The organism is Streptomyces sp. NPDC087422 (assembly GCF_044744145.1).
Lineage (GTDB): Bacteria > Actinomycetota > Actinomycetes > Streptomycetales > Streptomycetaceae > Actinacidiphila.
The window spans coordinates 343945-458436 of sequence record NZ_JBIUXT010000002.1 but is presented as its reverse complement, the minus strand read 5'-3'; the positions used below and the strand labels follow the sequence as shown (position 1 = coordinate 458436).

Here is a 114492-nt window from a genome sequence, read left to right as displayed (position 1 = left end):
GCCACAGCGCCCGGCAGGCCAGCCAGGTCAACGAGATGCTGGTGGCCTCGCAGATCTCCGCACGGGTCGTCGGCACCCTCGCCCACGACACGGCGGGCGCCGACACCCTCAACGGCCGCCGTCGGGGCCGCCTGGACAAGTCCCTGCTGATCCGCTCGGCCCGGCAGATCACCGCCGACGTACCGCACCGGTACGGAGTGCTCCGATGAGCACCGTCGACCACCAGTTGGTCAAGCGGTTCCGGCAGGAGGCGGGCGACCGCATCTCGGAACAGCGCCGACTGGACCAGGTGACCGGCGAACCCGCCATGTCACCCGAGGACGAGCGGCAGTTCGCGCGGGCGATCATCGCGCAAATCCTGGAGGACTACGCCCGCGCCGAGATCAACCTCGGCCGCACCCCGCCCGACGCGCAGGCCGAGGAGGCGTACGCGGCAGCCGTGCACGCCGCGCTCTTCGGCGTCGGCAGGCTCCAGCCGCTGCTCGACGACACCGAGGTCGAGAACATCGACATCAACGGCTGCGACCAGGTCTTCGTCGGCTACTCCGACGGCCGCGAGCTCCAGGTCGAGCCGGTCGCCGAGTCCGACGAGGAACTCATCGAGCTGATCCAGGTGCTCGGCGCGTACTCCGGCCTGTCCTCGCGCCCCTTCGACTCCGCGAACCCGCAACTCGACCTGCGGCTCCCGGACGGCTCCCGGCTCTCCGCCGTCATGGACGTCACGCGCCGCCCCGCGCTGTCCATCCGCCGCGCCCGCCTCGGCAAGGTCTTCCTCTCCGACCTGGTCGGCAACTACACGCTCACCCCGGAGTTGGGCTCCTTCCTGTCGGCCGCCGTCCTCGCCCGTAAGAACGTGATGATCGCCGGCGCCACCAACGCCGGAAAGACGACGCTGCTGCGCGCGCTGGCCAACGTCATCCCGCCGCACGAGCGCCTGATCACCGTCGAGCGCGCGCTGGAACTCGGCCTCGACCAGTTCCCCGAGATCCACCCCAACGTCGTGGCGTTCGAGGAGCGGCTGCCCAACTCCGAAGGCCAGGGCGCCATTTCGATGGCCGAGCTGGTCCGCCGCTCGCTGCGCATGAACCCCTCGCGCGTCATCGTCGGTGAGGTGCTCGGCGACGAGATCGTCACCATGCTCAACGCGATGTCACAGGGCAACGACGGCTCCCTGTCCACCATTCACGCCAACAGCTCGGCCGAGGTCTTCAACCGCATCTCCACCTACGCACTCCAGGCACGCGAGCGGCTGCCGGTCGAGGCGTCGCAGATGCTGGTGGCGGGCGCCATCGACTTCGTCGTCTTCGTGCAGCGACGCAACGACTTCCAGCGCGGCGGCACCCTGCGCCGTATGGTCACCTCCGTCCGTGAGGTGAACGGCGTGGACGGCCGCGTACTGTCCAGCGAGGTGTTCGCCGAGGGGCGGGAGGGCGTGGCACTGCCGCACGCCCCGATCTCCTGCCTCGAGGAACTCCTCGCCAACGGCTACCAGCCCACGGGGGTGTGGCGGTAATGACCGGGATCTTCTCCCTGTCCGTGCTCTACGGACTGCTCGCCGGAGCCGCCGTCGGCGGCGGTATCGCGCTGTTCGTCCTCGCGATGCGCGGCTGGGCGCCCAAGCCCGGTGCGACAGCGCCGGGTGAGTCGTCCGGCGACAAAGCGGCGGAGTTCATGCGCTTCCTGTCGCAGCGCGGCTCGCTCGCCATCGTCGCGGGACTCGTCGTCCTCGGCCTGACCCGCTGGGCCGTCCTCGGTGTCTCCACCGCCGTGCTGGTCTTCACCTGGGACAAGCTCTTCGGCGGCGCGGCGGAGGAACGCGCCGCGATGAAGCGCGTCGAGGCGCTGGCGGCCTGGACCGAGTCGCTGCGCGACACCATCGCGGGCGCCGTCGGCCTCGAACAGGCCATACCCGCCTCGGCCCGCGCCGCCGCACCCGCACTGCGCGGCCACCTGTCGTCGCTCGTCGACCGCCTCAGGTCGCGTACCCCGCTGCCGGAAGCGCTCCAGCACCTCGCCGACGAGATCAACGACGCGTCGGCCGACATCATCATCGCCGCGCTCATCCTCAACGCCCGCCTGCGCGGACCCGGTCTGCGCGAAGTGCTCGGCGCGCTCGCCAAGTCGGCCCGCGAGGAAGTGGACATGCGGCAGCGCGTGATGGCGCAGCGCGCGAGCACCCGGCGCAGTGTGCAGATCGTCGTCGTGGTGTCCGTGGCCTTCGTGCTGGGTCTGGCCATCTTCAACCGCAGCTTCGTCGAGCCGTACGGCACGGCGATCGGCCAGGCCGTACTCACCTTGGTGTGCGCGCTGTTCGCGGCCGGATTCTGGTGGCTGCGGAAGCTGTCGAACATCGAGACGCCGGACCGGTTCCTGGTCCATGAGCCGGAGCGCATCTCGGCCGCCGATCGCATCGGAGTGCCGCCCGGCCACGGCGCCCACGCACAGGCGACACCCGGCCAGCCGCTGCCGGGTCACGGAGCGCCGGGGCACGCCGCACCCGGCCACGCGACGGCACCGGGCCGCGGCGGTGTGCCCGGCCACGGCGGCGTACCGGGCCAGGCCATCCCGGGTCAGGGGGCGGCACGATGAACAACATCCTCTTCACCTGCCTGGTCGGCGCGGCCGTCGGCCTCGGCGTCTTCGTCCTCATCCGGGCGCTCATGCCCGGCAAGCGCAGCGCCGTGCACACGGTGGCGCAGATCGACGCGATGCGCGCCGCGGGCCCGGTCAGCAGCGGACCGGCGCACTCCGCACCGACCGACTTCAAGGGCCGCGTGGGCCAGCGGGTCGCCACCTTCTACCTCCAGCAGGGCTGGGAGCAGCGCTCGCTCCGCGCCGACCTCGCCGTGCTCGACCGGAGCTGGGAGAACTTCCTGGCCACGAAGATCATCCTGGCCGCGGCCGGTGTGATCTTCGGGCCGTTCCTCTTCGCCGTGATCTGGCAGCTCGGCATGGGCAGCAACCCCGTGATCCCGGTCTGGATGGCCCTGATCTGCGGCGGCGTCTTCTTCCTCCTGCCGGACTTCGAAGTACGCCGCGACGCCGCCGACAAGCGCAAGGACCTGCGCCGGGTCATCGGCGCCTACCTCGACCTGGTGTCGATGAACCTCGCGGGCGGCCGCGGTCTGCCCGAGGCCCTGATGGCCGCCGCCGAGATCAGCGACGGCTGGGCCCTGACCCGTATCCGCAACTGCCTGGCCGATGCCCGGATCACCGGCACCAGCCAGTGGGTGGCCCTCGGCAGACTCGGCGACGAGCTGGGCGTCGAGGAGTTGAGGGACCTGTCCGTCACACTCGGCCTGGTGGCCGACGACGGCGCGAAGGTCCGCGAGTCGCTCGCCTCGCGCGCCGAGACGATGCGGCACCGGGAACTCGCCGAGATCGAGGGATCCGCGGGCGAGAAGTCCCAGTCCATGCTCGTCGCGCAACTCCTGCTGTGCGCGGGCTTCCTGGTCTTCCTGATCTTTCCCGCCGCGATGCGCGTGTTCCAGGTCTGACCACCAACGTCTCTGAGCACCACTGTCTCCGATCGTCACCGTCCCTCCTGAGCACCACTGTCATCGAAACGCCGAGCGTCGAGTCGAGAGGACTTGAACCATGAACCGCTTGCCCAAGGTCAGCCATCCGGCTGTCGACTTCCTTCTCACCTTCCTCAAGGGGCGCGTCGAGCGCGCCCGTTCCGAGGGCCTGTCCCGCGGTGCCTCCGCCGTCGAGTGGGTGATCATCTCCGCGGTGGTCGTCACCGTCGTCGGCGTGGTCGCCGTCATCATCAACGGCGCCCTCAAGGGCAAGGCTTCGGACGTCGGCAACTGCATCTCGAACACCACGGACAGCAAGACCTGCTGAGGCCGGGACCGATATCCGTGATGGAACGACGAATCGACGCGCTGCACCACGCCGTACGCCGCAGGCTGGACGCCGCCCGCGGCGACAGCGGCGTGGGCAGCCGTACGAGCACGAGAGCGGTAAGCGGCGCGGGGGCGCCTACCGGCGATGACCGCGGGATGACCGCGATCGAGTTCGTCTTCCTCACCCCGGTCCTGTTCTTCATGATCTTCGCGACGGTGCAGTTCGGTCTGTACTCCTTCGCCGACCATGTCGCGCAGGCGGCCGCGCACGCCGGTGCCCGCAAGGCGCGGGCGGAGGCCGACGCCGATCCCGGCGGCTGGTCGGGCAAGGCGACCAGCGCGGCCGAGGACCGTATCGACCAGCTCGGACCGAATCTGCTGGACGGCCGCAAGGTGACGTCCTTGCAGCCGGACGCGGCCACGGTCGGCGTGCGCGTCACGGCCGACGTACCGACCATCTTCCCCGGCTTCCACTTCAAGGTGAACGAGAGTTCCCAGGGGCCGGTGGAGCGCTTCGTACCGGACAACGGGGGCTGATCCGATGCGTACCCGACTGCGAACCGCACTGCGCATCAGACGGGTGGGGGAGCGGGCCGACCGGGGGCTGTCCACCATCGAGGTGGTGATCCTCGCCCCGATCATGATCCTGTTCATCCTGATCCTGGTCGCCTTCGGCCAACTCGTCGACGGCCGGGGCGCGGTGGACGGCGCCGCCAGGGACGCCGCCCGTGCGGGGTCGATCCAGCGCAGTCAGGGCGTCGCCATGTCCGAGGCGATCGCGGCGGCCCGGGCGGACCTCGGCGACACCTGCGTGGCCGGCACCTTGTCGGTGAAGAAGACCAGCGAGGGCTTCGAGGCCGACACCCTTTTCAGGGTCGAGGTGAGCTGCACCATCCGCGGCCTCGCCTCGCTCGGCCTCAAGATCAACAAGACGATCACGTCGACGGCGGCCTCACCGCTCGACCCGTACCGACGGGCGGAGTGACCGATGCACGCGACACGGCACGTCGTACGGCGCCTCGTAGGAAGGGTGGCGCGGAGGGTGGTACGCCGCCCCGACCGCGGCTCCGGCACCGCCGCGATGCTCATCTTCGCCGTGGTGTTCATGGCGCTCGCCGCCTTCGTCGTCGACGGCGGACTGTCGATCTCCAAGCGCGAGCGCGCCGCCGACATAGCCGAGCAGGCGGCCCGTTACGCGGCCCAGGACATCGACGTCGAGGCGCTGCGCAACGCTCCCGCGGGCACCCAGCCCGTGATCAACACCGGGGCCTGCACCGGCAGGGTCAGGAATTTCGCCGAGCAGTCGGGGCTGAGCCCGGCCGACGTCATGGCCTCCTACTGCACCTCCGCCCTGCCCAACCGGGTGGAGGTGACCGTCCAGCTCACGTATGAGCCGATGCTCACCGGTTTCTTCTACGACCACAACATCGTCGTCCACGGTACGGCGGCGGCCGAGTCCGTCACGGGACCGGCCAACTAGTCCGTGACAAGCAGCCCTTAGCAGCAGTCGTACAGCACCAGCCGTACAGCACCAGCCGTACAGCACCACCCGTATAGCACCAGTCGTACAGCACCAGCCGTTCAGCCGAAGCACCAGCCGCTCCAACCGAAGGCAGAGGAAGCAGCCATGGCACGCACGACCGCCACGGGACGTAACCGTACGCAGCAGGGTGGGGCGGCGGCGCGCCCGCCGCGCAGGCACCGTACGTTTGGCGACTTCGTGCGCGCGCTCGGCGCGTTCCTGGCGCTCGCCGTGCTCGTGGTGGGTGTGCCGGGCGCGCTCCTGTACTTCATCGGGTCGCCGTTCCCGCACCACTTCGACTCCGACCTGGTGCAACAGCCCATCACCAGCGAGACGTTCGTCAACACGCTGGCCGTGATCGTCTGGCTGGCCTGGGCGCAGTTCACGGCGTGCGTGCTGGTCGAGACCAAGGCGGCGGTCTCCGGCGTGGGCATGCCGAGCCGGGTGCCGGGCGCGGGCCCGAGCCAGTTGCTGGCACGGCAGTTGATCGCGGCGCTGCTGCTCGTCGGCGTGAGCACCGCGGGCCTCGTCCCCGGTCTGTCCCAGCTCGGCCAGGGCAACCAGCACGAGAGCCAGGCGCGGCCGGGCGTGGCCGCCACCGCGCAGCAGACCCCCGGCCAGCAGCACCAGGCACGTACCGTCAGCGCCGCCGTACCGCATCAGCAGGCCGCCCAGCACGCGGCGGGATCGCACCAGAGCGCGGGTCAGTCGGCGCACAAGGACACCAAGTTCTACCGGATCCAGCCGCCCGAGGGCCGGCACCACGACTCGCTGTGGGAGATCGCGCAGCGCCACCTCGGCGACGGCCGCAGGTACAACGAGATCTACCAGCTCAACAAGGACCGCGTGCAGCCGGACGGCTCCAAGCTGTCGCAGGCCAGCCTCATCCGGCCCGGCTGGGTGATGGAGATGCCCTCCGACGCGCACGGCGGCGACCTCGTGGAGATGCCCGTCGCGGCCACGCATGTCGCGCCCGACGTGCAGCATTACGCCGAGCACGGCGGCGCCAAGGACACCACGGCCGAGGGCGCGCACGCCTCCGCCCAGCACGCGGCGGCCGAGCAGGGCGGCGGCGGGACCGGCGCCCAGGGCGGCGGATCGGGCGGTTCCGGCTCCACCGACAGCGCGTCCGCCGAGACCGGCCCCGGCGGTACGGGCACGGCCGGTACGGGTACGGGCGGTACGGGCGGGTCCGGCGGTCGCCACGCGGCCGTCACCACCCCGGCCCACGCCGAGACGGCACCCGAGCACGGGCCCACCGCCGCCTTCACCGCGAACTCCTCCTCCCACTCGCACGGCTTCGACCTGTCCGAAGCGCTGATCGCCGCCCCGCTGCTGGCCGCGGGCCTGCTCGCCGCGCTCGGCCGCCGCCGGCGTACGGCCCTGTGGCAGTCGGTCACCGCGGGCGGCCTGCGCACGCCGCGCACCCCCACCGGGCCGCAGGCCGACGCCGCCGACGCGCTGCGCGTGGGCGCCGACCAGGACACCGTCGCCTTCCTCGACCGCGCGCTGCGCGCGCTGTCCGGCCGCCTGGACGCCGAGGGCCTCAAGCTCCCGACCGTCTACGCCGCGTGGCTCACCGACGAGGCCCTGCACCTGCAACTGGCCTGGCCCGAGGGCCAGCCGCCGGCCCCCTGGCAGCTCGGCCAGGACCAGACCTTCTGGCGGCTCGACCGCGCCGACCTCACCGAGGACGCGGACGTGTCCGCGGCGGCCCCGTACCCCGGCCTGGTCGCGCTCGGCACGCTCGACGGCGCGCGGCTGCTGCTCAACCTCGAAGCGGTGCCCGGCATCGTCTCGCTGTCCGGAGCCGCCGCCGACCGCGAGGCCGTACTGGCCTCCGTCGCCTCGGAGTTGGCCACCAACGGCTGGTCGGACCGGATGACCGTCACCCTCGTCGGCTTCGCCGAGGACCTCACGGCCCTCGCCCCCGCCCGCGTCCGGCACCTCGCCGACGTGCCCGAGGTCATCGAGACGATGTCCGCGGAGACCGCGCAGCGGGCGGGCGCCCTGCGTACGGCGGGCCAGGACAGCGTCCTCACCGGGCGCACCGGCCGCGCCCAGCACACCCAATGGGCACCGCACCTCGTCCTGCTCGCCGCCGAGCCCACCGAGGAGGAGGCGAACCGGCTGGCCGAACTCGCCTCCGACGCGGGCCGGCTCGGCATCGGCTACCTCGTCGCCTCCAGCCGTCCCGACATGCCGGGCGCCGCCTGGGAGCTGGAGATCACCTCCGCGGGACGGCTGCTCGCCCCGCTGCTCGGCCTCGACCTCGAAGCGCAGGTGCTGCCCGCCGATCAGTACCAGGCCGTGCTGCGGCTGTTCGCCGAGGCGGGCGGCGAGGACGGCCCCGGATCCGGCCCCGACGCCCCGCCGTTCATGGTGGACCTCTCCGACCAGGGACGGCCCGGCGTGTACGCGCGCCTGCTCGGCTCCTTCGAACTCGTCGGCGTCGACGAGCCGTCCGCCGAGCGCAGCCAGCTCCTCCACGAGGCCCTGGCCCTGCTCCTCCTGCACCGCGAAGGCGTCCACCCCCGCGTCCTGGCCTCCGCGCTCTGGCCGCGCGGCGTCACCGAGGACGTACGCGACGCCCTCGTCGAGCGCCTCCGCGACTGGCTCGGCACCGACCCCGGCGGCATCGCCCGGCTCACCATCGACGACACCGGCCGGATCGTCCTCGCGTCCTCCGTCGTCTCCGACTGGGACGTCCTCCAGACCCTCCACCACGAGGCCACCGAGGGCAGCGCCGCCTCCGACCCCACCGCCCGCCGCCGCCTGCTCACCCAGGCCCTCTCGCTGGCCCGCGGCCCGCTCCTCCAGGACCGCACCGCGGGCCGCTACGGCTGGCTCTCCCACGAGATAGTCGACGCCCAACACCCCGTCCTCGTCGCCGAGATCGCCCTCGCGCTCTCCGCCCTCCACCTCGACGCGGCCAAGCCGAAGGCGGCCGTCGCGGCCATCGAGACGGCCCTGGTCGTCTCCCCCAACGACGAGCGCCTCTGGCTCGAACTCCTCCGCGCCACCCAGGCCACCGGCGACCCCGCCCGCCTCCAGGCCGCCGCCAACTCCCTCATCGCCCGCAGCGACTCCCTCGGCGGCCCCAGCCGCGGCCTCCCGCCCCGCGTCGAAGCCCTCCTGGACGAACTGCTCCCCGATTGGCGCGGCAGCATCGCCAACTGACCCTCACGAACTGACCATCATGGCGGGGGAGTATCACCAACCGACCCTCTCCCCACGGACTCTCACGGAGCTTCGATGAACAAGTCCCTCGCCGCCGCGGTCTCGACCGTCACCCTCACGGTGACGGCCCTCGTCACCCTCACGGCCTGCGGTGGCTCGGACGACTCCGCGAGCGACAAGATCACCGACACTCCGTCGTCCCAGTCCGCCCCGTCGCCGACCGCGTCCGCCACGGCGTCGCCGGTCACCTCCGCGACGGCGGAGCCCATGGACTTCCACCTGCCGTCCGACATCAAGGTCGTCATCGACGCCGATGCGACCGGCGACGCCGCCAAGGACGCGGTACTGCACGGCCAGGCCGACACATTGACGGCGCGTCAGAAGCTCTACGTCGACCTGGATCCGGCCTCGAACGTACTGAAAGCGTACTTCTCCGGACAGGCCCGGTCGTTCTACGCTGAGCAGATCGCGAAGCGGAAGAAAGAGGGCCGTACGGTGACGGGGACCTACCGCTACTACGACCGCAAGGTGACGGCGGTGACGGCCGATACCGCGGTCGTGACCTATTGCGAAGACCAGTCCAAGGCGTACTCGAAGGACATCAAGACCGGTGAGGTCCTGCGCACCGCGCCGACCGCCGACGACTACCGCCTCTATACGGCCACTTTGCTGAGGAACGCGGCGGGCGTCTGGCAACTCGACTCCTTCCAGGGCAAAGCGGCCGCCCCGGCCTGCCAATGAGGGCCCCTCGGCGGGCCGTCGTCGGCGCGAGCGTCCTCAATATCCTCGGCGTCCTCGGTTTCCTTGGCGTCGCGTTACTGGGAGCGGCGAGTCCCGCCGTCGCGGGAGACGGCGACCCCATCTCCCCGCCGCCCAAGCCTCCTACGCGTCAGGCGACCTCCGACAACGGCTCCATCAGCGCGGGCGTCCAACTGGACACACGCCACAACGGCAGCGGACGCTCGGTACCGGTGTCGGCGGTGGACCGCAACTGGACGCCGCCGCTGTGCTGGAGTCAGCCGAAGTACGACGCGGAGCAGTACAAGGACTGGGCGCTCGGCCCTGAGAACGTCGGAATCGGTCCCAACGCCGCCCAGATCGCCGAGACCGTCAAGAAGCGCACCGACTTCCACGAAGACGCCAAGGGCGCATGGTGGTTCCGGACCTACGACGTCGACCAGATGACGTCCGGTTCCACGACGCCCGGCCGGGTGGCCGCGTGCACGTCGATCCCCGGCCAACAGTGGGTCGACGCCGTCGCCCCCAAGCCGATGCTCGCTCTCTCACCCCAGGTGCTGTCGGGCCTGGCCTACAAGGCCCTGCTCCTGCCCACACCCCCCGTCCGATTGAGCCCGGCCGCCGACAACCAAATCGTCAACGTCCCCACCTTCGCGTCGTTCACCGGGGCCCTCCCCGACCGTGTCTGGGTGACCGCCAGCTTCGACGCACTCGGCCTCACCATCGCTGCCACAACTGTCGCTGTCCCCAGCGCCCTTCGCATCGACGCGGGTACTCCTCACGCCGAGCCGCAGACGTGTGAATACGACCTCACACCTGCCGCGGGCGGCGGGTACCAGGTGGACTCGTCGAAGGACGCCTGCAACGTCACGTACCGCAAAGCGGGCCCGTACACCCTGCACGCCGAGATCACGTGGAAGGTGACGTGGACGGCGTCGGCGAATCCGAACGGACCGGTGGCGGAGCCGGGCTTGCCGGACGGACTGTCGGGCAATGATGTCGCGGTGGTGGCGAAGGAGGTCCAGACGGTGGTGCGCTGAGCGTGTGAGCGGTGCCGCGTCAAATCCGATTCACCCGTAACCCCGAGGCGGATCGGGGTCGTTGTCAGTCCGTAGGAAACGGCATATGACGGCGACAACGAGGGTGGTCGGGGTACGAGGATGGCGGACCTCAAGGTGACGGATCAGGTGCTCGCCGACTCGGAGCGGCTGTTGACGAAGCTGCACTTCGAGTTCGAGAGCATCAAGGTCCATCGGGACGACCTGCACCACATCTGGGGGTCGGGCGCGGTGGCGGGCGCGATGGACGCGTTCGTCAACAACTGGGCGTGGTACCGCAAGAAGCTCGTCGGCGGCATCGAGTCCGTCGGCGGACTCGTCGGTGCGGCCCGCGAGACGTTCAAGCAGACCGACGAACACCTCGCCAAGAGCGGCTGACCCCCGTGGCGACGACCACCAGGCCGCGCCCGCGCGACTGGCACCCTCTCAGCGACACCGATCCCGCCCCCGGCGACCCCGAGTCCATCCGCGACGAGGTCGCCCACATGAAGCACCTCGCGGGCATGCTCAGAGCCGAGGCCGCCGACCTCAAGGTCATCGGCGCCGGCGACGGCCTCAAGGGCCGCTACGCCACCAAACTGCGCGACGAAGCCCGCGAACTGGAAGTCCGCCTCCGCGAGACCGCCGGCCGCTACGAACGCGTCCACGGCCATCTCACCGCCTGGGCCGCCGAATTGGAGGCCATCCAGTCCGACGCCGACCGCATCCTGCGAGGCGCGCGCTCCGACGCCGAGGCGGCTCCCCCTGAGGATGCCGAATCTGCCTCGGGCGACGACCCGGTCGCCAAGTACCGCCGCTCCCTGACCAGGGTCGAGGCCCACCGCGACGAGCGGGCCTCGCACTACGCGGCGCGTATCCGGCACGAGATCAACGACAAGATCAAGGACAGTTGGTGGGAGCGGCGCAAGAACGAGATCGACGGGGTGAAGGGGGCTATTTCGCTTGTCGCGGATGTGATGAGCTGGGTCGCCACCGCTATTGCCCTGGTCGCGATCGTGATGACTCCAGCGGGCTGGGTCGCGGCACTCGCGATGTGGCTCGCGATCGGCGTTTTCGCCGCGCACCTGCTGCTCGCCTCCGCCGGTGACTGTTCCTGGCTGGACGTTGGCATGGACATCTTCGGCCTCCTCACCATGGGCGTCGGCACGATCGCCCTCAACAATCTCCGAGGCGTCCAGATCGCCACGAAGCTCGCCGCCGAGGCCGCAGCCGAGGAGCGGGCCGCCGCCACCGCCACCCGCGCCTCCCGGTCGGTCCTTGACCGGACCTCCGCCACCGTCAACCGTCGCGGTACCACCAGCGCAGCCCGGGCCACGGCCCGCCACGAGCGCAACATCGCGAAGGCGGCGGCCAAGCGCGCGGGCCGCGCCGCCGCTGCGGGCGAGGCCGCCACCCCCGTGGCCGAGGCCACCCAGCGCGAAGCGGTGCTTCTCGGCGGCGACCGCGAGACGGCGAATCTTTACAAGGACGTGGTCCGGATGCGGGCCGCGTATCCGGAGAGTGGCGCTGTGCAGCGGGCGAGCCAGGGTGCCGAGCGGCACCGACGGCTGTTTCAAGGAGCTTGGGGAGCTGCCACCGCGGCCGACGGTGTCGACAAGATCGTGGGCGATAGCGATGCGATTCCGCAGAAACCTGCGTATGGGCCCTACGGAGACTTCAAGGACCGGTACACGCGGGAGGTCGGAACCACATGGTAAGCGCACGGCAGCAGACGGCGGCTCACGACTTGCTCCGGGAACAGGGGTGTTCTCTGTGAGCGACGTGACGAGTGCTTCCTTGCTCGCGCGCAGCGACAAGTTGGTCCGGTGGGGCGCGGTGGTGCCGTTCGGTGGGCTCTGCCTGATTTCCGTCACAGCTCGCCTGACCGATCCGAGCCGGACCGTCTTCGTCGCGGAGATGCTGAGCTTGTCCTGCGCAGGACAGCTCCTGGTGTGGCTAGGTATGCACGGTCTGCAGCGTAGTCGAGGCTGGGATTCCGGGGTGCTCTTTTACGTGGGGCTCGGCGGATTGATGAACGCCTTGGCGGTCGCTTCGACCGGCATCGTCTACCTCGCGCCCATCCCCTTGCTGGCTCCAGCCACCGCCTGGCTTGCCAAAGTGCGGCTGCGCCGCAAACCCCCGGCGGAGGCGGCCCGGTGACGGCCGCGACCACCCCCGTCGGGTACACCCTCGTGCTGCCCCCGGGCTGGGCCCGGATCCCTCTGCGGGCGGGCACCGCGACGGCGTTGGACGAGAAGGTGTTTCGGGGGATCGAGCGGATTCCGGCGGGGGTGCCGAGGGATGAGGGGATGGCGTTTCGGGCGGAGGTGCGCCGGAGGGTGGAGGGGATGGCGCGGGAGGCGAGGGCGGGGGGTGGGCTGGATCTGTATGTGCCGGTGAAGGCGCGGGCGGGGCTGGTGGTGGGGGCGTCGTTCGTGGTCGCCGAGGTGGCGGGGGAGTGGGCGGGGGAGGAGACGGGGGCAGAGGCCGTGTTGGGGCGGCTGGTGGGGGAGGAGCGGGGCGGGGCGCCGGGGGAAGTGCGGGAGGTCGCGGGGACGTTGGGCGTGCGGTGGGAGTACGTGGAGCCGCCGGCCCTCCGCGAGAGCGAACCGGTGGAGACGTATGCACGGCATGTCGACTACATCGTCCCCGTGCCGAGGCAGGGCGCGGGCCGGTGGCTCGCGGTGGCGTTCTCGACGGTGGGGGACGGGGATCCGGGCAGCGAATTCACCAGGGCGCTGGCCGAGTTGTTCGACGCGCTGATGACGACGTTCCGTTGGAGCTACGCGTGAGCGGGAGCCGGCTGGACGCCCGGCGGGTGGACGGTTCGCGGTGGGTGTGGGTGCCGCCGCAGTGGCCGGTGCCGGGGAGCGAGGGCGAGTTCCCGGACGCCGCCGCGTACGCGCGGGTGATGGCCGAGGCGCACTGGGAGGACAGCGCCTTGACGCCGGGCCCCGGCGAGGTACGGGAGTTGGCCGAGGCGCTGACGTACGGGATGGAGCGGTATCCGCGCGTCTATCCGGGGTACGGGCTGCACTTCCACCTGGACGGCCCGCGCGGGAATCCGCTGGCCGTGTACTGGGCGGAGTTCGACATCGAGGGCGAACTGCCCGGCGAATTGCGGGAGCTCACCCACGCGGACGCGGAGTACGCCGTGGAGCCGCCGATCGTCGAGGACTTCGGCAGTGAGCACTTGGGCACCGGCATCCGCGTGATGCGCTACTTCGTCGACCCGGACGACAACGGCATCACCATCGGCCTCCGTTACGCGTGGCGCGTGCCCGAGCACGGTGCGGACGTGCTGGTGATGACGGCGGCGCCCGATCCGGGGCGGGTGCTCCGGGCGATGGACGACATCGACGCCTTCGCGCGGGCCCTGCACTTCGGCCCCTGACGTCACCGGCTACGCGCTCCGCGCCCGTAGCGCCGTCTTCTTGGCCTGGTTGCCGCACACGTCCATGGAGCACCAGCGCCGCGTCCCCGGACGGGACTGGTCGAGGAAGACGGCGCCGCAGGTCGGGGAGGCGCAGGGGCGCAGGCGCGGCAGCAGTTCGGGAGTGGCGGCGAGGTCGAGGGCGTCGCGGGCGATCAGGGCGAGGGTCGCGGCGAGGGGGTCGTCCGCGTGCCACTGGAGGTCGCCGGAGGGGGCGAGGCGGGGGGCGGGGACGGCGTGGGCGGCGGCGCGGTTGAGCCGGGTGCGGGCGGTGTCGCCGAGGCCGGAGCCGGGGGCCGCGCCGGGTTCCCTGCCGGGGGCCATGGCGGCGCTGACCAGCGCGTGGACCGCCTCGCGCAAGGCGCGGGCCTCGCGCAGCCGGGCAGGTGTGGGCGGGGTGGCGGGTACGTCGGAGCAGGGGCCGCACTGCCGTACCCAGGCGATCAGCGCCTCCGGATCGGCCAGCTCCTCGGTGACCGCGGGCGTGCCCCGGTAGCGCAGTGTCCGCAGGTAGTCGAGGCACAGCCGCCCGGCGCCCTCGCGGAAACGCGGCTGAGTACGGCCGCCGTCCAGGGCCGGGGCGTAGGCGTCGATGCCGTTCGCGGTCATACGGGCCACTCTACCGGGGAACCGGTTTAACTGGTACCTTCGGAACTGGTTAAACCGGTTTCCACTTCGACGAGGTATCGATGTCCCAGCCGTCGTCCGACGCACCGTCCCCAGGGCCCGAACCCGTGCACATACCCGCGTCCGGACCCGCCGCCGCAGGGCCCGGACACGCAGTCGGCGCCACACCGGTCCCCGTGCCGGGCCCGCCCCGCCGCCTCATCGTCCTGCTCGCCGTCGCCTGCGGCCTGACCGTCGCCAACCTCTACTACGCGCAGCCGCTGCTCAGCGAGCTGCGCCAGGCGTTCGGGATCGGCGCGGTCGCCGCGGGCAGCCTCGTCACCGTCTCCCAACTCGGTTACGCCGCCGGCCTGCTGCTCATCGTCCCGCTCGGCGACGTCATCGAGAAGCGCCGCCTCGCCACCGTCCTGCTCGCCCTCACCATCGCCGGTCTGGTGCTGGCCGGTCTCGCACCGGGCTTCGCCGTCCTGCTCGCCGCGCTGCTAATCGTCGGCACGACGCTCGTCGTCGCCCAGATCCTCGTGCCCTTCGCCGCCGACCTCGCGCCAGACGAGAGCCGCGGCAAGGTCGTCGGGCAGGTGATGAGCGGCCTGCTGACCGGCATCCTGCTGTCCCGTACCTTCGGCAGCCTGCTGGCGGACGCGACCAGTTGGCGGGTCGTCTACCTGACCTCGGCCGGGCTGATGACCGTACTGACCCTGGTACTGCGCAGGTCCCTGCCGCGCCGCGCTCCCGGAGCCGACGCCGCCACGCTGTCGTACGGGCTGCTGCTGCGCTCCACCGCCCGCCTGCTGCGCGTCCATCCGGCGCTGCGGCGCAGGGCGCTGTACCAGGCCGCGATGTTCGGCGCCTTCAGCGTCTTCTGGACCACCATCTCCTTCGTTCTGACCAGCGATCCCTTCAACTACAGCCAGTGGCAGGTCGGCCTCTTCGCGCTCGCGGGCGCGGGCGGCGCACTGGTGGCACCGCTCGCCGGACGCTGGGCCGACCGCGGCCTGGTCCGGCCGATGACGGCCGTCGCCTTCGTCACCGCGGCCCTGGCCTTCGGCCTCGCCGGGGTGGGACGGCACAGCGTCATCGCGCTCGGCGCCGCCGCGGTGCTTCTCGACATGGCCGTGCAGACCACCCTGATCCTCGGCCAGCAGGTGATCTACCGGCTCGACGGCCAGGCCAGGTCCCGGCTCAACAGCGCCTTCATGGCCACCTTCTTCGTCGGCGGCGCGATCGGCTCACAAGCCGGTTCCTACGCTTACCACGCCGGTGGCTGGACCTCGGTGGCCCTGCTCGGCGCCGCCCTGCCCGCCCTCGCGCTGCTCTACTGGATCGCGGAATGGCGCGGCCCGCGGCGCCGCGCCGACCGAGCGGACGGCATCGACACGGCCGGCACCGCCGACAGGAAAAGCAGCACAGTCCGGGCAGGCAAGGACGGCAGCACAGGCCGGGCAGGCAAGGACGGCACCGCCGTCAACGACCACCTGCCACCGGCCCCGTCCGTCACGCCTTCGCCACCACCCCCAGGATCTCCGGAAGACGATCGAGCAGCCGCGGAGCGGTGAACCGCAGCGAGACCGCCGCGACCGCGAGCCCGTACAGCGCGCCCACCGGGAGCACCACCCACAGCAGCGAATGGAGATCGTTGAAGTGGAGGGCGAGGGTCAGCGCGATCACCGGTAGCGACAGGGCCGCGCCGCTGAAGGTGCCGCCGACGACGTTCAGCGCGACGAGACCGCCCTGGCCGGGCGCCGCGTTGGCGAACGGGTTGTCCTGCGGGAGCGCGTACGGGTAGCGGACGCTCGCGTAACTGCCGGTCGCGATGAGCGCGCCCAGGAAGGCGAAGGACAGCCCCAGCGTCTCGGGCAGCGCCGACACCCGGTGGAGCAGCAGCGCCGCGCCGGTGGTGACGACGGTGACGTACGGCACGGCGATGGCGGCCAACGTCAGCGCCCGGCCGCGCAGTTCGAGCGCCGCGTCCCTGCGGGTGGTGATCGTCGCCGACACCGTCCAGAAGGCGGAGCCGTCCATGCCGAACTGGTTGTACATCTGCATGCCGAGCAGCCCCGCCGCCCACAGGCACTGGTAGACGGTGCCGTGCTGCACCACCGCGACCAGCGGCAGCAGCAGCCCGACGGCCAGCCCGGTCGCCCACGCCGCCTTCGACCTCGGGTCGCGCCACAGGTACCGGAACTGCCGCTCCATCACCGTGGCCGTCCGGCCGCCCACCAGCCGTCCGGGCAGCAGCCGGGCCGGCAGCGAAGGGCCCGCCGCCGCCCCGCCCCGCGCCTTCGACCCCTCGCGCTCCGGCGCCGCCTGGAGCGTGGACGCGTCGGGCGAGACCATCAGCCGGTGCAGGCTGGCGTGCCACCAGCGCAGGACCAGCGCCAGCACGGCGACGGTGAGGGCCAGTTGCACGACGGCCAGGCCGTACGACCCGCGCGCCGTCGAACGCACCGCGTCCACGGCGGGCGCGGGCGGAATCCAGCGCAGTACGGACGCCACCGAGGTCGCCCGGTGCAGACCGCCGTCGGACGACAACGAGTTGACGCCGAGGTTGACGAGCTGGGCACCCACCGCCACGAACAGACCGCTGAGCAGGGCCAGGTCGCGGCCCTTGCGGCTGGTCAGCAGCCGGGTGTTGGCGGCGGCCACCGCCCGCGACAGCGCCACGCACAGCAGCAGCGTCAGGGCCACGGCCACGACCGCGACGACCCACGCGGCCCCGCCGTGCGCGACCGCGACGACCGCACCGGTCGACACCAGCAGTGTGAAGAGCGGACCGACGCCGATCAGCGACGACACCAACAGCGCCGTTATCAGCGGGCGCGGCCGTAGCGGCAGCATCGCCAGCCGGGTCGGGTCGAGCGTGTCGTCGCCGCCGAAGAAGAACAGCGGCATGATCGCCCAGCCCACGACCAGGACGACGGTCACGGTGACGGCGGCGGACGGTGCGTAGTGGTTGTTCCGCAGCGCGACCATTCCGGCGCCCATGCCGAGCGCGTACAGCATCGCGAAGGCGACGCCGAGGGACCAGCCGACCGTGCGGCCGGTGGACCGGCGCAGGCCGTTGCGGAAGAGGGTGAGCTTGAGCCGTACGAAGACCGGCGTGAGCGAGGAACCGCGACCGGGCGGGGGCGGCGGCGCGGGAGCGGCGAGCGGGGCGGTGGCCGAGGTGGTCATCACTTGCCGCCGCTCAGCCAGTCGAGCGCCTGCCCGTCGCGCCGGTCGGCGCCCACCAGCGACAAGAAGGCGTCCTGGAGCGAGGGAGCGGTGCCGCGCACCTCCGCGAGCGGGCCGCGCGCCACGATCTTGCCCGCGGCCATGACCGCGACCCAGTCGCACAGGCTCTCCACCAGTTCCATCACGTGCGAGGAGAAGACGACCGTGCCGCCCGACTCCGTATAGCGCTCCAGCACACCGCGGATGACCTGCGCGGACACCGGGTCGACGCCCTCGAACGGCTCGTCGAGGAAGAGGACTTCGGGATTGTGCAGCAGGGCGGCGGCCAGGCCGATCTTCTTCCGCATACCGGTGGAGTAGTCGACGACCAGCTTGTTCTGCGCGGCCGACAGGTCCAGGACGTCGAGGAGCTGACCGGCGCGTTTGTCGACCTCGGCGCCCGGCAGACCGCGCAACCGGCCCGTGTAGCCGAGCAGTTCACGTCCCGACAGCCGCTCGAACAGCCGCAGACCCTCCGGCAGCACGCCGATCCTGGACTTCACGCCGACCGGGTCCGTCCACACGTCGTGGCCCACGATCCGCACACTGCCGTCGTCCGGCCGCAGCAGGCCGGTGATCATGGAGAGCGAGGTCGTCTTCCCCGCCCCGTTCGGCCCCACCAGGCCGATGAAGCGGCCCGCGGGCAGCTCCAGATCGATCCCGGCCACGGCCACTTGCTCACCGAACCGCTTCCACAGCCCGCGCACACGCACAGCGACCGGATCGGTGTCTCCGGCCGCCTCGGACACCTCCTCGGCGGTCCTCCCGTACGGCACCGGCCGGTACGGCGTCAGCTTCCGCTGCGACTCCTGCTCCCCCTGCGACCTCTGCGGCTCCGACATGGCGGCACCTCTCCCCGTCTCGCGCCCCTGCCCCCGGCGCGCCGCTGGTCGGACGACGCGCGAAGGTCTACGTCCGACAACCCTAGACGCGACCACTGACAGTGACTGAATGACTCGGGAGCGTGAGCCCCGCGCGCAGGGGTCAGCGGCCCCTCGCCGCCGCCAACTCCCGCCCGCACGCGTACGCCAGCGGACTCAGCAGCTCCTCGACGTCCGGCAGCCACCGGTTCAGGGCGGTCGGCTGCCGCGCCCACTGCACCGAGGCGCCCGGCCCCGTCCGCGTCGGCGGCGCGGCGATCCAGTCGCCCTCGCCGCGCACCCGCAGGTCGAGCGAGCCGGGCGCCCAGCCCAACTTCCGCAGCAGATCGGGCACCTTGACGGTGGCGCCGGGCAGGACGAAGAAGACCAGCCTGCGGTCGGGCGTGCAGATCACCGGGCCCAGCGGCAGATCCATCCGCTCCATCCTGGCCAGCGCCAGGCACCCCGCCACCTCCGGCACGTCGACCGCGTCGAACGTACGGCCCGTCGGCAACAGGACCGAGGCGCGCGGCTGCTTGCCCCACATGCGCCGTACCGCGTCGGCGCTGCCGCTGGCGTGCGCCGCCCAGTCGGGCCGGGTCGGGTGGGCGCCGGGAGCAGGGCAGGTGGGAGACGCGCAGGAGCACAGCGCGGGGCCGCCCGTGTCGTCCTCGATCCAGGAGCCGGGGAGCACGTCCCAGTGCCGCTCCTGCGCGTATCGGACGGCCGTGTCGAGAAGTTGGGCGGTGAGCTGCCGCGGTGCTCCGATGGTGTCTTCCACGCGCTGCACAACTTCCCTCGTCAGCGTGAGTTACGGGGGCCGGGCCCTCGGCTCATGGCGGGCGCACTGGTGCACGCCCGGGGGCGCGTGCGCGATCCGGGCCCGTATTCGGGTAGTCACTTGGGGTCCGCGTGTCGTTCCGCTCGTTCCGCTAAAGGCGAAAACGACATGAAATGCCGCTCTAACAGGGCATTTTTCGGTGATGAGATGGGCACCTGTCACCAGGACGAGGTACGCATCGTCGAAGTGGGGGAATTGATGGCCGCACGACCGCTCGTGGCTCGGCAACCGAACGAACGGCTTCAGGCACTTATCCAGGAGGCCGGCTGCTCCAACGCCGGGCTCGCCCGCAGGGTCAACATGTGCGGCGCCGAACACGGCCTCGACCTGCGGTACGACAAGACGTCCGTGGCCCGCTGGCTGCGGGGTCAGCAGCCGCGCGGCCGGGCCCCGGCCATCATCGCCGAGGCGATCGGCCGCAAGCTGGGACGCGCCGTGTCCATCGACGAGATCGGCATGGCCAACGGCAAGAACCTGGCCACCGGCATAGGTCTGCACTTCGCGCCGACCGTCCTCGGCGCGATCGAGCAGGTCTGCGAGCTGTGGCGCAGCGATGTCGGCCGCCGCGACTTCCTCACCGGTTCCACGGTCGCCGCCTCCGCCCTCGTCGAGCCCAGCCGCGACTGGCTGATCACCCGCCCCGACCAGGGCGTCGCCCGCAACGGCGGTGCCAGGGTGGGCATGTCGGACGTCGAGGCCGTCAAGGCGACGACGCAGGCGCTCACCGACCTGGACCACCGCTTCGGCAGCGGACACGTCCGCCCGGTCGTCGTCCATTACCTCAACAGCGTGGTGTCCGGGTTACTCGCGGGCACCTACCGCGACCAGGTCGGCAGGGAACTCTTCGGCGCCGTCGCGCGGTTGACCGAACTGGCGGGCTACATGGCCGTCGACACCGGACAGCCCGGACTCGCCCAGCGCTACTACATCCAGGCGCTGCGCCTGGCCCAGGCGGCGGGCGACCGCGGCTACGGCGGCTACATCCTCGCGGCCAGCATGAGCCACCTCGCCGCCTCGCTCGGCAACCCGCGCGAGATCGCCCAACTCGCCCGCGCGGCACAGGAAGGCGCCCGCGGCCAGGTGACACCCACGGCGGAGGCGATGTTCTACGCCGCGGAGGCCCGCGGCCACGCGCTGCTCGGCGACGCCCGCACCTTCGCCACCGTGGCCAACCTCGCGGTCGAGTCCATGGAACACTCCCGGCCCGACGACGACCCGCCCTGGATCGCCCACTTCGACCACGCCTACCTCGCCGACGAACTGGCGCACTGTCACCGCGACCTCGGCCAGGCCGCGCCCGCCGCGCGCCGCGCGGAGGAAGCGCTCGCCGCGCACCCCGAATCGCGCACCAGGCGCCGTGCCATCGACATGCTGCTGCTCGCCGACGCCCAGGTGCAGCAGCGCGAACTGGAAGAGGCCTGCAACACGGGCACCCGCGCCGTCACCCTTCTGGCCGGTCTGCGCTCCAACCGCGGCGCGGAGTACCTGGACGACTTCCGCCGCCGCCTGGAGCCCTACGCGGCCGAGCCCGTGGTCCGCGAGTTCGGTGCCCGTCTGGAGGAACAGGACGCCGCATAGCGGACCATCACCGAATCGTTACGCGACCGACACCGCGTCCCCGCGCGGTGGCCAAAGCGCTGGAGAGACCTTGCGGGAACGGGCCCGGTACGCCCGGTACTTCCGCCCTCTCGGTGTGTCATGACGTTCACTCGTTCGGGTACGTGGTTGATGGTCCGGTTAACCCGGTAGCGTTGGCGGATGGTTCGGAAGGATCCGGCAACGGACGACAGGGCATAGGCGGGAGTCAGCGGCGATGCACACCGACGGACGCGGCGAGGAGACGCCTGAGGCGTACCGGGGCGTCGTGGTGCCCGCGGGGCGGCAGCAGCCGCCCTACGGGGAACATGTGCAGCCGGCCGGCGGCTCCCCCTGGGGCGAGCCCGCCCCGCTGCCCGAGCCCGCCGACGCCACCCAGATGCTGCCGCCGTATCCCGGGAGCATGCCGCCGCCCGCCGTCCCGGTGGCCGACGCCACGCAAATGCTGCCCCCGTACCCCGGCGGCGACCCCGGCATGCCGATGGCCGCCGCGAGCCAGGGGCCGGGCCCCGTACCGCCGCTGCCGCCCGTACCGCCGCAGGCGCCGCCCGCGGCCCCGCAGCAGCAGGCCGCCGACGCCACCCAGGCGCTGCCGCTGTCCATCTTCCAGGACCGCGACCAGCAGGAACAGCAGCCGCAGTACGGCGGCCCGCAGTCCCCGCCCCCGCAGCAGTCGTACGAGCAGTCCTTTGAGCAGCCTTACGACGGCTACGGGCAGCAGGGGTACGACCAGCAGCAGTCGTACGGCGGCCAGCAGCAGTACGGCCAGCAGTCGTACGACCAAGGTCAGGGCCAGGGTCAGGGCCAAGGTCAGGGCCAGGGCGGCGGCGGGTACGAGGAGCAGCCCCAGACGGGGCCGCAGCACGACAGCGACTACGACCACCTGTTCCGCAGCGACGTGCCCGGCCCGGAACCGCTGCGCCAGCGGATCATCCAGCCGCCGTCCCAGCAACAGCAACAGAAGCAGTACGGGCAGCAGCAGGGCGGCATGGGCCAGCCCCCGCAGCAGCCGTACGACCCCGGTTACGGCTACGACGGCGGGCACGGTCAGGACGACGGTCCGCGCCGCAGGCTGTCGCCCCTCATGGTGATCGGCATCGTCGTCGCCGGGTGTGTGGTCGCGGGCCTCGTGGTCGGCGGGCTGTTGAACAAGGGCGGCGACGCCAAGACGGACAACACCGCGTCGAAGAGCGGCACCCCGGCGTCCTCCGCGCCGAGCACGTCCGCGAGCGGCAGCACCGATTCCGCGGCCGACGACGCCGTCAAGCAGCAGGCGCAGGGCCTCGACGCGCTGCTGAAGACCAGCGGCAACAGCCGCAGCTCCGTGGTGAGCGCGGTCGAGTCGATCAAGAACTGCAAGAATCTCGGGCCCGCCGCCGCCGACCTGCGGTCCGCCGCCACCCAGCGCACCGGCCTGGTCACCCAGCTCGGCGGCCTGTCGGTGGACAAGCTGCCCAACCACGCCGACCTGACCGAAGCCCTCACCAAGGCGTGGCAGGCCTCGGCCGCCGCGGACGGCCACTACGCGAACTGGGCCGACCAGGCCGCGCACAACCACAGCGTCTGCAAGGGCGGCCACGCCCGCAGCACCGGCGAGGCCCAGGACGGCAACCGCGAGAGCGGCACCGCCACCGAGCAGAAGAAGCGCGCGGTCCGGCTGTGGAACGCCATAGCGAAGCAGTACGGGCTCACCGAGCGGCAGTACAGCCAGCTCTGAGCGGGGGCTGTTGGTTGACGGGGCCACGCGCGTATACGCGTCACCGCGCGTTTCCTTGCGCGCCTGTGCGCTCCCGTGCGCTTATATGCGTGCGTACGCGGACGGACGGTGACGGAGCCGACACGTCCGCGCCCGACCGATGAATCCGCGCCGACGCGGCAGTCTTCCTCTCGACCGCACCACGCGAGAGGTGGACCGATGACGCATTCCACGAACAGTTCCACGACCGATCCGGCGGCGGGCCTGCGCGGCGTCCTGGAGCCGTACATCGACAACGGCACGATTCCGGGTGCGGTGGGTCTGGTGGCGCGCGGCGACCGGGTGGAGGTCGCAGCGGTCGGTTCCGCGCACCTTGAGGGTGCCGTGCCGATGGCCAGGGACGCGATCTTCCGGATCGCCTCCGTCAGCAAACCGATCACCGCCGCCGCCGTGATGATGCTCGTCGACGACGGCCGGATCGCGCTGGACGACCCCATCGCCACCTGGCTGCCGGAACTGGCGGCGCCGGTCGTCGTCCGCACCCCGGACGCCCCGGTCGACGACGTGGTCCCGGCCGCCCGGCCGGTCACCGTGGCCGACGTGCTCACCTTCAGGGCCGGGTACGGCATGCCCAGCGACTTCTCACTCCCCGCCCTGCAACCGCTGTTCACCGAGCTGAAGCAGGGCCCGGCGCGGCTGTCGGGCTTCGCGGGCCCCGACGACTGGCTGGCGGCGCTGGCCCGTATCCCGATGCTCCACCAGCCGGGAGACGCCTGGCTGTACAACACCGGCTCGGACATCCAGGGCGCGCTGATCGCCCGGGTCTCGGGCCGCTCCTTCGCCGAGTTCCTCGCCGAGCGGATCTTCGAACCGCTCGGCATGGCCGACACCGGCTTCACCGTGGCCGCGACCGCGCTCGACCGGCTGACCAGCGCCTACGGGACGGGCGCGGACGGCGGTGTCGAACTGTCGGACCCGCCGGGCGAGGAGTGGACCAAGGCGCCCGGTTTCACCTCGGGCGCGGGCGGCCTCGTCTCGACCGTCGACGACTGGTTCGCCTTCGCCCGCATGCTGCTCGCCGAGGGGACCGTGGACGGCCGCAGGCTGCTGTCCGCGCGGTCGGTGCGGATGATGGCCACCGACCACCTGACGCGGTCCCAGCGCGACGCGAGCGAGCTGTTCCTCGAAGGCCAGGGGTGGGGCTTCGGCGGCTCGGTGGACGTCGCGGAGACCGACCCCTGGAACGTCCTCGGCCGCTACGGCTGGGTCGGTGGCAGCGGCACCACGGCGCATGTCACGCCGTCGACCGGCGCTGTCAGCATCCTCTTCACGCAGCGCTCGATGACCGGCCCGACGCCGCCCCAGGTGATGCGGGACTTCTGGCGGTACGCGGCGGGGGTGTGAGGGCGCGCGCGTCCTGGACGGGGCGCTAGGAGTTGTACGGGCCGCTCGTGGGCGCTCAGTTCTGCGCGGACGAGTTCTGCCGGAGCGTCTTCGTCAGGTCCACGAAGCCCGGCCGCGCCAGCACGAGCCGCCCGTCGTGTACCACCTGATAAGTGACCTTGGAGTTCACCATCCGGGAGTGGCTCGGGATGCCCAGCAGATCCGTCTGCGTCCAGCCGAGATCCGGGGTGAGGCCGCCGGTCGACAGGTGGGTCGTGGTGTCCATCGCGCGGTGCAGATTGTCCGCGTTCACGCTGGCCTTCTCGTCCATCGCCCGCACCACCTTGGCGAAGACGGTGTACGCGACCCAGGTGGTCTGCACCCCCGGGTCGGCGACGTCGATCCGGTCGTCGCCGAACGCGTACTTCTTCACCACCGACTTCATCTCGGCCCACTTGGCGTCGGACGCGGGCGGGTACCAGCCGGTCACGTACGCGTTCTCCAGCGGGCTGCCCGCGCCGCCGGTCGAGTCCACCACCGACTGCTGCACGCTGCCGAGCACCGAGGACAGCCGCACTTTCGGCTGCTCCTCGCCGACCCGGCGCAGGGAGTCGAAGAAGGTGCTGGTGCGGTCGCCGAGCACCGCGGAGACGCAGGTGGACGGCTTGTTGTTGCCGACCGCGGCGGTGGCGATGTCGGTGTAGTCGTTGGAGTCGTCGGCCGTGAGCATGTCGCGCGCGGGCGGCCGGCCGCCGCTCTTGAGCCCCTGGTCGAGGAAGATCGGGAACTGGTCACCGGTGATCGTGTCGGGCCGCACCAGATTGACCTTCTTGCACAGGTCCGCCAACTGCCGTCCGCTGCCCGCCAGCAGCGCGGGCAGACCGCCGTTGACCGGGTACGACAGCAGGCTCTGGAACTCGTCGGCGGTGATGCCGTAGCCGCCGATGTACGGGATGCCGTTCGACTCCAGGGCGGTGGTGAAACTGCCGCCCTCTTCGCTGTAGGAACCGACAACCGCGACCGCGCCCGCCTTCGCCGCCTGCTGCGCGCAGTCCGTGACGGCGACCGCGTCATGGCGTTCGTTGCAGGTCAGCACCTTCAACTTGCGGCCGTTGAGACCGCCCTGCTCGTTGGTGTACTTCTCGAATGCCTGCGCCATGGCGAGCATTCCCGGCATATTGGTCGATTTCGTGTCGACCGGCGCCCACGTCATCACGACGAGCGGTCCCGTGGAGCCGCCCGAACCCCCGGGAAGCACGCCGCACCCGCTGAGCAGCGCACTTGTGGCCAGCAGCGCGACGGCAGCCGTGCGGACCCTGCGGATACGCCGTTCCCTCATGTCATGCGAAGATTCCGGCCCGCGCCCAACGCCGGGGTGACCACAAGCGAACGGACGGTCACTATCAGGTGAATTACGGGTGGCGTCGGTGGAGAACGTACGATGCGCCATTGTGCAAGGTTCGGAGAAGTCTTCCCGTCGCGGCCGTCACTCCTCCACGATGGGGGGCATGCCGCTCAATGACATGCCCTGGTGGCGCTGGCGCAGCAATGTGCGCTCCGCGCTGCACATGATCAGCGACCCGGTGTTCCAGCGGGAGGTCTGGCAGACCGGCCGCGAGGGATACGGGGACGTCACGGACGCCGTGTACCGGCTCGTCGAGGACACCTGGCTCGACAACTGGTCCGCCGAGAAGTACGTGGGCACGATCTTCCGCGACTCGCAGGAGGCCGCGCTCGTCGACGTCGCCGTGCTGCGTGTCCTCAAAATCCTGCACCAGGTGGGCGCCGACGCACCTGTCGCCGCCTATCTCGACCACCACGCCTGGCCGGAGGCGGTCCGCGCCGCCCGCGACGCCCACATACGGATGTCCGCCGCCGACGGCGACGACCCGGACACGCCGCCGCGCTCGCTGGAGGTGCTGGCGATCTACATACGGTCGGCGTGACCGTCGGATGTTCATACGTCCCCGGGCCGCACCTGGTGCGTGTTTTCCGGTGGCACCTGATTTTCCCCGCGCCACCTGGCGCGCGATATCCGTGGGTTCCGCTTGACGGACAGTCCGACCTGAAGGGGTCGGTTTGTGCGAGGCTGACGGCGTGACCGAACAGCAGCCGCCGCAGCCAGACCCGCAGTACGTCCTCACCCTGTCCTGCCCGGACAAACAGGGCATCGTGCACGCGGTCTCCAGCTATCTCTTCATGACCGGTTGCAACATCGTCGACAGCCAGCAGTTCGGCGACCAGGACACCGGCCTGTTCTTCATGCGGGTGCACTTCTCGGCCGAGCAGGCGGTGACCGTGGACAAGCTGCGCGCCAGCTTCGCGGCGATCGCCGAGGCGTACCACATGGACTGGCGGATCCACCCGTCAGACGAGCGCATGCGGGTCGTGCTCATGGTCAGCAAGTTCGGGCACTGCCTCAACGACCTGCTCTTCCGCACCAGCATCGGCGCGCTGCCGGTCGAGATCGCCGCCGTGGTCTCCAACCACACCGACTTCCAGGAACTTGTGGGTTCCTACGGCGTTCCCTTCCACCATGTGCCGGTCACCAGGGACACCAAGGCCGAGGCCGAGGCGCGGCTGCTGGAGATCGTGCGCAAGGAGGGCGTCGAACTCGTCGTGCTCGCGCGCTACATGCAGGTGATCTCCGACAACCTGTGCCGTGAGCTGTCCGGTCAGATCATCAACATCCACCACTCCTTCCTGCCGAGCTTCAAGGGCGCCAAGCCCTACCACCAGGCGCACGCCCGCGGTGTGAAGCTCATCGGCGCCACCGCGCACTATGTGACGGCCGACCTCGACGAGGGGCCGATCATCGAGCAGGAGGTCGAGCGGGTCGGCCACGAGGTCACGCCGGAACAGCTCGTCGCCATCGGGCGCGATGTGGAGTGCCAGGCGCTGGCCCGCGCGGTGAAGTGGCACAGCGAGCACCGGGTGCTGCTCAACGGCCACCGCACGGTCGTTTTCGCCTGAGCGGGCTCTTTGCTTGAGCCTTCTGTCCGAGCTCTTCGCCTGAGCCTTCTGTCCGGGCTCTTCGCTTGAGCTCTCTGTCCGAGCGGGCTCTTCGCCCGGCCCTCGTCAGGGCACAGGCGTCCGTCTCAGAGGCGGGACAGGGACGCCGTGGCGAAGAGCACGTCACGGATGACGTCGCGGTCGCCGATCTGGCCGACCGCGATCCGCTCCGGCTCGATGTGGCCCGCCGCCAACTGGCAGAACTCGACGCAGTCCATCGCCACATGGGCGACCATCTCCTCCGGCGACGCGACGGCGCCGGGCGAGTCCAGCGGCAGGTACCACTGGCCGCCGCCCTTGCCCTCGACTTCGAGCAGCAGCGAGCGGCCCGGCGTACCGGCCGTCACCAGATGCGTCGGCGAGGTGGTCAGACCGGCCCTGCGCCGGTCCGCCAGCGCCTCGGGCAGCAGCCGCGCGGCGAGGTCGATGATGCGGTTGAGATTGCGCGGCGCCGGGGGATCGTACGGATAGTCCACGGCCTCGGCGATGTCCGACGCGTGGATCCAGCACTCGAAGGCCCGGTCCAGGAAGGCGTCTTCCAGCGGCAGCGCGAACGAGCCGTAGTCGACGTCGAGCCCGCCCGCGCCGCCGCCCGCGAAGGAGACCGTACGCACCAGGCTGTGGCTCTGCTCACGCCACAGGGAGCGCACGGTCGCTCCGGGCAGCATGCTGTGCGTCGCCCAGTGCGCGGCGGTGCGCTCGACCGGGGTGAGCGGGAAGTCGCCCATAGTGCGGGCGTTGCGCAGCCGGGCGCGGGAGGCGATGCCCATTCCGATGCCCAGGCCCAGGCCGCCGAGCCCGGAACGCGGCGGGTCCGCCGACGGGTCGCCGCCGTCCGGCGGCAGCCCGAGCGACCTGGCGATCAGGCTGTCCACGGCGGTGAGATGACCGATGACCTGCGCGACCGTGAACTCCGTCGACCGCTGCTCGCCGTCGTGCCACTTCAGCTCGACCGGTGCCTTCCAGTAGCCGTCGCCGAGGTCGCGCAGCAGCGCGTCCAGCCGGGCGGCCTCCGCGTCGAACGGTCCGGCCCACTCGGGCACCGGGATACGCGCCGGCCGACGGCCGAGGCAGCCTTCCAACACCCGTGCCCGCAGCAGCGGATCGAGGTCGAGCGAATCCTCCTGGTGCAGCAGACCCACCGCGTCCCGCAGTCGCAGCGCCTCATCCGCACAGGTGGCGCAGTCCGTCAGATGCACTTCGACCGCCAGCGCCTCGTCCTGCGAGCACACCGACAACGCCCACGCGCCGAGCAGCGACTTGAGGGTGCGGTGGTCGTAGTGCGGCAGTTGGGGCATCGGCTGGTGCGACTCCGCGGGCGGCTGCCGGTGCGCGGTCTCCCGCGTCTCGGGCTGCTCGCGCTGGTACGGGACGCGCGGCTCGCCGTCGTCCCCGCCGTGCGGGCCGTCGCCGTTGTGGAACGCGGGACCGCTCATCGTCGCCCTCGCTGTCCCCGGGGATCCAGCGGGTGGTCGTCGCCCTGCTCGCCCGGTTCCATGGCCGTGGACAGCAGTTGCAGCCCGAGCCGGAGCCGACGGCGCGCCTCGTCCTCGCTCACCCCGAGCCCGGCCGCCGCGGTGCGGTAGTCGACCCTTTCCCGGTAGGCCAGTTCGAGGGCGGCGCGCAGCGGGGCGGGCATCGAGGTGACGATGAAGTCGGCGCGGGCCGCCGTGTTGGCCTCGCGTACCCGGGCCTCCACCTCGTCCGGCGTGGAACGGCCCCGGTTCGACTGCTGTCGCAGCCGGTGCACGGCCTGCCGCTGGGTGAGTGTCGCGATCCACGACCGCAGCGAGCCGTGCTTCGGGTCGTAGGCGTCCGGATTTTCCCAGATGTAGCCGAACACCTCGCGGGTGATGAGGTCGGCCGCGTCGTCGTCGTTCATCACGCGATAGGCCAGGCCGTGCACAAGTGAGGCGTACCGGTCGTACAGCTCGCCGAGTGCGGCTTCCTCACCGCGCGCCAGCCGCTGCTGCATCTTGCGGTCCCAGCGCGGTGGTGCGGGTGTCGCCATCTGCCGCCCCCTTGCCTCGTCGCCTGCCCTGTCGCCCCTTGCCCGGCCACCGACCGTAGCCGAGTGTGTTCAGCGTGCCCGAATGCGCTCAGGTCGAATGTAACGGGCACCTCCTGCGACGTGCGTCGCTTTGCACCAACCTGCTGCTGACTGTGATCGATTTTGGCGGTCTGTTATCCGGGTGCGACCGGAACATTGCAGAGTTACGACGGAGAACGGGCATAGGGTCATGGTGATGATGTTCCTGAAGTCGACGGCGAGGCGAGGTGGGAACCGGTGCTGGTGACCCAGGCCGAGCGAGACGGCTGGGTGGTGGTGACGGTCGCGGGTGAGATGGACCTGATCTCGTCTCCCGCGGTCCGGCAGAAGGTTCACGACGCGGTCGCCGCAGGGCGGCGCCGGGTGGTACTCGACCTCGTTGACGTGCGCTTCTGCGATTCCAGCGGAGTCGGTGTCCTGATCGGTGCCCGGCGGCTGATGCGCTCCTGTGCGGGCCGCCTGCGCATCGTGCTGCCCGAGGACGTTCCCACGGTGACGGCGCCCACCGAGGGCTACGGCGGCGGCGCGCACGTCAACCGGGTGCTGGCCGCCCTCGGCGTACGACGGCTCTTCGAGGTCTATCCGGATCTGGAAGCCGCGACGGACGACACCGCCAGGCCCCTCTCGGCCTGAACCGGCCTCTGCCGGCGGCCCCTTTCGGCCAATCTCGCTCGACTTCGCTCGCCTTCACCATTCCTCTCCTTTCCCCTTTCCTTCCCGTCCGTCTTCACTCGTGCGGGGACTCCCGCACCGCGTACGCGCCCAATGACGGCTCCAGTCGCGTGAACGCCTCCCGCGCAATCCGTCCCAGCGCGTCGAACAACTCCCTTTCGGTCGTGCCCTGTCGCACCCGGCGCTGCGCCTCACCGAACAACAGCCTCAGCACCGTGCTGAGTTGGGCGGCGGCATGCCGCGGCTCGAAGGCGTCCGGCTCGTCGCCCACGGCCTCGGCGAGCGTGACGGACAGTGCCTGCTCCTGGTGGTCGTACATCTCGCGGAGGCGGGCGCGCAGCACCGGACTCTCGTCGATCAGCCGCGTGAATCCGGGCTGGGTCCAGCCGAGCAGCGCGTCGTGCCGCTCGACCGCTTCGAGGTAGTCCCGGCGCACCGCGTCCAGTGCGGACTCGCCGACGGGGCGGCCGGCGAAGGCGCGGGCGGGGCCGGTGATCACCTCTTCGTGCATGTCGAAGAACAGGTCCTCCTTGCGCGGGAAGTAGTTCGTGACGGTCATCTTCGAGACCCCGGCCGCCTCGGCGACGTCGGCGATCGTCGTCCCCTCGAAGCCCCGCTCGACGAAGAGGGCGGTGGCGGCGTGGGTGATGGTCTGCCGGGTCTGTTGCTTCTTGAACTCGCGGAGCTGGGCCATGGTTCCCACTTTAGTAGGTCGGACCTAAAAAAAGTCTTGACGGGTTGAGTGGGTCCATCCTAAGTTTAGGTCCAACACAAGAAATAGAGGAAGAGGAGACCGTGATGACACTCCGACTGATGGCCGTCCACGCCCACCCCGACGACGAGTCCAGCAAGGGCGCCGCCACGCTCGCGCACTACGCGGCCCATGGGGTCGATGTTCTGGTCGTGACCTGCACGGGCGGGGAGCGCGGTGACGTGCTCAACCCGCTGCTGGACACACCGGAGGTCAGGGCCCGGCTGCCGGAGGTGCGACGACGGGAGATGGCCGCCGCGGCGGCCGTCCTCGGGGTGCGCCAACGGTTCCTCGGTTTCTCCGACTCGGGACTGCCCGGGCAGGGCGAGGCGCTGCCGGAGGGCTGCTTCGCCCGCGAGGATCCGCTGGTCGCGGCCGAGCGGCTGGTCGCGGTGGTCCGGGAGTTCCGGCCCCATGTCCTCGTCACCTACGACGAATCCGGCGGCTATCCGCATCCGGACCATGTCCAGACCCATCGCGTCGCCGCCGAGGCGTTCGACGCGGCGGGGGACTCGGCACGCTTCCCGCTGGCGGGTCCGGTCTGGCAACCGCTGAAGCTGTACTACCAAGTGGCCTTCTCGCGCGCCTGGTTCGAGACCCTGCACCACGGCATGACGGCCCGAGGGCTCTCCTCCTCGATGGGCCAGGTGCTGGACGAATGGCCCGACTGGGCGGTCGAGCTGCACCCGACGACCCGGATCCGCTGCGAGGACCACTTCGCCACCCGCGACCGCGCCTTTCGCGCGCACGCCAGCCAGGCTGCTCCGGACAACCCCTTCTTCTCCCACCCTCGGGACCTCGAACGGGCCCTGTGGCCCACCGAGGACTACGTTCTCGCCCGCTCCTACATCCCGGCCAAGCTTCCGGAGACCGATCTCTTCGCCGGAATCAAGGAGTGACGGGCGGTGCGGGGAGGAGGGAGCGCGGGACGCGCGCCGCCGGTCGGGGCCTGGCCGGCCGGTCCGCTCAGTTCGGCCGCTCGTGAGTGTCGGCGAAGCGCTCGCGGAGCTTGAACTTGAGGACCTTGCGCAGGGTCTCGTTGCGGGGCAGGGCGTCCACGATCTCCAGTTGCTCGGGGAGTTTGTGGACGGCGAGCCCCGAGCGGCGCAGGTGGTCGGTAATGGTGGCCAGGGTGAGGGGATCGGCGCCCGGCGGCTGTTCGACCACGGCGCAGACGCGTTCACCACGGTCGGGATCCGGCAGGCCGATGACGGCGACATCGCCCACCGCCGGGTGCTGGTAGAGGAGTTCCTCGATCTCCTTGGCGGAGATGTTCTCGCCCTTGCGGATGATGACGTCCTTCAGGCGCCCGGTCAGGACGAGATGACCGGTCTCGGTGAGGCGGCCGAGGTCACCGGTGTGGAAGTAGCCCTGGGTGTCGAAGGCTTCGGCGGTCAAGGCGGGATCGGTGTAGCCGAGGCACACGGCCTCACCGCGCAGCAGCACCTCGCCGTCGTCGGCGATCCGGATCTCCATCGCGGCGGGCGGGCGGCCCTCGGTGGTGGCCCTTTGGTCGACGGTGTCACGGGGGGAGCCCATGGTGATCATCGGTGCCTCGGTCATGCCGTAACCGTGGGCGAGATCGCAGCCGAGTTCCCGGACGATCTCGTGGTAGAGCTCCGGCGGCTTGGGGGCGCCGCCTCCGGAGAGCAACCGCAGGGTGGGGATGAGTGTGCGGCCGGGCCGCTTGCGCTGCTCGGTGAGGAAGAGCGAGTAGAAGGCGGTGGAGCCGCCGGCCATGGTGACGCCGTGGGACCGGTAGGCGTCCAGAGAGGCGGGGAGGGCGAACTGTTCGAGGAGCAGGGCCGGAAAGCCGTACAGCAGCAGCATCACCAGATAGTCGGGTCCACCGATGTGAGCGAAGGGGAAGGCGATGGAACCGATGTCCTCGGGCCGCATCTCCAGTGCGTGGGCGAGACAGGAACCGCCCGCGATCAGACCGCGGTCGCAGTGCAGCACACCCTTGGGGTCCGAGGTGGTGCCCGAGGTCCAGTAGATCCAGCGGACGGTGGTTCCGTCGGACGGCGGCGGGGGCAGGGTGCCGGGATCGCCTTCGGGAAGGGAGTCGTAGGCGACCAGGACGGACGGGCGGTCGGCGAGATCGAGGCGGTCTGCCATGGCGGTGTAGTCGAAGCCGCGCCAGGTGCCGGGTACGGCGAAGAACTCGGCCCGTGTGCGGCTGAGGGCGTAACCGACCTCGCGGTCGCGGTAGATGGGGATGACCGGGATCTGCACCGCCCCGAGCCGGGCCAGGGCCAGGGAGAGGACGACGGTCTCGACGCGGGTGGGCAGTTGCCAGGCGAAGCGGCTGCCGGGCCGCACCCCGAGTCCGTACAGGCCGGCGGCCACGCGCAGCGCCCGTGCGCGCAGTTCGCCGAAGGTGACGCGGCGGTCCTCGGTGTCGAACAGGACGGGGGCGTCGGGGCTGAGGGCGGCGCGGCGGTCCAGTAGCTCCCACAGGGTCCGGGAGTCGCTGAGTGTCGCGATGGTCGGATCCATGCCGATCGCCTCCCCGCACCGTAGCTGACGAAGCGTCAGATTTCTCAGAAGGGTAAGTCGCCGCCGCTTGTCGGTCCAGAGGTGGGTCGATACGGTAGATCTGACGGTCCATCAGATCAGATGCCTCGTCAGATCGGCGATCGGAAGCGTCATCCGGATGCAGTGAGGGAGTGGCCGATGGAACTGCCCAGGATCATCAGCGTCGACGACCATGTCATCGAGCCCGCGCATCTCTTCTCGACCTGGCTGCCGGAGAAGGTCCGCGAGCGGGGACCGCAGCCGCTGACGGCGGGGATCGGCGAACTGGCCTACATCGGTGGGAAGTACCGGTTCACCACCGATCCCGAGGGTCAGCTCACCGACTGGTGGCAGTACGAGGGCGAGTTCTTCCCGTACAAGCGGATCATCGCGGCGGTGGGGTTCTCGCGGGACGAGATGACGCTCGACGGGATCACCAGGGAGCAGATGCGGCGCGGGTGCTGGGACCCGGTCGAGCGGCTGAAGGACATGGACCTCAATCACGTCGAGGCATCCCTCTGCTTCCCCACCTTCCCCCGGTTTTGCGGGCAGACGTTCGCGGAGGCGCACGACAAGGAGGTGGCTCTGGCGTGTGTGCGGGCCTACAACGACTGGATGGTGGAGGAGTGGTGCGGTGACAGCGGGGGCCGGCTGATCCCGTTGTGCCTGATCCCTTTGTGGGACGTGGAGTTGGCGGTGGCGGAGATCCGCCGGAACGCCGCGCGGGGGGTGCGGGCGGTCACCTTCAGCGAGATCCCGACGTATCTGGGGCTGCCGTCGATCCACTCCGGGTACTGGGACCCGTTCTTCGCTGCCTGCGAGGAGACCGGCACGGTGGTGAACATGCACATCGGGTCGTCGTCGCAGATGCCCGCCGCGTCACCGGACGCGCCTCCGGCGGTGCAGGCGAGTCTGAGCTTCAACAACGCGATGGCGTCGATGATGGACTTCCTCTTCTCCGGGGTGCTGGTGAAGTTCCCGCGCCTGACGCTGGCCTACAGCGAGGGCCAGATGGGGTGGGTGCCCTACGCGCTGGAGCGGGCCGACGACGTGTGGCGCGAGCACCGGGCCTGGGGCGGGGTCAAGGACCTGATACCGGAGCCGCCGTCCACGTACTACCGCAGGCAGATCTACTGCTGCTTCTTCCGCGACATGCACGGGGTCGCCTCGCTGGACACCATCGGTGAGGACAACGCGATGTTCGAGACCGACTACCCGCACGTCGACTCAACCTGGCCCCACACCAAGCAGGTCGCCGCCGACCACATGGCGGGGCTGTCCGACGAGGTCACGTACAAGCTGCTGCGCGGCAACGCCATCCGGATGCTGGGCCTCGACCTTGACCGGTGAGGCAGTTGGCGAAGCCGCCGGCGGTGCCGGGATCGCCCACGGCCTGGTGGTCGCCGTCACCGGGGCCGCGCGCGGGATCGGCAGGGAGCACGCGCTGGCCTTCGCCGCCGAGGGCGCCCGGGTCGTCGTCAACGACGTGGAGTCGGCCGCCGAGGTGGTGGCCGAGATCCGGGCGGCGGGCGGTGAGGCGGTCGCGCACGAGCGGTCGGTCGGTGAGTGGGCGGGCGCGCGGTCGCTGGTGGACGCGGCGGTGGAGCACTGGGGCCGGCTGGACGTGCTGGTCAACAACGCGGGGGTGCTGCGGGACCGAATGCTGGTCTCGATGACGGAGGAGGAGTGGGACACGGTCGTACAGGTCCATCTCAAGGGGCACTTCGCGACGTTGCGGCACGCGGCGGCGCACTGGCGGGAGCGGAGCAAGGCGGGTGAGGAAGTGAACGCGAGCGTGATCAACACGACCTCGGGCGCGGGGCTGCTCGGCAGCGTCGGCCAGGCCAACTACGCCGCAGCCAAAGCCGCGATCACCGCGCTCACCCAGGTCGCGGCGGTGGAGCTGGCGCGCTACGGCGTCACCGTCAACGCCATCGCGCCCGCCGCCAGGACGCGGATGACCGAGCAGGCGATGCCGGACCTGGTCGCCCGGCCCGCCACCGGCTTCGACGTCTACCACCCGGCCAACGTCTCCCCGCTGGTCGTCTGGCTCGCGGGACCCGAGGCACGCGAGGTCACCGGGCGGGTCTTCGAGGTCGAGGGCGGCGGCGTATCGGTCGCCGACGGCTGGCGGCACGGCCCTCGGACCGACGTGGGACGCCGTTGGCGGCCGGTCGAGCTCGGTCCCGTGGTCGGCGCGTTGCTCGCCGAGGCGACCCCGCCGGAACCCGTCTACGGAACGGGGTGAGCGGACCGTGGACCTCGCATACACCGACGAGGAAGAGGAGTTCCGCGCCCGACTGCGCGCCTGGCTCGGCAAAGCGCTGCCCACCCTGCCTCCACCGCCCGACCCCCGTGACTGGCCGGGACGGCGCGCGTACGACACGGGCTGGCAGCGGCTGCTGTACGACGCCGGATACGCGGGACTGCACTGGCCCGAGGACGCCGGGGGCCGCGGCGCCACCCCCACCCAGCACCTGATCTACCTGGAGGAGACCGAGCGGGCCGGAGCGCCGTACGTAGGCGCGAATTTCGTCGGGCTGCTGCACGCCGGGCCCACCATCGCGGCCGAGGGCACCGAGCGGCAGCGCCGCCGCTGGCTGCCGCCGATCCTGCGGGGCGAGGAGGTGTGGTGCCAGGGGTTCAGCGAGCCGGACGCCGGTTCCGACCTCGCGTCCCTGCGCACCCGCGCGGTCCGCGACGGCGACGCGTACGTCGTCACCGGCTCCAAGATCTGGACCTCGCACGCCGAGGTCGCCGACTGGTGCGAGCTGTTGGTGCGCACCACCCCGCGCGCCGACGGCACGCCCAAGCACCACGGCATCAGCTGGCTGGCGATGCCGATGGACGCGCCGGGAGTACGGGTACGGCCGCTGCGGACACTCGCCGGATCGACGGAATTCGCGGAGATGTTCCTGGACGAGGTCCGGGTGCCGGTCGGCAACCGATTGGGGGCGCAGAACGACGGCTGGCGGGTCACCATGGTGACGTTGTCCTTCGAGCGCGGCACGGCGTTCGTCGGCGAAGTCGTCGCCTGTCGCCGCACCCTCGGCGAGGTCGCCCGCGCGGCCCGCGCCAACGGCACATGGGACGACCCCGCCGTCCGCCGCGCGCTCGGCCGGCTCGCCGCCGAATTCTCCGTCCTGTGGCGCCTCACCCAGTGGAACGTCAGCGCCTCCCAGCACGCTCTGCGCACCGGCGGCAGCGCCGTCCCCGGCACCGGCGCCTCCGTCTTCAAGCTCCGCTACTCGCAGGCGAGGCAACTCCTCTACGACACCGCCGCCACCGTCCTCGGCCCCCTCGCCCCCGACGCCGACCACCCGTGGACGGCCGAACGCCTCAGCTCGCTGTCCTACACGATCGCCGCGGGCACCTCGCAGATCCAGCGCAACATCGTCGCCGAACGCGTCCTCGGCCTGCCCAAGGAGCCGAGAGGGTTACCGGAGAGGAGCGCACCGCCATGGACTTCCGGCTGACCGACGACCAGCGCGCCCTGGTCGGCGCGTTGCGGGACCTGCTGGCCGCCCGCTTCGACCGGACCGCCCTGCGCGCCGCCGTGGACGCGGCCGAGGCGGAAGGCGGTACCGCCATCCCGCCACGGGACATCTGGCGAGCCCTCGCCGAGACCGGCTTCTTCGGGCTGCGCCTGCCCGAGGCGGACGGCGGCGTCGGGCTCGGGCTGCCGGAGGCCGCGCTGCTCTTCGAGGAGGCGGGCGGCGCGCTGGTGCCCGGCCCGCTGACCGCCACCCACCTCGCGGCGGGAGTGGTACCGGGGGCCGCGACCGGCGAGGCCGTGGTCACCCTGCTCGACGCGAGGGGAGCGGGCCCGCACTCCGTCGCCCACCTCGACGCGGCAGACGCCGTCCTCGTCCTCACCGACACCGGCACCGGCACCGGCACTGGCACCGATACGTCTGAGGCCGAGGCCGCAGTCACGGTCGCCGAGGCGTCCGCCGTACGGCGGCGCGCCGAGCCGCTGCGGTCGGTGGACCCGCTGACCCCGCTGCATCTGCTCACCATGGCGGACATATCGGAAATAACGGTGAGCAGGACAGTGCCCGTGCGAGCCGTCGCGTTACGGCGTGAGGCGGCCGTGCTGGAGGCCGCGCAACGGGTGGGGAGCGCGGGGCGGATGGTGCGTATGGCAGTGCAACACGCCCGGGAGCGCGAGCAGTTCGGACGTCCGATCGGCTCCTTCCAGGCGGTCAAGCACCTCTGCGCCGAGATGCTGGTCCGCGCCGAACTGGCCCGTACCGCGCTCTACGCGGCGGCCGTCACCGCCGACCCGTACGAGACCGCCGCCGCGCGCCTGCTCGCCGACGAGGCGGCGACCCGTAACGCACGCGACTGCCTGCAGGTCTTCGGCGGCATGGGCTTCACCTGGGAGGCGGATGTGCAGCTGCACATCAAGCGCTCCTGGATACCCTCCGTGTGCGGCCAGGAGTCAGCGGCTGACGAGGACATGCTCGCCGAATGGCTGCTGTGATGACGCTGCGCACACACCGTGGCCGTTCGCTGACCCTCCGATTATGGAGTGTCCGCACGGTGTTGTGTCCGATGCGTGACTTGCCACGCAGTGGAGTCGGCGAACACCTCGGGTACGCTCCATCGGGTGCGTGTTGGTTCCAGGCTGCCCAGAGGCGCCGTCCGGCTGAATCGGACGGGCGTCACGGCTGGGCGTTCGAATCCCCGTCGGAAGTGCCGCACAGTATGCAGCACACGTACTCCGTTGCGCTGGAATATGCCCGAAGCGCTTGTTGGCGTGACTGTAGGTCAATCATGCTGTGTTGTGCCGGGGTCACGCACGGTGATCTCGGGCAGAAGCGAGGCGTTGTGTCCGCCGGTTCGGATGGTGTGAGCGGTGCAGGTGCTTCAGGTGCAGCTTGAGGTCGGTGTGGACCCCGCGGAGGTGGGACGGGCGCGTCGCTGGGCGCGGTCCCGGCTCGTGGGTTCGGGTATAGGAGCCGACGAGCCGGTCGCGGAGACGCTGATCCTGCTCATCTCCGAACTGGTGACGAACGCGGTGGTGCACACCGGCTGCCCTGCCGTCCTGCGGATGCTGTTCCCCTCGGCGCCCGCCTCTCCGGTGCGGGTCGAGGTGTCCGACAGCAGCGAGGCCCCGCCCGCCCCCCGGCACGCGCACCGCGACGAGACCGGCGGTCGCGGCCTGGAGCTGGTCGACGGCCTCGCCGACCGCTGGGGCTGGCAGCCGGAAGGCGCGGGCAAGCAGATCTGGTGCGAGGTCGACCGCCGTCAGGCCACGGTCCTCACCTAGGACGCGGGGGCGTCGGACCGCACGCCCCGCCGTACAGCCACCGCACCGCGCGCCCGACTCGTAGGACCAGCACCAGCACCCCCGCCTGCCCCGTGCCATCCCAGGGGCCAGGACCAGGGCCAGGGCCACCGCACCGCTCACAGCACCGCCACCGGAGCCACCGGCGCGCCCGTCCCGCCCACGAAGGGCTCCGGCGTGGCATCGAGCCAGAACGCGTAACGCCCCTCCTCGGCGCAGACCGCCGAGAGGCCCTCCAGATTCCAGTTCTGGCCCTGGAGCATGCCCATCTCGACCAGGTCGAGCCCGTGCACCGCCAGCCACAGATTCTCGACCTCCGGCGGGAAGATCTCGAAGGTCAGCGTGTCGTTGGCGACCGCCGCCACGTCCCGCGCGTGGAACCACTCCGGTGTGCGGATCGACAGGCCGGGCGACGGATACGCGTACGCCTCCTTGTCGCCGCCGAGATACGCCCGCATCTGGCCGGTCCGCACCAGCACCACATCCCCGGCCCGTACCGCCGTGCCCGCCAACTCCTCCGCCGCGCAGAGGTCTTCCGGGGTCACGGCGTGGTCGCCGGGCAGCCGGTCGACGCCGAGCGCGCGCGCCACGTCCAGCAGCACGCCGCGCGACACCACGGAGGTCACCTTCTCGATGCCGCTGAAGGCGGCGCCCGCGTGCGCGGTCACCGAGTCGGCCCGGCGCCCGTTGTAGATCAGGCCCGAGTGCGAGACGTGGGGGAGGCCGTCCCAGTGCGTCCCGGCCTGAAGGCCGAGGGTCACCACGTCGTCGCTGGTCGCGATGGTGCCGGGCCCGAAGATCTCCTGGTTGAGCGCGACCATCGTGCGCAGCGGATTGACCCGGCCGGGGATCAGCCCGGTCTGTACGCCGTCCTGCCGCAGCGGCAGCGCGAGCGGCACGCGGCGGCCACCGCGTACGGTCGCGGCGGCGGCGCGCACCACCTCGTCGGTGATCAGGTTGAGGGTGCCGATCTCGTCGTCGGCGCCCCAGCGGCCCCAGTTGTTGACCCGGCGGGCGATGTCGAGGAACGCGTCGGGGAGGGCCACCGGAATCTCCAGATCGTGTGAGGGGTCGCGTACGCGGTCGTGTACGGGTCTTGTGCTGGACGGGGTCCGCACTCGTAATATCTAACGACCCGTCAAATCTAACGGTCCGTCAGAAACGATGAGAAGGGGCGGGACGTGGGCAACTTCTTGGCCGGAAAAGTCGTGGCCGTCACCGGCGCCGGGCGCGGCATCGGACGCGCGGTCGCCATCGCCTGCGCCGCGCAGGGATCGAAAGTCGTCGTCAACGACTACGGCGTCGCCATGGACGGCGCGGGCCAACCGGCAGGCGAGGTCGCCGAGTCGGTGGTGAAGGAGATCGAGGCGGCGGGCGGCGAGGCGGTCGCCGTGGCCGACGACGTGTCCACGATGGCGGCGGGCGAAAGGATCGTGTCGGCCGCGACGGACCGCTGGGGACGGCTCGACGGCGTCGTCTGCGTCGCCGGCATCCTGCGCGAACGCATGCTCTTCAACATGGCGGAGGACGAGTGGGACCCCGTCATCGCCACCCACCTCAAGGGCACCTTCACCGTCTTCAGGGCCGCCAGCGCGGTCATGCGCCGCCAGGGCCACGGCACGCTGATCGGCTTCACCAGCGGCAACCACCAGGGCAGCGTCTCGCAGGCCAACTACTCCGCCGCCAAGGGCGGCATCATCTCGCTCGTCCGCAGCGCCGCCCTCGGCCTGAACAAATACGGCGTCACCGCCAACTGCGTGGCCCCCGTGGCCCGTACCCGGATGTCCGCGGGCGTGCCCATGGAGCTGAAGGAGATCGGTGAGCCGGAGGACGTCGCCGCGCTCGTCGTCTACCTGCTCTCCGACCGCGCCGCCGACACCACCGGGCAGGTCTACACGGTCGCAGGCCCCAAGATCGCGCTGTGGGCGCAGCCCAGGGAGATACGTTCCGCCTGGTCGCAGGACGGGCCCTGGACGCCGGAACGGCTGGCCGACGTCATCCCGGCCACCATCGGCACCGACCCCATGCCCATGCTGGAACAGCTCGACGCCATGCGCAGGGCCGCCGCGGCCAAGGACCGCCCCAACGCCTAGGGAGCGCCATGGACTTCACCTTCGGACCCGAGGTCGACGCCTTCCGCGCGGAGGCCCGCCAGTGGCTCGCTGCCAACGCCCCCGCCGACACCCCGGCCGCCACCGACATGCGCGCCGCGCCCGACCGCCGGGCCTGGGAACGTACCCTCGGCGCGGCGGGCTGGATCGGCCTCGGCTGGTCCGGAACGTACGGCGGCAACCGGCGCGCGACACTCGCCCAACAGGTCGCGTGGGGCGAGGAGTACGCCCGCGCGGGCGCCCCCGTACGCACAGGGCACATCGGCGAAAAGCTGCTCGCGCCCACCCTGGAGGCGCACGGCACCCCCGAGCAGTGCGAGCGCTTCCTGCCGCCGATCGCGCGCGGCGAGGAACTGTGGTGCCAGGGGTACAGCGAGCCGGGCGCGGGCTCCGACCTGGCGGGCGTGCGGACGGCGGCCGTACGCGATCCGGCGGACGGCTCGTACCGGGTGTCGGGGCAGAAGATCTGGACGTCACTGGCGCGTGACGCCGACTGGTGCTTTCTGCTCGCGCGCACCGAGCCCGGCTCGCGCCGCCATCACGGCCTGAGCTTCCTGCTGCTGCCGATGGACCAGCCGGGGATCGACGTGCGCCCGATCCGGCAGATGTCCGGCGCGGCCGACTTCAACGAGGTGTTCTTCGACGGCGCCCGCGCCGTCGGGGTCGTCGGCGCGGAAGGCGGCGGCTGGCAGGTCGCCATGGCGCTCCTCGGCCACGAGCGCGGCGTGTCCACACTGGTCCAGCAGATCGGCTTCGGGCGGGAGTTGGCGGAGGTCACGGAGGCGGCGCGGCGCACAGGGGCCGACACCGATCCGATGATCAGGCAGCGGCTGATACGGCTGTGGGCGGAGTTGCGGACGATGCGCTGGAACGCGCTGCGCACCCTCGGCACCGCCGACCTCGCCGCGCCCAGCGCTGCCAAACTCCTCTGGTCGGCCTGGCACCAGCGGCTCGGCGAGCTGGCGATGACCGTACGCGGCCCGTCTGCCGCCACCGGCCCGCGCGACTGGACACCGGCCGCGCCGTACGAACTCGACGCCGCCCAGCACCTGTTCCTCTTCTCCCGCGCGGACACCATCTACGGCGGCTCGGACGAGGTGCAGCGCACGATCATCGCGGAGCGGGCGCTGGGGCTGCCGAGGGAGCCGAAAGGGTGAGCGCGTCCGAGGAGGAAGAGGCCATCAGGGTGAGCGCGTCTCCCCAGCACGCCCAGCACGCCCAGCACGCCCCGCACGCCCAGCACGCCCCGCACGCCCAGCACGCCCCGCACCCCCAGCACACCCCGCGCCCGCCGCACGGCCCTGGGCGCGAGCCGCCCTACGAGCCCGCGCACGGCCTCCTGCGCGGCCGTACGGTCCTGGTCACGGCCGCCGCGGGCAGCGGCATCGGCTTCGCGACCGCGCGGCGCTGCGCCGAGGAGGGCGCGGTCGTGGCGATCAGCGACCGGCACGAGCGGCGGCTGGCCGAGGCGGCCGCGGAGTTGGAGAAGCTGACCGGCCAGGCGCCGCTGGCCGTGCCGTGCGACGTGACCGTCGAGGACGATGTGCGGCGGCTCTTCGCGGCCGTCACCGAGCGGTTCGGCGGCCTGGACGTCCTGGTCAACAACGCGGGCCTCGGCGGCACCGCCGCGCTCGTCGACATGACGGACGCGCAGTGGTCGACCGTCCTCGACGTCACCTTGAACGGCACCTTCCGCTGCACCCGCGCCGCCCTGCGCCACATGCGGGAACGCGGCACAGGGGTGATCGTCAACAACGCGTCCGTGCTGGGCTGGCGCGCCCAGGCCGGACAGGCGCACTACGCGGCGGCCAAGGCGGGCGTGATGGCGCTGACCAGGTGCGCGGCCGTGGAGGCGGCCGAGTTCGGCGTACGGGTCAACGCGGTCGCGCCGTCGCTGGCGATGCACGCCAACCTCGCGAAGGTCACCAGTGACGAATTGCTGGCGGAACTGACCGCGCGCGAGGCGTTCGGGCGGGCCGCGCGGCCCTGGGAGGTCGCCAACGCGATCGTCTTCCTGGCCAGCGGCTACAGCTCCTATCTGACGGGCGAGGTGGTCTCCGTCTCGTCCCAACACCCTTGACACCCTTGAGGGGGCGCACATGAGCGGGCATGGCGGCACGGTAGGCAGCACTAATGGTGACGCGCACGCGGACGGCACCAAGGGGGGCGCCGCGCTGGACGGCACTTATGGTGACCTCCGGGGACGTGTGCGGGGCGTGGTCTTCGACGGCAAGCAGGCGCAGGTCGTGGACGACCTGGAGGTCCGCGCGCCGGGGCCCGGTGAGGTGCGGGTACGGATCGCGGCGGCCGGGCTGTGCCACAGCGACCTGTCGGTGATCGACGGGACGATCCCGTTCCCGGTGCCGGTCGTGCTCGGCCACGAGGGCGCGGGAGTGGTCGAGGCGGTCGGCGCGGGGGTGACCCACGTGGTGGTCGGCGACCATGTGTCGCTCTCGACGCTCGCCAACTGCGGGACGTGCCCCGAGTGCGACCGTGGCCGCCCCACCATGTGCCGTCAGGCCATCGGCCGCCTGGGAAAGCCCTTCAGGCGGCAGGGGAAGCCGCTCTTCAACTTCGCCTCGAATTCCGCCTTCGCGGAGCTGACCGTGGTCAAGGCCGTCCAGGCGGTGAAAATCGCACCGGAGATCCCGCTCACCTCGGCCGCCCTGATCGGCTGCGGCGTGCTGACCGGCGTCGGCGCCGTCCTGAACCGGGCGCGCGTCGGCCTCGGTGAGAGCGTCGTCGTCATCGGCACCGGCGGCATCGGCCTCAACGTCCTCCAGGGCGCGCGGATCGCGGGCGCCTCCCGCATCGTCGCCGTCGACAACAACCCGGCCAAGGAAGCGCCGGCCCGGCGGTTCGGCGCCACGGACTTCGTCGCCGACGCCGCTTCCGTACGCGACCTGCTGCCGCACGGCGCCGACCACGTCTTCGAGTGCGTGGGCCGCACCGCCCTGATCCGGCAGGCGATCGACCTGCTCGACCGGCACGGCCAGGCGCTGCTGCTCGGAGTGCCGCCCGCCGACGCCGAGGCGTCGTTCCGCGTCTCCTCGATGTTCCTGGACAAGGCGATCCTCGGCTGCCGATACGGTTCCTCGCGCCCGCAGCGCGACATCGCGCTCTACGCCGACCTCTACCGGCAGGGGCGGCTGCTGCTGGACGAACTCGTCACAGAGACCTACCCGGTGGAGGACTTCGCCAAGGCGGTGGACGACGCCGCGCACGGGCGGGTGGCGCGCGGCGTGCTCACCTTCTGAGCCCTCTCTCCCGGCCGCCCGAGTCCTACGGGCCCTCCGCGCCTTCCGGACCCTCGGGGCCTACCGTCCGGCCGCGCTGTGGAACGTGCGGCGGTACGCCGTCGGTGACACCCCGAGCGCGGCCTGGAGGTGCTGACGCATCGACGCCGACGTGCCGAAACCCGCCTGCCCGGCGATCTGGTCGACCCCGAGATCGGTGGACTCCAGCAGGTGGCGGGCGTGTTCGACGCGCTGCTGCGTCAGCCACTGTCCGGGGCTCATCCCCACCTCCTCGCGGAACCGCCGGGTGAAGGTGCGTACGCTCATCGACTCGCGCTCGGCGAGCTGCCGCAGTGTGAGCGGCGCGTGCAGCCGGTCCAGCGCCCAGGAGCGCGCCCGCTCCGTACTGGCCAACTGCGGCTCCGGCAGCGGCCTGCGGATGTACTGCGCCTGGCCGCCCTCCCGGTGCGGCGGGACGACGGTGCGACGCGCGACCCCGTTCGCCACCGCCGTACCGAAGTCGCGGCGCACGATGTGCAGGCACAAGTCGATGCCCGCGGCGACCCCGGCCGAGGTCAGGACGTCGCCGTCGTCCACGTAGAGGACGTCGGGGTCCACCTTGACCTGCGGGAAGAGCCGCTGAAAGTGGTCCGCGCTGCTCCAGTGGGTGGTCGCGGGGCGGCCGTCGAGCAGGCCCGCGGCGGCGAGCAGGAAGGAGCCGGTGCAGATCGAGACCGTACGCGTGCCGGTCCGCATCCGGCGGAAGGCGGCGGCCAGCGCGGGCGTCAGCACCCCCTCGGTGTAGACGGTCCCCAACTCGTGCGAGGCGGGCACGACCACCGTGTCCGCCTCGGCCAGCGCTTCGAGCCCGTGCTCGACGACGACGCTGAAATCGGCGTCGGTACGGACGCTGCCGGGGGCGACGCTGCACGTCACGACCTCGTACAGCTTCCTGCCGTCCTCGACGCCCTGGGCGGCGCCGAAGATCCGCAGCGGGATGCCCAGTTCGAACGGGATCACGCCGTCGAGCGCGAAGACGGCGACCTTGTGCCGGTCGGGGTGCTGGAAAACGGCCATGGCCCGATCCTTTCACATCATGGCCATCGGGCCACTCGTCCGGTGGTACCGATCTCCGGAGACTGTTCGAGTGACGCAGACATCGCACTCCGCCGGTCAGGTCCCTGACACCGTGACCGCCGCACCAGGGCCGGCCGCCACGCCTGGCGAGGCCGCCGCGCCCGGTGTCGTGCCGGGTGCCGTACCCGGTGTCATGCCCGGTGTCGGTGTCGCGCCTGGTGCCGTATCCGGCGTCGCTCCTGACCTCGGTCCCCGCCCCGGCACCCGCGTACGACCGCACCGCGCCTGGGCCGTCGCCGTCGTCACCTTCGTGACCCTCGTCGGCGCCGCCGCCTTCGCCTCGCTCCCCGGACTGCTGATCGACCCGCTGCACACCGAATTCGGCTGGTCGCGCGGCATGATCGGCTTCGCGGTCTCGGTGAACCTCGCGCTGTACGGGCTCACCGCGCCCTTCGCCGCCGCGCTGATGGACCGCTTCGGCATCCGGCGCGTGGTGGCGTGCGCGCTGGTGACCATCGCGCTCGGCGCGGGACTGACCGTCTACATGACGCAGGTGTGGCAACTCGTGCTGTGCTGGGGCGTGCTCGTCGGCCTCGGCAGCGGCTCGATGGCACTGGCCTTCGCCGCCACCGTCACCAACCGGTGGTTCGTCGCCCGCCGCGGCCTGGTCACCGGCATCCTCACCGCGGGCGGCGCGGCCGGACAACTGGTCTTCCTGCCCGTGCTGTCCTGGATCACCGAACACCACGGCTGGCGCCCGGCCGCCGCGGTGGTGGCCTGCGCCGCGCTCGCCGTCGTCCCCTTCGTCTGGTTCCTGCTGCGCGACCACCCCGCCGACGTGGGCCTCGCGGCCTACGGCGCCGCCGAGTTCACCCCCAAGCCCGCACCGGTCGCGGGCGCCGCGGGCCGGGCGCTGCGGGCCCTGCGCGACGCGGCGCGTACCGGACCGTTCTGGCTGCTCGCGGGCACCTTCGCGATCTGCGGCGCGTCCACCAACGGCCTGGTCAAGACCCACTTCGTGCCCGCCGCCCACGACCACGGCATGCCCGTCACCGCCGCCGCCTCCCTGCTGGCCGTGATCGGCGTCTTCGACATCGCGGGCACGGTGGCCTCCGGCTGGTTCACCGACCGCGTATCACCGCGCCGCCTGCTCGCGATCTACTACGGCCTGCGCGGACTCTCCCTGATGTTCCTCCCCATCCTGCTCGCGGACAGCGTCCATCCGCCGATGGTGCTGTTCATCGTCTTCTACGGCCTCGACTGGGTCGCCACGGTCCCGCCGACCATCGCCCTGTGCCGCGAGCACTACGGCGAGAACAGTGCGATCGTCTTCGGCTGGGTCCTCGCCTCCCACCAGATCGGCGCCGCCCTCGTCGCCTATCTGGGAGGTGTCGCGCGTGACGCGTTCGGCTCGTACGACGTCGTCTGGTACTCCTCCGGTGCCCTGTGCGCGGTGGCCGCGCTGATGTCCCTCGTCATCCGCCGCCGACCGGTCGCCGCGGTACCGGCGTTGGCGGTTACGGGGTGAACGGGCCGAAAGGAGCGAAAGTTCCGAATCCGCCCCGGTAGAACAGCAAAGGTCCGGAAGGATCCTCGGGGCCGGCCGGGGCGTCCGGGCCGTTGGCGCCGTCCGTCGCGCCCAGCGCGACCACCCGGCCCACCACTACGAGGTGGTCGCCCCCGGTGTGCACCGCGTGGATCGCGCAGTCGATCCACGCGGACGCGCCGCCGATCCGGGGCGACCCCGAAACGGGCGCGGGCGTCCAGTCCACGCCCGCGAACTTGTCCGAGCCACTCACCGCGAACTGCCTGCACAGCGGGGCCTGCCCCGCCGTCAGTACGTTGGCGCAGAAAACGCCCGCACGGGCGATGCGCGGCCAGGTCGTTGACGCACGCCCGACCATGAACGCCACCAGTGGCGGATCCAGCGACAGCGACACGAACGACTGGCAGGCGAAGCCGGCCGGCCCGTCGGGGCAGGCCGCCGTCACCAGTGTCACGCCGGTCGCGAAACGGCCGAGCACCCCGCGGAATTCACCCTGGTCCACCGGTGCCCGCTCGTCCGGGCCCACCGCCCGCAGCGCGGCGCGCGCCCCGGCCAGTGGTGCGGCGCCCGGCAGCGCCGTGGGCGCCGTCGCCGGACCTCCGGCGCCCGGCGCCGCGGCCGTCGCCGCCCCGACCGACCTCAGGTACCGCACGGCGGTCTCCGCCATTCCCGCGTGTCCCATCACCCCTCCATTGAATCTGACGGACCGTCAGATAGGAAGGGTGAGGTGAGGTCGGGGTGAGGTCGGGGTGAGGTCGATCGGCGGGAACCGGGTTTCTCGGCGGGGGCGTGCTCGTCGGCCGGTGGCCGGTGGCCGGTGGCCGGTGGCGGGTGGCGGGTGGCGAGTGGCGGACGGCGGGAATCGGGTCACCGGCCCCGGAAGTGCGGCTGCCGCCGCTCGGTGAAGCTGCGGACGCCCTCCAGCGCGTCGGCGGTGGTCATGACGATCTCCTGCGCCGCCGCCTCGGCGGCGAACGCGGTGGTGCGGTCGGTGTCGAGGGAGGCGTTGACGAGCTGTTTGGCCAGCGCCGTCGCGCGCGTGGGCCCGGCGGCCAGGCGGTCCGCCCAGGCGCGCGCGGTCTTGTCCAACTCGGCGGCCGGTACGACGCGGTTGACCAGTCCGAGGCGTTCCGCCTCGGCGGCCGGCAGCGCGTCGCCGAAGAAGAGCAGTTCCTTCGCGCGCTGCGGGCCGATCAGCCGCGGCAGCAGATACGCGCCCCCGCCGTCGGGGGCCAGGCCGCGGCGGACGAACACCTCGATGAACGTGGCCCGTTCCGAGGCGAGGACGAGGTCGCAGGCGAGGGCGAGGTGGGCGCCGATCCCGGCGGCGGTGCCGTTGACCGCCGCGACGACCGGCTTCTCGCAGTCGAGCACGGCCGCGATCAGCCGCTGCGCGCCGCGCCTGATCGTCCGCGCCACATCGCCCGGCACCCGCTCGGCCGGTGCGCTCGCGCCTCCGCTCAGATCCGCGCCCGCGCAGAACGCCCGGCCGGTCGCGGTCAGTACGACGGCCCGCACGTCCGGTTCCGCCGAGGCCGCTTCGAGCAGGCCGATCAGGCGTTCGCGCTGGTCCCAGGTCAGGGCGTTCATGGCGTGCGGGCGGTCGAGCGTGATCCACGAGACCCCGTTGTCAGTGGCGTGACGTACAACTGACTCAGCGGAATCGTCCGGTGACTCAGCGGAGTCGGCGGCGGTGTTGTCGGAGTCGGTGGAGGGGGAGTCGGCCATGGGAATCCTCGGTCGGAGCGGGAAGAGCGGGCACGGGGTATGCGGGCACGGGGCACGCGGGCACGGGGTGTTCGAGTGCTGGGCATGGGGGCGCGCGGCGTCCGGGAGCGGGTCGTGTCGGCGTGCGCCCTTCCGGCGCGGACCGTTCCGGCACGGAGCGGTGAGGGGTGAATCGTCGGCGTACGGGTCGGCGCGGTCAGTAGCAGACGGCCAGTGCGTCGAGCGCGACCGCGCCCTGCCCGCGCGGCAGCACCATCAGCGGGTTGATGTCGAGTTCGGCGAGCGAGTCGCCCAGTTCCATCGCCATCCGCTGCACGCGCATGACCACGTCGACGAGCGCGTCGGTATCGGCGGGCGGCGCCCCCCTGACCCCGTCGAGGATCCTGCGGCCCCGCAGGTCGTCCAGCATGCCGCGCGCGGTGTCCGGCCCGAAGGGCGGTACGCGTACGGCGGTGTCGGCGAGGACCTCGACCAGGATTCCGCCGAGTCCCACGGTGACGGTCGGACCGAAGAGCGGGTCGGGCGAGATGCCGACCACCATCTCCACTCCGCGCTCGACGAGTTGGCAGACCAGGATGCCGTCCAGGTCGATGTCGGCGGCGCGGGCGGTGTCGGTGAGTTCGCGGTAGGCGTCCCTGACCTGGCTGGCCGAGGTGAGGCCGAGCCTGACCAGGCCCAGCTCCGTCTTGTGCCCGAGCTGCGCCGCGGAAGCCTTCATCACCACCGGGTAGCCGACCAGGCCCGCGGCCCGGACGGCGCCCGCCGCGCTGGTCACCAACTGCTCGCGCGGCACCCGGATCCCGTACGCCCGCAGCAGTTGCTTGGCCGCGTGCTCGCTGAGCTGGTGGCCCTCGCGCAGCAGGCCGCGCGCCTTGCGCGCCGAGGACGACGGTGTGCGCGGCGCTTCGTCGAAGGGCGAGCGGTAGGCGGCGGTGAAGCGGTGGTGGTCGAGGTAGGACTTCACGGCGGTGACGCAGTTGCCGAAGGTGCGGAAGGTCGCCAGCCGGGAGGAGCCGAGCAGGGTGGTGCGGTAGGCGTCCTCGGTGCCGACCGGGGAGCCCCACACCACGCAGATCAGCTTGTCCGTCTCCTCGGCCGCGTCCGCCAGGTCGCGGGCCAGCTTGTCGCTCATCGGCGGGAAGGGGCCGGTGATGGGACAGATCAGTACGCCGACGGCCGGATCGGCCAGGATCGCGTCGATGATCTTCCGGCCGCGCCAGTCGCCCACCGGGTGGCCGCCGTTGTCGACCGGGTTGGCGACGTTCAGGTAGTCCGGGATCCACTGGTGGAGTTCGGTGCGCTTGGCCTCCGACAGCGCGGGCAGCCGCAGCCCGGCCGAGGTGGCCAGGTCGGCGAAGTGCGCGCCGGTGCCGCCGGATATGGAGTAGACGACGACCCCGTCCGCGGCGGGCGGCCGGGCGCGGGCCAGCAGGGCCGCGGTGTCCTGGAGTTCGTCGAGCCCGTCGACGCGGATCACGCCGAACTGCCGCAGGGCGGCGTCGATCACGGAATCGGTCCCGGTGAGCTTGCCGGTGTGCGAGGCGGCGGTCCTGGCCCCGGCGTCGGTACGGCCCACCTTGACCATCACCACCGGCACCTTGCGCCGGGCGGCGCGGTCGGCGGCGAGGCAGAAGGACCTGCCGTCCTTGAGCCCTTCCACATATGCCGCGATGGCGCCGACCTCGGGCTGCCCGGCGAAGTAGGAGATGAAGTCGGCGGTCTCCAGGTCCGCTTCGTTGCCGGTGGGCGCCCAGTGGCTGAGCCGGATGCCGAGTTGCTGGAGGGAGTGCAGGGGGCGGCCTTGGTGGCCGGACTGGGTGATCAGCGCGATGGCGGGTCCCGTGAGGTCCTCGCGGAACTCCTCGAAGGCGTTGAGGTTGGTGTTCGGTCCGAGCAGCCGCAGGCCGGAGCGGGCGACGACCTCGGCCAGCCGGGTCTGGGCCGCCGCGCCCTCGGCGCCGGTCTCGGCGAAGCCGGAGGCGAAGGCCACGGCGAAGGAGACCTTCGCCTCGCCCAGTTGCTCGATCACCGGCAGCGGGTCGGCGACCAGCAGCACCGCCAGGTCCACGTCCTCCGGGAGATCGGCCACCGAGGCGTGGCAGGGCAGGCCGAAGACGGTCTCCCGGCCGGGGTTGACCGGCAGCAACTGGGCGCCGACCCGCTGCGACCAGGTCAGGAGCTGTCGCGTGATGCCGGTGTTGGGCCGCCCCTCGGTGTCGGACGCGCCGACCACCGCCACCGTCCGTGGCCGGAAGAACCTGTCGAGGTCGGGTACGGGGGCGTGCAGCGGACGGCCGCCGACATCGGTGTCCGACCCGCCGCGCGCGACGGGCCCCGGGCCGGGACTGCGGGTGCTGAACGTGGATCCGAGCATCGGTCTCGCCCCCTCCTGCTGCTGGGTCTACAGAACTGACGCATAGTCAGATTACTGAACTGACGACCTGTCAGGAACAGTCGGGTCACGGAAAAGAAATGTGCGGCCCTGTGCGGGGTGCGGACGCGCGGCGTCCGGTTCGCTCGCGGGGACGCGGGGACGCGGGGACGCGGGGTTCCGGCGTCCCGAGCGGGTCGGCGGCCTGCGTATGGAGAGAGGGGGATGTGGGAGCGGGGGTGTGGGAGCGGGCGTGCGGCAGCGCGCGCACGGCCGGGTGCCGCGGCGGTACGTACGAAGCGGGCGCGTACGGGTCAGCGGGTGTGGGACACCTTCCGGGCGATCCGGCGGGCGTCGATGGCCATTTCGCGGAACATGCCGCTGATGGGGTTGGTGAAGCCGGTGAAGTACAGACCGGGGGCGCCCTTGGGCGAGCGGGCGCCGTGCGCGACCGGGCGCCCGCGCCCGTCGAGTACGCCGAGGTGGCCGACGAGCGGTTCGAGGCCGCGCCGGTACCCGGTGGCGGCGATGACGACCTCGGGGCTGATCTGCGAGCCGTCGGCCAGGTGCACCTTGTCCCCGTCGAAGCGCTCGACGGCGGCGACGGGTTCGACCCGCCGGGCGCGTACGGCCTCGATCAGGCCCACGTCCTGCACGGGGATGGAGCCGTCGAGCACGCGCGCGTACAGGCCGGTTTCCGGGCGGGGCAGGCCGTACGCCGACAGGTCGGGCACGCTGGCCCGCTCGATGTACGGGGCGACGCGGTCGACGACGCGGGTCGGCAGCCGTCGGCACAGGATGCCGCTGGCCTGCGCGGGCCAGCCCGCCGTGGACCGGCGCATGATGTGCGGCGGGGTGCGGACGGCGAGCCGTACCCGGGCGGCGCCGCCTTCGACGAGGTCGACGGCGATCTCGGCGCCGCTGTTGCCGACGCCGACGACGAGCACGTCGCGCCCGGCGTAGGGCGCGGCGTTGCGGTAGGCGGCGGAGTGCAGGAGTTCGCCGGGGAAGGTGTCGCGGCCCTCCCAGTCCGGTATGTGCGGCGCGTGGTTGTGGCCGGTGGCGACGACGACCACGGGGGAGGTGAGCACCCGGCCGCCGTTGGCGGGCAGCTCCCAGCCCGCGCCCGACGCCGCGCGGTCGACGCGCTCCACCGCTATGCCGGTGGTGATGTCCAGGTCGTGGTGCTCGGCGTACTGCTCCAGGTAGCGCACCACGTCGTCGCGGGCGACCCAACGGCCGTACGCGCGCGGGATCTGCAGGCCGGGAAGCGCGGACAGCCGGCGCGTGGTGTGCAGGCGCAGCCGGTCGTAGTGGGCGCGCCAGGAGGCGCCGAGGTGCTCCGAGCGCTCCAGTACCAGGGGGCGCACCCCTCGCGCTCTGAGCGCGGCAGCGGCGGCCAGGCCGCCGGGTCCCGCGCCGATGACGATGGCGTCCGGCTCGGCGGTCGCGCTGCTCGCGGGCGTGCCCGAACCGGCGTTGCTGGGGTGGGACATGGAGAACTCCCGGGGCCTGAAAGTCGTACGAGAAACGAGTTGCGGCGGTACCGGAAGGTAACTGCTCGCGCGCGTGTGAGCGTAGCCCGGAACGGATCGGTCGGCGAGGTTCGGTCCGGCCTCTTGCGCATACCGCCCGCCGTCCGCTGAACTGACGTACCGTCAGATTCGGAGGAGGTCCGGCATGCGCGCGATCTGGCTCAGCGGCCCGGAATGGCTGGCCGTACTGCGCATAGGGCTGGGGCTGTGGTGGCTGGAGAGTTGGCGGCACAAGGACAAGAAGGCGTGGTTCGCGCGCGGTACGGGCATCGCCTGGGCCGCCGACGTGGCCGAGCGGCACCGCTGGCCCTTCGTGCGCACCGGCTTCGCGGCGGTCGTCGCCCCGCGACCTCGCCTGATGGCGTACGTCGTCGTCTACGCCGAACTCGCCCTCGGGCTCGGCCTGATCACCGGCCTGCTCACCCCCGTCGCCCTCGTCGGCGGCCTGCTGCTGAACCTGCTCTACCTCGTCCTGATGATCCACGACTGGGCCGAGCAGGGACAGAACGCCATGATGGCGCTGATCTCGGTCGTGGCGTTCTTCGCCGTGAGCTGGCAGACATGGTCTCTGGACGACGCCTTCGGGCTGTTCCGGTGAGCGGCGCGGCGCGGTTCGATCTGCCGCGAACCGACGCCTTCACCCGGACCTATTGGGACGCGGCGGCCGAGGGGCGGCTGCTCATCCGGCGCTGCCGGGCCGACGGATGCGGCGCCGCGCACCACTACCCGCGCGAATTCTGCCCGCACTGCTGGAGCGAGGACGTGGTCTGGGAGACCGCCTCCGGCCTCGCCACTCTCTACACCTGGTCGGTCGTCCACCTCAACGACCTGCCGCCGTTCCGCGACCGGCTCCCCTACGCGGCGGCCGTCGTCGACCTCGCCGAAGGGCCGCGCATGATGACGGAAGTCATCGACTGCGCGGCGCAGAGATTACGGATCGGGATGCCGCTGAGGGTGGATTTCCGCCGTGGCGCGGACGCGGGAACCCCGCCCGAGGACGAGCCCGCGATCCCCGTCTTCCGCCCGGCCTGAGCCCCTGCCGCCCGCGTGAGGCGGGCGTCAGCGCTTGGCGGTCACTATGTGCGGCGTATGCGACCGGGCCCGTACCGCCTTCCGGTACAGCGCCTGGATCGCGTCGTCGAAGAACGGGCTGTACGAGATCCGGTCGGACAGCCCGCCCTCGTCCTCGCCGCCGATCAGACCGATGACGCTGCCGCTCTTGGTGCGGGTGTTGTAGTCGAGCAGCCACGGGCTGCCGGAGGTGCCGGCGAAGTAACCCGCGCACACCAGCTGCAATTGGCGCAGCCCTTCGAGCCGCGAGGTGGTCGTCGTGCAGGTGATCGCCTGGTCGGACGGGTCGTCGGAGGTGCGCGGGTAGCCGATGACGGTGACGCGGTTGTGGAAGCCGGGCGTACGGATCAGGCGGTTGCCGCCCGTCACCTCCTCGATCCGCCGCCCGTCCGCGTCCGGCGCGACCCGGGCGAAGGCGAAGTCGTAGGCGGATTCGGCGTCGTCCGCGGGTGCCCAGCGCGCGTCGGTGAAGACCTGCGAGACGGCCCAGATCCCGTACGGCTGCCGGGCCGCACCCGCGCGGAACTGCGGTACGAAGCCGATGTTCGCGCCCGGCCGGCAGTGCGCGGCGGTCAGGATCAGGTCGCGGCCGGGGCTGTGCACGACGCTCGCGGTGCAGAAGTGCGCGGTCATGTCGCCGTCGACCGAGAAGAGCATGCCGACGGTCGGGACGCCCCCGAAGTGCGTCGCGGTCTCGGAGCGGGTGAACGGTCCCGGCACGGTGCCCGGTTCCGCCGCCGGGCCGAGCTGCCGGACCGACGACGGCATGGAGTCGGCCATCCGCTCGGGGGTCCAGAAGCGCGCGGCGGCCCTGTTCGTCCAGTGCGGCGCCGTACGCGGGTGTCCGGCACCGGGCAGCAGCACCGACACCAGGACCAGCGCGGCGGTGCACACGGCGGGCAGCAGGAGGCGTCGCAGCACGCGGGAAGGGTATCGGGCGCAGCCGGCCGCGTACGGCCGGGACACCGGCGCTGACCGGTGCGGATCGCCCGGCCTCAGCCCCGGCCGAGCACCATCGTGCCGGAGGAGCAGAACCAGCCGCCCGTCCCCGAGGCGACGGCCAGCTCCGGCAGCCGCCCGCCCGCCTTGCGCACCTGCCGCTCACCCGCATCGCCGCGCAACTGCCGTACGGCCTCGACGAGCAGGAAAAGACCGCGCATACCGGGGTGGCAGGCGGACAGGCCGCCGCCGTCGGTGTTCACCGGCAGCGCGCCGTCCACCGTCAGCCGCCCGTCCGCCACAAAGGCGCCGCCCTCGCCCTTGGCGCAGAACCCCAGATCCTCCAGCGTTACCAGCGTCATATAGGTGAAGGCGTCGTAGATCTCCGCCAGGTCGATCTCCGCGGGCGTCACCCCCGCGCGCTCGAAGGCCAGCCGTCCCGAGGCCGCGGCGGGGGAGACGGTGAAGTCCGGCCACTGGGCCATCGATGTGTGCGACACCGACGTGCCGCTGCCCAGCACCCATACCGGCGGCTTGGCGCAATCCGGCACATATTCCTCGGCCGCCAGCAATACGGCGCCGCCGCCGTCGGAGCGCAGGCAGCAGTGCAGCTTGGTGAACGGGTCCGCGATCATTGGCCCCGACAGCACCTCGTCCACGGTGATGGGCGCGCGGTACATGGCGTCGGGATTGCGGGCCGCGTTCGACCGCGCCTGGACGGCGACTTCGGCGAGCTGCTCCAAGGTGGTGCCGTACTCGTGCATGTGGCGCCGCGCGGCCATCGCGTACTTGGAGATCAGCGTGTGGCCGTACGGGACCTCGAACTGGAGCGGGCCGCCCGCGCCGAAGGACAGATTGGCGGTACGGCGGCCCGCTTTGAGATCGGCGCGGGCGGTGGAGCCGTAGACGAGCAGCACGGCGTTGGCGTGGCCCGCGGCTATGGCGTCCGCCGCGTGCGCGGCCATCACCTCCCACGTCGAGCCGCCCACGGCCGTGGAGTCCACCCAGGTCGGCCGCAGCCCCAGATACTCGGCCACCTCGACCGGCGCCAGCGTGCCGAGCCCGGCGGAGGCCAGGCCGTCCACCACGGCCCGGTCGAGACCGGAGTCGGCGAGCGCGCGCCTGGCCGCCTGCGCGTGCAGCGCGTACGCGGTGGCGTCGTCCACCCGTCCGCAGTCCGACAGGGCGACACCGACGACCGCCACAGCACGTTGTCCACGGGGGCGTTGAGCCATGAATCTGACGGTACATCAGATTCGCGTGGCGGCGATACGGTCCCGGTACGGGTTCAGCGCCGCCTGTCCGACCGCTTGCTCAGCAGTGCGAGCGCGCTCAGCGCCTGTGTGATCGAGACCAGCGACAGCAGGATGTACAGCGCCCTGCGCAGCCCGTCCGGATGCGCCCAGAACTGCGCGCTGATCCACACCACCAGCAAGATCGCCCACGTCCACGCGTATGCCCTGAGCTGGGTCGTCGAGGAGTCGGGGCCGGGGGAGAGGAAGCGGCGGAGGGCGCTGCGCCGCGGCGCCCCCGGCGGCTGGCTGCTGCTGGTCATGCGGGACATGATGCCCCGCCGGGGCGTGTGCGTCGGTGCGCGGGGTCCGGGGTGGGTCGGTTTCACGGTCCCTGGCGGGCGGTCTTGTGGGGCCGCGCACGGGTGGCGGCCGTGCGGCGCCGTGGGTTGGCGTATCCGCCCGGGCGCTGGTGTGGCGCCCGCCACCAGGTGCGGCCTTGGCGCCGGCTCGCGTATCGGCGGTGCACGGGCCTGGGCATCGTGGCGGGGGGCACCTAAGATGACGGCCCGTCAGATCGCAGTCGCGGCAGGGAGGAGCGGCCGATGGACGCCGCGTTCACCGACGAGCAGGCCGAAATCCGGCGCACATTGCGGGACCTGCTGCACAAACGCTGTGGTCCCGACGATGTGCGGGCCGCCGTCGCCACGGCGGCGGGGCACGACGAGGCGCTGTGGCGCCATCTCGCGCAGACGCTCGGCCTGCCGGGGCTCGCGCTGCCCGCAGCGGTCGGCGGCGTCGGCTGCGGCCCCACCGAACTGGTCCTCGCCTGCGAGGAGACCGGCCGGGCGCTGCTGCCGTCCCCGCTGCTCGGCACCTCCGTCCTGGCCGCGCCCCTGATCGCGGCCCTCGGCAATCAGGAGCAGCGGGCTCGCCTGCTGCCGCGGATCGCCGACGGCACCCTGACCGCCGCGCTGGTCACCGCTGGCCCGCCGGCCACCGCGCTGGCCCTCACCGGGCCCAATGACGGCGACTGGGCGGGTGGCGGCCGGGCGGGCGGCGTCCAGGCCCGCGCGGCGGCCGACGGGCCGCCAGGACGGCACCTGCTCTACGGGCAGGCGGACCGCGCGCTCGGCGCGCACAGCGCGGACCTGCTGATCGTGGCGGCCCACACCGGCGGATACGCGGCCACCCGTACCCGGCTCTTCCTCGTTGAATCCTCCGCACCGGGGCTCGTACGCACGCGCCTGACCGCGCTCGACGAGACCCGGCCCCTGGCCCGCGTCGAGCTGCGCGACACTCCCGCTGAAGCGCTCGGCGGCGCCCCCGCCGCCGCCCTGGCCGACGCCGGCCGCCTCGCCGCCGCCGCGCTCGCCGCGGAAGCCGTGGGCGCCGCCGATCACGCGCTCACCTCGACGGTGGAGTACGTGAAGGTCAGGGAGCAGTTCGGGCGCCCGATCGGCTCCTTCCAGGCGGTCAAGCACCGGCTCGCCGACCTGTACGTACAGCTTCAGGCGGCGCGGTCCGCCGCCTATTACGCCGCCTGGGCGGCCGGGGCCTCCTCCGGGGCGGACGACACCGAGGCGAGCGCCGAATTCGAGCTGGCCGCGCCCGTAGCCCTCGCCCAGGCGCTGGAAACGCTGCGCATGGTGGCGGGCGCGGCGATCCAGTTGCACGGCGGCCTCGGCTTCACCTGGGAGCACCACGCGCATCTGTACTTCAAGCGGGCCACCGCCGACGAACTGCTCTTCGGACCGGTCGACGCCCTGCGCGCGCACGCCGCCGACCGGGCGGGGCTCTTCGCGCCCTCGGTGGTCAGGAGCGCGGCGTGAGCGGCGCGGCCGACGCCGCCGTGAAGGGCGCCGTCAGCGGGCGCGGTGTGGTCAGCAGGACCGGCGTTCTGGGCAGGTCCGTGCAGAAGGTGTCGGCCACCCGGGCCTTCGCCAAGATCGCGCCGCATGTGGTGCCGGTCATGGACAGCGCGGTCCACCGGCTGACCGGCGGAAGGTTCCTGGTCAGCGCGAGCCTGCTGCCCGGCGTCGTCCTCACCGCGACCGGCGCACGCAGCGGACTGCCGCGGCGTACGCCGCTGGCGTGCATGCCGGAGGACGGCGGCACCCTCGTTCTCGTGGGCAGCAACTTCGGCCGTCCGGGGCATCCGGCCTGGTCGGCCAATCTGCTGGCGCATCCCGACGCCGTGGTCAGCGGCCGGGGCCGCGACCTCCAGGTCACCGCGAGCCTGCTGACCGGCGACGACCGCGCCGCCGCCTGGAAGGCGCTGGTCGCCTTCTGGCCGCCCTACGCGGTCTACGCCTCCCGCGTGACGCGCGAGATCCGGGTGTTCCGGCTGACGCCGCGCGAGTGAGGCGGGGGTGAAAAGTCACCCACACGAAGACGCGGATAGGGGGCGTCACCCACACGAAGACGCGGGCGCCGCGTACCTCCCCCGAGGACTGTGCGGCGCCCGCGTCAGGGCGTGACTTTCTGGCAGGACGGCGAAACGTCAACGCGAAAAAGCGGTGCGTGCCGCGTCCGCTACTTGGCGGGCTTCTTTCCGGTCACACCGAGGTGGACCAGCAGCGCGAGATTCGGCTTCAGCTCGGCCTGCTTGACGCCCCAGCTCGTGAAGCCCTTCTGGTGAGCGGCGACAGCGGCCAGCATGGCGACCAGCGATCCGGCGACGGCCGCCGGGCTGACCTCCTTGTCGACCTTGCCCTTGCTCTGAAGGTCCTTGATGGAGTCGGTCAGGGAATTGGTGACGGCGTTGAGGATCTTCATGCGGATCTTGTAGAACCGCTTGTCCCCTTCCGCTGCTCCGAGGTCGACGACGCGCAAAATGGCGTCGTGCTTCCGCCAGAAGGAGAGGAAACCGTCGACGAGTTCCTCGGCCGCCTGGGCGCCTGATTTGCCGACCCAGGAGCGGCCCGCGACCAATTCGGTCAGGCCCGCCCCCTCCTTGGCCATCTCGTCGGCGAGTTCGAGAACGGCGCCCTCGACGTCGGGGAAGTACTGGTAGAACGTTGCGGGGGAGGTGCCCGCCATCCGGGCGACGTCGATGACCTTGACGTCCCGGTACGGCGACGTGCTGAGCATCTCGCCCAGGCAGTCGAGCAGCTTCTGCCGCGTCGCCTGCCCGCGGCGACCGGCAACACGGCCGTCGACGGTGCGAACTTGTCCTGTCATGCCGTCAGTTTACCGACGGGTGATCAGCGCGCGATTCGGCCGCCTGCAAATGGGGAGGCAGCTCACCGCCACCATGAACATGCAGCTCAGCGCCGGTTACATAGCGTGCTGACGGGGAGGCCAGAAAGAGGACGGGACCGGCGATGTCGGCCGGTTCCGCGAATCTCCCCAGCGGTATGGCGGCGGCCACCGCGCGCTGTACGGCGGGGTCGCCCTCCCCGTAGTGCGCCGCCGAGCGGTCCGTCAGCACCAAGCCCACGACCAGGCAGTTCACCCGGATCGCGGGGCCCCACTCGGCGGCCAGCGAGCGGGTGAGAGAGGCCAGGCCCGCTTTGGCGGCGCCATATGCGGCGGTTCCCGGCGAGGGGCGGCTGCCGCTGACGCTGCCGATGTTGACGATGGAGCCGCCGTCCGGCTGGCGGGCCATCAGGGCGTACGCGGCCTGTGCGCAGTACAGCGGCGCCAGCAGATTCAGCTCGACGACCGCCCGCGAGAAGCGCGGCGAGGCGGTGGCGGCGTCGGCGGCGGGGGAGCCGCCCGCGTTGTTCACCAGCAGGTCGAGCCGCCCGTACGCCTCGGCGACGTGCGCGAAGAGCGCCCGCACCGCCTCGGGGTCGCGGACGTCCGCGGCCCGGAAGGCGACACCGGGCGGCAGGTCCGCGGGCGGGGTGCGCCCGCACACCAGCACCCGGGCGCCGGCCGCCGCCAGCGCCTCGGCGATGCCCCGGCCGATGCCGCGGGTGCCGCCGGTCACGACCGCCACTCGCCCTTCCAGGTCGTCCGTCACGTGGGCTATCGTGCCAGAGGAACTGACGATCCGTCAGATCTGTGCCGGACATCGGTCGGGATCCCGATCCGTACATCCGTAAAAGGCCAACGAGCGGGCGGAGGACGGCGCATGGCGATACAGGTGGCACGCCCCGGGACCGGCGTCGCGGAAGTGGTGATCGACGCGCCGCCGGTCAACGCGATCGACGTGAAGGACTGGTTCGCACTCGCCGACGCGCTCACCGCGCAGGGCGCGGACCCGGAGGTGCGGGCGGTGGTCCTGCGCGCGGAGGGCCGCGGATTCTGCGCGGGGGTCGACCTCAAGGAGATGCAGAGCACCGCCGGATTCGACGCGCTGCTCGGCGCCAACGCCGGATGCGCCGCCGCCTTCTCCGCCGTCTACGACTGTCAGGTCCCCGTGATCGCCGCCGTGCACGGCTTCTGCCTCGGCGGCGGCGTCGGCCTGGCCGGGAACGCCGATCTGGTCATCGCCTCCCATGACGCGTACTTCGGCCTGCCCGAGGTCGACAGGGGCGCGCTCGGCGCCGCCACTCACCTGGCCAGGCTCGTACCGCAGCAGCGCATGCGGCACATGGTCTACACGTCGCAGAACGCCACGGCCGCCGAGCTGCACGGCTACGGCACGGTCCTCGCGCTCACCTCCAGGGATCGTCTGCGCGACGCAGCCATCGAGATCGCCACCGCGGTCGCCGCCAAGGACCCGCAGGTGGTCAGGGCCGCGAAACAGTCGCTCAACGGCATCGACCCGGTCGACGTCAAGCGCTCCTACCGCTACGAACAGGGCTTCACCTTCGAACTCAACCTGGCGGGCGTCGGCGACCGGCTGCGCGACGCCTTCACCGAGGGAGGCGCCGGATGACGGACAAGCGCATGACCGCCGACGAAGCGATAGCGCACCTCGCCGACGGCATGACCGTCGGCATCGGCGGCTGGGGCTCGCGCCGCAAACCGATGGCCCTGGTGCGGGCGATCCTCCGCTCCCCGCTCACCGACCTCACCCTGGTCTCCTACGGCGGCCCCGACGTCGGCCTGCTGTGCGCGGCGGGCAAGGTCCGCAAGGTCGTCTACGGCTTCGTCACCCTCGATTCCGTCCCCCTGGAGCCGCACTTCCGCGCCGCCCGCGAGAACGGCACCGTCAAGGCGCTCGAAATGGACGAGGGCATGTTCCTGGCCGGGCTGCGCGCCGCAGCCCTCCGGCTGCCCTTCATGCCGGTACGCGCCGGGCTCGGCGCCGACGTGCTGCGGTACGCGCCCGAGCTGCGGGTGCTCCGCGACCCCTACGGCACCGGGGACGAGGTGGTCGCCGTACCGCCGCTGCGGCTGGACGCCGCCCTGGTGCACGCCAACCTCGCCGACCCCGCGGGCAGCGCCGCACTCACCGGGCCCGACCAGTTCTTCGACGACCTGTTCTGCCAGGCCGCGGACGCCGCCTATGTGTCGGCCGAACGCGTCGTGCCCACCGCGGACCTGCTCAAGGAGGCGGGGTGCGTGCACGCCCTCGTCCTGCACCGCTACCTCACCCACGGCGTGATCGAGGCGCCGCGCGGCGCGCACTTCACCGAGTGCCCGCCCGAATACGGCCGCGACGAGCCGTTCCAGCGCGCCTACGCGACCGCCGCGGCCGACCCGGCGGCCTGGGCCGCCTTCGCCGAACGCTTCCTCAGCCATATGGATGAATCGTCTTATCAACAGGCTGTGGATAACTTCCACGAGGAGGCGACCCGATGACCGCGCCCCCGAACGGCTCGACCGCGCCCTCGAAGGGCGCGACCGCCGCGGCGACCGGCCCCGCCACCAGGGCCGAGATCTGCGTCGCCGCCTGCGCCGACGCCTGGCGCGGCGACGGCGAGATCCTGGCCAGCCCCATGGGCGTCGTGCCCACCCTCGGCGCCCGCCTCGCCCGCGCCACCTTCGCCCCCGACCTGGTGCTCAGCGACGGGCTGGCCTATCTGCTGGCCGGTGACATCCCCCTCGGGGCGGCACCCGACGCGCTCACCGTCGAGGGCTGGCTGCCCTACCGCGCGGTCCTCGACCTGGCCGCGCGCGGGCGGCGCCACGTCATGATGGGCCCCAGCCAGATCGACGCGTACGGCAACGCCAACATCTCCTGCATCGGCCCCTGGGCCCGCCCCACCCGGCAGCTCCTCGGCGCGCGCGGCGCCCCCGGCAACACCGTCAACCACACCACCAGCTACTGGGTGCCCCGGCACGCCCCGCGCGCCTTCGTCGAGCGCGTCGACGTCGTCTGCGGCATCGGCTACGACCGCGCCGCCGCTGTCGGCCGCGCCGCGCGCTTCCACGGTCTGCGCACGGTCGTCACCAATCTGTGCGTCCTGGACTTCGGCGGACCCGGCCACCACATGCGGCTCGCCTCGCTGCACCCCGGCGTCACCCTGGAGCAGGTCGTAGCGGCGACCGGCTTCCGCCTCACCGTCCCGGCCCGCGTCCCATCCACCCGACAGCCCACCGACGCCGAACTGCGCGTCCTGCGCGACGTCCTCGACCCGCGCTCCGCCCGCGACCGCGAGGTCCCCGCATGACCGCCGGCGGTCCGCTGAGCACCCGCCTCACCGACCTCACCGGCATCCGCCACCCCATCGTGCAGACCGGTATGGGATACGTCGCCCGCCCCCGCCTCGTCGCCGCCGCGGCCAACGCCGGGGCCCTCGGCGTACTGGCCGCCGCCACCTTGTCGTACGACGAACTGGCCGCGGCCGTCGCCGAGGTCAAGGCGGCGGCCCCCGGACGGCCCTTCGGGGTCAACCTCAGGGCCGACGCGCCGGACGCGGCACGGCGGATCGCGCTGATGGGCCGCGAGGGCGTACGGGTGGCGTCCTTCGCCCAGGCGCCGACCAGGGAGCTGATCCGCGCCGCGCACGACGAGGGGATGGTCGCGGTGCCGTCGGTCGGGGCGCGGCGGCACGCGGAGAAGGTCGCCGAGTGGGGCGCGGACGCGGTGATCGTGCAGGGCGGCGAGGGCGGCGGGCACACCGGCCGGGTGCCGACCACGCTGCTGCTGCCGCAGGTGGTGGACGCGCTGCGGGGCAGCGGGGTGGCCGTGGTCGGCGCGGGCGGCTTCTTCGACGGGCGCGGCCTCGTCGCGGCTCTCGCCTACGGCGCGGACGGCATCGCGATGGGCACCCGCTTCCTGCTGACCTCCGACGCGCCCGTGCCGCGCGCCGTCCAGGACCGCTACCTGGCCGCCGACGTCACCGGCACCCTCGTCACCACCGAGGTCGACGGGGTGCCGCACCGCGTCCTCGCCACCGACTTCGTCCGCTCGCTGGAACGCGGCGGCCCCCTCGTCCGCTACCCGCGCGCGCTGCGCAACGCCGTCCGCTTCTCCCGGCTGTCCGGGACGCCGCTGCGCGCGATGCTCCGGGAGGGACGGGCGATGCGCGGCGCCCGCGAGCTGAGCTGGCCGCAGGTCCTGATGGCCGCGAACACCCCGGTGCTGCTCCGCGCCGCGATGGTCGAAGGGCGCGCTGACCTGGGCGTCATGGCCTCGGGGCAGGTGGCGGGAGTGATCGCCGACCTGCCCTCGTGCGCGGAGCTGGTGGACCGGATCATGGCCGAAACCGAGGGAGTCCTGGGCCGTCTCAAGAATTGACCATATGTTCGAATTCTCTCTCGTGCGGGCGGGAAGATCACTGGTTACGGTGGCATTCCAGACATTCGCGAGAGGAACCAGCTCATGTCCGCATTCGGTGAAGGCGCTCCCTGTTGGGCCGACGTCTCGCTTCCCGACCTCGCGGCCGGGCGGCGTTTCTACGGCGAGCTGTTCGGCTGGACGTTCGAGGACCAGGGCGAGCAGTTCGGGCACTACACGCTGGCCAAGCTCGACGGGAAGAACGCGGCGGCCCTGATGGGCAAGATGGACGAGTCGATGCCCACGGCCTGGGGCATACACCTGGCCACCGCGGACGCCGCGAAGACCGCGGCCAAGATCACCGAGGCGGGCGGGCACGTCGTCTTCGGCCCCGACGAGATCGGCGACACCGGTGTGCTGGTCGGCGCCGTGGACCCGGGCGGCTCCTTCTTCGGCGCCTTCCAGCTCCGCGGCCACCCCGGCTTCGACGTGGTCAACGTGCCCGGTGCCTACTGCTGGACCGAGAACCACACGCGGGACGCGGCGGCGGTCGACGCCTTCTACGAGACGGTCTTCGGCTACGACGGCGTGCAGGTCGGTGACGGCGTCCACTTCGACTACAAGGTGTGGTCCCGCCCCGGCGACCCCGAGGGCCAGCTCGCCGGCCGGATGAACAGCGCGTCCGGGGGCGGCGACGAGCCGCCCGCCTTCCAGGTCTACTTCGTGGTCGCGGACTGCGACGCCGCCGCCGACACCGTGGGCCGGCTCGGCGGACGGGTCGTCATGGGGCCGGAGGACTCGCCGTTCGGACGGATGGCCGTCGTCGCCGACGACCAGGGCGCGAGGTTCGCGATCATCGACGTGACGCGGAGGAGCGGTTCGATACCCGGCGCGTGAGCCGGATCAGAGCCGTTCGATGACGGTGACGTTGGCCTGGCCGCCGCCCTCGCACATGGTCTGGAGGCCGTAGCGGCCACCGGTGCGCTCCAGGTGGTGCAGCAGGGTGGTCATCAGCCGGGCGCCGGTCGCGCCCAGCGGGTGGCCGAGGGCGATGGCGCCGCCGCACGGGTTGACCACGTCGGGGTCGGCGCCGGTCTCCTTCAGCCAGGCCAGCACCACGGATGCGAACGCCTCGTTGATCTCCACCGCGTCGAAGTCGCCGATGGACATGCCCGTCCTGGCCAGGGCGTGTTCGGTCGCGGGGATCGGCCCGGTCAGCATGCGGATCGGGTCGGAGCCGCGGGCGGACAGATGGTGGATCCGCGCGCGGGGGGTCAGGCCGTGGTCGCGCACCGCCTGTTCGCTCGCGACGAGCAGCGCGGCGGCGCCGTCGGAGATCTGCGAGGACAGGGCCGCGGTGAGCCGGCCGCCGGGCACGATCGACGGCAGGGCGGCCATCCGCTCCGCCGAGGTGTCGCGGCGGGGGCCCTCGTCGGTGGCGAGTTCGGGGAGGGCGGCCGTTTCGCGGGCGAACCAGCCGCTGTCGAGCGCGTGCAGGGCGCGACGGTGGCTCTCCAGGGCGAAGCGCTCCATGTCCTCGCGGCTGATGTCCCAGTCGCGGGCGATGAGTTCGGCCCCGCCGAACTGGCTGACGGGCTGGTCGCCGTAGCGGGCGCGCCAGCCGGTGGACCCGGAGAACGGATCGGTGAAGCCGTACTCGCGGCCCACCACCATGGCCGCGCCGATCGGTATCCGGGACATGCTCTGGACGCCGCCCGCCACGACCAGGTCGCTGGTGCCGGACAGCACGGCCTGCGCCGCGAAGTGCACGGCCTGCTGGGAGGAGCCGCACTGCCGGTCGACGGTCACGCCCGGTACGTGCTCGGGCAGTCCGGCGGCCAGCCAGCAGGTGCGGGCGATGTCACCGGCCTGGCCGCCGATGGCGTCCACGCAGCCGAAGACGACGTCCTCGACGGCGCCGGGGTCGAAGCCGCCGCGTTCGACCAGGGCGGTCAGCACATGGGCGCCGAGGTCGGCGGGATGGACGGGGGCGAGCGCGCCGTTCTTGCGGCCGACGGGGGTGCGTACCGCTTCGACGATGTAGGCCTCGGGCATCGGGGGCTCCGTTCTCGCAGGGCTGGGAGGTGATGAGAGGTGACGTGAGGGTGATGAGAGAGGTGAGGCGATGTGAGGTGACGTGCTTTGAGGTGAGGGCGCGGTGGCGTGCGATGAGGTGCGTCCTGGCCGTACCGGGATCTGACGATCCGTCAGATAGTCGGTTATCCTAGCGCGGTGACGGACCTTTCCTTCAGTGCTCAACAGGACGCGTTCCGGCGGGAGATACGGGACTGGCTTACCCGTCGGGTGCCGCGTGAGCCGCTGCCGTCGATGGACACGGCGGACGGTTTCCGCGCGCACCAGGAGTGGGAGCGGACGCTGTACGAGGCCGGGTGGGCGGTCGTCGGATGGCCGGAGGAGTACGGGGGAAGGGGCCTCGGCCTGGACGAGTGGCTGATCTTCGAGGAGGAGTACTGGCGGGCGGGCGCGCCGGGGCGCGTCGGGCAGAACGGCATCTTCCTGTTCGCGCCCACCGTCTTCGCCTTCGGTACGGAGGAGCAGCGGGCGCGGGTGCTGCCGCCGATGGCCAGCGGGGAGGAGGTGTGGGCGCAGGGCTGGTCGGAGCCGGAGGCGGGTTCCGACCTGGCGAATCTGCGGGCGCGGGCGGTACGGGACGAGGCGCGCGGCGGGTGGCGGCTGAGCGGGCAGAAGACGTGGAGTTCGCGGGCGGCCTACGCGCACCGGCTCTTCGGCCTCTTCCGGAGCGACCCCGACTCGCGGCGGCACCACGGCCTGACGTACTTCATGGTCGACCTGGCGGCCCCGGGCGTGACGGTACGGCCGATCCGGCAGCTTGACGGGGAGGCCGGATTCGCTGAGGTGTTCCTGGACGACGTGTTCGTGGCCGACCGGGACGTCCTGGGGGAGGCGGGGGAGGGGTGGCGGATCGCGATGTCCACCACGGGGAGCGAGCGGGGGCTGAGTCTGCGGAGCCCCGGACGGTTCCTGGCGGCGGCCGACCGGTTGCTCGACCTGTGCCGCCTGCGCCCGGAACAGGCGGCGCCGCACCGGGACGCGGTGGCGGACGTGTGGATGCGGGCGGAGGCGTACCGGCTGTACACCTACCGGACGGTGACGCGGATGCGGGAGGGCAACGAGAGCGGTCCGGAGTCCTCGCTGAACAAGGTCTTCTGGTCGGAACTGGACCTCGACCTGCACGACATCGCGCTGCGCGTGCTCGGCGCGGAGGCGGAGCGGTGCGGGCCGTGGCTGGACGGCTACCTCTTCGCGCTCGCCGGACCCATCTACGCGGGCACCAACGAGATCCAGCGCAATGTGATCGCCGAGCGGCTGCTCGGCCTCCCCCGGGAGCCCCGCCGATGAGACTCGCGCCCACGCCCGACGAACAGCTCTTCGCCCGCACCGCCCGCGAGCTGCTGGCGGCGCGCTGCACACCGGCCGACGTGCGCGCCGGGTTCTCGCGGGACCGCTGGCGGGCGCTCGCCGGGATCGGGGCGACCGGGCTGCTGGTCCCGGAGGAGTACGGCGGCCTCGGTCTCGGTTCCGGTCCCGGTGCCGACGGCTACGGTCCCGACGGCTACGGTCCCGACGGCTACGGTCCCGGCGGCTACGGTCCCGGCGGCCACGGTTCCGGCAGGCAGCACCTCGGAGGGCGGCGCCTCGACGAGCCGCCCCTGGGTGCCCAGGCGCTCGTCGCGCTCACCGAGGAGGCGGGCCGCGCCTGCCTGCCCGAGCCGTTGCTGGAGGCGGCGGTCGCGGCGGAACTGCTCGGGGGGCTGCCGGAAGGGGCGGATCTGCTGCGCGGGCTGGCGGAGGGCGCGGTGACCGTCGCCGTGTCCCTTCCAGCCCGGGTTCCGGCGCCGGGACCCGTACCCGCGTCCGCATCCGTACGCACGTCCGTACCCACGTCCGCATCCGTATCCGTATCCGAACCAGCAGGTCAACCCGTTGTCGCGCACGCCGCCCACGCTGATCACGTGCTGGTGGTCACGGAAGACGGTGAGCTGCGGGAGGCGGGGGCCGGGCCGCGTACGCCCGTTGCCGGGGTCGACCCGAATCGGGGGCTGGCGCGTGGGGCGGAAGGTGGCGGGTCGGTGCTCGCGCGGGAGTGGGGGGAGGCGGCCGGGAAGGCGGCGCGGCTTGGGGCGATCGGGGCGGCGGCCGATCTGGTGGGCGCGGCGGCGGCGATGCTGGAGCGGACGGTGGATTACGCCAAGGGCCGCGTGCAGTTCGGGTCGCCGATCGGCGAGCGGCAGGCGGTGAAGCACCGGCTGGCGGACGTCCTGCTGGCCGTGGAATTCGCGCGGCCGGTGGTGGCGCGGGCGGCGTACGCGTACGACCACGGGCTGCCCAGTGCGGCGCGGGACGCGGCCATGGCGAAGGTCTTCGCTAACGAGGCGGCGGGGAAAGCGGCGCGCGGGTGCCTCCAGGTGCACGGTGCGATCGGTTATACCGACGAGTACGACCTCTCGCTCTGGCTGCGCCGGGTGTGGGCGCTCTCCGCCGCGTGGGGCGATTCCACCCGGCATCGCGCCGCCGTGGCGGCCGACCTCTTCGCGCCGGGCGGCCCGTCCCCGTCCTGCCCGCCGCGCTGAACCCCGCCGCCCCGGGAGCGCCCAGGGACCGAGCCGCGACCGACCTGGGATCGCCCTGGCACCAAGCCGCGACCGACCCGCGCGGCCCCCCGTCCACGGGGGCCGGTCCCGACTCGCCCGCCCCGTAAGGCACTTGGACGCCGCCGGTGCGCCACGTGCGTCCCATGCCTCCCTCCCGGACGCCTCGTTCGGCGCGCCGCGCGCCGGAGACGGTGCGAATGGCGGATGATAACGAGTTCGCTCTCCGGGCGTGTCGCGGCGGCCCCGGGTTCGCAACCGGCGCCCATCCCAGGAAGAATCAGGCCCGTACCCTGGCGCTTGGGCCGGTCGAACGGGGTACGGAGCGCGCAGAGCGGGCAAAGCAGTACAGGCGGGCGCAAGCGCTCGATCACGACAGCACGGCACGAGCACGGCGACAACGGCAGAGCGACCACAGCACCACAGCACGACAGCACCACAGCACGACGGCAGAGCGACAACGGAACGACGGTACGGCGCGCAGCACGGGGTAAGGCCGCGACAGCGCGGGCAACGCGGGCACGGGGAGGTGGCAGGGCAGTGGTGGAGCAGCTTACGCAGCACGACCCGAGACGGATCGGCCCTTTCGAGGTGCTGGCGCGGCTCGGCGCCGGCGGCATGGGGCTGGTCTATCTCGCCCGCTCGGCTTCCGGCCGCCGGGTGGCGATCAAAACCGTGCGCGCCGAACTGGCCGAGGACCAGCTCTTCCGGGTCCGCTTCACACGTGAGGTGGAAGCCGCCCGCGCGGTCTCCGGCTTCTACACCGCGGCCGTCGTCGACGCCGACCCCCGCGCCGCCGTCCCGTGGCTCGCCACCGCCTACGTCCCGGCCCCGTCGTTGGAGGAGATCGTCAACGAGGCGGGCCCGATGCCCGCGCAGGCCGTACGGTGGCTGGCCGCCGGAATCGCGGAGGCGTTGCAGTCGATCCACGCAGCCGGTCTCGTGCACCGCGACATGAAGCCGTCGAACGTACTCGTCGTGGAGGACGGGCCGCGCGTCATCGACTTCGGCATCGCGTCCGGCGTCTCCAACACCCGCCTGACCATGACGAACGTGGCCGTCGGCACGCCCGCCTACATGTCGCCCGAGCAGGCCCGCGACTCCCGCAGCGTGCGCGGCGCGAGCGACATCTTCTCGCTCGGCTCCACCCTGGTGTTCGCCGCGACCGGCCACGCGCCCTTCCACGGCGCCAACCCCGTCGAGACCGTCTTCATGCTGCTGCGCGAGGGCCCCAATCTCCACGGCCTGCCGCCCGAGCTGCGCCCGCTCATCGAGTCCTGCATGCGGATGGAGGCGGACCGGCGGCCCACCCCCGCCGACCTCCAGGCGCAGCTCGCACCGCATCTGTACTCCACCGGCGGCGACGACACGGGTACGGCGTCGGCCTGGCTGCCGCCCGGCGCGGTCGCGTTGATAGAGCAGCGCCGCAGCGGACGGCCCGCCGTCGCCTCGGGCGGCAGCCGGGGCGCGCACGCCGCGGGCCCGCAACTGCCCGGCAACGCGCCGCCGCTCCCGCCGAACTCCCCGCCCCGGCCGCAGCAGCCGCCGAACAACGCACCGGCGCACGCGGGCGCGCCCGACGGCCGCGGCAACCACCGCGCGCCCGTACCCGTATCCGGCCCCGCGGCGGGACCCGCGGCGGGCCCCGGCTCCGGTCCCACCTCGGGTCCCGCCTCCGCCGTTCCCGTACAGCTCGCCGGTTCCGCGCCGATCGGTCCCGGGATGCGGGTCGCGGACGCGGCGGACCACAAGGCGGGGGCCGCGCCCGGTACGGACTGGGTACGCCGCCGCGCGGGCGCGCACCGCGCGAACGCCAACGCGGGCGCCAACGCCGGTGCCGTGGCGAACGGCGGCGCGGCCCAGGCCCCCGCCGCCCTCCCGGCGCAGCAGGGCCAGCAAGCGCAGCAGGCTCCGCAGTCACAGCAGCAGTCACAGCAGCAGTCACAGCAGCAGCAATCACAGCCGCAGTCGCAGCAGGCCCAGCACGGCGCCCAGTCGGGCCTCCAGTCCCAGGCCGCCGCTCCCGGCGAGTGGCGGCCGTGGCGTTTCCGCATGTCGAACGACGTGTGGGGCACCCCCGTCGTCTCCGGCGGACTCCTCTACGTCACCTCCTTCGAGGTGCACGCGCTCGATGTGGCCAGCGGGCGCCGCCAGTTCAAGACCCGCGACGTCGCCTGGACGATGGCCGTCGACGGCGGCCGTATCCACGCCTCCGACGGCCCCAGCCTCTTCGCGCTCGACGCGGTCGACGGCGGCGAGCGCTGGCGTACGGCGATCGACGGCTGGGTGTACGCGCTGCGCGCTGACTCCGGCACGGTCGTGACCGCCACCCGCGGCGGCGGCATCCAGGCGTGGGACGCGGCGCGCGGCGGACTGCGCTGGGAGCGGTCGGGCGCCCAGACCGAATTCGAGTCCCCGGACTCCGGGCCCACCGTCCTCGGCCGCGCCGTCTACTACCAGGGCGGCGGCCACCTGCACGCCGTCGACTCCCTCACCGGTGCCGAGATGTGGTCGTACCCGGTCGGCGAACCCGGCGTCGCGGGCTCCGTGCCCACGCGGCCGGTCGTCGCGGACGGCATCGTGCACCTCACCGCCGGGACGCGGGTCGTCGCGCTCGACGCCCGCAGTGGCGCCGAGCGCTGGCATTTCGACGCCCCCGCCGTCATGTTCTCGCCGCCCGCGCACGTGCCGGGGCCCGGCGTCTCGGGCGGCGGCGTGTACGTCGCCGACCACCTCGGCACCGTCTACGCCCTCGATCCCGCCGACGGGCACGCGCGCTGGCGCGTCGCCACCGAGCCGCGGCAGTCGCTGGAACCCGTCATCGTCGCCAATGGTGCGCTGCACCTCGGCGCAGGGAGCGCGCTCTACACGCTGGACGCCGTCAGTGGTGCGCCGCGGTGGCGCTTCGCGGCGCAGAACGAGATTGTCGGTTCGCCCGCCGTGGCGGCCGGGCGGGTGCACTTCGGGTCCAAGGACCACTGTCTGTACACGGTCGACGCGGCCGGGGGGCAGTTGCGGTGGCGGCTCGAGACCGGCGGGGAGATCACCGGGTCGCCGGTGACGTCGGAGGGGGTGGTGTACGCGTGCTCGAAGGACCGGTGCGTGTACGCGCTCGACGCGACGAAGGGGACCGGGGCGACTTCGCGTCGGGCGTGAGCCCGTGGGCCCTCAAACGCCGGGCGGGCTGATGCCCTCAGGCGCCGGGCGGGCTGGTGGGCGGGGGTTGCGCGCCGCCGGGCAGGTCGTCGGTGCCGGGCCGGGGCACCTCCTCGAACTGCGTCTGCCTGGTCGTGTCGTAGGCGTCGTCCACTTGTCGACGCAGTTCTGCGGGGGCACCCCGCCCCGTCTCCTCCTCCTCGTAGCGTGGTTCGTCGTACCGGCCGTACGTCGGCTCGTCGTACCGGGGCTCCTCGAAAACCGGCGTGGCGCGGCGCGGCCGGTGGCGGCCGGGGAGGACGGCGGCGGCGAGGAGGAGCAGGAGGCCGGAGGCGAAGGCGGTGGCGACGCCGTAGTCGAGGCCGTTGCCGCCGGCGGTGAGGGAGCCGGAGGCTTGGCCCTGGCGGACCATCCAGAGGATGGTGATGCCGAGGACGAGGAGGGCAGCGAGGGCGAGGGTGAGGCGGGAGCGGAGGAGGACGCCCAGGAGGGTGAGGAGGGCGGCGAAGGCCATGGGGAGGAAGAGGGAGCCGAGGAGGGCCGCCTTGTCAGGCGTCACGCCGACCCCGGTGAAGAGGTCGTCGACCCGGATGCCGGAGCCGTGGCGGCCGCCGTACCAGGCACGGAAGGGGCTCCAGACGGCGCCCGCCGCTCCGATGAGGGCGAGAAGCGACCCGACGACGGTGCGGAACATCTCGTGGTCGCCTCGCTTCGCTCGCTCAGCCCCCTCGGGGCCGACGCTACGCCGCGACCGTCGCACCCGCCACGTGAGCCGCGCTCACCTCAACCGGAAGGCGGCGGGCCCCCGGGCGCGCCCGGTGAACAGCTCCGCCTGCCGCTCCGGCGGCAGATTGCCGAGGGCGATGAGGTGCGGCGCGAGCGCGGTGGCGTGCGCGCGGGCCGCCTCCCGGGCCGACCACACGGCGCGCACGGTGCCCTGGACGGCCTCGGTCGGGTAGGAGGAGAGGACGGCGGCGGCGCGCAGGGCGGTGGCGAGGAGGTCGGGGCCGGGCACGACCTCGGAGACGAGACCGGTCTCGTAGGCCCGTCGCGCGCTCACCCGTTCGGCGGTGCCCATGAGGGACATGCGCATGGCCTCGCCGTAGGGCATGCGCTGCGCCATGAGGACGGACTCGTAGGCGCTGACCATGCCGTAGGCGGTGTGCGGGTCGAAGAAGGTGGCGTCTTCGGCGGCGATGAGGAATTCGGCCTCGCCCAGGAGGTAGAAGGCGCCGCCGCAGGCCATGCCGTTGACGGCGGCGACGACCGGCTTCCACAGGTCGTTGGCCTTGGGGCCCGCGGTGAGCAGGGGGTCGTCGACGGAGTACGGGGACGACGGCTGCGGTACGTCGAGGCCGCGGTCGACGCCGGTGCAGAACGCCCGGTCGCCCGCGCCGGTGAGGACCACCGCCCGTACCGCGTCGTCGAAGCGCAGGTCGCGCCACACCTCGCGCAGCCCGTCCACGGTCGCGCCGTCCAGGGCGTTGTGCCGCTCGGGCCGGTCGAGGGTGACGAGCGCGACCCCGTCACCGGCCTCCGTGCGCCGGACGCTCATGGCCGCTCCAGCAGCCAGCGCGGTACGACGACGCCGTCCGTGGCGGCCGGGTCGGGGAAGGCCACCTTCACGGCGGCGCCGATCCGCAGCCGCGCCGGGTCCACGGAGTCGAGGCGCGCGTCGGCGCGGGCGACGAGATTGCCGACCAGCCGGATCCGGCCGCCCTCGGGGGTGGCCTCCTCGGCCAGTTCCACCACGATCACGTTGTACGGGGCCTGCTCGGCGTAGTCGGGCAGCAGCGGGGGGTGGGCGACGACGTACGACCAGATCCGGCCGCGTCCGCTCATCCGCTCCCAGCGGGACCCGAAGGACTGGCAGTACGGGCAGCAGGGGCGCGGCGGGAAGCGGAGCCGTCCGCAGTCGGCGCACGCCTGGACGCGCAACTCGCCCTGGCGCGCGTACTCCCAGAAGGGCGCGCCGTCCTCGTCGATGACCGGCAGCAGCATCGCGGCTGTCAACTCCTCAGCAGCAGAGCGGATGTGGGGACGCACTCGCCCGCCGTGACCAGGCAGGTGGCGGCGTCGGGAACTTGGGCGGTGGAGGTGCCGCGCAGTTGCCTGACGCCCTCGGTGATGAGGTTGAAGCCGTGGACGTACGCCTCGGACAGGCCGCCGCCACCGGTGTTGATCGGCAGCCGTCCACCGGTCTCCAGGGCGCCGCCCTCGGTGAAGGCGGCGCCCTCGCCGCGTCCGCAGAAGCCGTAGCCCTCGAGGGAGAGCGGGATCAGCGGGGTGAAGGCGTCGTATATCTGGGCGACATCGACGTCCTGCGGCCCGAAGTCGGCCTGTTTCCACAGGTGTCGGGCGGCGGTCCAGGACGGTCCGGTGAGCGGGTCGTCGGTCCAGTAGTTGACCATGCCGTGGTGCTGGGCGGGCAGGCCCTGCGCGGCGGAGTGCACGTAGACGGGCTTGCGGCGGCAGTCGCGGGCGCGTTCGGCGGAGACCACGACGCAGGCCAGGGCCCCGTCGGTCTCCATGCAGTTGTCGAACAGGCAGAGCGGTTCGCTGATCCAGCGCGCGGTCATGTACATCTCGCGGGTCAGCGGGCGCTCGTACATCAGGGCGGCCGGATTCTGGTTGGCGCGGTTGCGGCAGGCGAGCGCCACATTGAACAAGTGGTCGCGGGTGGCGCCGTATTCGTGCATGTAGCGGCGGGCGAGCATGCCGATCTCGTCGGCCGGGCGGAGCAGACCGTACGGCCGGGACCACTGCGCCGGGGTGGGGAGCTGGACGGTGGTGCTGCTCCACGGGCGCGGCCCCGAGCCGCGTTTGCGCGACCGCCAGGCGACGCCGACCGATGCCTGACCGGTGGCGACGGCCGCCGCGAGGTGCGCGACGGTCGCGCACGAACCGCCGCCGCCGTAACCGGACTTGGCGAAGAAGGTGACATCGCCCGCGCCGATCGCCTTGGCCAGCTCGACCTCGTCGGTGTCCTCCATCGTGTACGAGGCGAAGCCGTCGACCTCGCCGGGGTCGATGCCCGCGTCGTCGAGCGCGGCGAGCACCGCCCGGCACGCGAGCGTCTTCTCCGACTCCGGGAGCGACTTGGCGAACGGTGTCTGGCCTATCCCGACGATGGCCGTCGCGTCTTTCAGGGCAGCGCCGCCCATGGGCACACACCTCCGCGGGTCCCCGGATGCACTGACGAACTGCTGACAGGTCGTCAGGCTACCGTTAATCTGACGGGTAGTCAGCTACGGGAGAGGACGTCATGGATGTGGACCTGCGGGACGACGATCCGCGCGACACCTCGTACGGCGACACCTCGTACGGCGACACCTCGTACGGCGACGCCTCGTACGGCGACGCCTCATCCGAGGGCGGTGCCTTCAACGACGGTTCATCCACGGCCGGTTCACCCGCCGACGACCCCCGCGCCGACCTCCGATGGGGCACCCTGCCCCGCCTGGTGCGCGCCGCCGCCCGCGCCCACGGCGAGCACGAGGCCGTCGTGGACGGCCGCACCCGCGTCAGCTACGCCGAACTCGGCGCCCGCGTGGAAAGCGCCGCCGCCGCGGCCGTCGCCTCGGGACTGCGCCCCGGCGACCGGGTCGCGATCTGGGCGCCCAACTCGCTGAACTGGATCGTCGCCGCGCTCGGCGCGGTCAGCGCGGGCGGCGTCCTCGTCCCGCTCAACACCCGCTTCAAAGGCGCCGAAGCGGCCTGGATACTCCAACGCACCCGCGCCAGGCTGCTGTTCGTCACCGGCACCTTCCTCGGTACGTCGTACGTGGCCGCGCTGCGCCGCGCCGCGGGAGAGGGAGACGGCGAGGGACCGCTGCCCGGCCTGCCGCACCTGCGTGACGTCGTCGTCCTCGGCGACGACGCGCCGCCCACCGGATTCCTGTCCTGGCACGGCTACGTGGCGGCCGGCGCCGACGTACCCGCCGCGACCGTACGCGCCCGCGCCGACGCCGTGGCGCCCGGCGACCCCTCCGACATCATCTTCACCTCGGGCACGACCGGACACCCCAGGGGCGCCGTCATCACGCACGCCCAGACGCTGCGCGTGTACGGCGTCTGGAGCGCGCTGGCCGGACTGACCGCGGGGGACCGCTACTTGGTGGTCAACCCCTTCTTCCACACCTTCGGCTACAAGGCGGGCGTCATCGCCTGCCTGATGCGCGGCGCCGTGATCGTGCCGCAGCCCGTCTTCGACGTGGACACCGTCCTCGCCAACATCGCCGCCGAGCGGATCTCCGTACTGCCGGGCCCGCCCACCCTGCACCAGTCGCTGCTCGACCATCCGGCGCGCGCCGCCCACGACCTGTCCGCGCTGCGGCTCGTCGTCACCGGGGCCGCCGTCATCCCGCTGGAACTCGTCGAACGGCTGCGCGCCGAACTGCGGATCGCCACCGTTCTGACCGCGTACGGCCTCACCGAGGCGTCCGGCACCGTCACCATGTGCCGCAGGGGCGACCCGGCCGCGACCGTCGCCGTCACCTCGGGGCGCGCCATCCCCGACACGGAGGTACGGGTCGACGCCGCGCCCGGCGCGCCCGGTGAAGTCCTGGTCCGCGGCTACCACGTCATGTCCTGCTACTTCGAGGACCCCGAGGGCACCGCCCGCGCCGTCGACCCCGACGGCTGGCTGCACACCGGCGACATCGGCGTCCTGGACCCCGAGGGGAATCTGCGGATCACCGACCGCCTCAAGGACATGTACATCGTCGGCGGCTTCAACGCCTACCCGGCGGAGATCGAGCAACTGCTGCTGCGCCACCCCGACGTCCGCGACGCCGCCGTCATCGGTGTCCCCGACCCCCGCCTCGGCGAGGTCGGCCGCGCCTACGTCGTCCGCCGCCCCGGCTCCACCCTCACCGCCGACGACCTCATCGCCTGGTCGCGCCGCGAAATGGCCAACTACAAGGTCCCGCGCGGCGTCCGCTTCGTCCCCGAACTCCCGCGCAACGCGGGCGGGAAGGTCAAGAAGAACGAGCTGCGTACGGCCGCGGACTGACCCGCGCGCGGCCCGGCCCCTGACGAGGCTTGATTTGCGAGGCCCCGGCCCGCGGAAGCGGACTGACCGCGGCGCCCCCTCCGCGCCGCGGTCAGTCTTTGGTGCGCCCCCGGGTGCGTGCTGTGGAACCCCCCGCAGTCACCCGGCCCCCCCTTGGGCGGCTTTCACCGGTCCCCCTCGGCCCCCACCGAGGTTCCCCGGTCCCCCGATCCCCCGTGTTCCCCTGTTGCCCCGTGCTGTTTTCCCCTGATCAACCCCGTGGGTCCCCCTGCGGTCCCCTTGGGGTCCTCCGCGGCCCCGCCCTCCCCAGAGCGGGGTACGGAAGCTACTTGGTGGTGCCGTCCGTGTGGAAGTTGTCCGGCTTGACGACGGGCTTCTTCGGCGTGAGGAGCCCGTCCGGAGCCGTCTGCTCGGTGCCGTCGGTGTGGAAGTTGTCCGGGTCGACCGGCGGGTCCGTCTTCGGAAGTTTCGGAACTTCGGTGCTCATGGTGCTCTCCCTGTGTGCTTGGGGACGTGCTGTCGTGAAAGCCCGCCCGGTGGCGACCCCCGTACACCACCGAGCGGGCAGCTCGTGCAGTGATGGAATCGTGGCATCCACCGATAATCAACTGATAAACGGGCGCGTTGAGCGAATCGACCTGGGCTTATACCGCGACAGAGGGGGATGATTCGTCCCCCAACAGGCGCCGTACATCGGCCGCTTCGGGCGAACCGAGCGCGGTGAAGACGGCCAGGGCGTCGTGCCAGCAGGCGTGGGCACGGACCGGCTGGCCCATGCCGTCGAGCGCGCTGCCGAGTACGGTCAGGGCGTTGGCGGTGCGCCACTCGCCGCCGACCTCGCGGAGGATGACGAGCGACTGCTCGGTGTGGGCGGCGGCCTGCCGCCAACTGCCGCCCGCGAGGTGAACCTTGGAGAGCCGGAAGAGCGTCATGCCCTCCCAGAACTGCTGCCGCGCCTCCCGGAAGATGCCCAGTGCCTCGGTGAGGCAGCTCAACGCGTCGTCGAGGCGGCCCTCCGCGGTGAGCGCGATGCCCATCGCGTACAGGCCGTTGCCGAGCCGGAAGCCGGCGCCCAGTTCGCGGTAGATCGCGACGACCCGTTCGGTCGCCGCCACCGCGGCGGCGATGTCGCCCAGTTCGATCTGCGCGCGGGAGAGATTGCTGAGCGCCGCCGCCTCGCCGTGCTTGTTGCCGTCGGCGCGGAAAGCCTCAAGGGCGGTGGTGTGGTACTCCGCGCACGCCTCGAAGCGCTGGCCCTGGTGGGCGATGCTGCCGCGCAGATTGGGCGCGTAGCTCGACGTCATCGGGTCCTCGGCGGCCAGGCCGAGCACCAGGGCGCGCTTGGCCTCGGTCTCGGCCTCCTCGAACCGGCCCGACATCCGCAGGAGTTGGCCGAGCCAGATCCGCCCGCGCCCCTCCACCAGCGTGTCCCCGCAGTCGTGCGCCGTCGTCACCAGTGTCCGCGTCGCCTGCTCGTATTGCCGCGCGTAGACACCGGACTCCATCAGGTCCTGGGCGACCAGCAGCAGGTCGACGGCGCGGCGCATCGGGCCCTCGCAGCCGCCGTCCGCGGCCTGCTGGACGGCCGCCAGCAGATTCTGCGCCTCGGAGAAGAGCCATTCCAGGGCCTCGTCCGGGGCGCCGAAGGTCAGGCCGGAGTGCGCGGTGAGGGCGAGGTGGTCCAGGACGCGGTCGCCGGGGTTCTCCAACTCGTAGGCGCAGGAGGCCGAGGCGAGGTAGAAGTCCAGCACCCGCGACAGCGCCGCGCAGCGCTCCCGCGGTGTCTCGTCGCGCTCCGCGCACTCGCGGGCGTACAGGCGCAGCAGGTCGTGGAAGCGGTAACGGGCGGGCGCGGCGGACTCGATGAGGCTGATGTCGACCAGTGCCTCCAGCAACTCCTCGGCCTCGTACGGGTCCAGGTCGAGGGTGGCCGCCGCCGCGTGCAGCGAGATGTCCGGGCCGTCGGCGAGCGAGAGCAGCCGGAAGGCGCGGGCCTGCGGCGCCGACAGGTGGCCGTAGCCGAGGGCGAAGGTGGCCTTCACCGCGAGGTCACCGGCCCGCAGTTCGTCCAGCCTGCGCCGCTGGTCGGCCAGTTTGTGGGCGAGTACGGAGACGGTCCAGGTGCGGCGGGCGGCCAGCCGGGACGCGGCGATCCGGATGGCCAGCGGCAGGAAACCGCAGGCCGCGACGACATCGAGGGCGGCCTGGCGTTCGCTGGTGACGCGCTCCTCGCCGACGATCCGGGTGAAGAGCTGGAGCGCCTCCTCCGGCGACATCACGTCGAGGTCGACCAGATGCGCGCCCGCCAGGTCGACCATCCGCACCCGGCTGGTGACCAGGGCGGCGCAGCCGGGGGTGCCCGGCAGCAACTGGCGGATCTGCGCGGCGTCGTAGGCGTTGTCGAGCAGCGCGAGCACGCGGCGGCCGTCGAGGGTGGAGCGGTAGAGCGCGGCGCGGTCGGCCAGCGACTCGGGGATCGCGGAGTCCGGGGTGCCGAGCGCGCGCAGGAACGAGCCGAGTACGGCCTCGGGTTCGGCCGGGCGCGGGTCGGTGCCCTGGAGGTCGACGTACAACTGCCCGTCGGGGAAGGAGTCGCGGGCCGCGTGGGCGACATGGACGGCGAGCGTGGTCTTGCCGACGCCGCCGATGCCCGCGACGGCGGAGACCGCCATCACCCCGCTGCCCTGCGACGCCTGGGCCAGTTGCTCGCTCAGTTCCCTGACCACATTGCGGCGGCCGGTGAAGTCCGCGACGGTCGCGGGCAGTTGCGCGGGCCGTACGATCTCGGCCGGTCCGGCGGCGGAACCGGCCGGGGCGGCGAGCGAGGGGTCGGCCTCCAGGATCTTCTGGTGCAGGTCCTTCAGTTCGGCCGACGGGTCGATGCCCAGCTCTTCGGCGAGCAGACGGCGGGTGTCGGCGTAGACGCCGAGCGCCTCGGCCTGCCGGCCGCTGCGGTAGAGGGCCAGCATCAGCAGGGCGCGCAGCCGCTCGCGCAGCGGGTGTTCGGCGGAGATCGCGGTGAGTTCGGAGACGGCCTCGGCGTGCGCGCCCAGCTCCAGGTCCAGTTCGAGACGGGTCTCGATCAGGCCGAGGTGCCATTCGGCGAGCCGGTTGCGCTGCGTCTCGGCGTGCGGCCCCGGAAGCCCGGCCAGCGGCTCGCCGTGCCACATCTCCAGCGCGGTGCCCAGCAGTTCGCGGGCGCGGACCGGGTCGACGGCGCGCTGCTTGTCGGCCTCGGCGGCCAGCCGCTCCACGACGGCGCAGTCCAGCGCGTCGTCGGCGACCCGCAGCGAGTAGCCGCCGGAGTCGGTGACCAGGGCCTCGGGGCCGAGCGCCTTGCGCAGCCGGAAGGCGTACGAACGCAGCGCGGCGAGCGCGGTGTTGGGCGGTGACTCTCCCCAGACGGCGTCGAGCAGTTCCGACGCGGTCGCCGTGCGCCCGCCGCGCAGCAGCAGCGCGGCCAGCAAGGCGCGCTGCTGTGGTGCGCCGGTGACGATCGGCTCGTCGTCTCGCCAGGCGCGCACCGGACCGAGGACCGCGAACCGCAGGCTGTTGCCCGGTTCCGTCCTGCTTTCCATCTCTGCCCCCTGAACGTGGACCTGCTCATTGTGTACCCGCGCCTGGAGCGGCGCACTGCCTGTGCCAGCCCCCGGCGGTGGTCGGCCGCCGGGCGCTGAATGGTGCGTGACCCGATTATTCGCGAAGCCGGGCGCCCCCGCGGCCCGTCGCCCGCACGTATATCAATCGTTCATCGCCGGACGGAACAGTTGTCCGCATGGCGCACGGGACCGAGGGTTCGGCACCGTCCGTGCCAGTTTGCCGTGTCGGGCCGCCGGGGTCACCCCGTGCAAGGACCCGAACCGGACTTGCAGCAAAAGTTGGGCTGGAATTTGAGGTTCCGTCTGTGCGTGCGCGGAGGTTGTGCTGTGTGGGACTGGTCCATGCCGGTGTGTGTCCTGCGAAAGAACAGGTAGCGGGCGTTTCATGTGTGCTGAGTGCACGAGTCATGCGGCAGGTGCCGGTGAGCCGGACGGGCCGATCGGGTCACTGCCTGTCAGGCCGGGGCACCTGCCGTCGGCCGCCGGTTCCGAGCTGTTCCGGGCTCCGGTACGCGAGGTGCGCCCGGTGCGCCCGGCCGGATCCGTACGACGGATGCCGGCCCCGGCCGCGGGGCCCGCGATGAGCGGCGAGGGCCGCGAGCGGCCCGGCGGCGGGGGCGGCGGCAACGGCGGCACGCGGCGGCTCGGGGACGCCGGGCGGCTGCCCGGCGAGTTGCTGCGCCGCCGCGCCGAGCGCGCCCCGCAGGCCGTGCCCGCGCTGCCGTATCCGCGGACGACCGTCAGCGGCACCGCGGGGTGCAGCTTCGCCGAACTCGACCGGCGGGCCCGCGCGGTGGCCGCCCGGCTCGGCAGCCTGCTGGCTCCCGGCGCGCGCGTGCTGCTCGCCTATCCGCAGGGCCCGGACCTCGCGGGCGCCTTCTTCGGCTGCCTGTACGCGGGGATGGCCGCGGTGCCGCTGGTGCTGCCGGGACCGGGCGCCAACGACGCGGTCTCCCGCGCGGTCCGCCGCTGCGACCCCGACCTGGTGCTGACCGGCTCCGACGGCTGGTCCGCGCTGGCCGTCGACCGCACCCGTACCCAGGTGATGGAGGCGGACGGCGTCCGCGTCGCGGGCGAGCCCGTGTGGCGGCTGGCGCAGAACTGGCGGCCGGTCGGCGTCCTGCGCAGCGCGCCCGCGTACCACCGCTACTACGACGACGGCGTGGTCGGCGGGCGGCTGGAGCCCGCGATGGCGCACGCCGATCTCACCGAGGTGATGGGGGAGTTGGCGCAGGCGGTACGGCTGGGCACCGACGAGGAGAACGTCGGCTGGATCGCGGCCGTGCACGGCGTGGAGGACGCGGTGTGGCGGATTCTGCTGCCGGTGCGGGTGACCGACTGACGTCCGCCGCAGCCGGGGAGCCCCGGAGGCCGGTAGTGCCAACGATGTGACGACACGTTAGCTGACGGATCGTCAGATCGGCGCTACCGTTGTGCCCATGGAGACCTTCCCGAAGATCATCTCGGTGGACGACCACACCGTGGAGCCCGGCAACGTCTGGCGGGACCGGCTCCCGTCGAAACACCACGACACCGCGCCGCGCATCGTGCGCGCGCCCCTGAAGGAAATGACCTTCCTCGGCGGCCGGTTCGCGCCCACGATGGGCGAGCCGGGGGACGAGGGACCGCTCGCCGACTGGTGGCTGTACGAGGGCCTGCGCCGCCCGCTGACCCGGCTCGACACCGCCGTCGGCTACTCGCGCGACGAGATCAGGCTCGAAGCGATCACGTACGAGCAGATGCGGCCCGGCTCGTACTCGGTGCCCGAGCGGCTGGCCGACATGGACGTCAACCATGTGCAGTCCGCGCTCTGCTTCCCCACCTTCCCGCGCTTTTGCGGCCAGACCTTCACCGAGGCCGAGGACCACGACCTCGGGCTGCTGTGCGTGCGCGCGTACAACGACTGGATGGTCGAGGAGTGGTGCGGCCCGCAGGCGGGCGGGCGGCTGATACCGCTGACCCTGATACCGCTGTGGGACGCCGAGTTGGCCGCCGCCGAGGTACGGCGCAACGCGGCGCGCGGCGTACGCGCGGTCTGCTTCTCCGAGATCCCGCCGCACCTCGGACTGCCGTCGGTGCACACCGACTACTGGGACCCCTTCTTCCGCGCCTGCGACGAGACCGGCACCGTCATCGCCATGCACATCGGCTCCTCCAGCCGGATGCCGTCCACCTCCGCCGACGCGCCGCCCGCGGTCGGTTCCACCATCACCTTCGCCAACTGCTGCTTCTCGATGGTCGACTGGCTGATGTCCGGCGCCCTCGAACGCTTCCCGAACCTCAAGATCATGTACGCCGAGGGGCAGATCGGCTGGATCCCGTACATCCTGGAGCGCGCCGACGTCGTCTGGGAGGAGAACCGCGGCTGGGGCGGGGTCGCCGACAAGGTGCGGCGCCCGCCGTCCGAGACCTTCGCCTCGCACGTCTACGGCTGCTTCTTCGACGACGCGGTCGGCCTGCGCAATCTCGACGCGGTCGGCGTCGGCAACGTCCTCTACGAGACGGACTACCCGCACTCGGACTCCACGTGGCCCACGTCGCGCGAGGTCGGCGAGGCGCAGATGGGCCACCTCTCCCAGGACGTGGTGGAGCGGATCGTGCGCGGCAACGCCATCGACCTGCTCGGCCTGACCCCCGACGGCCTGTGGCCCGGGCCCGGTTCGAGCGCCGGGCCGGTCCCGGGACCCGGCGCGGGGGCGTAGGCCATGGGCGTCCCGCGCGTGCTGCCGCCAGGGCGGCTCTCCTACGGCATGCAACTCCCCGTCCAGTCGCAGAGCACGATGTACGCCGAGGGCTGGGAGGCGGACGCGGGCCCGGCCGAACTCGCCGCCGTCGCCCGCGCCGCCGACCGGCACGGCTTCGCGTACGTGGCCGTCTGCGACCACATCGCGGTGCCGCGCAGGCTGGCCGCCGCGATGTCCACCACCTGGTACGACCCGGTGGCCACGCTCGGCTATCTCGCCGCCGTCACCGAACGCGTGCGGCTGCTCAGCCATGTCGCCGTCGTCGGACTGCGGCACCCGCTGGCCACCGCCAAGCAGTACGCGACGCTCGACCGGCTCTCCGGCGGGCGGCTGATCCTCGGTGTCGGGGCCGGGCACGTGGCCGAGGAATTCGACGCGGTCGGCGCGGACTTCGCCGGGCGCGGCGGCGTACTCGACGAGACCATCGACGCGCTGAAGGCGGCGCTCGGCGAGGACGAGTTCCCCGAACACCACGGCGAGCGCTACGACTTCGCCGGTCTCGGGCAGCGGCCACGCCCGGTGCAGACGCCCCGGCCGCCGGTCTGGGTCGGCGGCTCGTCACCGGCCGCCGTCCGCAGGGCCGCCCTCAGGGGTGACGGCTGGCTGCCGCAGGGCGACCCGCGCGACCGGCTGCCGGGCCGGATCGACCGCGTCCGGCGGCTGCGCGCCGAGGCCGGGATCGCCGACCCGATCGAGATCGGCGCGATCGCGGAACCGCTCTACGTCGGCGAGCCCGGCTGGCACGTCGGCCGGTACACCCTGCACGGCGAGCCGGACGCGCTCGCGGAGAGCCTGCGCGCCTACCGGGCCATGGGCGTCGACCAGATCCAGGTGCGCTTCCGCAGCCGGGGCGTGGCCGAACTCCTCGACCAGATGGCGGCGTTCGCCGCCGATGTGGCACCGCACCTCGACATGTGAGGCCCGTTGCCCCCCGTTGCCCCCCGTTGACCCCCCGTTGTCCCACCACCCCCGGAGGCCCGGATGGGCAAGCTCGACGGCCGTACCGTCCTGATCACCGGCGCCGCGCGCGGCCAGGGCGAGCAGGAGGCCCGGCTCTTCGCCGCGGAGGGCGCGCGCGTGCTGCTCGCGGACGTGCTGGACGACCAGGGCGCGGCGCTGGCCGAGGAGATCGGCGACGCGGCCCGCTACACCCGGCTCGACGTCGGCAGCGAGGACGACTGGACGGCGGCGCTGGCGTACGCCGACGAGCAGTTCGGCGGCCTCGACGGACTGGTCAACAACGCCGGGATCCTGCGCTTCAACGCGTTGGCGGACACCCCGCTGGAGGAGTACCTCCAGGTCGTCCGGGTCAACCAGGTGGGCGCCTTCCTCGGCATGCGGGCCTGCGCGCCCGCGCTGACCGCCGCGGGCGGCGGCACGATCGTCAACACCGCTTCGTACACGGCGCTCAGCGGCATGGCGCTGCTCACCTCGTACGCGGCGACGAAGGCGGCGATCGTCGCCATGACGCGGGTGGCGGCGCTGGAGCTGGCGCCGCACGGGATCAGGGTGAACGCGATGTGCCCCGGCGCCGTGGACACCCCGATGGCCAATCCCGCGGTGCTCGACCCGGCCGCCGACCAGGAGGCGATGGCGGCGGCCACCGCCCGCTTCTACCGCAAGCTGCTGCCGCTGGGCCGGATGGGCCGGGCCGACGAGATCGCCAGGCTCGCGCTCTTCTTGACCAGTGAGGACTCCTCGTACGTCACCGGGCAGCCGTTCGTCATCGACGGCGGCTGGCTGGCGGGAGTCGCGGCGCTCTGAGTCCGCCGTCGAGCGGATCTGACGGTCCATCAGCTATTGACGCCCCACCGTGCCGGTGGAAGAGTCGGATCAGATCTGACGGAGCGTCAGAAACCGGAGGATGGTGACCCCTTGGAATTCGGGCTCTTTGTACAGGGATATGTGCCCGCCGCGCGGGCCAAGGCCGACCCCGAGGCCGAGCACCACGCGCTGATCGAGGAGACCGAGTACGTCATCCAGGCGGACCGCTCCGGCTTCAAGTACGCCTGGGCCTCCGAGCACCACTTCCTGGAGGAGTACTCGCACCTGTCGGCCAACGACGTCTTCCTCGGCTATCTCGCCCACGCCACCGAGCGCATCCACCTCGGCTCCGGCATCTTCAACCCGCTCGCGCCGGTCAACCACCCGGTGAAGGTCGCCGAGAAGGTCGCCATGCTCGACCATCTCTCCGGCGGACGCTTCGAGTTCGGCTCGGGGCGCGGCGCGGGCAGCCACGAGATCCTCGGGTTCATGCCGGGCATCACCGACATGAACCACACGAAGGAGATCTGGGAGGAGACCATCGCGGAGTTCCCCAAGATGTGGCTCCAGGACGAGTACCCCGGCTTCAGCGGCAAGCACTGGTCGCTGCCGCCGCGCAAGATCCTGCCCAAGCCGTACGGCCGCTCCCACCCGGCGATGTGGTACGCGGCCGGCTCGCCGCCCTCGTACGCGATGGCCGCCCGCAAGGGCCTGGGCGTGCTCGGCTTCAGCGTGCAGAAGGTCTCCGACATGGAGTGGGTCGTCGAGTCGTACAAGTCGGCGATCGGGCAGGCCGAGCCGGTCGGCGACTTCGTCAACGACAACGTGATGGTGACCTCGACCGCGATCTGCGCAGAGACCACCGAGAAGGCGCGGCAGATCGCCGTCGGCGGCGGCCTCAACTACCTCCAGTCGCTGCTCTTCCGCTACCACGACACCTTCCCGCGCCCCGACGGCATCCCGGTCTGGCCCGAGCTTCTGCCGGACTACACCGAGGAGTTGATCGATCTGCTCATCTCCGAGGAGCTGATGATCTGCGGCAACCCCGACGAGGTGCTGGCGCAGTGCAAGCGCTGGGAGCAGGCGGGCGCCGACCAGTTGACCTTCGGGCTGCCGATCGGCATCGGCTACGAGGACACGATGAACACGATCAAGCTGATCGGCGAGCACGTCATACCCGTCATCGACACCGACCCGGTGCACCGCACGACCCGGTTCCGGCAGGCGGCGGCGTAACGCGACCGGGCGGCACGCACCAGCGCGACGTACGAGAGGAGCACACCCGTGTTCGACCATGTGATCAAGGGCGCCACCGTGGTGGACGGCACGGGCGCGCCCTCCCGTACCGCCGACGTGGCGCTGCGCGGCGGCCGGATCGCGGCCGTCGCCGAACCCGGCGGCCTCGGCGAGAGCGGGCGCTCCCAGGAGGACGCCACCGGCCTCGTCCTGACCCCCGGCTTCGTCGACCCGCACACCCACTACGACGCCCAGCTCTTCTGGGACCCCTTCGCCACGCCCTCGATGAGCCACGGCGTGACCACCGTCGCGGGCGGCAACTGCGGCTTCACGCTCGCGCCGCTCCACCCCGACCGGCCCGAAGACGCCGACTACACAAGGCGGATGATGTCCAAGGTCGAGGGCATGTCGCTGGCGGCGCTCGAAGAGGGCGTCGACTGGACGTGGTCGTCCTTCGGCGACTACCTGGACGCCCTGGAGGGGCGGATCGCCGTCAACGCCGGTTTCATGGTGGGCCACTGCGCGCTGCGCCGCCACGTGATGGGCGCCGACGCGGTCGGCGGACAGCCCACGCGGGACCAACTCGATGCCATGCTGCGGCTCTTCCACGAATCCATGGAAGCCGGCGGCTGGGGCCTTTCCACCACGCAGTCCAGTACGCACTCCGACGGCGACGGACGGCCGGTCGCGTCCCGGCACGCCCGGCCGGACGAACTCCTGGCCCTGTCACGGGCGGTGGGCGAACACGAGGGCACCCAGATCGAGGCCATCGTGGCGGGCTGCCTCGACCAGTTCGCGGACGAGGAGATCGACCTGCTCGTGGAGATGAGCGCCGTCGCCGGGCGCCCGCTCAACTGGAACGTCCTCACCATCGACGCCGCCGTCCCCGAACGCGTCCCGCGCCAACTCCTCGCCTCGGAGCGGGCCCGCAAGGCGGGCGGCCGGATCGTCGCCCTCACCATGCCGATCCTCACCCCCATGAACATGTCGCTCGGCACCTTCTGCGCCCTCAACCTCATCCCCGGCTGGGGCGACATCCTCGCCCTGCCCGTCCCCGAACGCATCGCGCGGCTGCGGCAGCCCGCCGTACGCGCCGAGATGCTGCGCCGCGCCGCCAGCCCCGAGGCCGGGGTCTTCCGCCGCCTCGCCGACTTCGGCCGCTACGTGATCGGCGACACGTACAGCGACGCGAATCAGGGGGTGTCGGGGCGGGTCGTCCGCGACATCGCGGCCGAACGCGGGCAGGAACCCTTCGAGACGATCGTCGAGATCTGCGCCAACGACCGCATGCGCACGGTGCTCTGGCCGATGCCCACCGACAACGACCCCGACTCCTGGGCGCTGCGCCGCCGCACCTGGGACCACGAGGACGTCATGCTCGGCGGCTCCGACGCGGGCGCCCACCTCGACCGGATGTGCGGCGCCCCGTACACCACCCGCTTCCTCGGCGACTGCCTGCGCGGACGTCAACTCCTGCCGCTGGAGCGCGCCGTCCGCATGCTCACCGCCGACCCCGCCCGCCTCTTCGGCCTGCGCGGCCGCGGCGTGATCACCCCGGGCAACGCCGCCGACCTCGTCCTCTTCGACCCCGAACGCATCGACGCGGGCCCCGCCACCCTCCTGCACGACCTCCCCGGCGACAGCCCCCGCCTCGACTCCCGCGCCACCGGCATCCTCAGCGTCCGCGTCAACGGCGTCGAGACGATCCGCGACGACACCGTCACCGGCGCCGTCCCCGGCACCGTCCTGAGATCCGGCCGCGACACGGCAACCGTCCGAACCACCCCCTGACCGGCGGGGGGCCGCGCGGCCGGTGCCATGCTGGGCGCTGCCGTGCTGGGCGGTGCGCGGGGGCCGAAATCCCGTCGCCGACACGATCGTCGGCTCCCTAGCATGCGAGCGTGACCGAGGACGGGGAAGAAGAGGGCGAGCGGCGGCGGGTGCCCGTGCTGCGCGGGCGGGGCGTCGCGCTCACCCCGCTGGAGGCGGACGACGCCGAATTGCTGCACGAGTGGCGGGCGGACCCGGTGGCCACCCACGAGATCGGCATCTGGCCGCGCCCGCTGTCCTGGCTGCGCGAGCGCGTGGAGCGCGACATCGACGACAACGACCGCGACGACTTTCTCGTCCTGTTGCCGGACGGCACCCCGATCGGGCACGTCGCCCTGATCGAACAGGACCTCGCCGACGGCACCGCCGAGCTGTACCTGTTGCTCGACGCCGCCCACCGCGAGCGCGGCCACGCCACCGCCGCCCTCGACGCGCTGATCGACCTCGCCTTCGGCGACCTTCCGCTGCACCGCCTCCAGGCCGTCACCCACACCACCAACACGCCCGCGCTCGCCGTACTCGCCGCCTCCGGCTTCGTCCACGAGGGCGTGCGCCGCTCCTGGTGCCAGCACCGGGGCCGCCGCCACGACGCCGCTGTCCTCTCGCTGCTCCGCCCCGAGTGGGAGGCGCTGAGCAGGCCCCGCGCGTGGGACCACTGAGGTACGGCCGCCGGTCCGCGTCGGTCGTCGCGTCGGTCGTCCCGTCGGTCTTCGCATCCGTCGTCGCGTCGGACTCCGGTCCTGGGCCCCGGGCCCGGCGGGACTGACAGACTGGCGCGTACGCGCGGCATTCGCGGCACCCCTGGCTCCCGCCCTCCTGCCCCCGTGCGCCGAGATCGGAGCGAAGTGATGAAGGCGGCCCGTTTCAGCCGGTTCGGGGGACCCGAGGTCCTGGAGGTCGTGGACCTTCCCGATCCGCACCCGGGCCCCGGCCGGATCCGTATCGCGGTACGCGCGGCGGGACTCAACGCGAGCGACTGGAAGAAGCGGAAGGGCCTCATGGACGAGGAGCTTCCGCAGACCCTGGGGTACGAGGCGGCGGGCGTCGTCGACGAGGTCGGCGAAGGGGTGACCGATGTGGCCGTCGGCGACCGCGTGTTCGGCCTCTGCGCCGAGGGCGCCGCGCAGGCCGAGCTGGCGGTGCTCTCCTTCTACGCGCCGATCCCGGCGTCGCTCGACTTCGCCGGGGCCGCCGCGCTGCCGTCCGCCGTCGAGACGGCGGCGCGCGGCCTGGACCAGCTCGGCGTCCGCGGCGGCACTGTCCTGATCAACGGCGCCTCCGGGAGCGTCGGCGCCGCCGCCGTGCAGCTCGCCGTGGCGCGCGGCGCCCGCGTCATCGGCACCGCGAGCCCGGCCAACCACGACTTCCTCCGCTCGCTCGGCGCCGAACCCGTCTCGTACGGCGACGGTCTCTCCGACCGCGTCCGCGCGCTCGCCCCCGACGGCGTGGACACCGCCCTCGACGTCGCCGGGAGCGGCGCCCTCCCCGAACTCATCGCCCTCGCGGGCGGCCCCGACCACGTCGTCACCCTCGCGGACTTCCTCGGCGCCCGCGAGCACGGCGTCACCTTCAGCCGCGGTGACAGCGGCCGGGCCCTCTACGTCCTCACCGAGATCGGCCCGCTGATCGAGGCGGGCCGCTTCTCACTGCCCGTCGCCCGGACGTTCCCCCTCGCCGACATCGCACAGGCGCACCGCCTCAGCGAGGAGGGCCACGTACGGGGCAAGATCGTGCTGACGGTCAACGCCGCGTAGCCGCCCGCGCGGTTCACGCCGTGCCAAGTGCGTGCGACTCACGGTCAACTCCCGCTCGGCGGGGGCGCCTTAGCCTTCCCGTACGAGGTGTCACCCCGACGTGTCACGCACAGAAGCGGAGCTGCCGTGTTCGCCGCCTATCTGACGGTCACCATCCTCGGCGCCCTCTTCAACGGCGCCGCCGCCGTCACCTACCTCATCGGCCACGAATACCCCAAGACCCAGGCCGACATGAAGGGCCTGCCCCGCAAGTGGGTGCCCGTCCTCGGCGCGTTGCTCGCCGCCGGCACGGTCGGCCTGCTGGCCGGGCTCGCCGTCCCCGTCCTCGGCACCCTCGCCGCCTGCGGCCTCATCCTCTACTTCATCGGCGCCGTCACCGCCCACCTCCGCGTCGGCTCCCGCGACATCCTCGGCGGCATCGTCTTCCTCGCCACCGCGGCAGCCGCCCTGACCCTGGGCCTCGCCCACCACGGCGCCTGGTAGTCCTCCGAGCGTGACGGTGCCGTCGGCGTTTCGGGAGGCCGACGGCCAGTAAGGGCGTACCGCGTACCGGACGCGCTCAGTGATGCGCCGATAACGCTCTGGATTTGAGCCGTTCACTGAAGCTAGGCTGCCCGGAGGGGGAACTGCGACCGTTTGGCCGGGCAGTGCTCGGCCGGGGAGGGACGGGCCGACGCGATGGAACTCGACCGGATCTTCGATCAGCGGAGAACATCACCCGTTACCGTGGGTGACGTATTCGTCGATCGTGTCCGCTATGTGACGGCGTTCGAGGAGGCGTTGCGGGGGCTGCGAGACCATCCCGCCGCTGCCGGTTCGTCGGCGCCGCCTCGGCACAATGTCCTCGTCCTCTACGGGTTGGGCGGAATCGGGAAGTCGACGCTGTCCCGGCAGTTGGAACGGCGATTACGCGAAGGGGAATTGGACGGGGCGTCGGCGGACGGTCCTGAACAGCGCGTGACCTGCCGGATCGACCTGGAGGACAGCTCCCTGGCCGATCTGGAGACCGCGGTGATCGCCGTGCGGGGCACGCTCGGTGAGGTGATGCGTTCCTGCCCCGCGTTCGACTTGGCCTTCGCCGTGTACTGGCGGCGCTGCCATCCGGGTGTCCCTCTTGAGGCCGCGATAGCGCGGAATTCCTCGCTCGGCAGGCTCGGCGAATCCCTGTCGCTGGCCGAACAGTTGGACGGCACACTGGATGCGCTGCTCGGCCCGATACCGCTCGCGGGTGTGGCCCGGCGGGCCGCGGGAATTCTGGTGGGCAGGATCCGCGAGCATCTGCGCAAAGACCGGCTGCTCGCGGAATGTCCCGGATTCGCCGAACTGCTGGATGTCGAGTCGCCTGCGGACATGCTGCCGTTCCTGCCGGCTCTCCTGTCCTGGGATCTGGCCGAGTACCGCCGTAGGAAATCCCTGGACGTCGTCATCTTCTTCGACACGTTCGAGCGGGTCGACGGGAGGCGCCGGGAAGCGGGTGGGCTCGAGGACCGGTTGGCCCGGCTGGTCTACCTGATGCCGAACGTACTGTTCCTCATCACGGGGCGGAACCGGCTGACCTGGGGCGACGGTCATCACCCGGCCATCCACTACTCAGGGCCCAACTACTGGCCGAGTCTGGTCACCGACCCCGGCACGCTTCCGGCCATGCAGCACCGGCTGTCGGGGCTCGAGGAGGACTACGCCGACACCTACCTGCGGCTTCGCCTGACGAGGGACGGGGAGCCCGCCATTCCGGCACCGTTGCGGCGTCGGATTGTCGACGCGGCAGGCGGGGTACCGCTGTATCTGGAGTTGTCGGCCGAGTATTTCGACCAACTGAGCGCGGAAGGCCGCGTCCCCGCGGTGGAACAATTCGGAGGGACTTTCGCCGAGATGGTGATCCGTGTGATGCGTGATCTGTCCGCGCAAGAGCGCGCGCTTCTGCGGGCCGCCTCTCTCGCCGAGCGCTTCGACGCCGACGTGCTGAGGGCGGCGGTCCCGAGCGTGGCGGACGCCGTCGTACGGCGATTCCTCGAACGCCCCCTGGTGCAGAGCGATTCGTCGAGATGGCTGACACACACCGTGGACGAGTACGTCCGCAACGCCGTCCGTCTCCACGACGGGAACACGGACGACGCCTGGTCGGAAGAGGAGTGGCGCGGCGCGGCCGAACGAGTCCTGGAACACCTCCGGGATCGGCTGCGCGGCGGGGTCAGAAATCCGACGTCGACCGACAGGAGCGAACTGGGCGAGGGCTTCACCACCGCCGGGCTCCTCACACTGAACACGAGCCGTGTCCCCGACTGGTTGTACGACCTTGCCTACGGTGTCGACCTGTGCGGCCTCGGGGCGGTGCTCACCGGGACCCGGAACTGGCCTGTGCAGTCCGGCAGTCACCCCGCCGGAGCGTTGGCGCTCACCTGCCAGGGGATGGCCGCGCGCAGCGCGGGCGACCGGACAGCGGCCCTGTCGCTGACGGAGGCGGCGCTGGCCCATCCGGGCCTCGGACCGTACCAACGCCTCTTCATCTCGCACCGGTTGGCCAAGACGCTGGAGGAGTTCGGCCGGTACGCCGAGGCGGAACGGCTGACCGCCGAGGTCGCCGCCGAGCCCGGACCCCTGCGGGAGAACGCGGAGAAGGACCTGGCCTGGATCCAATGGCTCCGGGGGGACGGACGGCGGCTCCAGACCTGGGCGCTGCCCCACTGCGACAGCCCCCTGGGCTTCCGCCGCGCGCAGTCCCAGGATCTCCTGGGCCAGTTCAGTTTTCTGCAGGGGGACTTCGCGGCGGCCGAGAGATATCTCCGCAAGGTGGCTGACGACGCCGAACTGGCCGCCGCGGGCATGTCCCGCGACACCAGCTACCGCCACCTGGGCATGGTGCTGTCGCTGGCCCGTCCGCTGGACGCCGAGACGGTGCTGGAGCACGCCCATGAGGTCAACCAGGACGTCGGAACGCCGGTCGGTGTGGCGCAGACGCTGATCTGGCGGGCGGCGGCACGCACCGGGCGCGAACCGGCCGCGGAGGTATTGACACTTCTGACGAACGGTGAGGAGATGCTGGCGCGCAGCGGTGGCGGCGCCGACCGGTGGATGGTGCTGACCGTGAAGCTGTTCCTCGCCGCCGTCGAAGGCACGGACGCCGAGGTCCTCGCCGCGGGGCAGGAGCTGATCAGCCATGTGGAGGAACAGGACTGTCACCCCGGCCTCGGGGAGATCGCCCAGCGCTGGCTGGAGGTACGCGGCCTCGACGCCGCCGTTCCCCGGCGGGAGTTCTGGACGGACCGGGACCGGTCACTCGCGGCCTGGGAGAAAGTCCTCACCGACCGGCGCGGTCTCAGGGCCGCCACCTCGGACGGCTGAGATGTACGTTCACACCCGGTATCCGTCGACAATCCACCGGAGGTGCCCGTGCGGATCGCCGTCACGATCTTCCTGACCGATCAGACCATCGGGCCGGTGCGGCTCGCGCGGGAGTTGGAGCAGCGCGGGTTCGCCGGGCTCTATCTGCCGGAGCACACGCACATTCCGGTGTCGCGGGCGACGCCGTATCCGGCGGGGGAGCCGCTGCCGGAGGAGTACGGGCGGACGCTGGACCCGTTCGTGGCGCTCAGCGCGGTCGCGGCGGTCACCGAGCGGCTGGAGGTGGGGACGGCGATCACGCTGGTGGCGCAGCGCGACCCGGTGGTGCTGGCGAAGGAGATCGCGACGCTCGACCACCTGTCGGGCGGGCGGTTCACGCTGGGGGTGGGCTTCGGGTGGAATGTGGAGGAGGCCGCCGACCACGGGGTGGACTGGCGACGCCGCCGCGAGCTGGTACGGGACCGGATGGCGGCGATGCGCGCGCTGTGGGCGGCCGAACCCGTCGCCTATGCGGGCGAATTCGCGTCCGTGCAGGCCAGCCAGGCGTATCCGAAACCGGCGGGCGGCCGGGTGCGCACCCTGGTGGGCGGCGCGGCGGGCCCGAAACTCTTCAGCCATGTGACGGATTACGCGGACGGGTGGATGCCGATTGGCGGCGGCGGTCTGGGTGAGTCGCTGCCCCGACTCCGGGCCGCGTGGCGGGAAGCGGGCCGCGGGGAGAAGGGCCCGGAGGTGGTGCCGACGGCCGTACGCCCGGACGCGGGCAAGCTCGCGTACTACCGCGACCTCGGCATCGAGGAGATCGTCGTCCAGCTCCCGCCGGCCGGGACCGACGAGGTGCTGCGGGCGCTCGACGACTACGCGCAGTATTTGTAGCCGGAGTATTCCTCGGACGGTCCGATCTCCGGGTGATATTGCCGACAGGGGGATCGGGCCGAAGACGGCCTGAGCCCCCAGCGAATTGTCGGCGGGGCCGCCTATCCTCGGAGAATGACTTCGCCGACGCCCACCGCCAATGCCATGCGCCGCGCCCTGCACCGCGCGGACGAAGGTGTCGCCCTGGACACGGGCGAGGCCGCCGTCCTGCTGCAAGCCCGTGGCCAGGACCTGGCCGGACTCGCGGGCACCGCGGCCCGGCTGCGGGACGCCGGCCTCGAAGCGGTGGGACGGCCGGGCGTCATCACGTATTCGCGGAAGGTCTTCATTCCGCTGACCCGGCTGTGCCGGGACAAATGTCATTACTGCACATTCGTGACCGTGCCCGGCAAGCTGCGCCGTGAAGGGCACGGCATGTACTTGTCGCCCGACGAGGTGCTGGACATCGCCAGGCGCGGCGCCGAAATGGGCTGCAAAGAAGCGCTGTTCACCCTCGGCGACCGCCCCGAGGAGCGCTGGCCCGAGGCGCGCGAGTGGCTGGACGCGCACGGCTACGACGACACGCTGGCGTACGTACGGGCCATGTCGGTGCGGGTGCTGGAGGAGACGGGCCTGCTGCCGCACCTCAACCCGGGCGTGCTGAGCTGGACCGACCTCCAGCGGCTCAAGCCGGTCGCGCCGTCCATGGGCATGATGCTGGAGACGACCGCCACCCGCCTGTGGTCGGAGCCGGGCGCCCCGCACTACGGTTCGCCGGACAAGGAGCCCGCCGTACGGCTGCGGGTCCTGGAGGACGCGGGCCGGTCCAACGTGCCGTTCACCACCGGCATCCTCATCGGCATCGGCGAGACGTACGAGGAGCGCGCCGAGTCGCTCTTCGCGATCCGCAGGACCGCCCGCCGCTACCACGGCATCCAGGAAGTGATCATCCAGAACTTCCGCGCCAAGCCGGACACCGCCATGCGCGGCATGCCGGACGCGGAGCTGGAGGAGCTGGCGGCGGCGATCGCGGTGGCCAGGATCGTGCTCGGCCCGTCCGCCCGCATCCAGGCGCCGCCGAATCTGGTGGACGGCGAGTACGCGCGCTTCATCGAGGCCGGCATCGACGACTGGGGCGGCGTCTCCCCGCTCACCCCCGACCACGTCAACCCCGAGCGCCCGTGGCCGCAGATCGACGAACTGGCCGCCCGTACGGCCGAGTCGGGCTTCGCGCTGCGCGAACGCCTCACCATCTACCCGGAGTTCGTCCAGCGCGGCGAGCCCTGGCTGGACCCGCGCCTGATCCCGCACGTCACGGCGCTCGCCGACCCCGCCACCGGTCTGGCGGACGAGGACGCGCCGGTCGTGGGCCGCCCGTGGCAGGAGCCGGACGAGGGCTTCACCTCGGCCGCCACGGGCCGTACCGACCTGCACCGCACGATCGACACCGAAGGACGTACGGCCGACCGCCGCGACGACTTCGACGAGGTGTACGGCGACTGGGCCGAACTGCGCGAGCAGGCCGCGCCCGGCATGGTCCCCGACCGGGTGGACGCCGACGTCAAGCAGGCCCTGTCGGTGGCCGCCGACGACCCGACCCGGCTCACCGACGCCGAGGCGCTGGCCCTGCTGCACGCGGACGGCCCCGCCCTGGACGCGCTGTGCCGGATCGCGGACGACCTGCGGCGCGCGGTCGTCGGCGACGAGGTGACGTACATCGTCACCCGCAACATCAACTTCACCAACGTCTGCTACACCGGCTGCCGTTTCTGCGCCTTCGCGCAGCGCCGCACCGACGCCGACGCGTACACCCTCTCCCTCGACCAGGTCGCCGACCGCGCCGAGCAGGCCTGGCAGGTCGGCGCCACCGAGGTGTGCATGCAGGGCGGCATCCACCCCGACCTGCCCGGCACCGCCTATTTCGACATCGCGCGCGCGGTCAAGGCCCGCGTCCCCGGCATGCACATGCACGCCTTCTCGCCGATGGAGGTCGTCAACGGCGCGACGCGCACCGGCCTGTCGATCAGCGACTGGCTGGCCGCCGCCAAGGAAGCGGGCCTGGACTCCATCCCCGGCACCGCCGCCGAGATCCTGGACGACGAGGTCCGCTGGGTCCTCACCAAGGGCAAGCTGCCCACCGCCACCTGGATCGAGGTCGTCAAGGCCGCCCACGCGCTGGGCATACGGTCCTCGTCCACCATGATGTACGGCCACGTCGACCAGCCCCACCACTGGCTCGGCCACCTCCGGCTGCTCGCGGAGATCCAGAAGGAGACCGGCGGCTTCACCGAATTCGTCACCCTCCCCTTCATCCACACCAACGCCCCGGTCTACCTCGCGGGCATCGCCCGCCCCGGCCCGACCGCCCGCGACAACCGGGCCGTCACCGCCATGGCCCGCCTGCTGCTCCACCCGCACATCACCAACATCCAGACCAGTTGGGTCAAGCTCGGTGCGGACGGCGCCGCCGAAATGCTCCGCTCCGGTGCCAACGACCTCGGCGGCACGCTGATGGAGGAGACCATCTCCCGTATGGCGGGCTCCAGTTACGGCTCCTACCGCTCCATCCGCGACCTCGTCGCCATCGCCGAGGCCGCGGGCCGCCCCTCCCGCCAGCGCACCACCCTCTACGGTCAGGTCCCCGAAGAGCGCATCACCACCGGTCTCGCCTCCGACGGCCACCTCCCCGATCTCCTCCCGGTCCTGGGCGACTGACGCCCGCCGCGCACCTGAGGGGTGAATTCGCACCACCGTCATGGCCGCGTTTCACCGTGTTCCGGTGCGGGGAGTGCGGGGGTGGTGGAGTCCTGTGGGATACACGGGGCCTGAGACACCCTTGGGGGAGCAGTGGCGTGGAGCGGGCGGGCGGGCGTGGCCCTGGCGGTCGCGGCGGGGGTGCTCGCCGGGGGACTGGCGGGGGCGTCGGCCGTCGCGGCGGACAGCGGCACCGGCGGCGGGCCGCCGTACGAGCGGGTGGAGCGGCTCGGGCCGGGCGTGGAGTACCGGGAGTTCTCGGTGGCGGCCTCGCGGGGGACCGTGCACGGGCATGTGCTGGCGGTGGATCTGCGCGAATCCCGTACGCGGCTCGACCTGTTGACGCCGGGGTCGGTGGCGGCGCGGCAGGCGGTGTCGGGGCTCGCCGACGACCGGCAGGCGGTGGGCGCGGTGAACGGCGACTTCTTCAATATCACCGAGGACCAGCACCCCGGCGTGGCGCCGACCGGTTCCTCGGTGGGCCCGGAGATCGGTTCCGGCCGGGACCTCAAGGCCGCCGTGCCCGACGGCCAGCGCTTCGGGCCCGCGATGCCGCCGGGGGAGACCACGCACGACGTGCTCGGCATGGGCAAGGACCGCAAGCTGCGGCTCGACCGGCTGGACCTGCGCGGGTCGGTGCGCACCCCGCGGGGGAGCATCCCGCTGGGCGGCTACAACCAGTACGCGCTGCCCGTCGGCGGCGTCGGCGCGTACACGGCGGACTGGGGGACGGTCTCCCGGCAGCGGGCGGTCTGCGGCACGGACACCTCGCGCGGCGCCGGATGCAGCACGGACACCTACGAGGTGACGGTACGTCAGGGGCGGGTCGCGGCGGTCGCGCAGGCGCCCGGCGCGGGAGCCATTCCCGCGGGCAGCACCGTACTGCTCGGCCGGGACGCGGGCGCCGACACACTGCGCGCCCTGCGCGTGGGCGACCGCGCGGAGGTCGACAGCCGCCTCACCCCGACGCTCTCGCGCGTGCCGTACGTCTTCGCGGTCGGCGGCTTCCCCGTCCTGCGCGGCGGACAGCCGCTCGCGGGCCTGGACACCACGACGGCGGCCACGCGTACGGCCGCCGGTTTCGACGCGTCGGGCAGCACGCTGTACCTGCTGGCGCTGGACGGCTCCGCCGAGTCCGGCGCGGGCCTGACCGTCGCGGAACTTGCGTCCGTCATGAGGGAATTGGGTGCAGATTCGGCGGTGAACCTCGACGGCGGCGGTTCCACGACGCTGGTCGCCCGCGACCCCGGCGCGGCGGCGGTGACCGTACGCAACCACCCGTCGGGCGGCGTCGAGCGCCCGGTCGCCAACGCCATCGGCGTCTTCTCGCGCACGTGAGCCGCGTATGTGTGCCTTCCGCCCGAGTCGCGCGGCCCGACGCGTGGACCCGGCTCCCGCACCCGAGTCCGACACCCTGAGTCGCGCGTCAGAGCATTTCCGGCGTCGGGTCGTATCCGATCGGACCGGCACCGTTCGCGGACAGGCGTCACCAACCCCAGGGCCCCCTTCCGCTCCTGGTGACGTCGGCTATCGTGCTGGCGCAGAACGGGTTCGGATCGGGGTTGATCGAAGGGGACCGCTTTGACCGCTGTCTGGGGTCGCGCGCAGCAGCAGGACTTCCGCAGCCGCGTGCGGGGCTGCCTGCTGGGCGGGGCGATCGGGGACGCGCTGGGCGCGGGCGTCGAGTTCGAGTCGTTCGAGGCGATCCAGCGCAATCACGGCACGGACGGCGTCACCGACTACGTTCCGGCGTACGGCAGACGCGGCGCGGTCACCGACGACACGCAGATGACGATGTTCACGGTCGAGGGCCTGATCAGAGCCCAGGTGCGCCGGGACACCGGCGCCTGGCACCCGCCCACCGACATCCACCGCGCCTACCGCCGCTGGTCGGCCACCCAGACCGAGTGGGGGCCCGACGAGCGCCGCAAGGACACCGGCTGGCTGGCCCGCGAGGAGTGGCTCTACGCGCGGCGAGCGCCGGGCGAGGCGTGCCTGAGCGGCCTGTCCGACGACCGGATGGGCACCTTGGAGGAGCCGAAGAACCCCGGCTCCAAGGGGTGCGGCACCGTGATGCGCTCCGCGCCCTTCGGGCTGCTGGTCGGCTGGGAACCGCAGCTCGTCTTCCAGCTCGCCGTGGAGTGCGCCGCCCAGACCCACGGCCACCCCACCGGGCAGCTCGCCGCCGGAGCCTTCGCCGTCATCGTGCACGGCCTGGCGCGCGGCGAGGCCCTCGACGGCTCCGTCCAGCACGCCCTCGCCCTGCTCGGCGCCCGCCCCGGCCACCAGGAGACGACGGACGCGCTCCAGGGCGCCCTGGGCGCCGTACGGCAGGGGATGCCGTCGCCGCAGCGCGTGGAGGCGCTGGGGGAGGGCTGGACGGCCGAGGAGGCGCTGGCGATCGGCGTCTACTGCGCCCTGGTCGCCGAGGACGTGCGCCACGGGCTGCTGCTCGCCGTCAACCACTCGGGCGACAGCGACTCCACCGGCTCCGTCTGCGGCAATCTGCTCGGCGTCCAGCACGGGGAGACGGCGCTGCCGCCCGCGTGGATCGCCGAGGTGGAAGGGCGCGCCACGCTGCTCCAGCTCGCCGACGACTTCGCCATGGAGATGACGCAGGCGCCGGCCCTGCACGGGCCTTCGGGCGCCAGCCCGGCGTGGCTCGACCGCTACCCGGCCGCCTAGGGCCTGTCCGGCGGATCACCACCGCCCCCGCCGCGGCTCCCCCCGGGAAGGGGAGCCGCCGGACAGGACCTAGTCCGAGACCTTGGTGGGGGTCGGCTCCGAGGAGGGCTCGGGGAGGGAGACGGAGGCCGGTCCGGGGCCGCCCCCGTCATCGGAGTTGATCTTCGCGAGGAGCGCGTCCCGCTCCGGCGTGTCCTCCGGCTTGATCCAGCCGATGACGATGTAGAGGACGAGCGAGACGGCCAGCGGGAGCGAGATCTGGTATTCGAGGTTGACGCCGCCCGAGACGGCGTCGTTGACGGGGTAGTTGAGCAGGTAGAAGGCGAACAGGCCGAGCGCCCAGCTCGTGAGGGCGGCGGTCGGGCCGGACGTGCGGAAGCGCGGCAGCAGTCCGAGCATGAACGGGATCGCGATCGGCCCCATCAGACCGGCCACCCACTTGATGACGACGGTGATGATGTCCTTGAAGGTGGGGGAGTTGACCTGGGTGGCCACGGCCATGGACAGGCCGAGGAAGGTCAGCGTGGTCAACCGGGCGGCGATCAGGCCGACATGGGCCGACCATTCGCGGGCGGTCTTCGAGAAGGCCGGGGCGATGTCGCGGGTGACGACGGCGGCGATGGCGTTCGCGTCGGAGGAGCACATGGCCATGGTGTGCGAGAAGAAGCCGACCACGACCAGGCCCAGCAGCCCGTGCGGCAGGAGCTGTTCGACCATCAGGCCGTACGAGTCCGAGCCGTCCGGCTTCTTGGCGTGCACCAGCAGCGGCGAGATCCACATCGGGAAGAAGAGGACGACCGGCCAGACGAACCACAGGGCCGACGACAGCCAGGCGCTGCGGGTGGCCTCGCGGGCGGAGCCGGTGGCCATGTAGCGCTGGGCCTGGTTCCACATGCCGCCGTTGTACTCGAAGGTCTTGATGAACAGGTACGCCAGCAGGAAGACGGTGGTGTACGGGCCCGCGACCGGGTCGGCGTGGTGCTTGAGCGCGGGCTCGTCCCACACGTTCCAGATGCCGCTGATCCCGCCGACCTTGTTGAGCGCGGCGACCAGCATCGCGAGCCCGGCGATCAACTGGATGACGAACTGGCCGAGTTCGGTGAGGGCGTCCGCCCACAGACCGCCGACCGTGCAGTAGACGGCGGTGATCGCGCCGGTGATGACGATGCCCTGGGTGATGGTGACCCCGGTGAAGACGGACAACAGGGTCGCGATGGCGGCCCACTTGGCGCCGACGTCCACGATCTTGAGCAGCACGCCGGACCAGGCGAGCGCCTGCTGGGTCGTCAGGTTGTAGCGGTTCTTGAGGTATTCGAGCGGCGAGGCCACGTGCAGCCGTGAGCGCAGCCGGTTGAGCCGGGGCGCGAAGAGCTTGGCGCCGATGGCGATGCCGAGCGCGATCGGGAAGGACCAGGTGACGTACGAGGTGATGCCGTAGGTGTAGGCGATGCCCGCGTAACCGGTGAACATCACCGCGCTGTAGCCCGACATGTGGTGCGAGATGCCGGACAGCCACCACGGCATCTTGCCGCCCGCGGTGAAGTAGTCGCCGACGTCGTCGACGCGCTTGTGGGACCAGAGTCCGATCGCGAGCATCACGCCGAAGTACGCGATCAGCACGGTCCAGTCGAGACTGTTCATGTCCCCTCCAGAGGGGTCCGCCTTGTGAACAGGAGCGCACTTCGCTGTGGCGCCGGTCCGGGCGGGTCGCCCCCGTGCGGGAGTGGGGACTTCCGGGATTGAACCCCTCGCGCGGGGGGCCGGTCAAGGGTCTCCGCGTTCAAGAGTCTGAACTCAGATCAGAAAGCCGAACGATTTTACTCGCTCTTTGCCTACCTTGGCATTGTCGTGACCCTGATCACCCACCCACGATGAGCGGACACTTCGCTGGACGTCGCACGAGGCCCGCGGGACGCGCGGGACACAGGAGGCAGCCGTCCGGGATACGGGATCCCGTGCGGACGCAGAGGGGAGCGGCCGATCGCCGACGTGAGCGTGACCGCCGCGGCCTTCCCTCCTGCGGGCGCCCGCCTTATTCTGACGCTCCGTCAGGCAACGGTTGCGGAGGCCGACATGCTGCTGAAGGGGAAGACCGTGGTCGTGACCGGCGTCGGCGCCGGACTCGGGCAGCGCGTGGCGGCGGCCGTCGTACGCGACGGCGGACGGGCGGTGCTGGGCGCGCGGACCGCAGAACGGCTGGCGAAGACGGCGGCCGAGATCGACCCCGCGGGCACCTCGACGGCCTGGCTGCCCACCGACATCGCCGACGGCGCGCAGTGCGAGGCGCTGGCGGCGCTGGCACAGGAGCGGTTCGGCGGGATCGACGCCGTCGTCCAGGTCGCCGCGCTCGACGACTACTTCGGCGGCCTGGAGGACGCGGACTTCGCCGTCTGGCAGCGGGTACTCGACGTCAATCTGCTCGGGTCGCTCAGGCTCGCCCAGGCGTGCCTGCCCGCCCTCAAGCGCCAGGAGCGCGGCGGCTCCGTCGTGTTCATCGGCACCCAGTCCGCGGTCGCGGCGCCCAGCCAGGTCCGCCAGGCGGCGTACGCGGCCTCCAAGGGCGCCCTCACCTCCGCGATGTACTCACTCGCGCGCGAGCTGGGCCCGTACCGGATCCGGGTCAACACCGTGCTGCCCGGCTGGATGTGGGGGCCGCCCGTGCGGTCCTTCGTCGCGCTCACCGCACGCGCCGAGGGCGTCGGCGAGGACGAGGTGCTGGCCCGCCTCGCCCGCCGCATGGCACTGCCCGAACTGGCCACCGACGGCGACGTGGCGGAGGCCGCCGTGTTCCTCGCCTCCGACCGCGCCCGCGCGATCACCGGACAGTCCCTGCTCGTCAACGCGGGCGAACTGATGCGGTGACGCGCCCCGTTGGACGCGTACGGCGCCGCGCCGTCCGTGCGTACGGCGCCGCGCCGTTCCTCGTGTGCGCCGCCGCGCTCCCTGCTGTCAACGGCCTCAGGCGAAGACCTTCGCCAGCCGCCGCAGCCCTTCCCCGATCTCCTCCGGCGTGTGCGTCGTGAAGGACATCCGCAGCGCCCCCGCCTCCGGCGCCTGCGCGAAGAACGGCAACCCCGGTACGTACGCCACGTCGTGACCGACCGCGGTCGGCAGCAGCGCCGTCGCGTCGTACCCCGCGGGCAGCCGTACCCACACGAACATGCCGCCCTCGGGCCGGTTCCAGGTGCTGCCGGAGGGCAGCGCGGCCGGCAGCCCGGCGAGCAGCGCGTCGCGCCGGGCGCGGTAGGCGGTACGCACCCGGTCCAGATGGACGTCCAGGTCGTGGTCGGCGAGGTAGCGCGCGGCGGCGGCCTGGTCGACGGTCGAGGTGTGCAGGTCGGCGGCCTGCTTGGCGATCACGCAGGCGCGCAGCAGCGCCGCGGGCGCCCGCAGCCAGCCCAGCCGCATCCCCGGCGACATGATCTTGGAGAAGCTGCCGAGCAGGATCGTCCGGTCGGCGGCCTCGGGCAGCGCCGAGATCCACGGCACACTCTCGCCCTCGAACCGCAGATCCCCGTACGGGTCGTCCTCCGCGATCCACAGCCCGTGCCGCTCCGCCACCTCGGCCACCGCGCGGCGGCGTTCGAGCGGGAGCGTACGCCCGGTCGGATTCTGGAAGTTGGGCACCAGGTAGAGCAGTTTCGGCCGTTCCCGGCGCGCCACCTCCTCCAGCGCCTCCGGGATCACCCCGTACGCGTCGGTCGGCACCGGCACCACCCGGGCGCCCGCGAAGCCGAAGCACTGGAGCGCCGCCAGATACGTCGGGTTCTCCACCAGCACCACATCGCCGGGCTCGATCAGCGCGGTCGCGATCAGCGCGAGCCCCTGCTGCGAGCCGCCGGTCACCAGGATGTCGTCCATGCCCGTCGCCAGGTCGCGCCCGCTCAGCCGGGCCGCCACGGCCGCGCGCAGCGCGGGATCGCCCTCGGTCGTCGAGTACTGGAGCACCTTGTGCGGCTGCTCGGCCAGGACGCGGGCGTACGCCTCCGCGATGGCCGCCGCGTCGAACAGCTCGGGCGCGGGCAGCCCGCCGGCGAAGGAGATCACCTCCGGCCGCGCGGTCAGCGCCAGGATCTCCCGTACCGGCGAGGCGCCCACCGAGACGGCGCGTTGAGCGAGGGCGGGCACGGCGGCTCGGGTCGAGGTCATGTCCGGCAGCCTACGAAGAATCGTTGCCATGTCCAGGTACTTTCCAGCATCCGGGCACCTTCACTTCTCCCCCGAGCTGACGTAGCGTCAGATTCATGGCTGAGGACGTGAGAACGGGTCCGGACGGCGGAACGGACGTCGAGGCGTACGGACGGCTCGCGGCCGTCGGACCGTACGGCGTCGACGTCGGGCACGCGCTGATCACCATGGTCGAGCCGCACGCCGGGCACGAATACGCGTACAACCGGTGGTACGAGGACGACCACTTCATCGCCGGTGCGATGGCGATGCCCTGGCTGTACGCCGGGCGCCGCTGGGTGGCCACGCGGCCGCTGCTGGACCTGCGGTACCCGGCGGACTCCGCGGTCGCGCGGCCGGTCACCGCGGGCTGCTACCTGTCGCTGTACTGGATCACCGCGGGCCGCTACGACGCGCACATGCGGTGGACGGTCGGCATCAACAAGCGGCTCAATCGCGACGCCCGCGTCTACCACGACCGCACCCACGTCTTCACCGCCTTCCAGGACCGCGCCGCGAGCGTCTACCGGGACGGCGCCGCCGGTCCGCGCGACATCCACGCGCTCGACCACCCGTACCGCGGACTCGTCCTCGAAGTGCTGGAAGCGGAATCCGCGGAAGGCCGGGACGAATTGCTGGAATGGCTGCGGGCCCGCCACCTGCCGAAGAAGCTCGCCGGATCACCGGCGGCGATGGTGGTGATCTTCACGCCCACTCCGCTGCCGCTCGACCGGATGTCTTATGTGAAACAGGTCGAAGGCGTCGAAACCCGGCTCACTCTCCTGTGGTTCCTGCAACAAGATCCACGCGAGGGGTGGGAAGAGCATTTCGCCGGTCACGCCGCCGAGATCGCCGGCCGGACCGACTCGGTGGGGCGCTCGGCGAAAGTGGAATTCATCGCTCCCTTCATTCCGACCATTCCCGGCACGGACACCTACGTCGATCAACTCCGTTGATCCGCTGACGTGATCACCCGGTCCGCTGGGTTGATCACCCGGTCCGCCGCGTTGATCATCCGGCCCGGAACATCAGGACAGCAGTGAGCCCCCTCGGCTAGGACGGCGGCCAGACGAGAGGGCTCTTCTGCGGTACTGCTGAAGGTGCGCGCGCTGTACTAGTTGATCGTGAAGGCGCCGCGGTCGACGTCCGTGACGAACGCGGTCCACGCCTCAGGGGAAAAGCTGAGGACCGGACCCTGCGGGTCCTTGGAGTCGCGGACCACGACCGACTCGACGGCCGGGGACTTCACTTCGACACAGGCGCCATTTCCGGTGGACCGCGAGGACTTCATCCACGCGGGAGTACTGCCCAGCTTGATTGCCATCTCTGCTCCGGTCTGTGCTGATGGCGGCGGCGAGGTACGCCATTGCCTGACTACGCGCTCGACGCTACTAGCCAACATCACGGACCGGTGAGCCACTTCACCCAAGTGGATGGCATATTCCCAGTAACTCTTCCAATGGGAGTGAGCGGGGGTGTACCGTATCGCCCGCACTTCAGCGGGTGTATCGTTCCGCCGCTTCGGTGATGAACTGCCGGGTCTGTTCGGCGCTGAGCGCCTGGGCCCGCAGATGCTCGTACATCACGCTGTACGCCTGCACATCGGTGTCCTTCTCCAAGTACAGGTCGCTGTTGACGCCTTCGAGATAGACCACCGTGGCATCGGTCGCGTCGGTGAACTCCAGTACCGCGAACTGCCCGCTCAGACCGGGGTGCGCGCCCGCCTCGAACGGCAGCACCTGCACGGTCACATGCGGCAGATGGCTCAATTCCACCAAATGCAGAAGCTGGTCACGCATCACGTGCTCGTCGCCGACCTTGCGGCACAGCGCCGCCTCGTCCACCACGGCCCACATCCGCAGCGGCCCGTCCCGGTCGGTGATCCGCTCCTGCCGGCGCATTCTCACGCTGACGCGCTTGTCGACCTGTTCGGGAGTGGCCTCCGGCAGATTGCCCGCGATCATCGCGGCGGCGTACTCCGGCGTCTGCAACAGGCCAGGCACCACCTGGGGTTCGAAGACCCGCAGACTGGCCGCCTCGGTCTCCAGGCCGATGTACACGCTGTACGGGATGTCGCCGAAGGCATGCCACCAGCCCTGCTGGCGCGACTCCTTGGCCATCTGCATCAGCGAGTCGACGATCCGCACGTCCTCGACGCCGTACACACCGCACAGGTCGCGCACATCGCGCTGGCTGATGCTCCGGCGCCCGTTCTCCAACCGGCTGATCTTCGACTGCGACACCAGGAGCCGGGCGGCGACCTCCTCGGCCGTCATGCCCTTCTGCTCCCGCAACTTGCGCAGTTCCGAACCCAGCCGGCGGCGCCTGACGGTGGGATTGACGTTGGCGACCACTGGACGTGCACCTCCACGCTGAACCTACTGATGGTCAGCAGCCTGCCACTTGCGGTCATCGGCGCGCTGGCGAATGAGGGTAACCCGGCAGGGGCGTGTACGCGGTGGTACACGGGGGTGTATACGGCGACGCGCGGTGCGACGAATCCCGGAACGTGTTCCGAGTCCCGCCGCCCCGCGCGTCACAGCGGCTCCCGGAACGGGTCGCTGAGGACGGCGCGATGGTCGCGGATTGCGGTGCCCCGTCCCTGCCGACGGGCGCCGCAGCCGTCCCTGATGAGGGGGTTGCCGAGCGCTACGTGCTCACCTGCGCACGCGCTCTCACGTGCTGAACGTGCTGCCTGTGCTGCCTGTGCTGAGCGTGCCGAACGTACTGAGCGTGCTGCCTGTGCTGCCTGTGTCCACTCGCTGTCGCACGCCGACTCAACGGGCGCCGGCGCGGGCCATGGTGCTGTGCCCCGCCGCTCGCGGTGCCGGAGCGGCTGGCCGCTTCGGCTGCGCCGCCACGCCGTTCTGCACATCCATCACGGCATGCGCGACGAGGCCGCCCATCGGGTCGTACCTGATCAGGTCACGCAGGCGCGATCGTGACGACCGGCCCTCGTTGCCCGGGTAGAGGTGCTTGCCGAGTCCCACGGCGTGGGCGAGCGCGGCGAGCGCGGCGGTCCGCGGGTCCGGCGGCACGCCGGTACGGATCGCACTGTCCAGCCGGGTACGGATCTCCCGGCTGACCGCGCTGTCGGACGCCTGGTACCGCGTCGTCGGCAGCACCCCGCACATCTGGCCGGGCACGGCGTGCACCATGCCGCACCGCTCCAGGTGCGCGAGATACGTCTGGCGGAGCCCGAGGCGGGGTCCGCCGATCCAGTGGACGGCCCGCACCGGACTGCCGCGTCGCCGCAGCAGTTCGAGAGCGGAGTCCAGGGTCGGATCTCCAGTCGGCCGTGGGTGCACCACGGCTATACGATCCCCGTCAGGGGCTATCCGTCCGGCCAGGGCCAGCTCGACGAGCTGCGCCCCGGCGAGGCCGAGGTCGAGCGATTGAGGCTGCGCCGTGGTCCCGGTCGTCGGGTCCAGTGCGAGCAGCAACAGCTCTTCCGGAATTGTTCTGCGGCTCTTGCCCATCCATGCCTCCCCGCGTGGATGAATGACAGGGTGACGCCTCTCACACCGGCCTGTCGAGAGCGCCTTTGCCTTATCGACGGGAACCGGGTGGTATGTCGTTCTCGTCTACGGGGTGGGCGGTGGTGTCGCGGACGGGTCGCGGGCCTGTCGGCGGGACACTGCCAGTGTGAGCTTTGAAGGGGTATGGGTGCCATTCGGCATCCGCCCCCGCACGATGTGTGCGGCCATTTCGTGATGTGTGGAGGAGGTCTGCGTGGCGGGCGAGTCCCCCGGCAGGGAACAGCGGCAGAGCACGTCGGGGGAGGCGGTCGAGCGGTCGACCGCTGATCCGAGGCTGGTGGTGTTCCGGGCGCCCACCGAGGGGCACGGGACACGCGTGGCGGAGGGCGTACGGGAGGAGCACGCGGGCGCCGCGGTCGGAGCCGTCCCCTCCGCGCCCCCCGAATCGGCGGACTCCGCGGGCTCCGGCGCACGCCCCCACCCGGCCGCCGCCTCCTCCGCCGCCTCCACGGCGAATACGCCGGACGGCGTAGCGGCCGTAGACGAATCCTCCGACGCGGCTACGTCCACGACGCCGCCCGCGCCCCGCACCCCGGAGGTCCTGCCTCCGGAAGCGGAACCGAATCGTGACCTCCAGGACCCGGATTCCGCCGCCGGGGAAGCCCCCGAGGACGGGCCGGACTCCGAAACGGGTCCGAAAGCGGAAGACTCCGCGCCGACCGGGCCGCCCGCGGCGGAGCGCGACGAGCACACCGCCGTGCTGCGCGTCGGGGGGCGCGGGGGCCTGCTGGGCGCCGGCGCCACCGCCGGCGGCTCTGCGGCCGGTGACGGTACGGCTGAGGGCGCAGACGGGGACGGCGTGGACGACGCCGAGGGCGCGGACGGCGTGAACGGCGTGAACGGCGCCGAGGCCGTGACCGAGGCCGACCCCGACGACGTACCGGGCGACGTACCGGGCGACGTATCGGACGCGGCCCCGCCCTCCGGCGACGGTCAGGACTCTGAGGACGCGGCCCCCGCGGACCCCGAGGACGCCGCCCCGGCGACCTCGACCGACGCCGCCGACGACGTGGCGGACGCTGCGCCCTCTGCCGGTGACGCCGGTGACGCCGAGGACGCCGCTCCGGAGGGCTCCGACAGCTCCGCGCCCGAGGACGGCGCTAGCTCCGCGTCCAAGAACACCTCCGAGAACACCTCCCAGGACGCCCCCGAGAGCGCCTCCGAGGACGACGCCCCCAAGGGCCCCGGCGCCCGGAGCGCCTCCGTCCTGCGCCCGCTTGTGTCCGATCTCCCCGCCGAGCGCCCGGCGGCGCAGGGCGCGGAAGGCGTCTCAGGAGCCCGTAGCGCGCCCTCTGGCGCCTCCGCGCCCTATGAGGCGCCCCAGCCGCCCCCGGCGTCCGCCAAGCCGCGTACGGGCCCCGTGAAGCCCTCGGAGAGTCCGGCCGCGGGCCCGATCGGGCAGCCGTCCGCCCCGCCGAAGCCCGCCGGGGGCGCGCCGCTGCCCCCGTACGCCGGGAGCCCGTCCGCGATCGGCACCCCCACGGCGGCCTCGCCGGACGGCGCGGCGGCCGGGCCCGACGGGACGCGGTCGATGCCCGTGCCGCCGGAGCCCGAGGCGCCGCTGAAGCTGCTCGCGGAGCTGACGAACACCCCGCCGCCGCGCCAGACGGTGCTGCGGACGGTCGCGCGCCGGTTCAAGATCTGGACCCCGCTGGTGGTGCTGCTGGCGATCGTGTTCGTCGTGGTGCAGGCGCTGCGCCCGCTGCCGGCGCCGTCGATGGCGTTGACCGCGGCCTCGTCGTACACCTTCGACGGCACGCCGCTGCCGCAGTCCATGCCGTGGCCGTCGCAGGGCCAGTCGGTGGCCGAGGTCGAGGGCCTGGGCTCGCTCGGCGTGCACGGCGCGCAGACCCCGGTGCCGATCGCGAGCGTCACCAAGGTGATGACCGCGTATCTGATCCTGCGCGACCACCCGCTGACGGGTAAGCAGACCGGTCCGACGATCCCCGTGGACGCGCAGGCGGCCGACGAGGCGAGTTCGAGCGACGAGTCGACCGCGAAGGTCAAGAAGGGCCAGCAGTTCACCGAGCGGCAGATGCTGCAACTGCTGCTGATCCCCTCGGGCAACAACATCGCCCGCCTGCTGGCGCGTTGGGACTCCGGCACCCAGGAGGCGTTCGTCACGAAGATGACGAAGGCCGCCGCCGACCTCGGCATGACCAACACCACGTACACCGGCGCGAGCGGCTTCGAGGAGACCACGCGGAGCACCGCCGTCGACCAGTTGAAGCTGGCCCGCGAGGTCATGAAGAACGACGTGTTCCGGTCGGTCGTCGCGCAGCCGAACATCGACATCCCCGGCGTCGGCACGATCTACAACAACAACAACGACCTGGTCAACGTGGGTGTGATCGGCATCAAGACCGGTTCGAGCACCCCCGCGGGGGGCGCCCTGATGTGGGCGGCGAACAAGAAGGTCGACGGCAAGGACCAGTTGATCCTCGGCGTCGTCCTCCAGCAGCGCGGCGGCACGACCGTCTACGACAGCCTCCAGGCGGCGCTGGTCAACTCGCAGAAGCTGATCAACTCCGTGCAGGGCGGCCTGACGTCGTCGACGATAGTGAAGAAGGGCGAGGTCGTCGGCTATGTGGACGACGGGCTCGGCGGTCACACGCCGGTCGTGGCGAGCAAGGACCTGAAGGCCGTCGGCTGGCCGGGCCTGAGGACGACGCTGTCGCTGACCCCCCTCAAGGACGGGCTGCCGCACACCGCGACGTCCGGCGCCGAGGTGGGCACGATCGGCTTCGGCACCGGCTCGGCCCGCACCACGGTGCCGGTCGTCCTCCAGTCCGACCTGAGCGAGCCGTCGTTCGGCACCAAGCTCACCCGGGTCGGCTGACCCCGAGCCGCCCGCGGGCGGCACCGCGCAGGCTCCGGTACGCGGCGGCCGGGTCGATCCGACCCGGCCGTCCGCGTGTCAGCGGGTAGCAGGCCAGGCCGAGCAGCACCGACGTGAAGTGCCCGACGTCGGTGAAGGTGCGGCCCTCGCCCAGCGCGAGCCCGTAGAAGAGCAGCACGCAGGCGCCGTACAGGTACCGCCAGGGCATCGTGACCGCCCAGGTCAGCACCGCCTCGACCGCCGCCAGCCCGTAACTGACGCCCACGTCGAGGGTCTCGGCGGCCGACTGCGGCGCGTGCCCGTGCCGGATCGCCCACAGCAGCACGCCCTCACTGATGTACGTCGCCGCGACGTGCCCGATCAGCACGACCGCGAGCCACCGCCAGGTGCCCAGCCAGCGCTCGGCGGTGGCGTGGAAGACCGTGTAGAGCAGCACGTACGGCAGCCATCCGCCGCCGTCGGTCCACAGCGCGCTGCGCACCAGGGCGCGGACCGGCTGGCTCGACAGATTGTGGATGTTCGTCGACCGCAGCCGCAGGAAGTCGTCCACCGTGGCGGGCGCCATCCGGTGGATCGCGACCGTGGTGAAGAACAGGATCGCCAGCCAGATGTACGTGCCGGGGGCGCTGCGGATGTACGCCCACGCGGCGCGGGCCACAGCGCGGGTGACACGCGAGAGGCGTGAGGGGAGATGCACGCTCCGGATTCTGTCCGGAAAGCGAGGTTTATACGGCCGCGCCGCGCGTAAGCGCGGCCTACCGAGTCCAGCGGGCGCGCGGGTCCCGGCCGGGTGCGCGGGCCCCGGCCGGGTGCGCGGGTCCCGGCCCGGTCACGCGGACAGTTCGCGCTCCAAAGGGGTGCGGAATCGCGGTGTGACCGTCACACCGCCGCCCGCGAGAAAAGCGGTGAGACGCTCCGCCGCCGCCTCGACCGCGTCCGCCGCCCGCGCGCCCCGGTCGGCCAGCAGCCGCCAGGCGACAGTGCCGTCCGCGCGGTGCGCCCAGCCGCCGATCACCTCGCCGCCCCACCACACGGTGGGCCCGACGTTGCCCGAGCGGTCGAAGAGGGACGCGCGGTGCTCGCGCGGCAGGAACCAGTCGCGCTCCTGCCACCCCATGGGCGTCGGGTCCAGCGCGGGCAGCAGCGTCGCGGCGGGCGGCGGCGCGTCCGCCGACGGCCCGGCGTCACCGGGCAGTACGTGGCCGACGGCGTCCCCGTCCAGCAGCACTTCCTCGGCGCCGACCGCCGCGAGCGCCTTGCGCACCTCCGTCAGCGACCAGCCCGTCCACCACTTCAGATCGGCCGCCGTCCCCGGCCCGTACGCCCCCAGCCACGCCTTCACCACCCCGGCGCGCGCCTCGGCCACCGGCACGTCGGGCAGCGGCTCGGCGTTCGCCCACCGGAACTGGCTGCTCGTCCACGACCCGGCCGGCCTGCGCCGCTCGATCCGGCCCTCGGCGGCCATCGTCCTGATGATCCGGCTCGCCACGTTCTGCCGCGCCTCGTACGGCTTGCCCGCCGCCACCAGCACCTGCTCGCGCAGCTCGGGCACCAGCTTCGACAGCCCCGCGCCGCTGGTCTCGCCGTGCGCGTCGAGCGCCGCGCGCACCCGCGCCTCGACGTCTTCCAGCCACGCCTCGTCCCAGCCGCCGCCCTCCGCCAGGAACGCCAGCAGCCCCTTGCGCTCCTTCGCCGCGATCTGCCGCCCGGCCGCCGCGTACACCCCCGGCGCCGCCGCCCGGCCCACGACGAACATCGTGCGCCGCATCGCCAGCATCCGCACCAGCGACCCGGTCTCCCCGTACAGCGCCTCCTCCAGCGCCCCGACGCCGTCGCCCGGCTCGCGCAGCCGCGCCGCCACCGTCAGGAACACCGTCGCCGGATCGGTCGCGTGCAGCGCCACGAGCGCGTCGGCGACCTCCTCGCAGGTGCCCACGGCCCGGAGCTGCCGCCGCGCCAGCCGCCCCCGCCGCTCCTCGTTCCCGACCTGTCGCCGCCGCGTTCCGCTCATGCCCTCATGCTCACACGCCCCGCCGTCACTACCGGCTCAGCGGCCGGAAGCCGCGCAGGCGCAGGCTGTTGGCCACGACGAAGACGGAGGAGAAGGCCATGGCCGCGCCCGCGATCATCGGGTTGAGCAGCCCCGCCGCCGCCAGCGGCAGAGCGGCGACGTTGTAGCCGAAGGCCCAGAAGAGATTGGACTTGATGGTGCCGAGCGTGCGCCGCGCGAGGCGGATGGCGTCGGCGGCCACGCGCAGGTCACCGCGGACCAGGGTGAGGTCCCCTGCCTCGATGGCGGCGTCGGTGCCGGTGCCCATGGCGAGCCCGAGGTCGGCCTGGGCGAGCGCGGCGGCGTCGTTCACACCGTCGCCGACCATGGCGACGCTGCGCCCCTCGGCCTGGAGGCGCCGGACGACGGCGACCTTGTCCTCGGGGAGGACGTCCGCGAAGACGTCGGCGGCGTCGATGCCGACCTCGGCGGCGACGGCCGCCGCGACGGCCGCGTTGTCCCCGGTGAGCAGCATCGGCCGCAGGCCGAGCGCCCGCAGCCGCCGTACGGCCTCCGCGCTCGTCGGCTTGACGGCGTCGGCGACGACGAGCACGGCCCGCGCCCGCCCGTCCCAGCCCACGATCACCGCCGTGCCGCCGTGCGCCTCGGCCGCCGCCTTGGCCTCGGCGAGGTCGGCGGGCAGGACGAGCCCGCGCCCGCTCAGCAGCCGCTCGCGGCCGACCAGCACCTCGTGGCCCTCGACGACACCGCGCACACCGAGGCCGGGGACGTTCTCGAAGTCCGTGACCGGCGGCAGTTCACCGGCCGCCTCGCGCGCCCCGGCGGCGACGGCCCGCGCGATCGGGTGCTCGGAGGCCTCCTCCAGCGCGCCCGCCAGCCGCAGGACGTCGGCCTCCTCGGCTCCCGACACACGCACCCCGGTCAGCGTCATCGACCCGGTCGTGACCGTCCCGGTCTTGTCCAGCACGACCGTGTCGACGGCCCGCGTCGACTCCAGCACCTCGGGCCCCTTGATGAGGATGCCGAGCTGCGCGCCGCGCCCGGTGCCGACCATGAGCGCGGTCGGCGTGGCGAGCCCGAGCGCGCACGGGCAGGCGATGATGAGGACGGAGACGGCCGCGGTGAAGGCGGCGGTCGCGCCCTCCCCGGTCAGCAGCCAGAAGGCGAGCGTGCCGAGCGCCAGCACGATCACCACGGGCACGAAGACGGCCGAGATCCGGTCGGCGAGCCGCTGCGCGGCGGCCTTGCCGTTCTGCGCGTCCTCCACCAGCCGTGCCATACGGGCGAGTTGGGTGTCGGCGCCGATCCGCTCGGCCTCGACGACGATGCGCCCGCCCGCGTTGACGGTGGCGCCGGTGACCCGCGAGCCGGGCCCGACCTCGACCGGTACGGACTCCCCGGTGAGCATCGACGCGTCGACGGCGGAGCCCCCGTCGCGGACGACGCCGTCGGTGGCGATCTTCTCGCCGGGGCGTACGACGAAGCGGTCGCCGACCGCCAACTCGCCGACGGGGATGCGCACTTCCCGCCCGTCGCGGAGCACCGCGACGTCCCTGGCGCCCAGTTCGAGCAGCGCGCGCAGCGCCGCCCCCGCCTTCCGCTTGGCGCGGGCCTCGAAGTACCGCCCGGCCAGGATGAACGCGGTGACCCCGGCCGCCGCCTCCAGATAGATGTGGCCGCTGCCGCCGCCGCGCGAGACGGTGAGGTCGAAGGAGTCCTTCATGCCGGACATGCCCGCGTCGCCGAAGAACAGCGCCCACAGGGACCAGCCGTACGCGGCGAGGGTGCCGACCGACACCAGGGTGTCCATGGTGGCGGCGCCGTGCCGCAGATTCGTCCAGGCGGCGCGGTGGAAGGGCCAGCCCGCGTAGACCACGACCGGCGAGGCGAGCGTCAGCGCCAGCCACTGCCAGTTGTCGAACTGGAGCGCCGGGACCATCGACAGCGCGACGACCGGCACGGCGAGGACGACGGCGGTGATCAACCGCTCCCGCAGGGAGGTCGATTCGGGGTCGCGCGCCGGGCCGGCGGCGGTCCCGTCGGCGTCGGCCGGGGGCGGGGGGAGCGCGGCGGTGTACCCGGTGGCCTCGACGGTCGCGATGAGATCGCCGACCGCGACTCCCTCGGCGTACGCCACCTTGGCCTTCTCGGTCGCGTAGTTGACGGTGGCGCTGACGCCGTCCATCCGGTTGAGCTTCTTCTCGATCCGCGCGGCGCAGGACGCGCACGTCATGCCGCCGATCTCCAGCTCGACCGCCTGCTCGGCCGCCGCCGTCCCGCCGTCCTTCGCCGCCGTGGTCATGGCCACTCCCGCTCCCCTCGTGTCCCCGTCGTACCTTTCCTGCCGCCCGGCCCCTGCCCCCGGCCCCCGCCGTGGAGGCCGCGAAGCGCCGGTCAGGCGCGGCCGACCAGTTCGTAACCCGCCTCGTCCACGGCGGCGCGTACCGACTCGTCGTCCACCGGCTGCTCGGACGCGACGGTCAGCAGACCGGTCGAGGCGACCGCCTTGACGGAGGTGACACCGGGAATCGCGGTGACCTCCTTGGTGATCGCGGACTCGCAGTGACCGCAGCTCATCCCGGACACGGAGTAGACGGCCTCGCTCATGGTGTTCTCCTCGATACGTGCGTGCGTGCCTGCTTGTGCGGACGTGCTTCTCCGTCCGCCGGGAACAACCATATACCCCCTAGGGGTATTCCACGAAGCTGAGATCTTCGGCACTCCGGGCGCCCCGCCGGTCCCGGCACGCCGGGCGCTCGCCTAGGCTGGACGCGTCGGCGCGTACCCGTGGCAGGGACGCGACCAGCTCTTTCACCAGGAGGCGGCAGCGTGCTGCGCACCATGTTCAAGTCGAAGATCCACCGGGCCACCGTGACCCAGGCGGATCTGCACTATGTGGGCTCCGTGACCGTCGACGCCGATCTGATGGACGCCGCGGACCTGCTGCCCGGCGAACTCGTCCACATCGTCGACATCACCAACGGCGCCCGGCTGGAGACCTATGTCATCGAGGGCGAGCGCGGCTCCGGTGTCATCGGCATCAACGGCGCCGCCGCCCACCTCGTGCACCCCGGAGACCTGGTCATCCTGATCAGCTACGCGCAGGTCGAGGACGCCGAGGCCAGGGCGCTGCGCCCGGCCGTCGTCCATGTGGACGCCGGCAACCGGATCATCACGGTCGGTGGCGACCCGTCGGAGCCCACCCCCGGCGCGGACACGCTCCGCCCCCCGCACGCCGTGGCGCGGGTCTGACGGCCGAAGCCGGATCACTGATGTGCCGGGGCCCGCTCGCTGATCGCGGGGTGTTCGCGGAATGTTCGCGGACCGCTCGTGGCGCGTCGCGCCTCGTGTGTCCGACGGTGAGCGTTACGCGGCGGTGACGACCGCCGCGCCGCTCACCGGGCCGACGGCCGGGCCCTGGACCGGGCGTATCGGCATCTGGGTACCCCGCGCGGCGGCGGTCCACTCGGCGCGCAGCCGCGCCAGCTCCGTGAGCTCTTCGGCCGTCCAAGGCCGGTCGCCGTGCTCCTGCACATAAGCGCGCAGGGCCGCGTTCGCTTGATCGAGACTTCCCCCGTACATGTGAACCACAGTAGACGGCGGCACTGACAATCCCGAATCCGTTAAACACCGCGCGTGACCGTGTCGATGCGGCACGGCGCCTTCCGTTTCACCCGCCAAGGCGGTGACCTGCGCACGAACGGCGACTGTCGGGACCGGCTGCCATGCTGGGTGTGAGAGAGGACACTGCGTCCCAATCGGACAAAAAGCCCGGCACCCGCCCGATCCGCCCGGCACCCGCCCGATCCGCCCCGCGCCTGCGATCCGCCCGGCACCCCTACCCGCCCGACGCCTCCGATCCGCCCGGACGGCTCCGATCCGCCCGGCCACCGCAC

Annotated in this window: 102 protein-coding genes (1 of these 102 only partly in view); 65 read left to right on the top strand and 37 right to left on the bottom strand. The window is 72.2% G+C overall.

Annotation, left to right across the window (positions count from 1 at the left end):
* The 16 genes from ACIO6U_RS07835 to ACIO6U_RS07760 form a co-directional block, all read left to right on the top strand.
* Positions 1-209 carry the 3' portion of a hypothetical protein gene (locus ACIO6U_RS07835; protein WP_391162466.1) on the top strand. It extends 595 nt beyond the left edge of the window, so the window shows 209 of its 804 coding nt (coding positions 596-804); its start codon lies off the left edge, out of view; the stop codon is at positions 207-209.
* The gene (locus tag ACIO6U_RS07830; protein ID WP_355337486.1) at positions 206-1513 is read left to right on the top strand and encodes an ATPase, T2SS/T4P/T4SS family; all 1308 of its coding nucleotides are present in this window, start codon (positions 206-208) and stop codon (positions 1511-1513) included. The genes ACIO6U_RS07835 and ACIO6U_RS07830 overlap by 4 nt, the downstream gene beginning before the upstream one ends.
* Complete coding sequence (locus ACIO6U_RS07825; protein ID WP_401310062.1) at positions 1513-2589, top strand: type II secretion system F family protein; 1077 nt, start codon at positions 1513-1515, stop codon at positions 2587-2589. Before ACIO6U_RS07830 ends, ACIO6U_RS07825 begins: the two co-directional genes overlap by 1 nt.
* Positions 2586-3497 carry a type II secretion system F family protein gene (locus tag ACIO6U_RS07820; protein ID WP_391162464.1) on the top strand — a complete coding sequence of 304 codons (912 nt, stop codon included), beginning with the start codon at positions 2586-2588 and terminating at the stop codon, positions 3495-3497. The genes ACIO6U_RS07825 and ACIO6U_RS07820 overlap by 4 nt, the downstream gene beginning before the upstream one ends.
* 100 nt (positions 3498-3597) lie before the next feature.
* Positions 3598-3846, top strand: coding sequence for a hypothetical protein (locus tag ACIO6U_RS07815; protein WP_355337495.1), 249 nt, complete (start codon positions 3598-3600; stop codon positions 3844-3846).
* 20 nt (positions 3847-3866) lie between these two features.
* A complete protein-coding gene (locus ACIO6U_RS07810; protein ID WP_355337498.1) occupies positions 3867-4385 on the top strand; it encodes a TadE family protein in 519 nt (172 codons plus the stop codon).
* A gap of 4 nt (positions 4386-4389) precedes the next feature.
* Positions 4390-4833 carry a TadE/TadG family type IV pilus assembly protein gene (locus ACIO6U_RS07805; RefSeq protein WP_401716522.1) on the top strand — a complete coding sequence of 148 codons (444 nt, stop codon included), beginning with the start codon at positions 4390-4392 and terminating at the stop codon, positions 4831-4833.
* A gap of 3 nt (positions 4834-4836) precedes the next feature.
* Positions 4837-5328 carry a pilus assembly protein TadG-related protein gene (locus ACIO6U_RS07800; protein WP_391043130.1) on the top strand — a complete coding sequence of 164 codons (492 nt, stop codon included), beginning with the start codon at positions 4837-4839 and terminating at the stop codon, positions 5326-5328.
* 147 nt (positions 5329-5475) lie between these two features.
* The gene (locus ACIO6U_RS07795; protein ID WP_401716519.1) at positions 5476-8550 is read left to right on the top strand and encodes a BTAD domain-containing putative transcriptional regulator; all 3075 of its coding nucleotides are present in this window, start codon (positions 5476-5478) and stop codon (positions 8548-8550) included.
* A gap of 75 nt (positions 8551-8625) precedes the next feature.
* The gene (locus ACIO6U_RS07790; RefSeq protein WP_401310072.1) at positions 8626-9291 is read left to right on the top strand and encodes a hypothetical protein; all 666 of its coding nucleotides are present in this window, start codon (positions 8626-8628) and stop codon (positions 9289-9291) included.
* The gene (locus ACIO6U_RS07785; RefSeq protein WP_401716516.1) at positions 9288-10328 is read left to right on the top strand and encodes a hypothetical protein; all 1041 of its coding nucleotides are present in this window, start codon (positions 9288-9290) and stop codon (positions 10326-10328) included. The genes ACIO6U_RS07790 and ACIO6U_RS07785 overlap by 4 nt, the downstream gene beginning before the upstream one ends.
* Before the next feature lie 120 nt (positions 10329-10448).
* Positions 10449-10724: a hypothetical protein gene (locus ACIO6U_RS07780; RefSeq protein WP_401716513.1), complete on the top strand. Its 276-nt coding sequence runs from the start codon at positions 10449-10451 to the stop codon at positions 10722-10724.
* Positions 10725-10729: 5 nt separating this feature from the next.
* On the top strand, positions 10730-12043 hold the full coding sequence (locus ACIO6U_RS07775) for a hypothetical protein (RefSeq protein WP_401716510.1): 1314 nt from the start codon (positions 10730-10732) through the stop codon (positions 12041-12043).
* Between the two features lie 55 nt (positions 12044-12098).
* Positions 12099-12485, top strand: coding sequence for a hypothetical protein (locus ACIO6U_RS07770; RefSeq protein WP_401716507.1), 387 nt, complete (start codon positions 12099-12101; stop codon positions 12483-12485).
* A gap of 86 nt (positions 12486-12571) precedes the next feature.
* A complete protein-coding gene (locus ACIO6U_RS07765; protein ID WP_401716504.1) occupies positions 12572-13117 on the top strand; it encodes a hypothetical protein in 546 nt (181 codons plus the stop codon).
* Entirely contained in the window at positions 13114-13719 is a 606-nt protein-coding gene (locus ACIO6U_RS07760) for a hypothetical protein (protein WP_401716501.1), read from the top strand. The genes ACIO6U_RS07765 and ACIO6U_RS07760 overlap by 4 nt, the downstream gene beginning before the upstream one ends.
* A 9-nt stretch (positions 13720-13728) precedes the next feature.
* Here ACIO6U_RS07760 and ACIO6U_RS07755 read toward each other — a convergent pair whose 3' ends face one another.
* Positions 13729-14367 (bottom strand): CGNR zinc finger domain-containing protein, encoded by a 639-nt coding sequence (locus ACIO6U_RS07755; protein ID WP_401716498.1) that lies wholly within the window; start codon positions 14365-14367, stop codon positions 13729-13731.
* 194 nt (positions 14368-14561) lie between these two features.
* Here ACIO6U_RS07755 and ACIO6U_RS07750 point away from each other — a divergent pair, with 194 nt between their 5' ends.
* Positions 14562-15941, top strand: coding sequence for an MFS transporter (locus tag ACIO6U_RS07750; RefSeq protein WP_401716495.1), 1380 nt, complete (start codon positions 14562-14564; stop codon positions 15939-15941).
* Here the strand turns inward: ACIO6U_RS07750 and ACIO6U_RS07745 are convergent.
* The 3 genes from ACIO6U_RS07745 to ACIO6U_RS07735 form a co-directional block, all read right to left on the bottom strand.
* A complete protein-coding gene (locus ACIO6U_RS07745) occupies positions 15880-17559 on the bottom strand; it encodes a transporter (RefSeq protein ID WP_391162455.1) in 1680 nt (559 codons plus the stop codon). The genes ACIO6U_RS07750 and ACIO6U_RS07745 overlap by 62 nt on opposite strands.
* Positions 17559-18440 carry an ATP-binding cassette domain-containing protein gene (locus ACIO6U_RS07740; RefSeq protein WP_391043145.1) on the bottom strand — a complete coding sequence of 294 codons (882 nt, stop codon included), beginning with the start codon at positions 18438-18440 and terminating at the stop codon, positions 17559-17561. The genes ACIO6U_RS07745 and ACIO6U_RS07740 overlap by 1 nt, the downstream gene beginning before the upstream one ends.
* A 142-nt stretch (positions 18441-18582) precedes the next feature.
* The gene (locus ACIO6U_RS07735; protein WP_391043148.1) at positions 18583-19239 is read right to left on the bottom strand and encodes a bifunctional DNA primase/polymerase; all 657 of its coding nucleotides are present in this window, start codon (positions 19237-19239) and stop codon (positions 18583-18585) included.
* A 258-nt stretch (positions 19240-19497) separates the two neighbouring features.
* Here ACIO6U_RS07735 and ACIO6U_RS07730 point away from each other — a divergent pair, with 258 nt between their 5' ends.
* The 3 genes from ACIO6U_RS07730 to ACIO6U_RS07720 all read left to right on the top strand — a co-directional run bounded on the left by ACIO6U_RS07730 (position 19498) and on the right by ACIO6U_RS07720 (position 23995).
* Positions 19498-20877, top strand: a complete 1380-nt coding sequence (locus ACIO6U_RS07730; RefSeq protein ID WP_401717150.1) for a transcriptional regulator — start codon at positions 19498-19500, stop codon at positions 20875-20877.
* A 235-nt stretch (positions 20878-21112) separates the two neighbouring features.
* On the top strand, positions 21113-22612 hold the full coding sequence (locus ACIO6U_RS07725) for a hypothetical protein (RefSeq protein ID WP_401716490.1): 1500 nt from the start codon (positions 21113-21115) through the stop codon (positions 22610-22612).
* Between the two features lie 198 nt (positions 22613-22810).
* Positions 22811-23995: a serine hydrolase domain-containing protein gene (locus tag ACIO6U_RS07720; protein ID WP_401716488.1), complete on the top strand. Its 1185-nt coding sequence runs from the start codon at positions 22811-22813 to the stop codon at positions 23993-23995.
* Between the two features lie 55 nt (positions 23996-24050).
* Here ACIO6U_RS07720 and ACIO6U_RS07715 read toward each other — a convergent pair whose 3' ends face one another.
* A complete protein-coding gene (locus tag ACIO6U_RS07715; protein ID WP_401716486.1) occupies positions 24051-25313 on the bottom strand; it encodes an ABC transporter substrate-binding protein in 1263 nt (420 codons plus the stop codon).
* Positions 25314-25473: 160 nt separating this feature from the next.
* Between ACIO6U_RS07715 and ACIO6U_RS07710 the strand changes: the two genes are divergently transcribed.
* Positions 25474-25920, top strand: coding sequence for a hypothetical protein (locus ACIO6U_RS07710; RefSeq protein WP_391043159.1), 447 nt, complete (start codon positions 25474-25476; stop codon positions 25918-25920).
* 151 nt (positions 25921-26071) lie between these two features.
* Complete coding sequence (purU, locus tag ACIO6U_RS07705) at positions 26072-26947, top strand: formyltetrahydrofolate deformylase (protein ID WP_188279924.1); 876 nt, start codon at positions 26072-26074, stop codon at positions 26945-26947.
* A gap of 125 nt (positions 26948-27072) precedes the next feature.
* Here the strand turns inward: purU and ACIO6U_RS07700 are convergent, their stop codons facing one another.
* Positions 27073-28422 (bottom strand): maleylpyruvate isomerase N-terminal domain-containing protein, encoded by a 1350-nt coding sequence (locus tag ACIO6U_RS07700; protein WP_355337552.1) that lies wholly within the window; start codon positions 28420-28422, stop codon positions 27073-27075.
* Positions 28419-28997 carry a sigma-70 family RNA polymerase sigma factor gene (locus ACIO6U_RS07695; protein ID WP_401716481.1) on the bottom strand — a complete coding sequence of 193 codons (579 nt, stop codon included), beginning with the start codon at positions 28995-28997 and terminating at the stop codon, positions 28419-28421. Before ACIO6U_RS07695 ends, ACIO6U_RS07700 begins: the two co-directional genes overlap by 4 nt.
* A gap of 282 nt (positions 28998-29279) precedes the next feature.
* On the opposite strand from ACIO6U_RS07695, the gene ACIO6U_RS07690 reads away from it, so the two are divergent.
* Positions 29280-29669 (top strand): anti-sigma factor antagonist, encoded by a 390-nt coding sequence (locus ACIO6U_RS07690; RefSeq protein ID WP_391043574.1) that lies wholly within the window; start codon positions 29280-29282, stop codon positions 29667-29669.
* Between the two features lie 94 nt (positions 29670-29763).
* On the opposite strand, the gene ACIO6U_RS07685 is transcribed toward ACIO6U_RS07690, so the two are convergent.
* Positions 29764-30402 carry a TetR family transcriptional regulator gene (locus ACIO6U_RS07685; protein WP_391043161.1) on the bottom strand — a complete coding sequence of 213 codons (639 nt, stop codon included), beginning with the start codon at positions 30400-30402 and terminating at the stop codon, positions 29764-29766.
* Between the two features lie 104 nt (positions 30403-30506).
* Between ACIO6U_RS07685 and mca the strand changes: the two genes are divergently transcribed.
* Positions 30507-31358: a mycothiol conjugate amidase Mca gene (gene mca / locus ACIO6U_RS07680; RefSeq protein ID WP_355337561.1), complete on the top strand. Its 852-nt coding sequence runs from the start codon at positions 30507-30509 to the stop codon at positions 31356-31358.
* 67 nt (positions 31359-31425) lie between these two features.
* Here the strand turns inward: mca and ACIO6U_RS07675 are convergent, their stop codons facing one another.
* A complete protein-coding gene (locus tag ACIO6U_RS07675; protein WP_401716478.1) occupies positions 31426-32958 on the bottom strand; it encodes a class I adenylate-forming enzyme family protein in 1533 nt (510 codons plus the stop codon).
* 177 nt (positions 32959-33135) lie between these two features.
* Between ACIO6U_RS07675 and ACIO6U_RS07670 the strand changes: the two genes are divergently transcribed.
* The 5 genes from ACIO6U_RS07670 to ACIO6U_RS07650 all read left to right on the top strand — a co-directional run bounded on the left by ACIO6U_RS07670 (position 33136) and on the right by ACIO6U_RS07650 (position 38251).
* Positions 33136-34326, top strand: a complete 1191-nt coding sequence (locus tag ACIO6U_RS07670; protein WP_401716475.1) for an amidohydrolase family protein — start codon at positions 33136-33138, stop codon at positions 34324-34326.
* On the top strand, positions 34316-35224 hold the full coding sequence (locus ACIO6U_RS07665) for an SDR family oxidoreductase (protein WP_401716473.1): 909 nt from the start codon (positions 34316-34318) through the stop codon (positions 35222-35224). Before ACIO6U_RS07670 ends, ACIO6U_RS07665 begins: the two co-directional genes overlap by 11 nt.
* 7 nt (positions 35225-35231) lie before the next feature.
* On the top strand, positions 35232-36452 hold the full coding sequence (locus ACIO6U_RS07660) for an acyl-CoA dehydrogenase family protein (protein WP_401716470.1): 1221 nt from the start codon (positions 35232-35234) through the stop codon (positions 36450-36452).
* Complete coding sequence (locus ACIO6U_RS07655; protein WP_401716467.1) at positions 36437-37462, top strand: acyl-CoA dehydrogenase family protein; 1026 nt, start codon at positions 36437-36439, stop codon at positions 37460-37462. Before ACIO6U_RS07660 ends, ACIO6U_RS07655 begins: the two co-directional genes overlap by 16 nt.
* Before the next feature lie 375 nt (positions 37463-37837).
* Positions 37838-38251, top strand: a complete 414-nt coding sequence (locus tag ACIO6U_RS07650; protein ID WP_355337579.1) for an ATP-binding protein — start codon at positions 37838-37840, stop codon at positions 38249-38251.
* A gap of 137 nt (positions 38252-38388) precedes the next feature.
* Here the strand turns inward: ACIO6U_RS07650 and ACIO6U_RS07645 are convergent, their stop codons facing one another.
* The gene (locus ACIO6U_RS07645) at positions 38389-39315 is read right to left on the bottom strand and encodes a cyclase family protein (RefSeq protein WP_401716464.1); all 927 of its coding nucleotides are present in this window, start codon (positions 39313-39315) and stop codon (positions 38389-38391) included.
* Positions 39316-39450: 135 nt separating this feature from the next.
* On the opposite strand from ACIO6U_RS07645, the gene ACIO6U_RS07640 reads away from it, so the two are divergent.
* The 4 genes from ACIO6U_RS07640 (at position 39451) to ACIO6U_RS07625 (ending at position 43637) form a co-directional block, all read left to right on the top strand.
* Positions 39451-40362, top strand: coding sequence for an SDR family oxidoreductase (locus ACIO6U_RS07640; protein WP_401310651.1), 912 nt, complete (start codon positions 39451-39453; stop codon positions 40360-40362).
* 8 nt (positions 40363-40370) lie between these two features.
* Positions 40371-41537 (top strand): acyl-CoA dehydrogenase family protein, encoded by a 1167-nt coding sequence (locus tag ACIO6U_RS07635; protein WP_401716461.1) that lies wholly within the window; start codon positions 40371-40373, stop codon positions 41535-41537.
* Entirely contained in the window at positions 41534-42460 is a 927-nt protein-coding gene (locus ACIO6U_RS07630; protein WP_401716458.1) for an SDR family oxidoreductase, read from the top strand. Before ACIO6U_RS07635 ends, ACIO6U_RS07630 begins: the two co-directional genes overlap by 4 nt.
* Positions 42461-42587: 127 nt before the next feature.
* The gene (locus tag ACIO6U_RS07625; protein ID WP_401717147.1) at positions 42588-43637 is read left to right on the top strand and encodes a Zn-dependent alcohol dehydrogenase; all 1050 of its coding nucleotides are present in this window, start codon (positions 42588-42590) and stop codon (positions 43635-43637) included.
* 60 nt (positions 43638-43697) lie between these two features.
* Here ACIO6U_RS07625 and ACIO6U_RS07620 read toward each other — a convergent pair whose 3' ends face one another.
* A complete protein-coding gene (locus ACIO6U_RS07620) occupies positions 43698-44693 on the bottom strand; it encodes a helix-turn-helix domain-containing protein (protein WP_391162438.1) in 996 nt (331 codons plus the stop codon).
* Positions 44694-44886: 193 nt separating this feature from the next.
* Here ACIO6U_RS07620 and ACIO6U_RS07615 point away from each other — a divergent pair, with 193 nt between their 5' ends.
* Positions 44887-46221 (top strand): MFS transporter, encoded by a 1335-nt coding sequence (locus ACIO6U_RS07615; RefSeq protein ID WP_401717144.1) that lies wholly within the window; start codon positions 44887-44889, stop codon positions 46219-46221.
* Here ACIO6U_RS07615 and ACIO6U_RS07610 read toward each other — a convergent pair.
* The 4 genes from ACIO6U_RS07610 to ACIO6U_RS07595 all read right to left on the bottom strand — a co-directional run bounded on the left by ACIO6U_RS07610 (position 46211) and on the right by ACIO6U_RS07595 (position 51834).
* Positions 46211-46906 carry a flavin reductase family protein gene (locus ACIO6U_RS07610; RefSeq protein ID WP_401717141.1) on the bottom strand — a complete coding sequence of 232 codons (696 nt, stop codon included), beginning with the start codon at positions 46904-46906 and terminating at the stop codon, positions 46211-46213. The genes ACIO6U_RS07615 and ACIO6U_RS07610 overlap by 11 nt on opposite strands.
* A gap of 200 nt (positions 46907-47106) precedes the next feature.
* Positions 47107-47967, bottom strand: coding sequence for an enoyl-CoA hydratase/isomerase family protein (locus ACIO6U_RS07605; RefSeq protein ID WP_401716455.1), 861 nt, complete (start codon positions 47965-47967; stop codon positions 47107-47109).
* A 196-nt stretch (positions 47968-48163) separates the two neighbouring features.
* Positions 48164-50341, bottom strand: a complete 2178-nt coding sequence (locus ACIO6U_RS07600) for an acetate--CoA ligase family protein (RefSeq protein WP_401716453.1) — start codon at positions 50339-50341, stop codon at positions 48164-48166.
* 311 nt (positions 50342-50652) lie between these two features.
* Complete coding sequence (locus ACIO6U_RS07595; protein WP_401310636.1) at positions 50653-51834, bottom strand: flavin-containing monooxygenase; 1182 nt, start codon at positions 51832-51834, stop codon at positions 50653-50655.
* 184 nt (positions 51835-52018) lie between these two features.
* Here ACIO6U_RS07595 and ACIO6U_RS07590 point away from each other — a divergent pair, with 184 nt between their 5' ends.
* Together ACIO6U_RS07590 and ACIO6U_RS07585 are read left to right on the top strand one after the other, a co-directional pair.
* Positions 52019-52471 carry a DoxX family protein gene (locus tag ACIO6U_RS07590; RefSeq protein ID WP_355337606.1) on the top strand — a complete coding sequence of 151 codons (453 nt, stop codon included), beginning with the start codon at positions 52019-52021 and terminating at the stop codon, positions 52469-52471.
* A complete protein-coding gene (locus tag ACIO6U_RS07585) occupies positions 52435-52905 on the top strand; it encodes a Zn-ribbon domain-containing OB-fold protein (RefSeq protein ID WP_401716449.1) in 471 nt (156 codons plus the stop codon). Before ACIO6U_RS07590 ends, ACIO6U_RS07585 begins: the two co-directional genes overlap by 37 nt.
* Positions 52906-52932: 27 nt before the next feature.
* Here the strand turns inward: ACIO6U_RS07585 and ACIO6U_RS07580 are convergent, their stop codons facing one another.
* The 3 genes from ACIO6U_RS07580 to ACIO6U_RS07570 all read right to left on the bottom strand — a co-directional run bounded on the left by ACIO6U_RS07580 (position 52933) and on the right by ACIO6U_RS07570 (position 55438).
* Positions 52933-53865: a trypsin-like serine peptidase gene (locus ACIO6U_RS07580; protein WP_401716446.1), complete on the bottom strand. Its 933-nt coding sequence runs from the start codon at positions 53863-53865 to the stop codon at positions 52933-52935.
* A gap of 74 nt (positions 53866-53939) precedes the next feature.
* Complete coding sequence (locus ACIO6U_RS07575; protein WP_401716443.1) at positions 53940-55118, bottom strand: acetyl-CoA acetyltransferase; 1179 nt, start codon at positions 55116-55118, stop codon at positions 53940-53942.
* A 53-nt stretch (positions 55119-55171) separates the two neighbouring features.
* A complete protein-coding gene (locus tag ACIO6U_RS07570; protein WP_355337618.1) occupies positions 55172-55438 on the bottom strand; it encodes a hypothetical protein in 267 nt (88 codons plus the stop codon).
* A gap of 282 nt (positions 55439-55720) precedes the next feature.
* On the opposite strand from ACIO6U_RS07570, the gene ACIO6U_RS07565 reads away from it, so the two are divergent.
* Together ACIO6U_RS07565 and ACIO6U_RS07560 are read left to right on the top strand one after the other, a co-directional pair.
* Complete coding sequence (locus ACIO6U_RS07565; RefSeq protein WP_401716440.1) at positions 55721-56947, top strand: acyl-CoA dehydrogenase family protein; 1227 nt, start codon at positions 55721-55723, stop codon at positions 56945-56947.
* Between the two features lie 47 nt (positions 56948-56994).
* Entirely contained in the window at positions 56995-57480 is a 486-nt protein-coding gene (locus tag ACIO6U_RS07560) for a nitroreductase family deazaflavin-dependent oxidoreductase (protein ID WP_355338068.1), read from the top strand.
* A 170-nt stretch (positions 57481-57650) separates the two neighbouring features.
* Here the strand turns inward: ACIO6U_RS07560 and ACIO6U_RS07555 are convergent, their stop codons facing one another.
* The gene (locus ACIO6U_RS07555) at positions 57651-58298 is read right to left on the bottom strand and encodes a TetR/AcrR family transcriptional regulator (RefSeq protein WP_355337624.1); all 648 of its coding nucleotides are present in this window, start codon (positions 58296-58298) and stop codon (positions 57651-57653) included.
* A 4-nt stretch (positions 58299-58302) separates the two neighbouring features.
* Complete coding sequence (locus ACIO6U_RS07550) at positions 58303-59085, bottom strand: SDR family oxidoreductase (RefSeq protein WP_391162428.1); 783 nt, start codon at positions 59083-59085, stop codon at positions 58303-58305.
* A 111-nt stretch (positions 59086-59196) separates the two neighbouring features.
* Between ACIO6U_RS07550 and ACIO6U_RS07545 the strand changes: the two genes are divergently transcribed.
* The 5 genes from ACIO6U_RS07545 to ACIO6U_RS07525 all read left to right on the top strand — a co-directional run bounded on the left by ACIO6U_RS07545 (position 59197) and on the right by ACIO6U_RS07525 (position 63573).
* Complete coding sequence (locus ACIO6U_RS07545; protein WP_401716436.1) at positions 59197-59946, top strand: enoyl-CoA hydratase family protein; 750 nt, start codon at positions 59197-59199, stop codon at positions 59944-59946.
* Complete coding sequence (locus tag ACIO6U_RS07540) at positions 59943-60815, top strand: CoA transferase subunit A (RefSeq protein WP_401716433.1); 873 nt, start codon at positions 59943-59945, stop codon at positions 60813-60815. The genes ACIO6U_RS07545 and ACIO6U_RS07540 overlap by 4 nt, the downstream gene beginning before the upstream one ends.
* On the top strand, positions 60812-61627 hold the full coding sequence (locus ACIO6U_RS07535; RefSeq protein ID WP_401716430.1) for a CoA-transferase subunit beta: 816 nt from the start codon (positions 60812-60814) through the stop codon (positions 61625-61627). Before ACIO6U_RS07540 ends, ACIO6U_RS07535 begins: the two co-directional genes overlap by 4 nt.
* Complete coding sequence (locus ACIO6U_RS07530; RefSeq protein ID WP_401716427.1) at positions 61624-62697, top strand: NAD(P)H-dependent flavin oxidoreductase; 1074 nt, start codon at positions 61624-61626, stop codon at positions 62695-62697. The genes ACIO6U_RS07535 and ACIO6U_RS07530 overlap by 4 nt, the downstream gene beginning before the upstream one ends.
* Before the next feature lie 84 nt (positions 62698-62781).
* Positions 62782-63573, top strand: a complete 792-nt coding sequence (locus ACIO6U_RS07525) for a VOC family protein (RefSeq protein ID WP_355337642.1) — start codon at positions 62782-62784, stop codon at positions 63571-63573.
* A gap of 6 nt (positions 63574-63579) precedes the next feature.
* Here ACIO6U_RS07525 and ACIO6U_RS07520 read toward each other — a convergent pair whose 3' ends face one another.
* Positions 63580-64731 carry an acetyl-CoA C-acetyltransferase gene (locus ACIO6U_RS07520; protein WP_391043218.1) on the bottom strand — a complete coding sequence of 384 codons (1152 nt, stop codon included), beginning with the start codon at positions 64729-64731 and terminating at the stop codon, positions 63580-63582.
* Positions 64732-64908: 177 nt separating this feature from the next.
* Between ACIO6U_RS07520 and ACIO6U_RS07515 the strand changes: the two genes are divergently transcribed.
* From ACIO6U_RS07515 to ACIO6U_RS07505, 3 genes are all read left to right on the top strand, one after another.
* Complete coding sequence (locus ACIO6U_RS07515) at positions 64909-66057, top strand: acyl-CoA dehydrogenase family protein (protein WP_401716424.1); 1149 nt, start codon at positions 64909-64911, stop codon at positions 66055-66057.
* Positions 66054-67289, top strand: a complete 1236-nt coding sequence (locus ACIO6U_RS07510; RefSeq protein ID WP_401716422.1) for an acyl-CoA dehydrogenase family protein — start codon at positions 66054-66056, stop codon at positions 67287-67289. The genes ACIO6U_RS07515 and ACIO6U_RS07510 overlap by 4 nt, the downstream gene beginning before the upstream one ends.
* Before the next feature lie 558 nt (positions 67290-67847).
* The gene (locus tag ACIO6U_RS07505; protein WP_401716419.1) at positions 67848-70463 is read left to right on the top strand and encodes a serine/threonine-protein kinase; all 2616 of its coding nucleotides are present in this window, start codon (positions 67848-67850) and stop codon (positions 70461-70463) included.
* A gap of 37 nt (positions 70464-70500) precedes the next feature.
* Here the strand turns inward: ACIO6U_RS07505 and ACIO6U_RS07500 are convergent, their stop codons facing one another.
* The 4 genes from ACIO6U_RS07500 to ACIO6U_RS07485 all read right to left on the bottom strand — a co-directional run bounded on the left by ACIO6U_RS07500 (position 70501) and on the right by ACIO6U_RS07485 (position 73627).
* Positions 70501-71157, bottom strand: coding sequence for a hypothetical protein (locus ACIO6U_RS07500; RefSeq protein WP_401716416.1), 657 nt, complete (start codon positions 71155-71157; stop codon positions 70501-70503).
* A gap of 84 nt (positions 71158-71241) precedes the next feature.
* A complete protein-coding gene (locus ACIO6U_RS07495) occupies positions 71242-72018 on the bottom strand; it encodes an enoyl-CoA hydratase/isomerase family protein (protein WP_401716413.1) in 777 nt (258 codons plus the stop codon).
* Positions 72015-72464: a Zn-ribbon domain-containing OB-fold protein gene (locus ACIO6U_RS07490; protein WP_401716410.1), complete on the bottom strand. Its 450-nt coding sequence runs from the start codon at positions 72462-72464 to the stop codon at positions 72015-72017. The genes ACIO6U_RS07495 and ACIO6U_RS07490 overlap by 4 nt, the downstream gene beginning before the upstream one ends.
* 8 nt (positions 72465-72472) lie before the next feature.
* Positions 72473-73627: a lipid-transfer protein gene (locus ACIO6U_RS07485; RefSeq protein ID WP_188283764.1), complete on the bottom strand. Its 1155-nt coding sequence runs from the start codon at positions 73625-73627 to the stop codon at positions 72473-72475.
* A 101-nt stretch (positions 73628-73728) separates the two neighbouring features.
* Here ACIO6U_RS07485 and ACIO6U_RS07480 point away from each other — a divergent pair, with 101 nt between their 5' ends.
* Positions 73729-75477, top strand: coding sequence for a FadD3 family acyl-CoA ligase (locus ACIO6U_RS07480; RefSeq protein ID WP_401716407.1), 1749 nt, complete (start codon positions 73729-73731; stop codon positions 75475-75477).
* Positions 75478-75802: 325 nt separating this feature from the next.
* Here the strand turns inward: ACIO6U_RS07480 and ACIO6U_RS07475 are convergent, their stop codons facing one another.
* On the bottom strand, positions 75803-75964 hold the full coding sequence (locus tag ACIO6U_RS07475; RefSeq protein ID WP_355337672.1) for a hypothetical protein: 162 nt from the start codon (positions 75962-75964) through the stop codon (positions 75803-75805).
* Positions 75965-76121: 157 nt separating this feature from the next.
* Positions 76122-79055: a BTAD domain-containing putative transcriptional regulator gene (locus tag ACIO6U_RS07470; RefSeq protein ID WP_401716404.1), complete on the bottom strand. Its 2934-nt coding sequence runs from the start codon at positions 79053-79055 to the stop codon at positions 76122-76124.
* A gap of 601 nt (positions 79056-79656) precedes the next feature.
* Between ACIO6U_RS07470 and ACIO6U_RS07465 the strand changes: the two genes are divergently transcribed.
* The 14 genes from ACIO6U_RS07465 (at position 79657) to ACIO6U_RS07400 (ending at position 98040) form a co-directional block, all read left to right on the top strand.
* On the top strand, positions 79657-80418 hold the full coding sequence (locus ACIO6U_RS07465) for an AMP-binding protein (RefSeq protein WP_355337678.1): 762 nt from the start codon (positions 79657-79659) through the stop codon (positions 80416-80418).
* A gap of 97 nt (positions 80419-80515) precedes the next feature.
* Positions 80516-81778: an amidohydrolase family protein gene (locus ACIO6U_RS07460; RefSeq protein ID WP_355337681.1), complete on the top strand. Its 1263-nt coding sequence runs from the start codon at positions 80516-80518 to the stop codon at positions 81776-81778.
* 3 nt (positions 81779-81781) lie between these two features.
* Positions 81782-82738: an LLM class F420-dependent oxidoreductase gene (locus tag ACIO6U_RS07455; protein WP_401716400.1), complete on the top strand. Its 957-nt coding sequence runs from the start codon at positions 81782-81784 to the stop codon at positions 82736-82738.
* A 63-nt stretch (positions 82739-82801) separates the two neighbouring features.
* Positions 82802-83584: a glucose 1-dehydrogenase gene (locus ACIO6U_RS07450; RefSeq protein ID WP_355337686.1), complete on the top strand. Its 783-nt coding sequence runs from the start codon at positions 82802-82804 to the stop codon at positions 83582-83584.
* A gap of 111 nt (positions 83585-83695) precedes the next feature.
* Positions 83696-84820, top strand: a complete 1125-nt coding sequence (locus ACIO6U_RS07445) for an LLM class flavin-dependent oxidoreductase (RefSeq protein WP_391043245.1) — start codon at positions 83696-83698, stop codon at positions 84818-84820.
* A gap of 48 nt (positions 84821-84868) precedes the next feature.
* Positions 84869-86611 (top strand): amidohydrolase family protein, encoded by a 1743-nt coding sequence (locus ACIO6U_RS07440; protein WP_401716396.1) that lies wholly within the window; start codon positions 84869-84871, stop codon positions 86609-86611.
* Positions 86612-86721: 110 nt separating this feature from the next.
* A complete protein-coding gene (locus ACIO6U_RS07435; RefSeq protein WP_401716394.1) occupies positions 86722-87309 on the top strand; it encodes a GNAT family N-acetyltransferase in 588 nt (195 codons plus the stop codon).
* Between the two features lie 189 nt (positions 87310-87498).
* Positions 87499-88404 (top strand): NADP-dependent oxidoreductase, encoded by a 906-nt coding sequence (locus ACIO6U_RS07430; protein WP_401716391.1) that lies wholly within the window; start codon positions 87499-87501, stop codon positions 88402-88404.
* Between the two features lie 126 nt (positions 88405-88530).
* The gene (locus ACIO6U_RS07425) at positions 88531-88887 is read left to right on the top strand and encodes a DoxX family protein (protein WP_391043251.1); all 357 of its coding nucleotides are present in this window, start codon (positions 88531-88533) and stop codon (positions 88885-88887) included.
* Positions 88888-89130: 243 nt separating this feature from the next.
* Positions 89131-91746: a hypothetical protein gene (locus ACIO6U_RS07420; RefSeq protein WP_401716388.1), complete on the top strand. Its 2616-nt coding sequence runs from the start codon at positions 89131-89133 to the stop codon at positions 91744-91746.
* A 48-nt stretch (positions 91747-91794) separates the two neighbouring features.
* A complete protein-coding gene (locus tag ACIO6U_RS07415) occupies positions 91795-92622 on the top strand; it encodes a TIGR03619 family F420-dependent LLM class oxidoreductase (RefSeq protein ID WP_391162410.1) in 828 nt (275 codons plus the stop codon).
* A 114-nt stretch (positions 92623-92736) separates the two neighbouring features.
* Entirely contained in the window at positions 92737-95316 is a 2580-nt protein-coding gene (locus ACIO6U_RS07410; RefSeq protein WP_391043257.1) for a bifunctional FO biosynthesis protein CofGH, read from the top strand.
* 132 nt (positions 95317-95448) lie between these two features.
* Positions 95449-96693, top strand: a complete 1245-nt coding sequence (locus tag ACIO6U_RS07405; RefSeq protein ID WP_401716383.1) for a phosphodiester glycosidase family protein — start codon at positions 95449-95451, stop codon at positions 96691-96693.
* A 243-nt stretch (positions 96694-96936) separates the two neighbouring features.
* Entirely contained in the window at positions 96937-98040 is a 1104-nt protein-coding gene (locus tag ACIO6U_RS07400) for an ADP-ribosylglycohydrolase family protein (protein ID WP_355337713.1), read from the top strand.
* Between the two features lie 69 nt (positions 98041-98109).
* Here the strand turns inward: ACIO6U_RS07400 and ACIO6U_RS07395 are convergent, their stop codons facing one another.
* A complete protein-coding gene (locus tag ACIO6U_RS07395) occupies positions 98110-99681 on the bottom strand; it encodes a sodium:solute symporter family protein (RefSeq protein ID WP_401716380.1) in 1572 nt (523 codons plus the stop codon).
* Between the two features lie 432 nt (positions 99682-100113).
* Between ACIO6U_RS07395 and ACIO6U_RS07390 the strand changes: the two genes are divergently transcribed.
* Positions 100114-100902 carry an SDR family oxidoreductase gene (locus ACIO6U_RS07390; RefSeq protein WP_355337718.1) on the top strand — a complete coding sequence of 263 codons (789 nt, stop codon included), beginning with the start codon at positions 100114-100116 and terminating at the stop codon, positions 100900-100902.
* A gap of 96 nt (positions 100903-100998) precedes the next feature.
* Here the strand turns inward: ACIO6U_RS07390 and ACIO6U_RS07385 are convergent, their stop codons facing one another.
* Positions 100999-102189: a PLP-dependent aminotransferase family protein gene (locus ACIO6U_RS07385; RefSeq protein ID WP_355337721.1), complete on the bottom strand. Its 1191-nt coding sequence runs from the start codon at positions 102187-102189 to the stop codon at positions 100999-101001.
* A gap of 95 nt (positions 102190-102284) precedes the next feature.
* On the opposite strand from ACIO6U_RS07385, the gene ACIO6U_RS07380 reads away from it, so the two are divergent.
* Positions 102285-103163, top strand: a complete 879-nt coding sequence (locus tag ACIO6U_RS07380; protein ID WP_401716376.1) for a hypothetical protein — start codon at positions 102285-102287, stop codon at positions 103161-103163.
* 158 nt (positions 103164-103321) lie between these two features.
* On the opposite strand, the gene ACIO6U_RS07375 is transcribed toward ACIO6U_RS07380, so the two are convergent.
* From ACIO6U_RS07375 to ACIO6U_RS07365, 3 genes are all read right to left on the bottom strand, one after another.
* Entirely contained in the window at positions 103322-103531 is a 210-nt protein-coding gene (locus tag ACIO6U_RS07375; RefSeq protein ID WP_355337727.1) for a DUF397 domain-containing protein, read from the bottom strand.
* Positions 103532-103703: 172 nt separating this feature from the next.
* The gene (locus ACIO6U_RS07370; RefSeq protein WP_355337730.1) at positions 103704-104561 is read right to left on the bottom strand and encodes a helix-turn-helix transcriptional regulator; all 858 of its coding nucleotides are present in this window, start codon (positions 104559-104561) and stop codon (positions 103704-103706) included.
* Between the two features lie 423 nt (positions 104562-104984).
* On the bottom strand, positions 104985-105686 hold the full coding sequence (locus ACIO6U_RS07365; protein ID WP_355337733.1) for a GPP34 family phosphoprotein: 702 nt from the start codon (positions 105684-105686) through the stop codon (positions 104985-104987).
* 253 nt (positions 105687-105939) lie between these two features.
* Between ACIO6U_RS07365 and ACIO6U_RS07360 the strand changes: the two genes are divergently transcribed.
* Positions 105940-108585 carry a D-alanyl-D-alanine carboxypeptidase gene (locus ACIO6U_RS07360; RefSeq protein ID WP_401716372.1) on the top strand — a complete coding sequence of 882 codons (2646 nt, stop codon included), beginning with the start codon at positions 105940-105942 and terminating at the stop codon, positions 108583-108585.
* On the opposite strand, the gene ACIO6U_RS07355 is transcribed toward ACIO6U_RS07360, so the two are convergent.
* The 4 genes from ACIO6U_RS07355 to ACIO6U_RS07340 form a co-directional block, all read right to left on the bottom strand.
* The gene (locus ACIO6U_RS07355; protein WP_401716369.1) at positions 108569-109282 is read right to left on the bottom strand and encodes a rhomboid-like protein; all 714 of its coding nucleotides are present in this window, start codon (positions 109280-109282) and stop codon (positions 108569-108571) included. The two genes, ACIO6U_RS07360 and ACIO6U_RS07355, sit on opposite strands and share 17 nt — an antisense overlap.
* Before the next feature lie 132 nt (positions 109283-109414).
* The gene (locus ACIO6U_RS07350) at positions 109415-110596 is read right to left on the bottom strand and encodes a winged helix DNA-binding domain-containing protein (RefSeq protein WP_401716366.1); all 1182 of its coding nucleotides are present in this window, start codon (positions 110594-110596) and stop codon (positions 109415-109417) included.
* A gap of 28 nt (positions 110597-110624) precedes the next feature.
* Complete coding sequence (locus ACIO6U_RS07345) at positions 110625-112898, bottom strand: heavy metal translocating P-type ATPase (protein ID WP_401716363.1); 2274 nt, start codon at positions 112896-112898, stop codon at positions 110625-110627.
* Between the two features lie 92 nt (positions 112899-112990).
* Complete coding sequence (locus ACIO6U_RS07340; RefSeq protein WP_188279701.1) at positions 112991-113203, bottom strand: heavy-metal-associated domain-containing protein; 213 nt, start codon at positions 113201-113203, stop codon at positions 112991-112993.
* A 222-nt stretch (positions 113204-113425) separates the two neighbouring features.
* Here ACIO6U_RS07340 and panD point away from each other — a divergent pair, with 222 nt between their 5' ends.
* A complete protein-coding gene (panD, locus tag ACIO6U_RS07335; RefSeq protein ID WP_391162401.1) occupies positions 113426-113848 on the top strand; it encodes an aspartate 1-decarboxylase in 423 nt (140 codons plus the stop codon).
* 114 nt (positions 113849-113962) lie between these two features.
* Here the strand turns inward: panD and ACIO6U_RS07330 are convergent, their stop codons facing one another.
* Positions 113963-114178, bottom strand: coding sequence for a hypothetical protein (locus ACIO6U_RS07330; protein WP_188279703.1), 216 nt, complete (start codon positions 114176-114178; stop codon positions 113963-113965).
* Positions 114179-114492: the final 314 nt, after the last annotated feature.

Coding starts and splice junctions, on each gene's coding strand:
- ACIO6U_RS07830 (WP_355337486.1), top strand. CDS start 206: ATGAGCACCGTCGACCACCAGTTGGTCAAGCGGTTCCGGCAGGAGGCG.
- ACIO6U_RS07825 (WP_401310062.1), top strand. CDS start 1,513: ATGACCGGGATCTTCTCCCTGTCCGTGCTCTACGGACTGCTCGCCGGA.
- ACIO6U_RS07820 (WP_391162464.1), top strand. CDS start 2,586: ATGAACAACATCCTCTTCACCTGCCTGGTCGGCGCGGCCGTCGGCCTC.
- ACIO6U_RS07815 (WP_355337495.1), top strand. CDS start 3,598: ATGAACCGCTTGCCCAAGGTCAGCCATCCGGCTGTCGACTTCCTTCTC.
- ACIO6U_RS07810 (WP_355337498.1), top strand. CDS start 3,867: ATGGAACGACGAATCGACGCGCTGCACCACGCCGTACGCCGCAGGCTG.
- ACIO6U_RS07805 (WP_401716522.1), top strand. CDS start 4,390: ATGCGTACCCGACTGCGAACCGCACTGCGCATCAGACGGGTGGGGGAG.
- ACIO6U_RS07800 (WP_391043130.1), top strand. CDS start 4,837: ATGCACGCGACACGGCACGTCGTACGGCGCCTCGTAGGAAGGGTGGCG.
- ACIO6U_RS07795 (WP_401716519.1), top strand. CDS start 5,476: ATGGCACGCACGACCGCCACGGGACGTAACCGTACGCAGCAGGGTGGG.
- ACIO6U_RS07790 (WP_401310072.1), top strand. CDS start 8,626: ATGAACAAGTCCCTCGCCGCCGCGGTCTCGACCGTCACCCTCACGGTG.
- ACIO6U_RS07785 (WP_401716516.1), top strand. CDS start 9,288: ATGAGGGCCCCTCGGCGGGCCGTCGTCGGCGCGAGCGTCCTCAATATC.
- ACIO6U_RS07780 (WP_401716513.1), top strand. CDS start 10,449: ATGGCGGACCTCAAGGTGACGGATCAGGTGCTCGCCGACTCGGAGCGG.
- ACIO6U_RS07755 (WP_401716498.1), bottom strand. CDS start 14,367: ATGACCGCGAACGGCATCGACGCCTACGCCCCGGCCCTGGACGGCGGC.
- ACIO6U_RS07745 (WP_391162455.1), bottom strand. CDS start 17,559: ATGACCACCTCGGCCACCGCCCCGCTCGCCGCTCCCGCGCCGCCGCCC.
- ACIO6U_RS07740 (WP_391043145.1), bottom strand. CDS start 18,440: ATGTCGGAGCCGCAGAGGTCGCAGGGGGAGCAGGAGTCGCAGCGGAAG.
- ACIO6U_RS07730 (WP_401717150.1), top strand. CDS start 19,498: ATGGCCGCACGACCGCTCGTGGCTCGGCAACCGAACGAACGGCTTCAG.
- ACIO6U_RS07725 (WP_401716490.1), top strand. CDS start 21,113: ATGCACACCGACGGACGCGGCGAGGAGACGCCTGAGGCGTACCGGGGC.
- ACIO6U_RS07720 (WP_401716488.1), top strand. CDS start 22,811: ATGACGCATTCCACGAACAGTTCCACGACCGATCCGGCGGCGGGCCTG.
- ACIO6U_RS07715 (WP_401716486.1), bottom strand. CDS start 25,313: ATGAGGGAACGGCGTATCCGCAGGGTCCGCACGGCTGCCGTCGCGCTG.
- ACIO6U_RS07710 (WP_391043159.1), top strand. CDS start 25,474: ATGGGGGGCATGCCGCTCAATGACATGCCCTGGTGGCGCTGGCGCAGC.
- ACIO6U_RS07700 (WP_355337552.1), bottom strand. CDS start 28,422: ATGAGCGGTCCCGCGTTCCACAACGGCGACGGCCCGCACGGCGGGGAC.
- ACIO6U_RS07695 (WP_401716481.1), bottom strand. CDS start 28,997: ATGGCGACACCCGCACCACCGCGCTGGGACCGCAAGATGCAGCAGCGG.
- ACIO6U_RS07685 (WP_391043161.1), bottom strand. CDS start 30,402: ATGGCCCAGCTCCGCGAGTTCAAGAAGCAACAGACCCGGCAGACCATC.
- mca (WP_355337561.1), top strand. CDS start 30,507: ATGACACTCCGACTGATGGCCGTCCACGCCCACCCCGACGACGAGTCC.
- ACIO6U_RS07675 (WP_401716478.1), bottom strand. CDS start 32,958: ATGGATCCGACCATCGCGACACTCAGCGACTCCCGGACCCTGTGGGAG.
- ACIO6U_RS07670 (WP_401716475.1), top strand. CDS start 33,136: ATGGAACTGCCCAGGATCATCAGCGTCGACGACCATGTCATCGAGCCC.
- ACIO6U_RS07655 (WP_401716467.1), top strand. CDS start 36,437: ATGGACTTCCGGCTGACCGACGACCAGCGCGCCCTGGTCGGCGCGTTG.
- ACIO6U_RS07635 (WP_401716461.1), top strand. CDS start 40,371: ATGGACTTCACCTTCGGACCCGAGGTCGACGCCTTCCGCGCGGAGGCC.
- ACIO6U_RS07620 (WP_391162438.1), bottom strand. CDS start 44,693: ATGGCCGTTTTCCAGCACCCCGACCGGCACAAGGTCGCCGTCTTCGCG.
- ACIO6U_RS07615 (WP_401717144.1), top strand. CDS start 44,887: ATGCCCGGTGTCGGTGTCGCGCCTGGTGCCGTATCCGGCGTCGCTCCT.
- ACIO6U_RS07610 (WP_401717141.1), bottom strand. CDS start 46,906: ATGGCGGAGACCGCCGTGCGGTACCTGAGGTCGGTCGGGGCGGCGACG.
- ACIO6U_RS07605 (WP_401716455.1), bottom strand. CDS start 47,967: ATGGCCGACTCCCCCTCCACCGACTCCGACAACACCGCCGCCGACTCC.
- ACIO6U_RS07600 (WP_401716453.1), bottom strand. CDS start 50,341: ATGCTCGGATCCACGTTCAGCACCCGCAGTCCCGGCCCGGGGCCCGTC.
- ACIO6U_RS07595 (WP_401310636.1), bottom strand. CDS start 51,834: ATGTCCCACCCCAGCAACGCCGGTTCGGGCACGCCCGCGAGCAGCGCG.
- ACIO6U_RS07590 (WP_355337606.1), top strand. CDS start 52,019: ATGCGCGCGATCTGGCTCAGCGGCCCGGAATGGCTGGCCGTACTGCGC.
- ACIO6U_RS07585 (WP_401716449.1), top strand. CDS start 52,435: ATGGTCTCTGGACGACGCCTTCGGGCTGTTCCGGTGAGCGGCGCGGCG.
- ACIO6U_RS07575 (WP_401716443.1), bottom strand. CDS start 55,118: ATGGCTCAACGCCCCCGTGGACAACGTGCTGTGGCGGTCGTCGGTGTC.
- ACIO6U_RS07570 (WP_355337618.1), bottom strand. CDS start 55,438: ATGACCAGCAGCAGCCAGCCGCCGGGGGCGCCGCGGCGCAGCGCCCTC.
- ACIO6U_RS07565 (WP_401716440.1), top strand. CDS start 55,721: ATGGACGCCGCGTTCACCGACGAGCAGGCCGAAATCCGGCGCACATTG.
- ACIO6U_RS07555 (WP_355337624.1), bottom strand. CDS start 58,298: ATGACAGGACAAGTTCGCACCGTCGACGGCCGTGTTGCCGGTCGCCGC.
- ACIO6U_RS07545 (WP_401716436.1), top strand. CDS start 59,197: ATGGCGATACAGGTGGCACGCCCCGGGACCGGCGTCGCGGAAGTGGTG.
- ACIO6U_RS07540 (WP_401716433.1), top strand. CDS start 59,943: ATGACGGACAAGCGCATGACCGCCGACGAAGCGATAGCGCACCTCGCC.
- ACIO6U_RS07535 (WP_401716430.1), top strand. CDS start 60,812: ATGACCGCGCCCCCGAACGGCTCGACCGCGCCCTCGAAGGGCGCGACC.
- ACIO6U_RS07530 (WP_401716427.1), top strand. CDS start 61,624: ATGACCGCCGGCGGTCCGCTGAGCACCCGCCTCACCGACCTCACCGGC.
- ACIO6U_RS07525 (WP_355337642.1), top strand. CDS start 62,782: ATGTCCGCATTCGGTGAAGGCGCTCCCTGTTGGGCCGACGTCTCGCTT.
- ACIO6U_RS07520 (WP_391043218.1), bottom strand. CDS start 64,731: ATGCCCGAGGCCTACATCGTCGAAGCGGTACGCACCCCCGTCGGCCGC.
- ACIO6U_RS07510 (WP_401716422.1), top strand. CDS start 66,054: ATGAGACTCGCGCCCACGCCCGACGAACAGCTCTTCGCCCGCACCGCC.
- ACIO6U_RS07500 (WP_401716416.1), bottom strand. CDS start 71,157: ATGTTCCGCACCGTCGTCGGGTCGCTTCTCGCCCTCATCGGAGCGGCG.
- ACIO6U_RS07495 (WP_401716413.1), bottom strand. CDS start 72,018: ATGAGCGTCCGGCGCACGGAGGCCGGTGACGGGGTCGCGCTCGTCACC.
- ACIO6U_RS07490 (WP_401716410.1), bottom strand. CDS start 72,464: ATGCTGCTGCCGGTCATCGACGAGGACGGCGCGCCCTTCTGGGAGTAC.
- ACIO6U_RS07485 (WP_188283764.1), bottom strand. CDS start 73,627: ATGGGCGGCGCTGCCCTGAAAGACGCGACGGCCATCGTCGGGATAGGC.
- ACIO6U_RS07480 (WP_401716407.1), top strand. CDS start 73,729: ATGGATGTGGACCTGCGGGACGACGATCCGCGCGACACCTCGTACGGC.
- ACIO6U_RS07475 (WP_355337672.1), bottom strand. CDS start 75,964: ATGAGCACCGAAGTTCCGAAACTTCCGAAGACGGACCCGCCGGTCGAC.
- ACIO6U_RS07470 (WP_401716404.1), bottom strand. CDS start 79,055: ATGGAAAGCAGGACGGAACCGGGCAACAGCCTGCGGTTCGCGGTCCTC.
- ACIO6U_RS07465 (WP_355337678.1), top strand. CDS start 79,657: ATGAGCGGCGAGGGCCGCGAGCGGCCCGGCGGCGGGGGCGGCGGCAAC.
- ACIO6U_RS07460 (WP_355337681.1), top strand. CDS start 80,516: ATGGAGACCTTCCCGAAGATCATCTCGGTGGACGACCACACCGTGGAG.
- ACIO6U_RS07455 (WP_401716400.1), top strand. CDS start 81,782: ATGGGCGTCCCGCGCGTGCTGCCGCCAGGGCGGCTCTCCTACGGCATG.
- ACIO6U_RS07450 (WP_355337686.1), top strand. CDS start 82,802: ATGGGCAAGCTCGACGGCCGTACCGTCCTGATCACCGGCGCCGCGCGC.
- ACIO6U_RS07430 (WP_401716391.1), top strand. CDS start 87,499: ATGAAGGCGGCCCGTTTCAGCCGGTTCGGGGGACCCGAGGTCCTGGAG.
- ACIO6U_RS07410 (WP_391043257.1), top strand. CDS start 92,737: ATGACTTCGCCGACGCCCACCGCCAATGCCATGCGCCGCGCCCTGCAC.
- ACIO6U_RS07395 (WP_401716380.1), bottom strand. CDS start 99,681: ATGAACAGTCTCGACTGGACCGTGCTGATCGCGTACTTCGGCGTGATG.
- ACIO6U_RS07390 (WP_355337718.1), top strand. CDS start 100,114: ATGCTGCTGAAGGGGAAGACCGTGGTCGTGACCGGCGTCGGCGCCGGA.
- ACIO6U_RS07385 (WP_355337721.1), bottom strand. CDS start 102,189: ATGACCTCGACCCGAGCCGCCGTGCCCGCCCTCGCTCAACGCGCCGTC.
- ACIO6U_RS07380 (WP_401716376.1), top strand. CDS start 102,285: ATGGCTGAGGACGTGAGAACGGGTCCGGACGGCGGAACGGACGTCGAG.
- ACIO6U_RS07375 (WP_355337727.1), bottom strand. CDS start 103,531: ATGGCAATCAAGCTGGGCAGTACTCCCGCGTGGATGAAGTCCTCGCGG.
- ACIO6U_RS07365 (WP_355337733.1), bottom strand. CDS start 105,686: ATGGGCAAGAGCCGCAGAACAATTCCGGAAGAGCTGTTGCTGCTCGCA.
- ACIO6U_RS07350 (WP_401716366.1), bottom strand. CDS start 110,596: ATGAGCGGAACGCGGCGGCGACAGGTCGGGAACGAGGAGCGGCGGGGG.
- ACIO6U_RS07345 (WP_401716363.1), bottom strand. CDS start 112,898: ATGACCACGGCGGCGAAGGACGGCGGGACGGCGGCGGCCGAGCAGGCG.
- ACIO6U_RS07340 (WP_188279701.1), bottom strand. CDS start 113,203: ATGAGCGAGGCCGTCTACTCCGTGTCCGGGATGAGCTGCGGTCACTGC.
- ACIO6U_RS07330 (WP_188279703.1), bottom strand. CDS start 114,178: ATGTACGGGGGAAGTCTCGATCAAGCGAACGCGGCCCTGCGCGCTTAT.